Source organism: Pseudomonas sp. IT-P253 (assembly GCF_949768125.1).
Taxonomy (GTDB): domain Bacteria; phylum Pseudomonadota; class Gammaproteobacteria; order Pseudomonadales; family Pseudomonadaceae; genus Aquipseudomonas.
Genome location: NZ_CATKPT010000083.1, coordinates 1 through 111,947 on the forward strand (window position 1 = coordinate 1; position 111,947 = coordinate 111,947).

General features: G+C 59.8%; 106 protein-coding genes and 1 pseudogene (1 of these 107 running past the window's edge). 44 read left to right on the plus strand and 63 right to left on the minus strand.

What is annotated here, in order from left to right:
• Positions 1 to 93: 93 nt before the first annotated feature.
• Positions 94 to 1,863: an FAD-dependent oxidoreductase gene (locus ACM6IR_RS26180; protein ID WP_414910374.1), complete on the minus strand. Its 1,770-nt coding sequence runs from the start codon at positions 1,861 to 1,863 to the stop codon at positions 94 to 96.
• A gap of 222 nt (positions 1,864 to 2,085) precedes the next feature.
• On the opposite strand from ACM6IR_RS26180, the gene ACM6IR_RS26185 reads away from it, so the two are divergent.
• Together ACM6IR_RS26185 and ACM6IR_RS26190 are read left to right on the plus strand one after the other, a co-directional pair.
• Positions 2,086 to 3,492 (plus strand): adenosylmethionine--8-amino-7-oxononanoate transaminase, encoded by a 1,407-nt coding sequence (locus ACM6IR_RS26185; protein WP_414910375.1) that lies wholly within the window; start codon positions 2,086 to 2,088, stop codon positions 3,490 to 3,492.
• A 142-nt stretch (positions 3,493 to 3,634) separates the two neighbouring features.
• Entirely contained in the window at positions 3,635 to 4,354 is a 720-nt protein-coding gene (locus ACM6IR_RS26190; protein WP_414910376.1) for a 16S rRNA (uracil(1498)-N(3))-methyltransferase, read from the plus strand.
• A 145-nt stretch (positions 4,355 to 4,499) separates the two neighbouring features.
• On the opposite strand, the gene ACM6IR_RS26195 is transcribed toward ACM6IR_RS26190, so the two are convergent.
• Genes ACM6IR_RS26195 through ACM6IR_RS26205 form a run of 3 tightly spaced genes read right to left on the minus strand, consistent with a single transcriptional unit; the run spans position 4,500 to position 7,040 of the window.
• On the minus strand, positions 4,500 to 5,402 hold the full coding sequence (locus ACM6IR_RS26195; protein WP_414910377.1) for a transporter substrate-binding domain-containing protein: 903 nt from the start codon (positions 5,400 to 5,402) through the stop codon (positions 4,500 to 4,502).
• A 27-nt stretch (positions 5,403 to 5,429) separates the two neighbouring features.
• Complete coding sequence (locus tag ACM6IR_RS26200; protein WP_414910378.1) at positions 5,430 to 5,780, minus strand: RidA family protein; 351 nt, start codon at positions 5,778 to 5,780, stop codon at positions 5,430 to 5,432.
• Between the two features lie 18 nt (positions 5,781 to 5,798).
• Positions 5,799 to 7,040, minus strand: coding sequence for a D-amino acid dehydrogenase (locus ACM6IR_RS26205; protein ID WP_414910379.1), 1,242 nt, complete (start codon positions 7,038 to 7,040; stop codon positions 5,799 to 5,801).
• 107 nt (positions 7,041 to 7,147) lie between these two features.
• Here ACM6IR_RS26205 and ACM6IR_RS26210 point away from each other — a divergent pair, with 107 nt between their 5' ends.
• A complete protein-coding gene (locus ACM6IR_RS26210) occupies positions 7,148 to 8,074 on the plus strand; it encodes a LysR family transcriptional regulator (protein ID WP_414910380.1) in 927 nt (308 codons plus the stop codon).
• Here the strand turns inward: ACM6IR_RS26210 and trhA are convergent.
• The 3 genes from trhA to ACM6IR_RS26225 all read right to left on the minus strand — a co-directional run bounded on the left by trhA (position 8,062) and on the right by ACM6IR_RS26225 (position 11,974).
• Entirely contained in the window at positions 8,062 to 8,679 is a 618-nt protein-coding gene (gene trhA / locus ACM6IR_RS26215; RefSeq protein ID WP_414910381.1) for a PAQR family membrane homeostasis protein TrhA, read from the minus strand. The two genes, ACM6IR_RS26210 and trhA, sit on opposite strands and share 13 nt — an antisense overlap.
• A gap of 114 nt (positions 8,680 to 8,793) precedes the next feature.
• Positions 8,794 to 9,810 carry an NAD(P)/FAD-dependent oxidoreductase gene (locus ACM6IR_RS26220; RefSeq protein WP_414910527.1) on the minus strand — a complete coding sequence of 339 codons (1,017 nt, stop codon included), beginning with the start codon at positions 9,808 to 9,810 and terminating at the stop codon, positions 8,794 to 8,796.
• Between the two features lie 7 nt (positions 9,811 to 9,817).
• Positions 9,818 to 11,974: a hypothetical protein gene (locus tag ACM6IR_RS26225; RefSeq protein WP_414910382.1), complete on the minus strand. Its 2,157-nt coding sequence runs from the start codon at positions 11,972 to 11,974 to the stop codon at positions 9,818 to 9,820.
• A 163-nt stretch (positions 11,975 to 12,137) separates the two neighbouring features.
• On the opposite strand from ACM6IR_RS26225, the gene ACM6IR_RS26230 reads away from it, so the two are divergent.
• On the plus strand, positions 12,138 to 13,052 hold the full coding sequence (locus ACM6IR_RS26230; RefSeq protein WP_414910383.1) for a LysR substrate-binding domain-containing protein: 915 nt from the start codon (positions 12,138 to 12,140) through the stop codon (positions 13,050 to 13,052).
• A 111-nt stretch (positions 13,053 to 13,163) separates the two neighbouring features.
• On the opposite strand, the gene madM is transcribed toward ACM6IR_RS26230, so the two are convergent.
• The 10 genes from madM to ACM6IR_RS26280 all read right to left on the minus strand — a co-directional run bounded on the left by madM (position 13,164) and on the right by ACM6IR_RS26280 (position 21,343).
• Positions 13,164 to 13,928, minus strand: coding sequence for a malonate transporter subunit MadM (gene madM / locus ACM6IR_RS26235; RefSeq protein WP_201115878.1), 765 nt, complete (start codon positions 13,926 to 13,928; stop codon positions 13,164 to 13,166).
• Position 13,929: 1 nt separating this feature from the next.
• A complete protein-coding gene (madL, locus tag ACM6IR_RS26240) occupies positions 13,930 to 14,346 on the minus strand; it encodes a malonate transporter subunit MadL (RefSeq protein WP_414910384.1) in 417 nt (138 codons plus the stop codon).
• Positions 14,347 to 14,411: 65 nt separating this feature from the next.
• Entirely contained in the window at positions 14,412 to 15,323 is a 912-nt protein-coding gene (mdcH, locus tag ACM6IR_RS26245) for a malonate decarboxylase subunit epsilon (RefSeq protein ID WP_414910385.1), read from the minus strand.
• Positions 15,320 to 15,940, minus strand: a complete 621-nt coding sequence (locus ACM6IR_RS26250) for a malonate decarboxylase holo-ACP synthase (protein ID WP_414910386.1) — start codon at positions 15,938 to 15,940, stop codon at positions 15,320 to 15,322. Before ACM6IR_RS26250 ends, mdcH begins: the two co-directional genes overlap by 4 nt.
• Positions 15,934 to 16,737, minus strand: coding sequence for a biotin-independent malonate decarboxylase subunit gamma (mdcE, locus tag ACM6IR_RS26255; protein WP_414910387.1), 804 nt, complete (start codon positions 16,735 to 16,737; stop codon positions 15,934 to 15,936). Before mdcE ends, ACM6IR_RS26250 begins: the two co-directional genes overlap by 7 nt.
• Positions 16,734 to 17,585: a biotin-independent malonate decarboxylase subunit beta gene (locus ACM6IR_RS26260; RefSeq protein ID WP_414910388.1), complete on the minus strand. Its 852-nt coding sequence runs from the start codon at positions 17,583 to 17,585 to the stop codon at positions 16,734 to 16,736. Before ACM6IR_RS26260 ends, mdcE begins: the two co-directional genes overlap by 4 nt.
• Positions 17,578 to 17,877 (minus strand): malonate decarboxylase subunit delta, encoded by a 300-nt coding sequence (locus tag ACM6IR_RS26265; RefSeq protein WP_414910389.1) that lies wholly within the window; start codon positions 17,875 to 17,877, stop codon positions 17,578 to 17,580. Before ACM6IR_RS26265 ends, ACM6IR_RS26260 begins: the two co-directional genes overlap by 8 nt.
• Positions 17,877 to 18,752 (minus strand): triphosphoribosyl-dephospho-CoA synthase, encoded by an 876-nt coding sequence (locus ACM6IR_RS26270; protein WP_414910390.1) that lies wholly within the window; start codon positions 18,750 to 18,752, stop codon positions 17,877 to 17,879. Before ACM6IR_RS26270 ends, ACM6IR_RS26265 begins: the two co-directional genes overlap by 1 nt.
• On the minus strand, positions 18,752 to 20,422 hold the full coding sequence (gene mdcA, locus ACM6IR_RS26275) for a malonate decarboxylase subunit alpha (protein WP_414910391.1): 1,671 nt from the start codon (positions 20,420 to 20,422) through the stop codon (positions 18,752 to 18,754). The genes ACM6IR_RS26270 and mdcA overlap by 1 nt, the downstream gene beginning before the upstream one ends.
• A 291-nt stretch (positions 20,423 to 20,713) precedes the next feature.
• Positions 20,714 to 21,343: a transcriptional regulator gene (locus tag ACM6IR_RS26280; RefSeq protein WP_414910392.1), complete on the minus strand. Its 630-nt coding sequence runs from the start codon at positions 21,341 to 21,343 to the stop codon at positions 20,714 to 20,716.
• A 455-nt stretch (positions 21,344 to 21,798) separates the two neighbouring features.
• Between ACM6IR_RS26280 and ACM6IR_RS26285 the strand changes: the two genes are divergently transcribed.
• Complete coding sequence (locus tag ACM6IR_RS26285) at positions 21,799 to 22,167, plus strand: DUF6124 family protein (protein WP_414910393.1); 369 nt, start codon at positions 21,799 to 21,801, stop codon at positions 22,165 to 22,167.
• Positions 22,168 to 22,280: 113 nt separating this feature from the next.
• Here the strand turns inward: ACM6IR_RS26285 and ACM6IR_RS26290 are convergent, their stop codons facing one another.
• The 6 genes from ACM6IR_RS26290 to pilG all read right to left on the minus strand — a co-directional run bounded on the left by ACM6IR_RS26290 (position 22,281) and on the right by pilG (position 32,430).
• Positions 22,281 to 22,736, minus strand: coding sequence for a chemotaxis protein CheW (locus ACM6IR_RS26290; RefSeq protein WP_414910394.1), 456 nt, complete (start codon positions 22,734 to 22,736; stop codon positions 22,281 to 22,283).
• On the minus strand, positions 22,729 to 28,734 hold the full coding sequence (locus tag ACM6IR_RS26295) for an Hpt domain-containing protein (protein ID WP_414910395.1): 6,006 nt from the start codon (positions 28,732 to 28,734) through the stop codon (positions 22,729 to 22,731). Before ACM6IR_RS26295 ends, ACM6IR_RS26290 begins: the two co-directional genes overlap by 8 nt.
• 51 nt (positions 28,735 to 28,785) lie before the next feature.
• Positions 28,786 to 30,843, minus strand: a complete 2,058-nt coding sequence (locus tag ACM6IR_RS26300; RefSeq protein WP_414910396.1) for a methyl-accepting chemotaxis protein — start codon at positions 30,841 to 30,843, stop codon at positions 28,786 to 28,788.
• A gap of 215 nt (positions 30,844 to 31,058) precedes the next feature.
• Positions 31,059 to 31,592, minus strand: a complete 534-nt coding sequence (locus tag ACM6IR_RS26305) for a chemotaxis protein CheW (RefSeq protein WP_414910397.1) — start codon at positions 31,590 to 31,592, stop codon at positions 31,059 to 31,061.
• Between the two features lie 10 nt (positions 31,593 to 31,602).
• Positions 31,603 to 31,968 carry a twitching motility response regulator PilH gene (gene pilH, locus ACM6IR_RS26310; protein WP_414910398.1) on the minus strand — a complete coding sequence of 122 codons (366 nt, stop codon included), beginning with the start codon at positions 31,966 to 31,968 and terminating at the stop codon, positions 31,603 to 31,605.
• A 57-nt stretch (positions 31,969 to 32,025) separates the two neighbouring features.
• Complete coding sequence (pilG, locus tag ACM6IR_RS26315) at positions 32,026 to 32,430, minus strand: twitching motility response regulator PilG (RefSeq protein WP_008152601.1); 405 nt, start codon at positions 32,428 to 32,430, stop codon at positions 32,026 to 32,028.
• Positions 32,431 to 32,787: 357 nt separating this feature from the next.
• On the opposite strand from pilG, the gene gshB reads away from it, so the two are divergent.
• The 7 genes from gshB (at position 32,788) to ACM6IR_RS26350 (ending at position 38,879) form a co-directional block, all read left to right on the plus strand.
• Positions 32,788 to 33,759, plus strand: coding sequence for a glutathione synthase (gene gshB, locus ACM6IR_RS26320; protein WP_414910399.1), 972 nt, complete (start codon positions 32,788 to 32,790; stop codon positions 33,757 to 33,759).
• A gap of 105 nt (positions 33,760 to 33,864) precedes the next feature.
• Complete coding sequence (locus tag ACM6IR_RS26325; protein ID WP_414910400.1) at positions 33,865 to 34,764, plus strand: energy transducer TonB; 900 nt, start codon at positions 33,865 to 33,867, stop codon at positions 34,762 to 34,764.
• A gap of 221 nt (positions 34,765 to 34,985) precedes the next feature.
• Entirely contained in the window at positions 34,986 to 35,558 is a 573-nt protein-coding gene (locus ACM6IR_RS26330) for a YqgE/AlgH family protein (RefSeq protein ID WP_414910401.1), read from the plus strand.
• Positions 35,558 to 35,995 carry a Holliday junction resolvase RuvX gene (ruvX, locus tag ACM6IR_RS26335; protein ID WP_414910402.1) on the plus strand — a complete coding sequence of 146 codons (438 nt, stop codon included), beginning with the start codon at positions 35,558 to 35,560 and terminating at the stop codon, positions 35,993 to 35,995. Before ACM6IR_RS26330 ends, ruvX begins: the two co-directional genes overlap by 1 nt.
• Positions 35,996 to 36,075: 80 nt before the next feature.
• The gene (gene pyrR / locus ACM6IR_RS26340) at positions 36,076 to 36,579 is read left to right on the plus strand and encodes a bifunctional pyr operon transcriptional regulator/uracil phosphoribosyltransferase PyrR (protein WP_414910403.1); all 504 of its coding nucleotides are present in this window, start codon (positions 36,076 to 36,078) and stop codon (positions 36,577 to 36,579) included.
• A gap of 27 nt (positions 36,580 to 36,606) precedes the next feature.
• A complete protein-coding gene (locus tag ACM6IR_RS26345; RefSeq protein WP_007897943.1) occupies positions 36,607 to 37,611 on the plus strand; it encodes an aspartate carbamoyltransferase catalytic subunit in 1,005 nt (334 codons plus the stop codon).
• Positions 37,608 to 38,879, plus strand: coding sequence for a dihydroorotase (locus ACM6IR_RS26350; protein ID WP_414910404.1), 1,272 nt, complete (start codon positions 37,608 to 37,610; stop codon positions 38,877 to 38,879). Before ACM6IR_RS26345 ends, ACM6IR_RS26350 begins: the two co-directional genes overlap by 4 nt.
• A 100-nt stretch (positions 38,880 to 38,979) precedes the next feature.
• On the opposite strand, the gene ACM6IR_RS26355 is transcribed toward ACM6IR_RS26350, so the two are convergent.
• Positions 38,980 to 39,411, minus strand: coding sequence for an NINE protein (locus ACM6IR_RS26355; protein WP_414910405.1), 432 nt, complete (start codon positions 39,409 to 39,411; stop codon positions 38,980 to 38,982).
• A 250-nt stretch (positions 39,412 to 39,661) separates the two neighbouring features.
• On the opposite strand from ACM6IR_RS26355, the gene ACM6IR_RS26360 reads away from it, so the two are divergent.
• Positions 39,662 to 40,282: a C40 family peptidase gene (locus ACM6IR_RS26360; protein ID WP_414910406.1), complete on the plus strand. Its 621-nt coding sequence runs from the start codon at positions 39,662 to 39,664 to the stop codon at positions 40,280 to 40,282.
• 126 nt (positions 40,283 to 40,408) lie between these two features.
• Here the strand turns inward: ACM6IR_RS26360 and ACM6IR_RS26365 are convergent, their stop codons facing one another.
• A complete protein-coding gene (locus tag ACM6IR_RS26365; RefSeq protein WP_414910407.1) occupies positions 40,409 to 41,443 on the minus strand; it encodes a type IV pilus twitching motility protein PilT in 1,035 nt (344 codons plus the stop codon).
• A gap of 57 nt (positions 41,444 to 41,500) precedes the next feature.
• Here ACM6IR_RS26365 and ACM6IR_RS26370 point away from each other — a divergent pair, with 57 nt between their 5' ends.
• The 9 genes from ACM6IR_RS26370 (at position 41,501) to ACM6IR_RS26410 (ending at position 48,231) form a co-directional block, all read left to right on the plus strand.
• The gene (locus ACM6IR_RS26370; protein WP_414910408.1) at positions 41,501 to 42,187 is read left to right on the plus strand and encodes a YggS family pyridoxal phosphate-dependent enzyme; all 687 of its coding nucleotides are present in this window, start codon (positions 41,501 to 41,503) and stop codon (positions 42,185 to 42,187) included.
• Positions 42,188 to 42,222: 35 nt separating this feature from the next.
• Positions 42,223 to 43,041, plus strand: a complete 819-nt coding sequence (gene proC / locus ACM6IR_RS26375; RefSeq protein WP_414910409.1) for a pyrroline-5-carboxylate reductase — start codon at positions 42,223 to 42,225, stop codon at positions 43,039 to 43,041.
• A 24-nt stretch (positions 43,042 to 43,065) separates the two neighbouring features.
• Positions 43,066 to 43,653 carry a YggT family protein gene (locus ACM6IR_RS26380; RefSeq protein WP_414910410.1) on the plus strand — a complete coding sequence of 196 codons (588 nt, stop codon included), beginning with the start codon at positions 43,066 to 43,068 and terminating at the stop codon, positions 43,651 to 43,653.
• A 208-nt stretch (positions 43,654 to 43,861) separates the two neighbouring features.
• Complete coding sequence (gene metX / locus ACM6IR_RS26385; RefSeq protein WP_414910411.1) at positions 43,862 to 45,001, plus strand: homoserine O-succinyltransferase MetX; 1,140 nt, start codon at positions 43,862 to 43,864, stop codon at positions 44,999 to 45,001.
• Positions 45,002 to 45,008: 7 nt separating this feature from the next.
• Positions 45,009 to 45,629, plus strand: coding sequence for a methionine biosynthesis protein MetW (gene metW, locus ACM6IR_RS26390; RefSeq protein WP_414910412.1), 621 nt, complete (start codon positions 45,009 to 45,011; stop codon positions 45,627 to 45,629).
• Between the two features lie 26 nt (positions 45,630 to 45,655).
• A complete protein-coding gene (locus ACM6IR_RS26395) occupies positions 45,656 to 46,090 on the plus strand; it encodes a DUF4426 domain-containing protein (RefSeq protein WP_414910413.1) in 435 nt (144 codons plus the stop codon).
• Positions 46,087 to 46,683 (plus strand): RdgB/HAM1 family non-canonical purine NTP pyrophosphatase, encoded by a 597-nt coding sequence (gene rdgB, locus ACM6IR_RS26400; protein WP_414910414.1) that lies wholly within the window; start codon positions 46,087 to 46,089, stop codon positions 46,681 to 46,683. Before ACM6IR_RS26395 ends, rdgB begins: the two co-directional genes overlap by 4 nt.
• A 68-nt stretch (positions 46,684 to 46,751) precedes the next feature.
• Positions 46,752 to 47,885 carry a radical SAM family heme chaperone HemW gene (hemW, locus tag ACM6IR_RS26405; protein ID WP_414910528.1) on the plus strand — a complete coding sequence of 378 codons (1,134 nt, stop codon included), beginning with the start codon at positions 46,752 to 46,754 and terminating at the stop codon, positions 47,883 to 47,885.
• 22 nt (positions 47,886 to 47,907) lie between these two features.
• On the plus strand, positions 47,908 to 48,231 hold the full coding sequence (locus ACM6IR_RS26410; RefSeq protein WP_010466821.1) for a DUF3392 domain-containing protein: 324 nt from the start codon (positions 47,908 to 47,910) through the stop codon (positions 48,229 to 48,231).
• A 139-nt stretch (positions 48,232 to 48,370) separates the two neighbouring features.
• On the opposite strand, the gene trmB is transcribed toward ACM6IR_RS26410, so the two are convergent.
• The 4 genes from trmB to ACM6IR_RS26430 form a co-directional block, all read right to left on the minus strand.
• Positions 48,371 to 49,096: a tRNA (guanosine(46)-N7)-methyltransferase TrmB gene (gene trmB / locus ACM6IR_RS26415; RefSeq protein WP_414910415.1), complete on the minus strand. Its 726-nt coding sequence runs from the start codon at positions 49,094 to 49,096 to the stop codon at positions 48,371 to 48,373.
• Between the two features lie 9 nt (positions 49,097 to 49,105).
• Positions 49,106 to 49,900 carry a thiazole synthase gene (locus ACM6IR_RS26420; RefSeq protein ID WP_414910416.1) on the minus strand — a complete coding sequence of 265 codons (795 nt, stop codon included), beginning with the start codon at positions 49,898 to 49,900 and terminating at the stop codon, positions 49,106 to 49,108.
• 63 nt (positions 49,901 to 49,963) lie between these two features.
• Positions 49,964 to 50,164, minus strand: a complete 201-nt coding sequence (gene thiS, locus ACM6IR_RS26425; protein ID WP_368555866.1) for a sulfur carrier protein ThiS — start codon at positions 50,162 to 50,164, stop codon at positions 49,964 to 49,966.
• A gap of 190 nt (positions 50,165 to 50,354) precedes the next feature.
• On the minus strand, positions 50,355 to 50,726 hold the full coding sequence (locus ACM6IR_RS26430; protein ID WP_414910417.1) for a DUF423 domain-containing protein: 372 nt from the start codon (positions 50,724 to 50,726) through the stop codon (positions 50,355 to 50,357).
• A 74-nt stretch (positions 50,727 to 50,800) separates the two neighbouring features.
• Here ACM6IR_RS26430 and mtgA point away from each other — a divergent pair, with 74 nt between their 5' ends.
• Positions 50,801 to 51,523 (plus strand): monofunctional biosynthetic peptidoglycan transglycosylase, encoded by a 723-nt coding sequence (mtgA, locus tag ACM6IR_RS26435; RefSeq protein WP_414910418.1) that lies wholly within the window; start codon positions 50,801 to 50,803, stop codon positions 51,521 to 51,523.
• Positions 51,524 to 51,724: 201 nt separating this feature from the next.
• On the opposite strand, the gene rpoH is transcribed toward mtgA, so the two are convergent.
• The 4 genes from rpoH to ftsY all read right to left on the minus strand — a co-directional run bounded on the left by rpoH (position 51,725) and on the right by ftsY (position 55,888).
• On the minus strand, positions 51,725 to 52,579 hold the full coding sequence (gene rpoH / locus ACM6IR_RS26440) for an RNA polymerase sigma factor RpoH (RefSeq protein ID WP_007897890.1): 855 nt from the start codon (positions 52,577 to 52,579) through the stop codon (positions 51,725 to 51,727).
• Positions 52,580 to 52,692: 113 nt separating this feature from the next.
• Complete coding sequence (gene ftsX / locus ACM6IR_RS26445) at positions 52,693 to 53,715, minus strand: permease-like cell division protein FtsX (protein WP_414910419.1); 1,023 nt, start codon at positions 53,713 to 53,715, stop codon at positions 52,693 to 52,695.
• Positions 53,712 to 54,383 (minus strand): cell division ATP-binding protein FtsE, encoded by a 672-nt coding sequence (gene ftsE, locus ACM6IR_RS26450; protein WP_414910420.1) that lies wholly within the window; start codon positions 54,381 to 54,383, stop codon positions 53,712 to 53,714. The genes ftsX and ftsE overlap by 4 nt, the downstream gene beginning before the upstream one ends.
• Positions 54,380 to 55,888: a signal recognition particle-docking protein FtsY gene (gene ftsY, locus ACM6IR_RS26455; RefSeq protein ID WP_414910421.1), complete on the minus strand. Its 1,509-nt coding sequence runs from the start codon at positions 55,886 to 55,888 to the stop codon at positions 54,380 to 54,382. Before ftsY ends, ftsE begins: the two co-directional genes overlap by 4 nt.
• A gap of 344 nt (positions 55,889 to 56,232) precedes the next feature.
• Here ftsY and ACM6IR_RS26460 point away from each other — a divergent pair, with 344 nt between their 5' ends.
• Genes ACM6IR_RS26460 through ACM6IR_RS26480 form a run of 5 tightly spaced genes read left to right on the plus strand, consistent with a single transcriptional unit; the run spans position 56,233 to position 61,579 of the window.
• Positions 56,233 to 57,588 (plus strand): M16 family metallopeptidase, encoded by a 1,356-nt coding sequence (locus ACM6IR_RS26460; RefSeq protein WP_414910422.1) that lies wholly within the window; start codon positions 56,233 to 56,235, stop codon positions 57,586 to 57,588.
• Positions 57,581 to 59,071, plus strand: a complete 1,491-nt coding sequence (locus ACM6IR_RS26465; RefSeq protein WP_414910423.1) for a M16 family metallopeptidase — start codon at positions 57,581 to 57,583, stop codon at positions 59,069 to 59,071. Before ACM6IR_RS26460 ends, ACM6IR_RS26465 begins: the two co-directional genes overlap by 8 nt.
• A complete protein-coding gene (gene rsmD, locus ACM6IR_RS26470; protein WP_414910424.1) occupies positions 59,071 to 59,682 on the plus strand; it encodes a 16S rRNA (guanine(966)-N(2))-methyltransferase RsmD in 612 nt (203 codons plus the stop codon). The genes ACM6IR_RS26465 and rsmD overlap by 1 nt, the downstream gene beginning before the upstream one ends.
• Before the next feature lie 55 nt (positions 59,683 to 59,737).
• Positions 59,738 to 60,736, plus strand: a complete 999-nt coding sequence (locus tag ACM6IR_RS26475) for a hydrolase (RefSeq protein ID WP_414910425.1) — start codon at positions 59,738 to 59,740, stop codon at positions 60,734 to 60,736.
• A 3-nt stretch (positions 60,737 to 60,739) separates the two neighbouring features.
• Positions 60,740 to 61,579: an AraC family ligand binding domain-containing protein gene (locus tag ACM6IR_RS26480; RefSeq protein ID WP_414910426.1), complete on the plus strand. Its 840-nt coding sequence runs from the start codon at positions 60,740 to 60,742 to the stop codon at positions 61,577 to 61,579.
• A gap of 120 nt (positions 61,580 to 61,699) precedes the next feature.
• Here the strand turns inward: ACM6IR_RS26480 and ACM6IR_RS26485 are convergent, their stop codons facing one another.
• A complete protein-coding gene (locus ACM6IR_RS26485) occupies positions 61,700 to 62,554 on the minus strand; it encodes a sulfurtransferase (RefSeq protein ID WP_414910427.1) in 855 nt (284 codons plus the stop codon).
• A 15-nt stretch (positions 62,555 to 62,569) separates the two neighbouring features.
• Positions 62,570 to 63,259: a TetR/AcrR family transcriptional regulator gene (locus tag ACM6IR_RS26490; protein ID WP_414910428.1), complete on the minus strand. Its 690-nt coding sequence runs from the start codon at positions 63,257 to 63,259 to the stop codon at positions 62,570 to 62,572.
• A gap of 146 nt (positions 63,260 to 63,405) precedes the next feature.
• On the opposite strand from ACM6IR_RS26490, the gene ACM6IR_RS26495 reads away from it, so the two are divergent.
• The 5 genes from ACM6IR_RS26495 (at position 63,406) to ACM6IR_RS26515 (ending at position 68,085) form a co-directional block, all read left to right on the plus strand.
• Entirely contained in the window at positions 63,406 to 64,836 is a 1,431-nt protein-coding gene (locus tag ACM6IR_RS26495; RefSeq protein WP_414910429.1) for a coniferyl aldehyde dehydrogenase, read from the plus strand.
• A gap of 28 nt (positions 64,837 to 64,864) precedes the next feature.
• Complete coding sequence (locus ACM6IR_RS26500; RefSeq protein ID WP_414910430.1) at positions 64,865 to 65,410, plus strand: twin-arginine translocation pathway signal protein; 546 nt, start codon at positions 64,865 to 64,867, stop codon at positions 65,408 to 65,410.
• A 130-nt stretch (positions 65,411 to 65,540) separates the two neighbouring features.
• Positions 65,541 to 67,136 (plus strand): GMC family oxidoreductase N-terminal domain-containing protein, encoded by a 1,596-nt coding sequence (locus tag ACM6IR_RS26505; protein ID WP_414910431.1) that lies wholly within the window; start codon positions 65,541 to 65,543, stop codon positions 67,134 to 67,136.
• 115 nt (positions 67,137 to 67,251) lie between these two features.
• On the plus strand, positions 67,252 to 67,731 hold the full coding sequence (gene coaD, locus ACM6IR_RS26510) for a pantetheine-phosphate adenylyltransferase (RefSeq protein ID WP_414910432.1): 480 nt from the start codon (positions 67,252 to 67,254) through the stop codon (positions 67,729 to 67,731).
• Between the two features lie 102 nt (positions 67,732 to 67,833).
• Positions 67,834 to 68,085 carry a YfhL family 4Fe-4S dicluster ferredoxin gene (locus tag ACM6IR_RS26515; protein ID WP_414910433.1) on the plus strand — a complete coding sequence of 84 codons (252 nt, stop codon included), beginning with the start codon at positions 67,834 to 67,836 and terminating at the stop codon, positions 68,083 to 68,085.
• Positions 68,086 to 68,302: 217 nt separating this feature from the next.
• On the opposite strand, the gene mutM is transcribed toward ACM6IR_RS26515, so the two are convergent.
• Positions 68,303 to 69,115, minus strand: a complete 813-nt coding sequence (gene mutM, locus ACM6IR_RS26520; protein WP_414910434.1) for a bifunctional DNA-formamidopyrimidine glycosylase/DNA-(apurinic or apyrimidinic site) lyase — start codon at positions 69,113 to 69,115, stop codon at positions 68,303 to 68,305.
• 28 nt (positions 69,116 to 69,143) lie between these two features.
• Positions 69,144 to 69,959, minus strand: coding sequence for an HDOD domain-containing protein (locus ACM6IR_RS26525; protein WP_414910529.1), 816 nt, complete (start codon positions 69,957 to 69,959; stop codon positions 69,144 to 69,146).
• Positions 69,960 to 70,226: 267 nt separating this feature from the next.
• Here ACM6IR_RS26525 and ACM6IR_RS26530 point away from each other — a divergent pair, with 267 nt between their 5' ends.
• Together ACM6IR_RS26530 and ilvD are read left to right on the plus strand one after the other, a co-directional pair.
• A complete protein-coding gene (locus ACM6IR_RS26530) occupies positions 70,227 to 71,423 on the plus strand; it encodes a class I SAM-dependent rRNA methyltransferase (RefSeq protein ID WP_201115827.1) in 1,197 nt (398 codons plus the stop codon).
• Between the two features lie 298 nt (positions 71,424 to 71,721).
• Positions 71,722 to 73,563, plus strand: coding sequence for a dihydroxy-acid dehydratase (gene ilvD, locus ACM6IR_RS26535; RefSeq protein WP_201115825.1), 1,842 nt, complete (start codon positions 71,722 to 71,724; stop codon positions 73,561 to 73,563).
• Positions 73,564 to 73,653: 90 nt separating this feature from the next.
• Here the strand turns inward: ilvD and ACM6IR_RS26540 are convergent, their stop codons facing one another.
• The 6 genes from ACM6IR_RS26540 to ACM6IR_RS26565 all read right to left on the minus strand — a co-directional run bounded on the left by ACM6IR_RS26540 (position 73,654) and on the right by ACM6IR_RS26565 (position 80,773).
• On the minus strand, positions 73,654 to 74,670 hold the full coding sequence (locus tag ACM6IR_RS26540; RefSeq protein WP_414910435.1) for an AbrB family transcriptional regulator: 1,017 nt from the start codon (positions 74,668 to 74,670) through the stop codon (positions 73,654 to 73,656).
• A gap of 6 nt (positions 74,671 to 74,676) precedes the next feature.
• Positions 74,677 to 76,110 (minus strand): FAD/NAD(P)-binding protein, encoded by a 1,434-nt coding sequence (locus ACM6IR_RS26545; protein WP_414910436.1) that lies wholly within the window; start codon positions 76,108 to 76,110, stop codon positions 74,677 to 74,679.
• A gap of 116 nt (positions 76,111 to 76,226) precedes the next feature.
• Positions 76,227 to 77,453 carry an ATP-grasp domain-containing protein gene (locus ACM6IR_RS26550; RefSeq protein ID WP_414910437.1) on the minus strand — a complete coding sequence of 409 codons (1,227 nt, stop codon included), beginning with the start codon at positions 77,451 to 77,453 and terminating at the stop codon, positions 76,227 to 76,229.
• 699 nt (positions 77,454 to 78,152) lie between these two features.
• On the minus strand, positions 78,153 to 78,440 hold the full coding sequence (locus ACM6IR_RS26555) for a DUF6124 family protein (protein WP_414910438.1): 288 nt from the start codon (positions 78,438 to 78,440) through the stop codon (positions 78,153 to 78,155).
• Between the two features lie 458 nt (positions 78,441 to 78,898).
• Positions 78,899 to 79,954, minus strand: coding sequence for a haloacid dehalogenase-like hydrolase (locus tag ACM6IR_RS26560; RefSeq protein WP_414910439.1), 1,056 nt, complete (start codon positions 79,952 to 79,954; stop codon positions 78,899 to 78,901).
• A gap of 306 nt (positions 79,955 to 80,260) precedes the next feature.
• The gene (locus ACM6IR_RS26565; protein WP_414910440.1) at positions 80,261 to 80,773 is read right to left on the minus strand and encodes a dihydrofolate reductase; all 513 of its coding nucleotides are present in this window, start codon (positions 80,771 to 80,773) and stop codon (positions 80,261 to 80,263) included.
• 85 nt (positions 80,774 to 80,858) lie between these two features.
• On the opposite strand from ACM6IR_RS26565, the gene ACM6IR_RS26570 reads away from it, so the two are divergent.
• Both ACM6IR_RS26570 and ACM6IR_RS26575 read left to right on the plus strand, forming a co-directional pair.
• Complete coding sequence (locus ACM6IR_RS26570) at positions 80,859 to 82,229, plus strand: DUF2868 domain-containing protein (RefSeq protein ID WP_414910441.1); 1,371 nt, start codon at positions 80,859 to 80,861, stop codon at positions 82,227 to 82,229.
• Positions 82,222 to 83,598, plus strand: coding sequence for a GTPase/DUF3482 domain-containing protein (locus tag ACM6IR_RS26575; protein ID WP_414910442.1), 1,377 nt, complete (start codon positions 82,222 to 82,224; stop codon positions 83,596 to 83,598). Before ACM6IR_RS26570 ends, ACM6IR_RS26575 begins: the two co-directional genes overlap by 8 nt.
• Before the next feature lie 103 nt (positions 83,599 to 83,701).
• On the opposite strand, the gene ACM6IR_RS26580 is transcribed toward ACM6IR_RS26575, so the two are convergent.
• The 6 genes from ACM6IR_RS26580 to ACM6IR_RS26605 form a co-directional block, all read right to left on the minus strand.
• Positions 83,702 to 84,259 (minus strand): phosphonate degradation HD-domain oxygenase, encoded by a 558-nt coding sequence (locus tag ACM6IR_RS26580; protein WP_414910443.1) that lies wholly within the window; start codon positions 84,257 to 84,259, stop codon positions 83,702 to 83,704.
• Positions 84,259 to 85,392, minus strand: a complete 1,134-nt coding sequence (locus tag ACM6IR_RS26585) for a TIGR03364 family FAD-dependent oxidoreductase (protein WP_414910444.1) — start codon at positions 85,390 to 85,392, stop codon at positions 84,259 to 84,261. Before ACM6IR_RS26585 ends, ACM6IR_RS26580 begins: the two co-directional genes overlap by 1 nt.
• Positions 85,393 to 85,536: 144 nt before the next feature.
• Positions 85,537 to 86,562 carry a putative 2-aminoethylphosphonate ABC transporter substrate-binding protein gene (locus ACM6IR_RS26590; RefSeq protein ID WP_414910445.1) on the minus strand — a complete coding sequence of 342 codons (1,026 nt, stop codon included), beginning with the start codon at positions 86,560 to 86,562 and terminating at the stop codon, positions 85,537 to 85,539.
• A gap of 44 nt (positions 86,563 to 86,606) precedes the next feature.
• On the minus strand, positions 86,607 to 88,331 hold the full coding sequence (locus tag ACM6IR_RS26595; RefSeq protein ID WP_414910446.1) for a putative 2-aminoethylphosphonate ABC transporter permease subunit: 1,725 nt from the start codon (positions 88,329 to 88,331) through the stop codon (positions 86,607 to 86,609).
• A complete protein-coding gene (locus tag ACM6IR_RS26600) occupies positions 88,331 to 89,407 on the minus strand; it encodes a putative 2-aminoethylphosphonate ABC transporter ATP-binding protein (RefSeq protein ID WP_414910447.1) in 1,077 nt (358 codons plus the stop codon). Before ACM6IR_RS26600 ends, ACM6IR_RS26595 begins: the two co-directional genes overlap by 1 nt.
• A gap of 204 nt (positions 89,408 to 89,611) precedes the next feature.
• Entirely contained in the window at positions 89,612 to 90,760 is a 1,149-nt protein-coding gene (locus ACM6IR_RS26605; protein WP_414910448.1) for a hypothetical protein, read from the minus strand.
• A gap of 457 nt (positions 90,761 to 91,217) precedes the next feature.
• Between ACM6IR_RS26605 and ACM6IR_RS26610 the strand changes: the two genes are divergently transcribed.
• Positions 91,218 to 92,141, plus strand: a complete 924-nt coding sequence (locus ACM6IR_RS26610; protein WP_414910449.1) for a hypothetical protein — start codon at positions 91,218 to 91,220, stop codon at positions 92,139 to 92,141.
• A gap of 189 nt (positions 92,142 to 92,330) precedes the next feature.
• Here ACM6IR_RS26610 and ACM6IR_RS26615 read toward each other — a convergent pair whose 3' ends face one another.
• A complete protein-coding gene (locus ACM6IR_RS26615; protein ID WP_414910450.1) occupies positions 92,331 to 93,194 on the minus strand; it encodes a LysR family transcriptional regulator in 864 nt (287 codons plus the stop codon).
• 16 nt (positions 93,195 to 93,210) lie between these two features.
• Positions 93,211 to 95,472, minus strand: coding sequence for a heavy metal translocating P-type ATPase (locus ACM6IR_RS26620; RefSeq protein ID WP_414910451.1), 2,262 nt, complete (start codon positions 95,470 to 95,472; stop codon positions 93,211 to 93,213).
• Positions 95,473 to 95,557: 85 nt separating this feature from the next.
• On the opposite strand from ACM6IR_RS26620, the gene cadR reads away from it, so the two are divergent.
• Entirely contained in the window at positions 95,558 to 96,007 is a 450-nt protein-coding gene (gene cadR / locus ACM6IR_RS26625; RefSeq protein ID WP_414910452.1) for a Cd(II)/Pb(II)-responsive transcriptional regulator, read from the plus strand.
• A 123-nt stretch (positions 96,008 to 96,130) separates the two neighbouring features.
• Here the strand turns inward: cadR and ACM6IR_RS26630 are convergent, their stop codons facing one another.
• From ACM6IR_RS26630 to ACM6IR_RS26640, 3 genes are all read right to left on the minus strand, one after another.
• Positions 96,131 to 97,102, minus strand: coding sequence for a thymidylate synthase (locus ACM6IR_RS26630; protein ID WP_414910453.1), 972 nt, complete (start codon positions 97,100 to 97,102; stop codon positions 96,131 to 96,133).
• Positions 97,103 to 97,149: 47 nt separating this feature from the next.
• Positions 97,150 to 97,962 carry a prolipoprotein diacylglyceryl transferase gene (gene lgt / locus ACM6IR_RS26635; RefSeq protein WP_414910454.1) on the minus strand — a complete coding sequence of 271 codons (813 nt, stop codon included), beginning with the start codon at positions 97,960 to 97,962 and terminating at the stop codon, positions 97,150 to 97,152.
• Positions 97,963 to 98,041: 79 nt separating this feature from the next.
• On the minus strand, positions 98,042 to 98,824 hold the full coding sequence (locus ACM6IR_RS26640) for a sulfite exporter TauE/SafE family protein (RefSeq protein ID WP_414910455.1): 783 nt from the start codon (positions 98,822 to 98,824) through the stop codon (positions 98,042 to 98,044).
• Positions 98,825 to 98,957: 133 nt separating this feature from the next.
• Here ACM6IR_RS26640 and ACM6IR_RS26645 point away from each other — a divergent pair, with 133 nt between their 5' ends.
• Positions 98,958 to 99,704, plus strand: coding sequence for an NRDE family protein (locus ACM6IR_RS26645; protein ID WP_414910456.1), 747 nt, complete (start codon positions 98,958 to 98,960; stop codon positions 99,702 to 99,704).
• A 113-nt stretch (positions 99,705 to 99,817) separates the two neighbouring features.
• Here the strand turns inward: ACM6IR_RS26645 and ptsP are convergent, their stop codons facing one another.
• Entirely contained in the window at positions 99,818 to 102,097 is a 2,280-nt protein-coding gene (ptsP, locus tag ACM6IR_RS26650; protein WP_414910457.1) for a phosphoenolpyruvate--protein phosphotransferase, read from the minus strand.
• A gap of 22 nt (positions 102,098 to 102,119) precedes the next feature.
• Positions 102,120 to 102,599: an RNA pyrophosphohydrolase gene (locus ACM6IR_RS26655; protein ID WP_007945562.1), complete on the minus strand. Its 480-nt coding sequence runs from the start codon at positions 102,597 to 102,599 to the stop codon at positions 102,120 to 102,122.
• A gap of 143 nt (positions 102,600 to 102,742) precedes the next feature.
• On the opposite strand from ACM6IR_RS26655, the gene ACM6IR_RS26660 reads away from it, so the two are divergent.
• A complete protein-coding gene (locus ACM6IR_RS26660; RefSeq protein WP_414910458.1) occupies positions 102,743 to 103,399 on the plus strand; it encodes an HAD family hydrolase in 657 nt (218 codons plus the stop codon).
• Between the two features lie 120 nt (positions 103,400 to 103,519).
• Here ACM6IR_RS26660 and ACM6IR_RS26665 read toward each other — a convergent pair whose 3' ends face one another.
• Together ACM6IR_RS26665 and ilvA are read right to left on the minus strand one after the other, a co-directional pair.
• Positions 103,520 to 103,945: a DUF2269 domain-containing protein gene (locus ACM6IR_RS26665; protein WP_414910459.1), complete on the minus strand. Its 426-nt coding sequence runs from the start codon at positions 103,943 to 103,945 to the stop codon at positions 103,520 to 103,522.
• A gap of 39 nt (positions 103,946 to 103,984) precedes the next feature.
• Positions 103,985 to 105,499, minus strand: coding sequence for a threonine ammonia-lyase, biosynthetic (ilvA, locus tag ACM6IR_RS26670; protein ID WP_414910460.1), 1,515 nt, complete (start codon positions 105,497 to 105,499; stop codon positions 103,985 to 103,987).
• Positions 105,500 to 105,792: 293 nt separating this feature from the next.
• Here ilvA and rpiA point away from each other — a divergent pair, with 293 nt between their 5' ends.
• Entirely contained in the window at positions 105,793 to 106,467 is a 675-nt protein-coding gene (gene rpiA / locus ACM6IR_RS26675; protein ID WP_223488219.1) for a ribose-5-phosphate isomerase RpiA, read from the plus strand.
• Positions 106,468 to 106,595: 128 nt separating this feature from the next.
• Here rpiA and ACM6IR_RS26680 read toward each other — a convergent pair whose 3' ends face one another.
• The 4 genes and pseudogenes from ACM6IR_RS26680 to ACM6IR_RS26695 all read right to left on the minus strand — a co-directional run.
• On the minus strand, positions 106,596 to 107,531 hold the full coding sequence (locus ACM6IR_RS26680) for an SdiA-regulated domain-containing protein (RefSeq protein WP_414910461.1): 936 nt from the start codon (positions 107,529 to 107,531) through the stop codon (positions 106,596 to 106,598).
• Between the two features lie 147 nt (positions 107,532 to 107,678).
• Entirely contained in the window at positions 107,679 to 108,344 is a 666-nt protein-coding gene (locus ACM6IR_RS26685) for a fumarylacetoacetate hydrolase family protein (RefSeq protein WP_414910462.1), read from the minus strand.
• Between the two features lie 22 nt (positions 108,345 to 108,366).
• Entirely contained in the window at positions 108,367 to 109,287 is a 921-nt protein-coding gene (locus ACM6IR_RS26690) for an FAD-binding oxidoreductase (protein WP_414910530.1), read from the minus strand.
• A pseudogene (locus tag ACM6IR_RS26695) lies at positions 109,285 to 109,790 on the minus strand (FAD-binding oxidoreductase); the annotation flags it as partial. The gene ACM6IR_RS26690 and the pseudogene ACM6IR_RS26695, both read right to left, overlap by 3 nt.
• Before the next feature lie 174 nt (positions 109,791 to 109,964).
• On the opposite strand from ACM6IR_RS26695, the gene serA reads away from it, so the two are divergent.
• Positions 109,965 to 111,194 carry a phosphoglycerate dehydrogenase gene (serA, locus tag ACM6IR_RS26700; RefSeq protein ID WP_414910463.1) on the plus strand — a complete coding sequence of 410 codons (1,230 nt, stop codon included), beginning with the start codon at positions 109,965 to 109,967 and terminating at the stop codon, positions 111,192 to 111,194.
• Between the two features lie 63 nt (positions 111,195 to 111,257).
• Here the strand turns inward: serA and ACM6IR_RS26705 are convergent, their stop codons facing one another.
• A complete protein-coding gene (locus tag ACM6IR_RS26705) occupies positions 111,258 to 111,683 on the minus strand; it encodes a DUF4399 domain-containing protein (protein ID WP_414910464.1) in 426 nt (141 codons plus the stop codon).
• A gap of 134 nt (positions 111,684 to 111,817) precedes the next feature.
• Between ACM6IR_RS26705 and ACM6IR_RS26710 the strand changes: the two genes are divergently transcribed.
• Positions 111,818 to 111,947, plus strand: the start of a protein-coding gene (locus tag ACM6IR_RS26710) for a transporter substrate-binding domain-containing protein (RefSeq protein WP_414910465.1). 455 nt of this gene lie beyond the right edge of the window; the window shows 130 of its 585 coding nt (coding positions 1-130); it begins with the start codon at positions 111,818 to 111,820; its stop codon lies beyond the right edge, outside the window.

A 111,947-nucleotide genomic window follows, 5' to 3' on the forward strand; every position in this document is an offset into this window, starting at 1 on the left:
CCGGACGCAGGCTTCGCCAGCTGCTACGGATCGCGTTATGGCTTAACTGATCGGCATTAGGCCCTTGAGCCGCGCTTTTTTTACGCCTGAACGTTACTGAGCAGTGGTCTCAGTAGTCGCCGCCGGTTTGGCTGCTGGTTTCTTCGCCGGCTCGGCTTTTTTCACCGGAGCCTTGGCCGGGGCTTTTTTCGCCTCGGTCTTGGCCGCCGGTTTCTTCGCCGGAGTTTTTGCGTGGGTCTTTTTGGCAGACTCGGCTTTCACCGGTTCCGCAGGCTTCGGTGCTTCGACCGGCGCGGGTGCAGGGGTCGGAGCCGGTGCTGGCGCAGGGGGCGGAGCTACTGGCTCAGGCGCCTTGACCGGTTCCGGTTTCTTGTCGTCATCCGAGCTGCCGAACAGGTTGCTGAAGAAGTTGCCTTTCTTGGCTGCCACCGCGCCAGCACCTGCCGCCGCCGCAACGGTCGCTGCCGGAACGACCTTCGCCGGTTCAAACGATTTGCCCGCCGCCAGGTCTTCAACCTGACTGGCCGCACGTTGACCGGTGCGCAGTGCGCCTTCCAGGGTGCCGGGGTACAAGGTGTCGGTGTGTTCGCCAGCAAAAGCTACACGTTGCAGTGGGCGTTCCCACAAGCGCCAGTATTTGCTGATCTGCCCCGGACCAAAGGCCAGGTAAGCGCCGCCCGTCGAAGGGTCGGTGCTGTAGCGGCGGATTTCATAACCAGTGAACGAACCGCGAGCCTGTGGATAAAACGCGTGCAGGCGGATCAACACCTGATCGACCATCTGCTTGTCGCCGAAGACCTGCATCACCCGGGCATTGTCGCCGGACAGGTTGATTACCACGTTGGCGCCGCCTTTCAAGGCCGGCTCAACCCACAGCATGCCCAGACCGGCGTTGCTGTAGATCTCACCGGTCATCCGCGCCTTGCTTTCCCACACGGGCGTTTTGAACTTCAGCATGATCTGGTCGCGCCAACCGTAGTTGGTGCCTTTGATGGCGCCCATGTGCTGGGCATCCAGCGCCGGGGTCATCTGGATCATGTTCAGTGCGCGCAAGGGCACGGCCACGACGACATAGTCAGCCTGATAGCCAACGCTGCCGACTTTGACGGTCACGCCGTCCTTGTCCTGAGTAATGGACGAAACCGGGGAGCTGGTCTTGATGGTTTTCAGCTGTTTAACGAAGGCTTGGGCCAACACCGGGCTGCCGCCTACCAGACGCGAAGCGCGCAGGTCACGGTCAGAGACGCCACGATAAACACGGCTTTGCTGTGCGAAGTACAGCAGCGACAGGCGCGAAGGTTCGTCATAACGGGTACGAATTTCCTGATTCACCAACTGACGGGCCGTCGCTGGCAGGTTCAGACGATCAAGCCAGCTGGCCACGGTGACCTGGTCCAGGGCGAACAGCGTGCTGTTGGCGGCCGGGTTCTGTGGATCGTCGATCGAGCGTGCCAGATCATCCAGGGTCTTTTCGTAGCGCTTGAGTGCGTCGGCCGTGGTCGGTTGCTTGGTCGCCAGATCGGCGGCGGTGAAGTACTCGCCATCGATCAGGTAGCCCGGGGTCCGTACGAATTCAGGGGCCGGCGTAGTGCTCAGCTTGAACGTCGAGACGTACTTGTTCAGCACCGGTTGGGTCTTGTCGTTGCCGATCCATTCACTGGTGGCCATGCCGGAGCGACCGCCCAGGCTCGGTTTGGCTTCCAGCAGGGTGACTTGCCAGCCTTTGTTCTGCAGCTCGTAAGCGGCAGTCAGGCCAGACAGGCCGCCGCCGATCACAATCGCGGTTTTATCCTTGGCCAGCGCAGACACGCTGAACAGCCCCAACATCACCAGCGCACAGGCGCGCAGCCAACCAGCAGACATTCAGCGAACTCCGGAAATACATGAGGAAATAGCAGTTTTACGAGTCAGACGACTCAAAGAACCGCGAAGGATACGTCAGGCTTCAGGCACCCGCCAGCAACCTCTATCGACCTATACAAAGTAGCTCAATTGACGCAATGGGTTGTCCCAACGCGATGCATTGCATAGGCTTGCGCGATTGTTTGCCCGCCTGCATCGCGGGTAGCCTCGAGGAGACAGAAAATGGGCCTGAATAAACAGTGGATGGAACGCGATCTCGCGGTGTTGTGGCATCCCTGCACCCAGATGAAAGACCACGAACAGCTGCCGTTGATCCCGATCAAGCGCGGTGAAGGCGTGTGGCTGGAAGACTTCGAAGGTAAACGCTACCTCGATGCCGTCAGCTCCTGGTGGGTCAATGTGTTCGGCCATGCCAACCCGCGAATTAACCAGCGCATCAAGGATCAGGTCGATCAGTTGGAGCACGTGATCCTGGCCGGCTTCAGCCATCAGCCGGTGATCGAACTGTCCGAACGCCTGATAAAAATGACGCCGGAAGGCCTGACTCGATGCTTTTACGCCGATAACGGCTCTTCCTGCATCGAAGTCGCGCTGAAAATGAGCTTCCACTACTGGCTCAATCGCGGCCAGCCGAACAAGAAGCGCTTTGTCACCCTGACCAACAGTTACCACGGCGAAACCATGGCGGCGATGTCGGTGGGCGACGTGCCGCTGTTCACCGAAACCTACAAGGCGCTGCTACTGGACACCATCAAGGTGCCCAGTCCCGATTGCTACCTGCGCCCCGAAGGCATGAGCTGGGAAGACCATTCGCGCCATATGTTCGCCGCCATGGAACAGACCCTGGCCGAGCACCACGACACCGTCGCGGCCGTGATCGTCGAGCCGTTGATCCAGGGCGCTGGCGGCATGCGCATGTATCATCCGGTGTATCTGAAACTGCTGCGTGAAGCCTGCGACCGCTATGGCGTGCACCTGATCCATGACGAGATAGCTGTCGGCTTCGGCCGCACCGGCACGATGTTCGCCTGCGAACAGGCCGGCATCCGCCCGGACTTCCTCTGCCTGTCCAAGGCCCTGACTGGCGGTTACTTGCCGCTGGCGGCGTGCGTGACGACCGACGATGTCTACAGCGCGTTCTACGACGACTACCCGACCCTGCGCGCCTTCCTGCACTCGCACAGCTACACCGGCAACCCGCTGGCCTGCGCAGCGGCACTGGCGACGCTGGATATTTTCGAAGAAGACAACGTCATCGAGAACAACAAGGCCCTGGCTCAGCGCATGGCCAGCGCCACCGCGCATCTGGTGGATCATCCGAACGTGTCGGAAGTCCGTCAGACCGGCATGGTGCTGGCCATCGAAATGGTCAAGGACAAGGCCACCAAGCAAGCGTATCCGTGGCAGGAACGTCGCGGCTTGAAGGTGTTCCAGCATGCGTTGGAGCGAGGTGCTTTACTTCGTCCGCTGGGCAGCGTCGTGTATTTCCTGCCGCCGTACGTGATCACCCCGGAGCAGATCGACTTTCTGGCCGAAGTGGCCAGCGAAGGCATCGACATCGCGACCCGTGACAGCGTCAGTGTGTCGGTACCGAAGGACTTCCATCCGGGCTTCCGCGATCCGGGCTGATTGATTTCACTTAAGCTTCAGCGGTGACCGGACTACCGTCATCGCGGGCAAGCCCGCTCCCACAGGGTTATGCGGTCAACTGTGGGAGCGGGCTTGCCCGCGATGGGGCCGCCAGATTTCCACACCTTTACAGAGACCCCCGATGAGACTGTCCCGCTTCTTTATAGACGCCCCCTTGAGCATCGGCGAACACGAGTTGCCCGAGGCCCAGGCCCATTACATCAGCCGCGTGCTGCGCATGGCCGAGGGCGATGCGTTGCAGCTGTTCGACGGCTCGGGGCATGAGTTCCGCGCCACGCTGGTGGAAGTCGGCAAGAAGCGCGTCGTGGTGCAGATTGATGAAAGCTTCGTCGGCCAGGTCGAGTCGCTGCTTTCGATCCATCTGGGCCAAGGCCTGTCGCGCGGCGAGCGGATGGACTGGGCGATTCAAAAAGCCACTGAACTGGGCGTCACTGAAATCACCCCGATCTTCAGCGATCGCTGCGAAGTCCGGTTGAAGGACGAGCGGGCCGACAAACGCCTGATGCACTGGCGTCAGGTGGCGATCAGCGCGTGCGAGCAATGCGGGCGTTCACGGGTGCCGGTGATTCATCCGCCGCTGCTGTTGGCGGACTGGTTGAAGCAGACTCAAGCAGAATTGAAGTTGGTGTTGCATCCAATGGCGGAGCCGTTGGTGAGTCATGCAAAACCGGCGACGCTGGCGTTTCTGATCGGGCCTGAGGGTGGGTTGTCGGATGCTGAGGTTGATCAGGCCAGGGGCGCGGGTTTCCATGCCGCCCGGCTTGGACCTCGCGTGTTGCGCACCGAAACCGCGCCGGTGGTGGCATTGGCGGTGGCCCAACAGTTATGGGGTGACTTCTAGTACCTTTCGCGAGCAGGCTCGCCCCCACAAGGACGCCGCTGTACCTGTGGGAGCGGGCTTGCTCGCGAATGGCCGCGACGCGGTCTACAGGATATAAAGCAGAGTCCGATTCTTCCCCCTCTACGCGGGGACGATCCTTCAGGAACTACTGCACCGGATCACTCACCGGTTTAGCAATGATCGCCTTGAGTTCGCTGGTCATCGGGAACTCAAGATTCAGACCTTTTGGCGGGATCGGTTGTTCGAACCAACGCTGGTAGATGCTGTTGATTTCCCCTGAGCGATACAGGTCGCCCAACGCGCCGTTGACCAGCGCCAGGAATTGCGGATCATCCTTGCGCACCATGCAGCTGTATATTTCCCTCGATTGCTCCTCGCCAACCACCACCCAGTTATGCGGATCGCGAGCCTTGGCGCGTTCACCGTAGAGCAGCGCGTCGTCCATATAGAACGCCACCGCCCGGCCCGATTGCAACATCTGGAAGGCTTCACCGTGGTCCTTGGCACTGATCACGAACATATCGACTTTGTGATCGACGTTGTAGCTCTTGAGAAACCGCTCGTTGGTGGTGCCAGCTGTGGTCACAACGTTCTTGCCGCGCAGGTCGGCGAAACTCTTAATTCCGCTGTCCTTCGCCGTGAGCAATTGCCCCTTCACATAAATAAACCCGTAGGAAAACGCCACTTGCTGCATGCGCTCGGCAGTCACGCCCGTTGAGCCGCATTCAAGGTCGACAGTGCCGTTCTGCACCAGCGGAATACGCGTTTGCGAGGTCACCAGGTTGTACTTCACCTTCAGATCCGGCAGCTCAAGTTTTTGCTTGATACGCTCGACAATCTTGCCCGCCAGATCCACCGAATATCCCATCGGTTGCCCCGTTTGATCACCCACATAGGAGAACGGTACCGACGCGTCGCGATAACCCAGCGTGATGCTCTTGGTAGTGGCGACCTTGTTCAGCGTACCGGTCAGCGGCGCTTCGTCGGCCTGGACGTGGCTGGCGAGCAGGAGACCGAGGGTACAGCCGATCAACGTGATTTTTTGCATTGTTATTCTCCGTTGTGGATAGAGCGATTAGCGGCGGGTGGCGATTACGGCGATTTCCACCAGAACTTCCGGTCGGGCCAGTTGTGCCTGCAAAGTGGTGCGGGTCGGTGCCTGGCCCGGCGACAGCCACTGTGACCAGACCTCGTTCATGGCTGCGAAATCGCGGCCAATGTCTTTCAGGTAAATGGTCGCGTTGAGCAAATGATTCTTGTCGCTGTCAGCTTTGGCTAACAACACATCGATTTTCGCCAGCACCTCGACTGTTTGGCCGGTGACATCAGGGCAGTCACCCGGCACCTGTCCCGATAGAAACACCAGATCGCCAAAAGTCACCGCGCCAGAGAGTCGATTGTTGCTGTTGATTCGGTTGATGTTCATTTGTTTATCCTTTTCAAGTCAGGTGATGCGAGGTGCAAGGCCGTGCATTTCGATTGACGGTGTGCGTTGGGTGATCAACTCGCTGAGCAATCGAGCGCTGCCACATGCCAAGGTAAAACCGAGTGCGCCATGGCCGAGGTTGAGCCAGAGGTTGCGGTACACCGTGGCCCCAATCAACGGCACGCCGCTGGGGGTGGCCGGCCGCATGCCGGCCCATTCGATGGCGACGTCGTAATCGCCGGCATTCGGCAAGGTTTCCCGGGCCTGACGTTTAAGCAGCGCCAGGCGTTTGGGATCGAGCGCCGGGTCGAAACCGACAATATCGACCATCGCCGCCACGCGCAGTTGTTCGCCGATGCGGGCGTAAACGATCTTGCGGTTGTAATCGGTGATGCTCAGGTCCGGTGCGCGATGTTCGGCGCTGATGGGCAGGGTCAGGCTGTAGCCCTTGAGTGGATACAGCGGCAGGTTCATGCCCGGCAATGCCAGTGCCGGACTGCGATGACCGGCAGCAATCACCAGTTGCTCGACCGGCAACACCTGCGAACCCATTTCGACGGCCTGCACCGCGCCGTCCGCGTGGCGAATACCGGTGACCTTGCAGCCGAGTAAAAACTCGCAACGCCCCGATGCCTGGAGCCGAGCCAGCAGTTGCTGGCAGAAGCCATGGCAATCGGCGACTTCATCGTCGGGGGTATAAATCGCGCCCACAAACGGCGTCTCGGCGAGTGCAGGCTCCAACTGTACGCATTCGGCCCACGACAGCACGTGTTGCTGTCGCGGATCGGCCAGGCCCTGGCGTGCATGCTCGAAACTCGCAGCTTCACGAAACGTCACCAGTTTGCCGTTGCGACGCCAGTCGAAACCGTTAAGACGATCTTCGTCGCGCCAGCCTTGCAGCGTGGACTGACTCAGCATTGCCAGACGCAGTAAATGTGCGCCGTTGCGCTGGTTTACCGAACGACGGCAGGCCGCCAGGAAAGACGCCATCCATCGCCATTGCGCCAAGTCCAGACGCGGACGCAGCTTCAGTGGCGAGTCTCCGTGCAACATCCAGCCAATCGCCTGCAGCGGAATGCCGGCATCGGCCAGCGGCGCGACGTAACGGTAGGACAACTGGCCGCCGTTGGCGAAACTGGTCTCGCGGCCCAGGGAATCCCGAGCCTCGATCAGCGTCACGTCGATGCCTTCGCGTACCAACGCGTAGGCTGTCGTCAACCCGATGACGCCCCCACCGATGATGCAAACCCGCTGAGCCATGTCTTTCCTTAACCGTTATTGAAACAGGCCTCAGGTTAGGACCAGGTGACAGGCGTTGAACAATGCATAAAGATGGCTGACCCATAAACAAAGGTTATGGACTTGCCATGCGACTGCGACACATTGAGATTTTCCAGGCTATTCGCCAGACCGGCTCGGTCAGTGGCGCCGCGCAGTTGCTACACGTGTCGCAGCCGGCGGTGAGCAAAGTGCTGCAGCACGCCGAACAGCAACTGGGCTTTGCGTTATTCCTGCGGGTGCGCGGTAAATTGCAGGCTACGCCTGAAGCGCTGGAGCTTGAGCGCGAGGTCGACAAGGTCACCGAAAGCCTGCAAGGCGTGCGACGTCTGGCCCAGAGCCTGCGCCGCACGCCGGGCCACAGTGTACGGATCGGCGCCATCCCGGCGCTGGCCTTGTCGTTACTGCCGCCAACAATCAACGAATGGACGAAGCGCTACCCGGAAATTGCCTGCGAACTGTCCAGCGCCCACAGCCGTGAGCTGATGCAGAATTTGTTGATGCGCGAAGTCGATATCGCGCTGACGTTGCAACCACCTGATCATCCGGGCCTGAAGGCACAAGTGCTGGCCCGCGGGATGTTGGTGGCGCTGGCGCCGACCGGCTATTGGGCCGACGACAGCCTGGGCCAACCGCTACCGTTGAGCGAACTGGCCGGTGCGCCGCTGATCGGCCTTTCCAGCGCCGACCCGCTGGCGGCCAGACTCGACAGCTACCTTGAGGCGGTCGATCCGCCACCTCGGGTAAGGATTGCCGTACAGACCTATTCGCTCGCGCGGGCGATGGTTGAGTCCGGTGCCGGGCTGGCAGTGATCGACCCGTTTACCGCGCTCGGCGCATCCCCGGCCACCACGGCGATTCGGCCTCTGGCGCCAGCGTTACCGATCACTTTGTATGCGGTAATCCGCGCCGACGAACCGCCGCCCCATACCTTGAGCGACTTGTTGCAGGTGTTCAGCCGACGGGCGCAGGCGCAACTGGATCGCTTGATCCCGCAGAAGCCTCAAAGGACATAAAACATAATCGCCACAAAGTGCAGCAAACTCCCGGCAATAACGAACAAATGCCAGATCCCGTGCGCGTGCCGCAGGCGATGATCGAGGGCAAAAAAGATGATCCCCACGGTGTACAACACCCCGCCCGACGCCAGCCACGCAAACCCGGCGCCGCCCAGCGCCGCGAGCAAGGGCTTGACCGCCACTAACACAATCCAGCCCATCACCGCGTAAATCACGATCGACAGAATCCGTGCTTCCGAACGCGGTTTGATCTCTTGCAGGATACCGATCAGCGCCAGCCCCCAGACAATCCCGAACAACGTCCAGCCCCAAGGCCCGCGCAACGTCACCAGACAGAACGGCGTGTAGCTGCCGGCAATCAACAAGTAAATCGAAAAGTGATCGACCTTCTGCATGATCGCTTTTTTGCGCCCGCGCACGCTGTGGTAAACGGTCGACGCGCTGTACAGCACCAGCAAGGTAAAACCGTAAATCGCCACGCTGACGATTTTCCACGGACTGCCGTCGATACTGGCGATCACCAGCATCCAGACCACCCCCACACACGCCGCCACCGCCCCAACCAAATGCGTCCAGGCGTTTAGTTTTTCTCCGTGATACATGCGTTGCTCACCTCAAGATCCAGGACAACATTGCACAAGGCTCAGGCCTGAAGGTTAAAAGCGCAATGTTTCCAAACGCACTCTGCGCGCAAAAAGGTTCTGGTTAAACCTACTCTAGCGCTCAAACACCCACGTCGCAGGGAACGGGTGAGCCCGGTACAACTCGCTTATCCTCCGTCGGTCGCGGTGAAACCATTCATTTACCCAATGCTGATATTGGTGCTGGATGCTCAGTTCATGCCAAGGCGAACTGCGCGCTTGAATCACCGCATGCGCGGCCATCATTCCTGACATCAGTGCCTTCAACACGCCCTGTGACGCCGCCGGATCCAGCACAAATGCCGCATCTCCGACGATAAAAAATCCGCTTCCTGCCACCTGCTGGCATACACGCCAGGTCACATCGGCCCCGCGGACCGGACCGGATTTCGTCAGGTGCTTGAACGTGGCCGGTGGAATGACCTGCTCCTTGTTTTCAGGGAGAAAACACAGGCGGGTCCAGTGGTAAGTGTATTCATCTATTTTCGCCGTCCAGTACCAGCCAAACGGGTCAGCATCAATCCCGCAAAAAATTTTGTCGTCAGGGCACACACCAACGGCATATCCATAGCGAGCGATCAGATGCGGCGAAAATTTTCGCCATCGAAGTTTCAACTGACGTGATAACCAGCTGCTGGTGCCACTGGCGTCGATCAAATGGGGAGCAATGAAATCACCTTGTCGGGTTTGCACCCCACATACCCGCTGCGAGTCCCTGATTACCTTGAGCACACGGCAAGGCTGCACCACCCGTACACCTGACTCGACGGCCCGACACAGCAGCAGACTATCCAGTGCATCGCGAGGAATTTGAAAGCCCAGGTTCGGGCCCGTCGCGCCTTGACCAAAGGCACTGAACTGGCGCGCGCCCCCCCATTGCACCCAATGGCCTGCATGACGTAAAAAACCGGCCGCCTGCACCGCGGCGGCCACACCCAGCTGCTGCAGCAAAGGCTCAACACCCGGTTGCAGCGTCTCTCCAGGACGCTCGCGAGGGAAAACTGCCTGCTCCAACAGCGCCACTCGCAATCCCCGTTGCGCGCACAATATGGCCGCCGCCGTACCCGCGGGCCCAGCGCCAATGATGATCACGTCATGGTCAGTCAAAAGAAATGCTCAGCCAACCCTTGTTGTCTGTATTAATCAAAAGGCTTTCAGCCCCGATAAACAGCTCGACCATTTCCAGTACTTCAACGTGGCGCAGCCTGAAATCAGAGGGCGTCGAAACGGCGCCGTGTCGATAGATAATGAAAAAGTCCACCTCGCCATCCAGCTGCGTCCCTGCTTCAGACTCTGCCAGAGTCAGGGCCGAATCAGGTTGCACCACACGAATAAAGGACAGCACCGCCCACCGCCCCTGTAGCTCGCGAGTGATTGCACCTATGGCGATGTAAGCCAAATGCATGGCCAGAATCCGTTGCTGATACTCCTCTCGCGAAATATGCCCGGTAACGGACAGCGACAAGCGCCCGGCCAGCGCATTACGCGTGTAATCGCTGTATTCATAGGCGGTGTATTCAACCGCCTGACACCCGTTTACCGTCACCAGACGCGGCCCGATTTGGCCATCCCACGACGTCTCGCCGGTCTGGCCATTTTCAGAGTCCCGCAAGGGTATGACTGTCGGTGTTGAAAGCCCGGGCTCAAAGGTACGAGCACTGTCGGGTGTTACCGCGGGCCAATAGGCGCCCGCAGCCGAACAGATCCTCACGTCTTCTGCAAACGGGCTGCCAAGGTTGAAAGAGCAGATAAACGTTGGCCGAAATCCCCCGTTGCTGGCAATTTCCCAACCTGGACTGAAGGTGCCCGCAGCCCTGTCGGGCAACCAGGATGGACGTTCTGCACGTGCAGAAGTCCCCATTGCTGTGGCGCCCACAGCCGGCAATAGCTGAGAGACCAGCGCGGTAATGCCTTTATCTTCCTCGACAAAGTGCCCCTCTGGCAGCAGCGGATTTCCTGCCAGCCTCCGCTCAGACAAAGCCTGCAACGTGACGTACCAGATTGGCTCGGGAAACTCCTGCTGTTGTGCCCATTCAATCAGCGCTGCTTGCCCACAGTCCGGGTAAAAATCCGGTGCGGCTAAAATTGAGCAGGCGGCTACGGTGATCGGGAGGTGGGCAGTCAGTGCCGGGCAAACGGGCTTGATCCAGCCGTCGGCGGTGAAGTCTATGAAGTGCAGTGCCCGGTAGTTGCCGGCCCTGATAATTGCGTCTACATCCGGCTCATTGTTCAGGTCACGGATCGAGCCATCGTCCTTTAACTGATGACGTTTATTGATGATGTAACCATCAAAGTTCGCGTTGGGCGGGACGCGAAAAGAAACGGATTGACCCTGAAACAGGGCAGGCTCAACCAGCCTGGCCTTCGGTACCGGCACATTCAAGCCGGTGCCATACACTGCGCTGTCAGCCCAATCGGCGAGGTCTTCAGTCAGCACAAAGGGGGCTTGCGAAATGTCGGGTTCAAACCAGTCCGCTTCATTCCCTCTCCTGATGTGGAACTGTCGCAACTTGTCATTGACGTGCAATGCCTCGAGTTCCAAGTCCAGGTCGAGCCCGGCGATGCACTCACAGCCATTGAAAAGCTTGTGCAGCGGAAACCAGAAATCCCGATTTTCATCACCCTCGACCCATCCGTGACCTACACCGCCCTTTTGCTGCACGGCTACATAGGCGCTGAAGCGAGCAGGCATGACTCGCATGGCATGCAGGTCATTCTGCACAAAGGGGCTGAAACCACGCAGTCGAGCGTCGTACAGCACAGGCGCGGTGCCGACACGTGCAATGCCGGTACGGGAAAAACACAGGTCAGCGTGCTTGCGATGCGTCGTGTCTGGCTGAGGTCTGTACTCAAGTGCAAACACCGCCAGTCCCAAGCTCGCGCCCGCGCCAGCCAGCGCCTGAAGTTGCGCCAGGGTCGGTGGGCAGACACCGTACACATAGTTGAGCACTGCCTCCAATTCTGCCCCGGTCGCGAAATCAAGGAGCGGGGTTGCCCCTGCGCCTTCAATCACAGTGGGCGACGCCAACGCGTGATACAGCAGACTGCGCGAAGGATGACCGGACTCAATCCCACGGCTGCCTTGCAACGAAAAGTCTTCAAAGCCCTTGATTGAGCGGTCAATCGACAGGGCTTTATTCAATTCATCGGCCAACGGCCTTGCTTCGATATCAAGACCATGGAGTATCAGCAGATCACGCCAGCCGGCGGGCGCCAAACGCTCGCAGACTCGTTGAACCTCATCGATAAGGGGCATACACACTCCTGGAGCCGGATCCATGCGTGACCCAGAATGCATCTTTTATGGGGCACGCACACCTGTTAGAAATGCCAGTTCTGTGGTCTCGATACCCACTTCTTATCAGGCGTGATCGTTGAGAGTTGGGCACAATCAAGCTATTCCAAAAAGAGTTCGGCCCATGTTGATCGACGAAGAGTTGACCCTGAAAAAGCTCGAGGTGTTCCTGGCCTTCATGCGTACCGGCAATCTGGCCCGGGCCGCCGCCGAGTTGCAGACCAGCAACGTCAGCGTGCACCGCGCCATCCACTCTCTGGAGAGCGCCCTGCGTTGCCCGCTGTTCAAACACGAAGGCCGCAACCTGACGCCACTGGAGAGCGCTTATGTGCTGGAAGAGCGGGCGCAGAAGCTGATTCAGGACGTGGTCGAAACCGTGCGCCTGACGCGCGAAGCGGCCGGATTCTCGGCTGAGCGCTTCAAGCTGGGTTCGCTGTATTCACTGACGGTGAAGACCGTGCCGCAGCTGATCATGGGCCTGAAAATCCGCCGCAGCGAACTCAATATCGACCTGATCCTGGGGTCGAATTTCGACCTGCTGTACAAGCTCAAAAACATGGAAGTCGACGCGATCCTGGTGTCGCTGGACGACAGCGTAAACGACCCGGACTGCGAACAGATTCCGTTGTTTACCGATGACATCTTTCTGGCAACCCCGGCGGATTCGAGCTTTGCCCAACGTACTGAAGTTGATCTGGCCGAAGTGCGCGACGAAACGTTCATTACCCTGACTCAAGGCTTCGCCACGCACCAGGATAGCAATCGGGTGTTCAAGCAGGCAGGGTTCGAGCCAAAGGTGGCCATGCAGGTCAACGACATCTTCACCTTGCTGAGCATGGTCAGCTCGGGGGTGGGTTATGCGTTGCTGCCCGGCAGAATTGCGGCGGTGTATGAGAACCGGGTGAAGTTGATTCCGTTGCAGGAAAAGTATCGGTTGCAGCAGCACATCGGGGTGGTGTTCTTGAAGGCCAAGGAGCGGGACCCGAACTTGCTGGCGTTGCTGGCGGAGTGTCGGATGTATGCCCATCGGCAAGCCTGAGACCGTGGCGCCCCTTTCGCGAGCAGGCTCGCTCCCACAAAGACGCCGCGGTACCTGTGGGAGCGAGCCTGCTCGCGAAGACGTCAGTTCACTCAGCAAAAATCCAACGGATTAACCAACAATCCCGCGAACAATGAAGTACAACAACGAAGGCCCAAGCAAGCACCCAAGCCCGGTGTGGAACGTCGCCGTCAACGCGCCATAAGGCACCAACCGCCGATCCGTCGCTGCCAACCCGGCCGTCACACCACTCACCGTTCCGGCCAGTCCGCCAAACACCATCGCCGAACGTGGGTTATCCAGCCCCATCCAGCGCGCCGCCATCGGTGTGCCCACCATCACAAAAATCGCCTTGATCAACCCGGTGGCAATCGACAGCGCCACCACATCGGAACTGGCACCAATCGCCGCGCCGGTCACCGGCCCGACGATGTAAGTCACCGCGCCCGCGCCGATGGTGGTCATGCTCACTGCATCCCGATAACCAAACGCCCACGCAATACTCGCCCCGACAATGAACGGCAGAATCGTTCCCAGCAGCAGCGCGATCGCGCCGATCAACCCGGCCTTTTTCGCTTCGGTGGCCTGCACTTCGAACGCTGTGGCGACGATGGCGAAGTCCCGCAACATGGCGCCGCCCATTAGACCAATGCCGGAAAACAGCGACAGATCCGCCAGGCCTTTTTGCCCGCCGGTCATGGTCCCGCCGACCCAGGCCAAAACCAACCCGATGACGATGGCAATCGCCGACCCATGAATCCGTCCGAACGTCAGGCGTTTGGACAGCACCACCGACACCCACATGATCACGCCGACGAAGGCGAACGCGGTGACCAGGCTGTTATTGACCAGACCTTTCTCGATGAGATCCCACATATCAGCGGCCCCCTACTGGCGTGCCGACCGGCGTGACTTCCGTCGGTTCATCGGGCAACGGTTCGCCTTTGTGGGTCCGGCTGATCAAGGCAATGGTGCAGCCGCAAATCACCACCGAACCCATCGCCGCCAGCACCGCCACCGGCCCGCCGTGCAGTGCCGTCACGACGTTCTGTTGCGCGGCCATCGCGACCACGACCGGAATGTACATGGCGCCCCAGAAGCCGACGCCCATCTCGCAGTCCTTGGTCATGCCGCCACGCTTTTGCATCCACAACCGCGCGCAGATCAACAGGATCATCGCGATCCCGACGCCGCCAACGTTTGATTTCACACCCAGCAATACGCCAAGAGCGTCACCCATGATCACCCCTGCCAGCGTACAAATCGCCAACAGCGCCACACCGTAAATAATCATTGTCGTAGTCCTCAAAGTGCATCGTCGAATATTGTTTTTGTTGTTCGAAGGCCTGAGTCGCGGGTCTAGGGTTGGCGGCTTCCCTCCTCACGCAACAGCGCCTGCAAGGTATCGATTCGCGCACCGTCAAAGGCAATCACAGTGCCCTGCTCGAACACCCGGCGCGCCAGCCCGGTCAGCACCGCACCAGGCGGCAGTTCGATTTGTAGACGTACGCCGCGCTCGTAAGCGCTTTGCACGGTGCCACGCCAATCGACGATGCGGCACATGTTGAAGGCCAGGTCGTCACGCAAGGCTTCAGTGCTGGTAATGGGCCGGGCACGACTGCCGCTCAGGTAACCCAGTGTCGGCGTGTTCAACGGCACGGTGTTGAAGGCTTCAGCCAGGGATTTGGCAGGTGCATCCAACAAAGGGCAATGCGACGGCACACTGACAGCCAGGCGCTTTGCCAGACCGGCGCCACGACTTTTCGCCAACTCGGCAACCGCTTTCATCGCACCGTCGCTTCCGGCGATCACCACCTGGTTATCGGCATTGATGTTGGCCAGGTAAACCGGTGTGTCGATGCTGTGAACCTGCGCCAACAATCCCTCTACCACCGCCAGCTCCAGGCCGATGATCGCGGTCATGCCGTAGCCCTGTGGATAAGCCTGCTGCATCAACTCACCGCGCAGGCTGACCAGATGCAGCGCATCGCGAAAGTTCAAGGCGCCCGCAACCACTGCCGCCGAATAGGCACCGATGGACAATCCCGCGACGTAATCCGGCGCCATGGATAACTGGCGTGAAGCCGCCACACCGGCAATCAACAAACAGAGCTGAACCGCCCGTGTCGACTTCAACGCCTCGGCAGAATCCAGCCGTAAAGCGTCTTCCCCGAGGACATCACTCGCCTCGATCAGCGTCTCGCGAGGCAAACGATGGAGCATGCCCGGCTGCTGCGCGCCTTGGCCGGGGAACACCAGCAAACTGCTCACGCTGCGTGCTCCTGTGGGTTCCACGGATCAATGACCAGGCCGGCTTGAGTGGCATTTTTCAGTAAAACCCGACGTGCAGGGCTGGCCCATTCGCGCAGCGCCACGGCGCCAAACGGCGTCTGTAACTGCATGTCCACCTGGCACCCCGCCGTATCGAGCACCTTCACCAATCCCTGCGCCCGAGACCGCTCCAGCGGTTGCGGCGTACGTAAAATCAGATCGAGATCGCTGCCCTCGTGCAAGGCCTGAACACCGCTGGCCAATTCAAACCCGGCGCTGCCGCTGACACCCCACGCCCAACCGCAGACATCGAGCATCGGCCGCAGTTGATGGAGGGCATGCACGGCCGGCAAGTCCCGATCGATCGAGACCTGACACAGTGCTTCCGGTGTGACGCAACGGGAAATCGAAGCGAACGACATCAGCGCGGCATAACGCTGCTCACGCAGCCGCCCACGCACCCCGACCGCGACGTGGTCCGGCGCACTCAACGCACGCCGAACCACCACCGGCTGACCCGCGCTGATCGACTCGATTACCCACGAAGGCGCATCCGCCGGCAACTGCTCCAGCGTCATCCCCCAGAGCAGGTCGTGGGCCAGGAACGTATTCACCACTGCGCTCTCAATAGCTGACGAACCTTGCTGGACGCCGCACGATTGGTAGCGCCCAGTCGGCTGCTCAAATCACGACCGCTTGCGGCGACCTCATTAATCGCCTGATTCAGGCATTCAGTCACCCGCTCCACATCACCCGCCGTCGGTTGCTCAATCTGTTCCACCGACAGGGTTTCCCAGAGCAAACCGAGGCTCGCGTAGCTTTCGATGTCATACGCCATCGGCGGCACATTGGCAGCCAACGCTTCAAGCTCTTCGATACTGCGCAAGGTCACCCGCGCCGCTGAAGCCTTGCCCATCGCATGCACCATCACGCCCGGATCACGCAGGGCAATCAAGCGGTTGGCCTGATAACCATGCGCCAGAAATGCCCCGGACATCGCCTTGCCTACCAGCAAACCAATCACCGCGTGGCCGGCCAGGCGGGCGCGGGCATAACTGTCCGCCGCACCGGCCAGTGCCTGATGAATGCCGAGGGCTTCTTCGCGTCGACCATAAGCCTGGCTGGGTACGTCGACGATAGCGATCAAGGCACGTTTGTGCGGCTTGTCGTTATCCGCAGCGATGACTTCATCCACAGCCTTGGCCAGCCCCCAACCTTCCAACAAACCGACCTCGCCATTGCGAGCGCGGACGAAACGGTTGTCGGGGTCGGCCACCACCGCGATGAACCGAGCAGACTGGTCACCCAACATGCCATCGGCCACCTTCAACGAAGCCGGCAAGCCACCCACTGGTTTCGCCGCCGTACTCAAGGCGTTGAACCAGTTCAAACCTCTCAGGGAATACGAACTCATGAGTGCTCTCCTTGATACAGATCGCGAACCGTCGCCGGGTCGATTTGCGGCTCGGCATCCAGACGGGCCAGCCGTTGCAGAAACAGGTCGGCCTGACGGCTGCGTTGTTGCGCCGGTAAACCCTGATGGAGCAATTCGCCGACCTGCTGCTGAATCTGCGCCACATCGTCAGCGACGTATCGGTCCGCCAAACCAGTGGCGAAACGTTGCTCGCCACCGGTCAGGCTCCAGATGAAAGGCCGGTCGCGGGAGTCGTATTCCTCAAGCCCGGCTTCCTGTTCAATCACTTGCGGGCCGTTCAGGCCAAGTCGTGCTTCCTGGGTCACCAGCAAATAACTGCACAACCCAGCGGCAATCGACATCCCGCCAAAGCACCCCACGCTGCCGGCCACCACACCCACGACGGGCTGGTATTGGCGCAGATCGACAATCGCCGCATGAATATCGGCAATCGCTGCCAGCCCCAGGTTGGCTTCCTGCAAACGCACGCCGCCGGTTTCCAGCAACAACACGGCGCGGGTTGGAACGCCGTTACGGTTGTCTTCAGCGGCCAGCTCGAGTGCGCCGGCAATCTTCGCTCCGCCGACTTCACCGAGGCTGCCGCCCTGGAACGCGCCTTCGATGGCGGCGATCACCACGGGTAAACCCTTGATGCTGCCTTTGGCGATGACCACACCGTCATCGGCTTGCGGCACCACGCCTTGGCGTGAGAGCCATGGCGACATGATGCGTTGAAACGGGTCGAGCAATTCGCGGAAAGTACCGGCGTCGAGCAGGGCTCTTGCTCGTTGCCGGGCGCCGAGTTCGACGAAACTGTGCTTGTGCAACAACGCTGCGCTATCAGTCATGGCCGATCTCCTCAAAGCCCTGTTCCAGACGCAAACGCACCACACCCGGCGTCGCGCCGAAGTCATGAATATCGATGACCATCGCAGGCGGCGTCTGGCCGTCGAACATCCGCGCAAACAGATGCTGCCAGCGTTGTTCGCTGCCATTGACCGAGGTCTGCACGTTGATGGTCAGCTTGCCGGCCTGACCCGGTTCGATCATCACTTCCAGGTCGCCCGAGCCGACACAACCCACCAGCGTGCGACCGCGTGGCGGCTGCCCGGCGGGGAATTCAAAGGATAAAGTTTCCATCAAAACGCTCCCTGGAGGATGCCGTCAGCCGACTCGACACGGTCGATGAACAGGCAGGCGGCGAGCAAATCCGCAGCACCGCCGGGCGAGGCATTCAACGCAATTAATTGTTGGTCCAGCTCATGCAAACGACGGCGACCGGCGAGGCTGGCGCTGCCGCCCGCATCGAGCACCGCCCGGGCGCCAAGTTGCATTGTTTGCAGGCCATGTTCACCTGCGCGGTAGAGCACGCAGGTGTCGGCCAGTTCGGTCATCACCGCCAGCAAGGCATCGAGCCGGGCGTTCTGTTCGCCATGACCGGCTGCGCGGCTGCGTTTGAGTTGTGGCAGCGCACGTTGAATCACCGCCGGGAAACCGAGCTGCGCTTCTTCACGGGCACCGCGTGCGCCGTAACGTTGCGCGACCAGGGCGCCATGGCTGAGTGGACGCGGCGCGTAGCGATCATCGAGTAACGCCAGGCGTGCGGCGCGCAGCGTGATCGAACTTGCGCCAGCGGATTCAGGCTCCAGCGCGACAGCGGCCACCAGCAGACCCAAGGCCCAGATTGCGCCACGGTGGGTGTTCACTCCATCGGTGGTGGCGAGCATGTCTTGCTCCCCTTCCCGGCCAATCCGCCCAACGGCTTCTCGCAGCGGCACACCGACTTCGCCGAACTCAATGGCCGCTTCCGCCATGCCCTTGAACGCCGACCACAACGACAGCGCCGAAGCGTGCATCAGCCCCAGGTGCAAATCGGTGTGCGCGCCATTGCCACGACGGTCGACCAATGCCGGTTTCGGCGACAGGTCCGCTTCGTCGATCAGCGCGTCCACCGCCAGGTCCGCCAGCCGTTCGGCCAGCGTTAAGGTTTTCGGTTGCAGGTTAAAGGCGTGCATTACCAGCTCCTGAACTTGGCGGGCGGGTTGTAGAGGCCACCGGACCACTCGACCAGGTCGGCCACGCTTTTGGCGGCAAGCAATTCGCGGGTGGCGTCGGTGCGGCGGATGCCGAGGTCTTCGGGCAAGGCGATCAAGCCTTCACGGCGCATGCGCGCGGTGTCTTTCGGGTTATGCCGCAGGCCGATGACGGTCACCCCGGCGACAGCGGCGATCATGGCTTGGCGTTCTTCCAGCGAACGTGCCTTGTACAAATAGGCGATGCCTTCTTCGGTCAGCAGGTGGGTGACGTCGTCGCCGTAAATCATGATCGGCGCCAGCGGCATGCCGCTTTTCTTCGCCACGTCGATCGCGTCGAGGGTTTCGACGAAGGTCGGTTTACCGCCCTCCTGAAAGGTCTCGACCATTTGCACCACCAGTTTTTTGCCGCGCTCGAGCATCGGTTCAGCTGCATCGTCGTGACGCATGTCGAGCCAGGCCGGCGTGCTGTGGCGGCGACCGCGCGGGTCGTGGCCCATGTTCGGCGCACCACCGAAACCGGCCAGGCGGCCGCGGGTCACGGTGGAGGAATGGCCGTCGCCGTCGACTTGCAGGGTGGCGCCGATAAACAGGTCCACCGCGTATTGCCCGGCCAGTTGGCTGAACATCCGGTTGGACCGCAGCGAGCCGTCGCGGCCGGTGAAGAACACATCGGGCCGAGCGGCGATGTAGTTTTCCATCCCCAGTTCGGTGCCGAAACAGTGCACGCTCTCGACCCAACCGCTTTCAATGGCCGGGATCAGGGTTGGATGAGGATTGAGCGTCCAGTTGCGGCAGATCTTGCCTTTGAGCCCGAGGGATTCGCCGTAGGTCGGCAGGATCAGCTCGATGGCAGCGGTGTTGAAACCGATGCCGTGATTCAGCGACTGAACGTTGTGTTTTTCATAGATCCCGCGAATCGCCATCATCGCCATCAGCACGTGCACAGGTTTGATGTGCCGTGGGTCGCGGGTAAACAGCGGTTCGATGTAGAACGGCTTGTCCGCCACCACCACAAAATCGACCCAGGATGCGGGAATGTCGACGCGGGGCAGTTCGCTGACGTCGTCCACCAGTTGATTGACCTGAACGATGACAATGCCGTCGCTGAACGCGGCCGGTTCAATCAACGCCGGGGTGTCTTCAGTGCTCGCGCCGGTGTAGATGTTGCCGGCCCGGTCGGCCATGAAACCGGCCGAGAGCACGACGTTGGGAATCAAATCGACCACCAGTCGCGCATAGAGCTCGATGTAGGTGTGGATCGCACCGATCTCCAGCACCCCATCTTCCAGCAATTGGCTGATGCGCAGACTCTGGGCACCGGCGAAAGAGAAGTCGAGCTTGCGGGCGATGCCGCGCTCGAACAGGTCCAGGTGCTCGGCGCGGCCGACGCTGGGCATGATCATGTGCAGGTCATGCAGCTTCGCGGGGTCAGCCTTGACCAGCGAACGAGAGAGGAAATCCGCCTGCTTCTGGTTATTGCCCTCCAGCACCACACGGTCGCCGGGCAGGATCAACGCCTCCAGCGCCGCCACAATCTTGTCGGTGGGCAGCACCACACCGTCGGCCAGGCCCTTGACCAACGCCAGACGCCGCTGCTTTTCGCTGCGCCGCCGCGTCCATCGCGAGTCGGGGGATATTGTTGTTGTCATGACCACTCCACGGGTTCGCTGTCGTGGGGGTCACCTTAGGAGTGTTGGGTGGGGGGTATCAATCAAGCAGAGAGACGGATCGTTACGGTTAGGGTAATGGTTGCCAGTACCGACGTCTTCGCGAGCAGGCTCGCTCCCACAGGGTACGCATTCCACTGTGGGAGCGAGCCTGCTCGCGAAGGGGCCGGAACAATCCCCGCAGTTTTCAATGGCGGAGCACTACAGCCCGCTCATCCGCTGCTGCACGCGAATCAGAAGCTGCGCAGTGCTTTCCACCAACTCAGTCCACCGCTACGTAACAGGTTGTCCAGATTCTCGTTGCTGCCCATCCTTGGACTCCAAAGGGTTTTCTCCCATCAGATTGATCTTGTCCTGCTGCGCTACCCGCACGACAAAGCTGTTTTCAGCCGCCAGTTTTGCGGCCCAGTCGTCGGGGGTGTAGAACGTCGGGTTGAGGACGCGGCCTAATTGCTCCTCCAGAGGTATAAGCTGCTCCATCACTTCACTGTAGTGCAGGCCTTTGCCGATCAGCATGAGATCAATGTCACTGGATGCGTTTGCCTGATCCTTGGCGATAGAGCCGTACACAAATGCCCAGGTGATCTGTTCGGCAAAGGGTTGGAGCGCCTGGCACAGGGGCTCGGCAATACCAAAGGTTTTACGGGCGATGCCCAACAGTTCGGCATAGATCGGGCAGTCGGGATTGACTTGATAGTGGGTCTGGTTGCCCTGACGGGTCAGGATCAGCACGCCGGCCTGCTGCAACCGATCCAGCTCACGCATGAGGCTGCCTTTACCCACTTGAGCCCAGCGGGCGATCTCGTTGGCGTAAAAACTTTGGTCGGGTTTGCCAAACAACAATCCCAGCACTCTTTGCTGAGTGGTCGTGAACAAGGCTTGGCTGAGGGAAAGGTTTTTCACAGTGACGACCAATGAGTCCCAAAAAGGGAACGATAGGTCCCTTTTTGGGAATCTTCAACCTTTGGACACCTTCGCCAGCCGATCGGGTTTTGTGTTTAAACATTTGTCCGCAGAAACGGTGAGAGGCTACAAAGCTTGGTGTCGCGGCCTACAACAATGCCGGAACCCGCCGACTGGTGCGGTTTTGCATTGATCTTTATCGTTTGTGTGTCGCTGCCAATTCAGCGACCGGGCCTGGAAACCCGAGGTGTAAACAACGCAAAAGCGCCTTTCATAACGTATGCTTGCGCACCTTGAATGTGTGCATTCCGTTATGGCGGCTGTGCGCGGGAGACCTTCGGGTCTGCCGGGTTGTTTTCTCCGTTTACCCCCGGATTTCCAGCCTGCGTACAGCTGCCACCCCTTCGCCTGGAAATCGAATGGAGCAGCTGAAACTCATTAAGCGGAGATTCAGTATGTTCAAAGCTACCCCCAACCCCCCGGAATCCGGCACCGACTCCGAAGCATCCCTCGAAGCCGAACAATTCAAGGACGCCGCTGACCGCGCCTTCGCCCACTACTTCCCCCCGGCTGACGACAAACCAGCCAAACCCCGCAAATTCCAGCTCTTCACCGTCGCCCCCGATATCGGTACCGAAGCCCTTCTGGCCAATGCGTCTGAAGACCTGCTGTCCATCAGCGCCATTGCGGCCGATCTGGCGGACGATGTGGAAGGCTCACGCCGTTCGGTAGCCTTGGCGCTCAGCCGAATGGCGGATGGTGTGCAGTTGTTGGTGGAGCGGGCGCTGGATCATCATGAGGCGTTGGCTCAGGCCAAGGTTTAGCAGTCAGGTTTGTGGTGAATTGAAGGTCGCCTTCGCGAGCAGGCTCGCTCCCACAGGGGTTTTGTGTGCGCCTCGATCCATTGTGGGAGCGAGCCTGCTCGCGAAGGGGCCCGTCAGACGAGCCCGGCACTCACTAACAACTCCTCCAGCGCCAACAAATCCGGCACCTTCGCCACTTGCTCGCCCACCTGCACCGCCGCCTGTTCCAGCGCACACAGCGGCACATCGACATAACTCAACTGGCTGTCGAGTTTGCAAGACCGTGGAATCCCCTGCACCAGCAGCGCAATGAATTTCAGCTCCGGCCGCCCACCCAGTGCATTGAGAATGACAATTCGCGCCCGTTCACCCATGACGACTTTATTGCCACACGCCGACTCAAAACTGACTAGCGGAATCTGCCGGTTACGCCACGCCACCAACCCCAGATACCACGGTGGCGTATCGAGATCGAACGCTCCCGGCTGATAGTCGATCAGCTCCGCGACCGCGACGTTGGGCAAAATCAGGTTGCGGTCAGCCAAGGGCAGCAGCAGCCCGGTGAGGTTGCTGGTGCGATGTTCAAGCATGGGTTTTGCTCCACAGGGCGATGCTTTCGAGCAGCACCGATTCCTGGTACGGCTTGCCGAGGTAGTCGTTGACGCCGATGGCCATGGCGCGATCACGGTGTTTCTGCCCGGTGCGGGAAGTGATCATGATGATTGGCAGGTGCTGCAATCGTTCATCGTTGCGCACCTGGGTGGCCACTTCGAAGCCGTCCATGCGCGGCATTTCGATGTCCAGCAGCATGACGTCCGGCATGTGCTCTTCAAGCAGCAGCATGGCGTCGACCCCGTCCTTGGCGGTCAGCACGTTCATGCCGTGGCGTTCGAGCAAACGGCTGGTGACCTTGCGCACTGTCACCGAGTCGTCGACCACCAGCACCAGCAACGGCTTGTGCGGCTCGACTTCCGTGTCCTGGCCCGACGTCCGCTGCGGCACTTGCGCCTGCATGGCGCGGATCGGCGCAAGCAAATCGAGAATCAACACCACCCGGCCGTCACCCAGGATTGTTGCGCCGGACAAGCCCTGCACCGCCGCAAATTGCGGCCCGAGGCTTTTGACTACGATCTCGCGCGTGCCGGCCATGGCATCGACCTGCACAGCGATTCGCCGCTCATTGCACTGGACCAGCAACACCGGCAACGGCAGGCTCTGGCCCAACAGTTTTGGACGGGCGCTGGTTTTCAGCAATTCGCCGAGGTAGCACAGCTCGTAGCGTTGCCCGGCGTATTTGTAGGTCGGCGGATCGAGCCGGTAATGCCCTTCGAGTTCGTTGGGCAACACACGAACAATGCCGTCAATGGTGTTCAGCGGGATCGCGTACTGATCCTCCCCGCACAGCACCATCAGCGCCCGATTGACGGACACGGTGAACGGCAGCCGAATCCGGAAGTGCACGCCCTGCCCCGGTGTCGAGTCGATGCTCATGGTGCCGCCCAGCTGCCGGACTTCTTCGTGAACCACGTCCATGCCCACGCCACGGCCTGAGATCTGGGTAATTTTCTCGGCGGTTGAGAACCCCGGTTGCAGGATGAATTGCAGCACCTCGTGGTCGCGGATGTCGCTGTTCGCGCCGAGCAAGCCACGCTTGATCGCCTTGCGCCGCACGGCCTCCAGCGGCACCCCGGCGCCATCATCGCGAATGTCGAAAATGATGTCACCGCCCTCGCGGGACAAGTCGAGCGTGATCCGGCCTTGAGCCGGTTTGCCGGCCGCGATACGCACCTCGGCGGACTCCAGACCATGGTCGACGGCATTACGCAGCATGTGTTCCAACGGCGCCGCCATGCGTTCGAGGACGTTGCGGTCCATCTCGCCTTCGGCGTTGCCGACGATGAATTCAACGTCCTTGCCCAGTTCGCTGGCCACCTGACGGACGATACGTTTCAAGCGCGGCAGCATCCGTTCGAAGGGCACCATGCGCGTGCGCATCAGGCCTTCCTGCAATTCAGTGTTGATGCGGCCTTGTTGTTGCAGCAGGTTTTCCGCGTCCTGATTGCGTCGATCGAGGGTTTCCTTGAGGTCGAGCAAGTCGGAGGCCGACTCGAACAGTGCCCGCGACAGTTGCTGCAATTGCGAGTGACGGTCCATTTCCAGAGGATCGAATTCTTCGTAGCCCAGGCGTTCGGCGTCGACTTGCTGCCGGCTGAGAATCCGCCCCTGGGTTTCGGTGTCGAGACGGCGCAACTGGTCGCGAATGCGCTCGATGGTGGTTTCCATCTCGCTCAGGGCCACGCGAGCATCGTTGACCTGTTGCTCGATGCGTCCCCGAAAAATCGAGGTTTCGCCGGCCAGGTTGACCAGATCATCGAGCAATTCTGCCGATACTTTGACCATGTCGGCGCCCGCTTCGGCTTGCAGGGCGGGCACCTCGGGTTTAGGAACGGCAGGCGCCACCAGCGGTGTTTCCAGCACGGCCGGATGCCTGAAATTCTTGATCGCATCGATCAGCCGATCGGCCGGCGGCAATGGCTGTCCGGCACGCGCGGCATCGAGCATCTGCGCCAATCGGTCGTGGCTGCGTTGCAGCAACGCGAAGAGCGCGGCCGTCGGTTGCAGCACGCCAGCGGACAGGCCGTCGTAAAGAAATTCCAGTTCATGGGCGAGGTCGCCAATCGGGACTATTTCAACCATCCGCGCGCCACCCTTGAGGGTGTGCAGGTCGCGCAGCAGGGTTTCCATTTCCTGACGATTCGAAGGCTCGGCCTGCCAGCGCAGCAGCGCCGCACCGGAGTTTTCGATGATGTCGAAACCTTCTTCGAGGAAGATTTCCAGCAACTCTGGATCGTGGCCCGGCGAGTCGTTGCTGGCCGTCGGTTCGATCACATCGGCACTGCCGACGTTACCCTGACGAAACGCACGAATGGCCTCGATCAAATCGTCCGGACGGCCCAAAGGCTGGTCGTGCTGTAACCGCTCAAGGAACATCGCCAGTCGCTCATGGCTCTGTTGCAGCAGCTGCGTCAGCGCTTCACTGTGGCTGTAACGGCGATCCAGCAGCCCCTCATAGAGGTTTTCCAGCTCTTGGGCCAGATTGGCAACCGGCTCAACCGCCGCCATCCGCGCGCCGCCTTTGAGGGTGTGTAAATCTCGCTGCAAGGACGACAGCGGGGCGGCGTTATCAGGCTCGCTCAGCCAGCGCCGCAACGCCTGGCCAGCGCCTTCGAGGATATCCACCGCTTCTTCGAGGAAAATCGAAACGATCTCATCATGCTGCTCGACGATGCGGTCCCCTGTAGGAGCGAGCTCGCTCGCGAAAGGCTCACCGGCACCGCGTTTTTCCAATGACAATGCGTCATCGTTTACGTCCATCGCGAGCGAGCTCGCTCCTACAGAGGATCGTTCCAGCTCCGCGGTGACGTCGCCCAGCTCACGAATGCTCAAGGTGCGGCTGCCATCGCTGCGAATCAGCCCCATGGCGGAAGGATCGAGGCTGGCATCGAGCAAGCCGCGCAACGCCCGGACCCGTTCCGGTTGCGGGGTGACTTCCTGGCCGGCGGCCAGTTCGTCGAGCATGTTGATCAGCGCTTCGTGGGCGCTTTTCGCCTCATGGAAAAACGCCTCGCTGACCGCCAGGCTGCTTTCTTCCACCGCGCCATACAGGTCGAGCAAGGCTTCGCAGAGCGCATCCATGGGATGTAGATCAGCCAGGTGCGCGCCTTCGCCCAGGGTGGTCAATTCGTCCAGCAGCGCGCTGAGCTCCTGGCGCTCGCCAGGATGTTGCTGCCAACGCTGCAACAGATTTTCCGCGTCCAGCAGGATGTCCATGCCTTGGGCGAGGAAGTTATTGATCAGCTGCGGATCGCGCTTGATCCGCAACCCGGTGTTCGGCGCGTTCAAGAGGGTTTCCAGACGCTCGGCGAGCAACGTCCGGGTGCGCTCGATCAACGAACCGGCGCCCGGAATCTGCGCCAGCGGGTCAGTCTTGAGTTGTCGCAGTCCACGGCGGAACAAGCCTTCGGCTTCGAGCAGCAGTTCAACTTCGTCCAGGTCCAGCGCCATCAGGTGCGCCTTGTACTCGCGGGCGAGTTGATCCAGCGGTGTTGCCAGCTCGGCGATCGGCAATACGCCGGCCATGGATGCGCTGCCCTTGAGTGTATGCAACGCCCGTTGCAGCTCATCGCTGGCCTGCAGCGGAACATGCTCGGCGGCCTGGTCGAGGAAGCGGTTCAGGCTGGCGAGATGGGTTTCGGCTTCTTTGCGAAAGATCTCCAGCAACAGCGGATCAAGGGCAGCAACGTCCTGCGTATCTTCATCGAAGACAGGTGTATCCCCCTTGGCCAAGGCATGCGCGCGGGCCGCCAATTGGTCGACCTCGTTGCGCTGACGCTGGGCATTGGCGGCGAATTCAGCCACCAGTTCCGGTAGCAGGTTCAGCGCATCGGCCACCAGTTGTTGCACCAATGGCCCCGGTTGAACGCAGTGTTCCAGTACCCGGTTAAGCAGGTTTTCTACGGCCCACGCCAACTCGGCCAGCACCAGTGCACGCACCATCCGGCCACTGCCTTTAAGCGTGTGGAAGGCCCGGCGCAATTCACTCAAGGCTGACGTGTTGTCGGGGTTGGCCGACCAGCGCGGCAGGTATTCGCGGAGGACATCCAGGACTTCGTCGGTTTCTTCAAGGAAGACTTCGCGCAGTTCATCGTCCACCGGTGCCTCGCCCGACGGGGGCGGCAACAGGCTGCCCGGCGTGTCCAGTGCTGGCGGGTTAAGCGCAGACACGGGGCTGGCCAGCACATCGGCCAGGGTCTGGACGATCTCCGGGTCGTGCAATTCCTGAAGGTCCTGCATCGCCTGCGCTTCACTCAGGCTTAGCACATCCTCAAGGACCGGCACCTGCAGCTCGCTGGGGAAAAACCCGAGTGCGGCCAGGCTTTTTTCCGCAACGTCGAGCAGCTGTTCGCCCGGGGCTTGCGGGTCGTCGCTGAGGCGCTCCAGGTAATATTCGATGCTGGTGATGACGTCGGCCAGACTGTCCAGCTCCTGCCAACCGGGCTGGTCCGGCTCCAGCAGCAGATGCTCGCGGATGAAGTGGTTGCACGTCTCGATCAGGCTCGCCGCCCGGTTCAACGGAATCATTGCCAGCGCACCGCGCACTTGGGTCAGCAACGCAGGCAACGGCTGCAAATGCTGACGATCCCAATCGGCGTCGATGTAGTCGACGATCATGTCCTTGGCCTGTTGCAGGCAGATCCGCACCTCGCGAATCACGATCTGATGAATCTGCGTCAGGTCGGTCGTCGGCAGACGACTGTCCTCCTGGCTTTCCGGCTCCACGGTGCCGACCATACCGGCCAGCGTCGCTTCGACGTAGAGCAAGGCTCCGGCGACGTCCATCAAGATCGCGTCATTGGGTTCGCGCTGCCCCTGGGCGAGGCTCAGGACCACCGCCATCTGATCGATGATGACCTTGCGCGGCTGGCCGAACCCCAGCACCGCCAGGGTGTCGGCGATTTGGCGCAAGGGGGCCAGCAGGTTGTCGAGGTCGGAGGTGTGTTGACGGTCGCTGCGCACAAACAGGTCCAGGCGCTCCTTGACCCGCACCAGTTCTTCACACAGCGCGGCCAGCACCGAGCGCATGGCGTCGCGATCGGGGCCGGCGAGCCGTGCCCGTTCTTCATCGACCATCGCACCGTCAGGCAATGCGTCATCCAGTCCGTAGCGATCTTTCATGGTCAGTATCTGCCCGGTAGGGTGTTCGGCCTTGGCAATGTAAAACAGCAAACTTTTCAGCAATTCGGGTGGCGCCGGCCGGTTGATGCCGGCCATGCCCTGTTCGAGCAGGCGCTTGAGTTCTTTATCGGCGTCCTTGAACAAGCTGCGCAACGCCGGGCTGTTGGCGATCGAGCCGCCGCGCATGCCTTCGACCAGCGCCGAGGCGACTTGCCACAACGGACTCAACGGTGCGCTGCCGCACAGCCCTTCAAGGCGCGCGAAGACCTTGGCCAGGTAATCAAGCGTGGTGTCGTTATCGTGCTCACGCAGAAAACCGACCAGCGCCATTTGCAACATCTGCCGCAACTTGCGCAGCACACCGGGCAAGTCCGCCGGTTCCAGTAGCGCCAGCGCCTCATCATCCAGCGGTGGAAGGTCCGGCAGTAGCGGGCTGAACAGGCTGGTTTCCGATAACAGGCTTTCACCACGGGCGCTGCGCAAATCGTTGATCAGCGGCAGCACCACCAACGGCAAATCACGGCGGGCGCCCTGCACCCGGTCGAGGTAGGTCGGTAACTGTCCGAGGGCTTGCAGCAACAAATGAATCGCTTCATCGCGATGGCTCACGCGGTTCAGCTGCAAGGCCGTCGTCAACTGTTCTATCTCTTCGGCGAGCAAGGCCGCGCCGTAGAATTCGACCATCTGCAAACTGCCGTGAACCTGATGGACGCACGCCAGGCAATCGTTCAGGGCGTGCGTTGCCTGAGGGTCATCAAGCAACGTTTCAATCGCCTGGTGAGCAACTTTCAGCGTTTCGGCAATCTCGCCTTTGACCCACTCGAGGGCCACATAGTCGTGCCGATCACCCATAACCACTCCAGTCACTGCTCTAGTCAAAACACGCAAGCGCCCCCAGGCGCTTCACACTTTATCCACAGTCTGCGCCTTGGCGGCCGGCAAGGTGAAACCGGACACCGAACGCCGCAGCTGGCTGGCCATTTTCGCCAGGTTACCGATGCTCTCGGCGGTGGCGGTGGAACCGGACGAGGTCTGCGAGGTGATCTGCTGGATCACGTTCATCGTCAGGGAAATCTGCCCGGCCGAAGAGGTCTGTTGCTGGGCCGCGTTGGAGATGCTCTGGATCAGCGCTGCCAGTGTCTTCGATACGCCTTCGATTTCTTCCAGGGCCACACCGGCATCCTGCGCCAGTCGCGCACCGCGCACCACTTCGGTGGTGGTCTGCTCCATGGAAATGACCGCTTCATTGGTGTCGGTCTGAATCGCCCGCACCAGGGTTTCGATCTGCCGGGTGGCGGCGGACGAGCGCTCGGCCAGGCGCTGGACTTCATCGGCCACCACCGCAAAACCACGCCCGGCGTCACCGGCCATCGAGGCCTGGATCGCCGCGTTGAGCGCGAGGATGTTGGTTTGATCGGCAATGTCATCGATCAGGCTGACTATGTCGCCGATTTCCTGAGAGGACTCGCCCAGACGCTTGATGCGCTTGGCAGTGTCCTGAATCTGCTCGCGGATGTTATCCATGCCGTGGATGGTGTTGTGCACCACCTCATTGCCTTTGTTGGCGATTTCCACCGAGCGTTCGGCCACCGCTGAGGATTCAGCGGCGTTGGCCGAGACCTGGTCAATGGACTGGGCCATTTCGTTGATCGCGGTGGAGGCTTCGCTGATCTGTTGGGCCTGATGTTCCGAGGCCTGCGCCAGGTGCATGGCGGTGGCCTGGGTTTCCTGCACGGCAGCGGCGACCTGGCCGGCGGTGAGGTTGATGGTTGCCACCAGATCGCGCAATTGGTCCACGGAATAGTTGATTGAGTCGGCGATGGTCCCGGTGAAGTCTTCGGTCACCGAGGCGGTCACGGTCAGGTCGCCATCCGCCAAATCTTCGATTTCGTCGAGCAGGCGCATGATTGCGTTCTGGTTGCGCTCGTTTTTCTCGGCGGTTTCGCGCAGCTGTCGGTTGGTTTCCCGAACCATCACCAGACCGATGAGGATGATCGACATCAGCGCCAGCAAGCCCAGCACATAGCCGCCAATGGTGTCGGTCTTGCGCCCGCCGACGAGGTTTTCGAAGCCGGTGGCCAGGTGCGATGCTTCGTCGAGCAGGGTTTGCGACAAGGTGAAAATGTTGCTGGCCGATTCACGGACCTTGAACAGCTCGGGCGAGGTTTCGAGGATTTCATCCACCGAGCCGGAAACGAATTGGAACATCTCGGCAATATCAGTCAAACGGGCGCGAGCATCGCGGTCTTCGACCTGGCTGATTTTCAGTGTCGGATTGCCCTGGAGCATGCCATTGAGCACCAGGCCGAAACGCGCGGCATCTCGACCAAACGCATCGGCGGCCTGTTGCGAGTTTTCGTCGCCGGACAACACGGTGTTCACCGCCCCCAGGATGCGCTCGGCCAACAGCGACTGGCGCTGGGCCATCGCGACCTGGGCGGCCGGTGCGCCGCGTTGCAGGAGGATCTCGACAACCTTTTCGTACTCGACCTGCAACTGCGGCACGGTTTCGGCCAAGGTTGCGGCGACTTGATGCAGTGACAAAACAGTCTGTTCGCTGGAGAGGATGGCGTCGGTGTTTTTCAGCAGGCGTTCCCAGTCCAGCTGAACGGCGCGCATTTCCGGGCGCACGGTGGATGGCGCGGGGGGCAGGCCGGTGGTGGGGTCGCCCTTTTTCAGGTAACCCCAGCGCTGGGCGAAGTCATTTCGCGCCTCGCCCAGCAACTTGAACGCCGCTGCCTTGCCGGCGGCGGCTTCGGTGGCGTTTTTGGCGATGCGTTGGGACAGCACGCGCAACTCGCCCGCGTGACCGATGTACTGTTTGTCGTACGTGGCCTGGGTGTTGAGGTAAGCGAAGTTGGCAAACAGCAGCATGATGAAAACGATCAGCGCGATGAACAGCACGATGATCTGCGACCGGCTGCGCGACCCTTCTGGCTTGCCTGTTTTTGCTTTTATCATCGGTCCTCGCCTGAACTGCTGAATTCTCTATCGCCGCCAATCTACGGGCGCTGCGCGATCCCCTTGTAGCAGCTGGCGAAGCCTGCGTCCGGCTGCGAAGCAGCCGTAAACCCTGACGTCGCGTTGCATCTGAAGCACCGCGCTACTCTAATTGCGAGGGCTTCGCCCTCGAACGCAGCCTCCGGCAGCTGCTACATAAGCCAATGCGTCCGCGTTTACAGCGCTACGCTCATAAAGCTCTGCGATTGCGCCAACGCAAACGGGCTGAACACCTGCCAGGTCTGCTCGCACTGAAACCGGCCTTTGATGAACGGTGCAATCGGGTCGCTCAAGGTCTCTGTCGGTAAAAGACTGTCCTGCGCAAAGTGCTGGAGGCCGAAGACTTCATCGACCATCAACCCCGCAAACACGTCTTGATGCTCCACCACCAACACCCGACGCTGCTTGCGCAGTGTCGAGAGCTCATGCCCGAAGAATGCGCATAAATCCATGATCGGCAGCAACCGTCCGCGCAAATTGGCCACACCCTTGACCCAGGGTTTTACCCCCGGCAACTGCGTGCACCGCGGCTCGTGCAACACTTCGCTGACTTCGCCCATCGGCGCGACGTACCAGTGCTCGCCCAAACGGAAGCCGATGCCGCTCCAGCTGTCCTGCCGGGTCGGCTGGGACGGCAAATCCGCCGCCAGCAGACGGCAGCGCCGGTCGATCTGCAGCAGCAGTTCGAAAGCAGTCAGCGACTCGGTCATGGCCGGATGATCAACCGGCCAGCACGTTGTTCAGGATTTTGATCAGGGTTTCTTCATCGACCGGCTTGGTCAGGTAATCCTTGGCGCCCTGGCGCGTGCCCCAGACCTTATCGGTTTCCTGATCCTTGGTGGTGATGATGATCACCGGGATGTGCCCGGTGTCCGGGTCTTTGGTCAGCTGACGGGTCGCCTGAAAACCATTGAGGCCGGGCATGACGATGTCCATCAGCACCGCATCGGGTTTTTCCTGGCGCGCCAGTGCCACGCCGTCGGCGCCATTTTCAGCTTTCAACACTTCATGGCCGTGCTTTTCGAGCATGCCGGTCAGTTTGTACATTTCAGTCGGCGAATCATCGACGATCAGAATACGTGCCATGGTCTTCCCCATTCTTGTCGACGCCGGGCCCGCTGGCCGAGCGTCACTGTGCGTGTCCTACTGCGGCAAAACGGCGGCGAAGCCCGGTACATGGGCCTGGATCGCGTTCAGCAGCTCTTCCTTGCTGAAAGGCTTGGTCAAAAACTGGTCGGAGCCGACGATGCGCCCCTTGGCCTTGTCGAACAGCCCGTCCTTGGACGACAGCATAATCACTGGCGTGGACTTGAACGCACTGTTGTTCTTGATTAAAGCGCAGGTCTGATAGCCATCCAGACGCGGCATCATGATGTCGACAAAGATGATGCCCGGGTGATTGTCTGCAATCTTGGCCAAGGCATCGAAACCGTCGATGGCCGTGATGACCTCACACCCCACATTCTTCAACAGCGTTTCGGCGGTGCGGCGAATCGTCTTCGAATCGTCGATCACCATGACCTTCAAGGCGCTGGAATGCTGTTCCATAGTGGCTCTACCGTCGCCTTTGCGAATCAATTTGTCCGTTTTCCGGTTACCGGGGGCTCGAAACCCTTGATGCTCAAGGGCCAGCACGGCATGGCAGCCTTTTTAGCACAGTCTCCAAATCCAATCTATCGGCCGACCTTTGCGTGGGTTTTTCCTTGACCGGGAACACACTCAGCGCCACTCTGACGCCACTTTTATACGGTCCTTTTGGACTGATCCTTTGTGGGAGCGAGCTTGCTCGCGATGATCGTTAACGATGACGCGTGCTGGCTGGATGGGCGCGGTGTTCTCAGCTCCATCGCGAGCAGGCTCGCTCCCACAGGTCGACATTACCACCCAAATTTCGAGGAAAAACCCATGAGCGTTCGCGTCGGGATTGTCATGGATCCTATTGCCGGCATTTCCTATAAAAAGGATAGCTCGCTGGCCATGTTGCTGGCCGCACAGAAGCGCGGTTGGGAACTGTTCTATATGGAACAGAGCGATTTGTACCAGGCTGAAGGTGAGGCGCGGGCGCGGATGCGACCGTTGAAAGTCTTTGCCGACCCGCATAAATGGTTCGAACTCGAAGCCGAGACTGACGCGCTGTTGAGCGATCTGGACGTGATCCTGATGCGCAAGGATCCACCGTTCGACATGGAGTTCGTCTACTCCACTTACCTGTTGGAGCAGGCCGAGCGCGCTGGCGTACTGGTGGTGAACAAGCCGCAGAGCCTGCGTGACTGCAACGAGAAGCTGTTCGCCACGCTGTTCCCGCAGTGCACGCCGCCGACCATCGTCAGCCGCCGTCCGGACGTCCTGCGTGAATTCGCCGATCACCACGGCGACGTGATCCTCAAGCCGCTTGACGGCATGGGCGGCTCATCGATCTTCCGCCATACCGCCGGCCACCCTAACCTGTCGGTGATCCTCGAAACCCTGACCCTGCATGGCAAGCAGCAGATCATGATCCAGGGCTATCTGCCCGCTATCGTCGATGGCGACAAACGCATCCTGATGATCGACGGCGAGCCGGTGGATTACTGCCTGGCGCGGATTCCCGCCGCTGGCGAAACCCGTGGCAACCTCGCGGCCGGTGGTCGTGGCGAAGCCCGTCCGCTGACCGACAAGGATCGCTGGATCGCCGCGCAAGTAGGTCCGACCCTGCGCGAGAAGGGCCTGCTGTTCGTTGGCCTCGATGTGATCGGCGAGCATCTGACAGAAATCAACGTCACCAGCCCGACGTGCATTCGCGAGATTGATAACGCGTTTGGCACCGACATCGGCGGGATGCTGATGGATGCCATCGAGAAGAAGCTGCAAGCTGCAAGCTCCAAGCCGCAGGTTTGAAGCGCGTGCATACAGCTTGTCGCTTGAAGCTTGTAGCTTGAAGCTAAAAACCAACATTGCGTTATCATGCCGGGCTCGTAAAAACGCGATGTTGGTTTTTCTGTCATGACACTTCCGTCCGATCTGCCCGTTGAACTCGCCCATCGTGGCGTGCGCCCGGCCGATCGCCTCGGTTTTACCCTGTTTCTCGCAGCGTTGATTCACCTGGCCTTGCTGTTGGGCGTCGGCTTTACGATGGTTGAACCCAAGCAAATCAGCAAAACCCTGGAAATCACCCTCGCCACCTTCAAAAGCGAAAAAAAGCCTGCGAAAGCTGACTTCCTGGCACAGGAAAATCAGGAAGGCAGTGGCACCCTGGATAAAAAGGCGCTCCCCAAGACGACCGAAGTCGCGCCCTTCCAGGACAATAAGGTGCAGAAAGTCACGCCACCGCCGGCCGCCAAACCTGAAGTGCAGGTCGCACCGCCCAAGGCCGCGGTGACCACCGTGGCGCCGAAGCCGAAAAAAGCCCCCGCCAAAAACCAGGAACTCAAGACTGAAACCAAACCTGCAGTGGCGGCGCCGACGTTCGACAGCTCGCAGCTGTCCAGCGACATCGCCAGCCTGGAAGCGGAACTGGCCAACGAACAACAGCTGTACGCCAAGCGCCCGCGCATCCATCGCCTGAGCGCGGCCTCGACCATGCGCGACAAGGGCGCCTGGTACAAAGATGATTGGCGCAAGAAGGTTGAGCGGATCGGTAATCTCAATTATCCCGACGAAGCACGGCGCCAGCAGATCTACGGCAATTTGCGCCTGATGGTCTCGATCAACAGCGACGGTTCACTCTACGAAGTGCTGGTACTGGAGTCTTCCGGCCAGCCGTTGCTTGACCAGGCCGCCCAGCGCATCGTGCGCCTGGCCGCGCCGTTTGCACCGTTTACCGGCGACCTGTCAGACGTCGACCGACTGGAAATCATCCGGACCTGGAAATTTGCGCGCGGGGATAAACTCTTCAGCAATTAAGGGCCTACACGCTCCCTGTAGCAACTGGCGAAGCCTGCGTTCGAGGACGCAGTCCTCGCAAACCCACCAACCACGGTCATCCTATAAGAATGATGTATGGCGATTTACATCTGCTTCGCAGCCGAACGCAGGCTTCGCCAGCGGCTACAGAAGGTCGCGACAGCACTTTCCTGCACATCCCCAGCTTGTCAGTTCGCCCCTCCAACGCCACACTAGCGCTCATGAAGAACGTCAGCCCCAGCTACCTCAAGCATCACTTCCTGATCGCCATGCCTCACATGGTCGACCCGAACTTTGCGCACACCTTGACCTACATCGTCGAGCACACGGCCAATGGTGCCATGGGGCTGGTGGTCAACCGTGTGCAGGACCTCAATCTGGCCGACATCCTCGAGCAATTACGTCCCGACGTCGAAACACCCGTGCTCTGCCAGCATGTGCCGATCTTCATCGGCGGCCCGGTGCAGACTGATCGCGGTTTTGTCCTGCACCCTTCGGGGCAGAGCTATCAGGCAACCGTTGATCTGGAAGGCGAACTGTCGCTATCGACCTCCCAGGATGTGCTGTTCGCCATCGCCGACGGCGTGGGTCCGGCAAAAAGCCTGATTGTCCTTGGCTACGCCGGCTGGGAAGCCGGGCAGCTCGAGGCCGAACTGGCCGACAACGCCTGGCTGACCTGCCCTTACGACGCCGACATCCTGTTCAACACCAGCAGCGAACTGCGCCTGGAAGCGGCGGCCAAACACCTGGGCATCAATCTAAGCCTGCTCACCAGCCAGGCGGGGCACTCCTGATGGCCCTGCAGCTGATTCTGGGATTCGATTACGGCACCAAACAGATTGGCGTCGCAGTCGGCCAGGTGATTACCGGCCAGGCCCGTGAGTTGTGCACGCTGAAGGCACAAAACGGTATTCCGGACTGGAACCAGGTCGAAGCCCTCATTAAAGAGTGGAAACCCGATGCCGTGGTCGTCGGCCTGCCATTGAACATGGACGGCACGCCCAGCGACATGTGCCTGCGGGCCGAAAAGTTCGCCCGCCGCCTCAACGGCCGCTACAACTTGCCCTTCTATACCCACGATGAACGCCTGACGACTTTCGAGGCCAAGGGCGAACGCCGCGATCGTGGCGGGCAAAAGGGCAGTTACCGCGACAACCCGGTCGACGCCATCGCCGCCGCCCTGCTGCTGCAAGGCTGGCTCGACGAAAACACCGCACTGTTCGTATCCTGAAGAGCCGTCATCACGTCTCTCTTAGCTACAACCCGAGCCAAACGCAGTGAGACCCGGCTCGGGCCCAAGAAGGAGCAACCATGAGCCTGCCCAATCCCGTTGAACTGATCGGCCAAATGGCGATCCGCCTTGACGCCTACCTGGCCAAACGAGGCATCAGCGAACCGCGCTACATCGGTATCCGTACCGGCGGCGTCTGGGTCGCCCAGGCGTTGCTCAAGGAACTGGGCAGCGACTCGCCACTGGGGACACTGGACGTTTCCTTCTACCGCGACGATTTCAGCCAGAACGGCCTGCACCCGCAAGTCCGCCCGTCGGCCTTGCCGTTCGAGATCGAAGGCCAGCACCTGGTGCTGATCGACGACGTGCTGATGAGCGGCCGAACCATCCGCGCGGCCCTGAACGAACTCTTCGACTATGGTCGCCCGGCCAGCGTGACGCTGGTCTGCCTGCTGGACCTGGACGCCGGTGAACTGCCGATCCGCCCAGACGTGGTCGGTGCAACCTTGTCCCTCTCCGCCCACGAGCGCGTGAAGTTGTCCGGCCCGGAACTTGCGCTCGAACTGCAAGACCTCGCCCTTTAATTCGCCCTATTGAGAGTCCCCCTCGCGATGACGCCTCTAGAAACCAAGCGCCCGCTGCAGCTCAATGATCAGGGCCAGCTGCGCCACTTCCTCTCGCTCGACGGCTTGCGCCGCGAGTTGCTGACGGAAATCCTCGATACCGCCGACTCGTTCCTCGAAGTCGGCGCCCGGGCGGTGAAGAAAGTCCCGTTGCTGCGCGGCAAGACCGTGTGCAACGTGTTCTTCGAGAACTCCACCCGCACCCGCACCACCTTCGAACTGGCCGCTCAGCGGCTGTCGGCCGACGTGATCACCCTGAACGTGTCCACGTCGTCGGCGAGCAAGGGCGAAACCCTGCTCGATACCCTGCGCAACCTCGAAGCGATGGCCGCCGACATGTTCGTCGTGCGCCACGGTGATTCTGGCGCCGCGCACTTCATCGCCGAACATGTGTGCCCGCAAGTGGCGATCATCAACGGCGGCGACGGCCGTCACGCCCACCCGACTCAAGGCATGCTCGACATGCTCACCATCCGTCGGCACAAGGGCGGCTTCGAAAACCTCTCGGTTGCCATCGTCGGTGACATCCTGCACTCGCGGGTCGCACGCTCGAACATGCTGGCGCTGAAAACCCTCGGCTGCCCGGACATCCGCGTGATCGCGCCGAAAACCCTGTTGCCGATCGGTATCGAGCAATACGGCGTGAAGGTCTACACCGACATGACCGAAGGCCTGAAAGACGTCGACGTGGTGATCATGCTGCGCCTGCAACGCGAGCGCATGACCGGCGGCCTGCTGCCGAGCGAGGGCGAGTTCTACCGCCTGTTCGGCCTGACCACCGCGCGTCTGGCCGGGGCCAAACCGGATTGCATCGTCATGCACCCGGGGCCGATCAACCGAGGGGTGGAAATTGAGTCGGCGGTGGCCGACGGTCCGCACTCGGTGATTCTCAACCAGGTAACCTACGGCATCGCGATTCGTATGGCCGTGCTGTCCATGGCCATGAGCGGGCAGACTGCCCAGCGCCAATTCGAGCAGGAGAACGCCCAGTGAAGCTCAGCATCCTCGGCGCCCGCGTCATCGATCCAGCCACTGGCCTGGATAAAGTTACCGACATTCATATTGAAGCCTGCAAGATCGTCGCCCTGGGTACCGCGCCGGCCGGTTTTGTGTCCGTCGACACCCTCGACGCCCAAGGCCTCGTCGCCGCCCCTGGCCTGGTTGACCTGAACGTCGCCCTGCGCGAGCCGGGTTACAGCCGCAAAGGCTCCATCGTCAGCGAAACCCGTGCCGCTGCGGCCGGCGGTGTCACCAGCCTGTGCTGCCCGCCGAAAACCAAACCGGTGCTGGACACCTCGGCCGTGGCCGAACTGATCCTCGACCGCGCCCGCGAGGCCGGCAACACTAAAGTTTTCCCGATTGGTGCCCTGAGCAAAGGCCTGGACGGCGAACAGCTGGCGGAGCTGGTCGCGTTGCGCGATGCCGGTTGCGTGGCCTTCGGCAACGGTCTGGAAAGCTTCCGCAACACCCGCACGCTGTGCCGTGCGCTGGAGTACGCGGCGACCTTCGACCTGACGGTGATTTTCAACTCGCAGGACCATGATCTGGCCGAAGGTGGTTTGGCGCATGAAGGCCCGACTGCCAGTTTCCTCGGTTTGCCGGGGATTCCGGAAACCGCTGAAACCGTAGCCCTGGCCCGGGATCTGTTGCTGGTCGAGCAAAGTGGCGTGCGCGCGCATTTCAGTCAGCTCACCAGCGCTCGCGGCGTGGCCCTGATCGCTCAGGCTCAAGCGCGTGGGCTGCCGGTGACCGCCGATGTGGCGCTGTATCAACTGATCCTGACCGACGAAGCCCTGATCAACTTCAGCAGCCTGTATCACGTCCAGCCACCGCTGCGCACCCGCGCCGACCGCGACGGCCTGCGTGAGGCGGTGAAGTCGGGTGTGGTTTCAGCGATTTCCAGCCACCATCAACCGCACGAGCGCGATGCCAAACTGGCGCCGTTCGGGGCGACCGAGCCGGGGATCAGCAGTGTCGAACTGTTGCTGCCGCTGGCGATGACGCTGGTGGAAGATGGGCTGCTGGATCTGCCGACGTTGCTGGCGCGACTGAGCTCCGGACCTGCAGAAGCGTTGCGCCTGCCGGCCGGCAAGCTGGCCGTCGGTGGACCGGCGGACATCGTGCTGTTTGACCCGGCGGCGTCGACCGTGGCCGGTGAAACCTGGCTGTCCAAGGGCGAGAACTGCCCGTTCATTGGGCATAGCCTGCCGGGACTGGTGCGTTACACCCTGGTGGATGGGCGGATTAGCCACCAGGCGTAAAACCGCGCTGCCTGCATTCGCGAGCAGGCTCGCTCCCACATTTTACCGAGTTACTTGGTAGAACCCGATCAAATGTGGGAGCGAGCTTGCTCGCGAAGATTTACTGGAAGGCGCCTCTGTTCTGCGCATTGCGAATCGACACCTGGTCATTCAGCGTCCAGAAGTCATACAGCACGCCCACAAAGAACAACCCGCCCGTCAGCAGGTACAGCAACCCGCTGATCCATTTCCCCTGATACATCCGGTGTACGCCGAACACCCCAAGAAACGTCAGTAGAATCCACGCCACGTTGTACTCGATGGGCCCGGCGGTAAAACGCAGGTCCGCTTCACGGTCCATGGCTGGAATCAGAAACACGTCGATCAGCCAGCCAATGCCCAGCAAACCGAAGGTGAAAAACCAGATCGTCCCGGTCACCGGCTTGCCGTAATAAAAGCGGTGAGCCCCGGTGAAACCGAAAATCCATAGCAGGTAACCAATCACTTTGCTGTGCGTATCTTGATGCGGGCCGGCCTGTTGATAGGTGTTCATGAAGGACCTCGTTTCACGCGATAGATAAATATTCTTGAATTCTTTGTGACTTTTTTACAGGTTGCCGACGTGTGGCACATGTTACGTTGTCGTCCGTCAAAGCCTTATAGCACCTGACTTCTGTCCGACAATTGCGTCCATTTACTGCTTGTTTGGTTCCGTTGACCTCCAGGTTGAATCGACCAACGGCCTCGGAAGGGACAAAAAAGCTGTTATAAAGTTGCGCGCTAACCCATACGAGCCCTGCCTAATGCGTCCATTTTTCAAGACATGGCTAACCATTTGCCTTTTGATGCCACTGGCCGCCCACGCCACCAATCGTGAGCAACGTCTTCCTAACGTTAATGGTTACACCCCAAAATCCCATGTTTCTGCTCCTTCAAGCAAAAACAAACATACTGCAAAACTTTCGACTCACCTGAGCAAAGCCAACAGCAAACTTGTACCGCCGATGGCGGCCAAGGAAAGCAGCAACGTGTTGAGCCGCGCAGTCAACGTCCTCGGTACTCCATACCGTTGGGGCGGCAGCAGCCCAAGTAAAGGGTTCGATTGCAGTGGTCTGGTGAAATACGCGTTTAACGACGCTACATTTGACCTGCCGCGCACGTCGAACGCGATGGCCAGCGGTCATGGCCAGAAAGTCGATCGCAACGATCTGAAACCAGGCGATCTGATTTTCTTCAACATCAAGAGCCGCCGGGTCAATCACGTTGCCATCTACCTGGGCAACGACCGATTCATCCATGCACCGCGTCGTGGCAAGTCGGTAAGCATCGACACCCTGAAGAAGCCGTACTGGGAAGACCACTACGTGGTTGCCAAGCGGGTTCTGCCAAAAGAACCGGGCCAGATGCGCGTCGTTCAGCGCTGATTTGAAGCTGTGTCGGTCATGAGGCCCCCTTCGCGGGCAAGTCGGATCGCCGCACCGCTCGCTCCTACAGGATTTATGTGATCCCTGTAGGAGCGAGGCTTGCCCGCGAAGGCGTTTCTGGACCGATCAAAAGTTATCCGGTGACCGCGCCTTCTCCCGCGCATGATCGCGACTGACCAATCCCTTGGCCACCAATTCCTTCAAGCACATATCCAGCGTCTGCATCCCCAGGTTCCCACCGGTCTGAATCGCTGAGTACATCTGCGCCACCTTGTCCTCACGGATCAGATTACGGATCGCCGACGTGCCGAGCATGATTTCGTGGGCCGCGATCCGCCCACCGCCAATTTTCTTGACCAGTGTCTGCGACACCACCGCCAGCAACGACTCCGACAGCATTGAACGCACCATCGACTTTTCGTCCCCCGGGAACACATCCACCACCCGGTCGATGGTTTTCGCCGCTGACGTGGTGTGCAGCGTGCCAAACACCAGGTGGCCAGTCTCAGCGGCGGTCAGCGCCAGGCGAATGGTCTCCAGATCGCGCATTTCCCCCACCAGGATCACATCCGGATCTTCGCGCAAGGCCGAGCGTAGCGCCGTAGCGAAACTGCGGGTATCACGATGGACTTCACGCTGGTTGATCAGGCATTTGCGCGATTCATGGACGAATTCTATCGGGTCTTCGATGGTGAGAATGTGGTGGTGGCGGTGGTTGTTCAGGTAATCGATCATCGCCGCCAGGGTGGTGGACTTGCCGGAACCGGTTGGCCCCGTGACCAGCACCAGACCACGGGGGGCATCGGTAATTTTGCGAAACACTTCCCCCATGCCCAGGTCATCCATGCTCAGGACCTTGGGCGCAATGGTCCGGAACACCGCGCCGGCACCGCGATTCTGGTTGAAGGCGTTAACCCGAAAGCGCGCTACGCCGGGCACATCAAAGGAAAAGTCGGTTTCCAGGTGTTTCTCAAAGTCCACACGCTGGGTGTCGTTCATGATGTCGTAGATGAGTGCTTGAACCTGTTTGTGGTCCAGGGCCGGCAGGTTGATGCGCCGCACATCACCATCGACACGAATCATCGGTGGCATGCCGGCAGACAGGTGCAAGTCGGACGCCCCCTGTTTAGCGCTGAAGGCCAGCAGCTCAGTGATATCCATAGCACTCCTCAATTCCAGTAGAATGCCGCGAACCTCAGACCCGCTGGCACCCCTTGAATGTCCACGATAGCAGACAACATCGCTCAGGTTAGATCACGCATCCACGCCGCCGCCCTCGCCGCCCACCGCGATGAACACAGCGTTCAGCTGCTGGCCGTGAGCAAGACCAAGCCCGCCGAGGCCCTGCGTGAAGCCCACGCCGCGGGGTTGCGCGATTTTGGCGAGAACTACCTGCAGGAAGCCCTGAGCAAACAGCTTGAATTGGCCGACCTGCCCTTGATCTGGCACTTCATCGGCCCCATTCAGTCGAACAAGACTCGCGCTATCGCCGAGCACTTCGACTGGGTGCATTCCGTGGATCGTTTGAAAATCGCACAACGGTTGTCCGAACAACGCCCTGCCGATAGGCCGCCATTGAACATCTGCATCCAGGTCAACGTCAGCGGCGAAGCCAGTAAATCCGGCTGTACCCCGGCCGACCTGCCGGCCCTGGCCAACGCCATCAGCGAATTGCCGCGCATCAAATTGCGCGGGCTGATGGCAATCCCCGAGCCGACCGAAGATCGCGCCGCCCAGGACGCCGCTTTTGCGGCCGTGCAGACACTGCAAGCCAGCCTCAATCTACCGCTCGACACGCTTTCCATGGGCATGAGCCACGACCTTGAGTCGGCCATCGCCATGGGCGCCACCTGGGTCCGTATCGGTACGGCCCTGTTTGGTGCCCGCGACTACGGTCAGCCTTGATCCATGACCGACTCTTCTATTTATAAGGACCTGACATGAGCAAGACTCGTATTGCCTTTATCGGTGCCGGCAACATGGCCGCCAGCCTCATCGGCGGTTTGCGCGCCAAAGGTCTGGACGCCGCGCAGATCCGTGCCAGCGATCCGGGTGCTGAAACCCGCACCAAAGTGAAGGCTGAACACGGTATCGACGTATTCGCCGACAACGCCGAAGCCATCCAGGACGCTGACGTCGTCGTGCTTGCCGTCAAACCCCAAGCGATGAAAGCCGTCTGCGAAGCGATTCGCCCGAGCTTGAAACCGAATCAACTGGTGGTTTCCATCGCGGCAGGCATCACCTGCGCCAGCATGAACAACTGGCTCGGCGCCCAGCCGATCGTGCGTTGCATGCCCAACACCCCGGCACTGTTGCGTCAGGGCGTAAGCGGTTTGTTCGCCACCGCCGAAGTGAACGCTGATCAACGCCAGCAAGCGCAAGAGCTGCTGTCGGCCGTCGGCACCGCGTTGTGGCTGACCGAAGAGCAACAACTGGACGCGGTGACGGCCGTCTCCGGCTCGGGCCCGGCGTATTTCTTCCTGCTGATCGAAGCCATGACCGCTGCAGGCGTGAAGCTCGGCCTGCCCGCAGACATCGCCGCACAACTGACCCTTCAAACCGCTTTGGGCGCCGCACACATGGCGGTGGCCAGTGATGTCGATGCGGCCGAACTGCGCCGCCGCGTAACGTCACCGGCGGGCACCACGGAAGCGGCGATCAAGTCGTTCCAGGCCGGCGGCTTTGAAGCCCTGGTAGAAAAAGCACTCGGCGCCGCTGCGCATCGTTCGGCCGAGATGGCTGAGCAACTCGGTCGCTAACCCGCTCTCTCAAAGGAATCAATGATGCTCGGACTCAATGACGCTGCCATTTTCGTGATTCAAACCCTGGGCAGCCTGTACCTGCTGATCGTGCTGCTGCGCTTCATCCTGCAACTGGTTCGGGCAAACTTCTACAACCCGCTCTGCCAGTTCGCCGTAAAGGCCACTCAACCTCTGCTCAAGCCACTGCGCCGGGTCATCCCGAGCATGTTCGGGCTGGACATGTCATCGCTGGTACTGGCGCTGGTCGTGCAGATGGCGCTGTACGCGGTCATCCTGCTGCTCAGCGGCTACAAGGTCGACGTATTGTTCCTGGCGCCGTGGGCGCTGATCGGCATCTTCTCGCTGTTTTTGAAGGTGTTGTTCTACGCGATGATCATCAGTGTGATTCTGTCCTGGGTTGCCCCAGGCAGCCGCAGCCCGGCCGCAGAGCTGGTCACACAGATCACTGAACCGGTACTCGCACCATTCCGCCGAATCATTCCGAACCTGGGCGGCCTCGATATTTCGCCGATCTTCGCGTTTATTGCACTGCAGTTGCTGCAAAGCTGGCTGATTCCGCGCGTTGCGTACTACGCCCTGATGCCGAGGGAGCTGTTCGGGCTGATCTGATTCTGGCAGACCGAGGTGCGTCATTCGCGGGCAAGTCGAATCGTCGCACCGCTCGCTCCTACATTGGAATACGTATCCCTGTAGGCGCGAGGCTTGCCCGCGAAGAACGATAACGCGGTCCCACTGAATGAAATCAGGCCCGGCCTTTGCTTGCTGCTAAAGGCACTGGTCTTTAGACTTACGCCTCATTTCAACGAGAGCAGGGTCGATGCCAACTGCCTTTCCCGCCGATTCTGTTGGTCTGGTGACGCCGCAAATGGCGCACTTCAGCGAGCCCCTGGCCCTGGCCTGTGGCCGTTCGCTTCCAGCCTATGACTTGATTTACGAGACCTACGGCACGCTGAACGCCACGGCGAGCAACGCCGTGCTGATCTGCCACGCCTTGTCCGGTCACCATCACGCTGCCGGCTTCCATAGCCCCGACGAGCGCAAACCCGGTTGGTGGGACAGCTGCATCGGCCCCGGCAAACCGATCGACACCCGCAAGTTCTTCGTGGTCAGCCTGAACAACCTCGGTGGATGTAACGGCTCTACCGGCCCAAGCAGCACCAATCCGGAAACCGGCAAGCCGTTTGGTGCCGATTTCCCGGTGCTGACCGTGGAAGACTGGGTCCACAGCCAGGCGCGTCTGGCGGATCGACTCGGCATCAGCCAATGGGCCGCTGTGATTGGTGGCAGTCTGGGCGGCATGCAGGCGATGCAGTGGAGCATCACCTACCCGGATCGCATACGCCACTGCCTGGCTATCGCTTCGGCACCCAAGCTGTCGGCGCAGAACATTGCCTTTAACGAAGTGGCACGCCAGGCGATCCTCACCGACCCCGAATTCCACGGCGGTTCGTTCCAGGAAGCCGGCGTGATCCCCAAGCGCGGCTTGATGCTCGCGCGGATGGTCGGGCACATCACCTACCTGTCCGATGACTCGATGGGCGAAAAATTCGGCCGCGGACTCAAAAGCGAAAAGCTCAACTACGACTTCCACAGCGTCGAGTTCCAGGTCGAAAGCTACCTGCGTTATCAGGGCGAAGAGTTCTCCGGACGTTTTGATGCCAACACGTACCTGCTGATGACCAAGGCGCTGGACTACTTCGACCCGGCGGCGAACTTCGACGATGACCTGGCAAAAACCTTCGCCAATGCCCAGGCCAAGTTCTGCGTGATGTCTTTCACCACCGACTGGCGCTTCTCCCCTGCCCGCTCGCGGGAGCTGGTGGACGCGCTGATGGCGGCCAAGAAAGACGTTTGCTACCTCGAGATCGATGCTCCGCAAGGCCACGACGCCTTCCTGATTCCGATCCCGCGCTACTTGCAGGCGTTCAGTCACTACATGAACCGTATTACGTTGTGAGAAAGCCATGAGAGCTGATCTGGAAATCATCCAGGAATGGATCCCCGCCGGCAGCCGCGTGCTCGACCTCGGTTGCGGTGATGGCGAGTTACTGGCCTGGCTGCGCGACAACAAGCAAGTCACGGGCTATGGCCTGGAAAACGACCCGGACAACATTGCCGAGTGCATGGCCAAGGGTGTCAACGTCATTGAGCAGGACCTGGACAAGGGCCTGGGCAACTTTGCCAGCAACAGCTTCGACATCGTGGTCATGACCCAGGCGCTGCAAGCGGTGCACTACCCGGACAAGATCCTCGACGAAATGCTGCGCGTCGGTCGCCAGTGCATCATCACCTTCCCCAACTTCGGTCACTGGCGCTGCCGCTGGTACCTGGCGAGCAAGGGCCGGATGCCGGTGTCCGATTTTCTGCCGTACACCTGGTACAACACGCCGAACATCCACTTCTGCACCTTCGGCGACTTTGAAGAACTGTGTCGCGAACGTGAAGCCAAGGTCATTGATCGGCTTGCGGTGGATCAACAGCACCGCCACGGGTGGGCCAGTAAGCTATGGCCTAATCTATTAGGTGAAATCGGCATTTACCGCGTCAGCAGCCCGGGGCTGCAAGACCACAAGGTCGCGGTCTGAACCACGACACTTCGAGGAGAACGATCATGGGTCGTCTAGCGCTGTTTTTACTTACTGCCTGCCTGAGCGTCACCGCCATGGCCGCCGACGTCATCAAGGGCGAGCGCCAGGAGACCTTTGGCGACGTGACGGTGCACTACAACACCTTCAACTCCACCTACCTGACACCGGACATCGCCAAAGCGGCGGAGCTGATCCGCAGCAAGAACCAGGGCGTGATCAATATTTCGGTGATCAAGGACGGCAAGCCGCAGATGGCGCAAGTGAGCGGCTCGGTCAAAGACCTGACCAGCCAGAGCGTACCGCTGAAATTCAAACAGATCACCGAACAAGGCGCGATCTACTACATCGCGCAATACCCGGTGGATCAGCAAGAAGTCCGCACCTTTGAGATCAATGTGCAGAACGGCGACAAAACCAACACCATCAATTTCAACCAAGAGCTTTTCCCCGGCGAATGATCAACTTCACGCAACTCGTACTGGCCAGCCACAACGCCGGCAAACTCAAGGAACTCCAGGCCATGCTCGGCGAATCGGTGCATCTGCGCTCGATCGGCGAGTTCAGCAGCGTCGAGCCTGAAGAAACCGGCCTGTCATTCGTCGAGAACGCCATCCTCAAGGCTCGAAATGCCGCGCGCATTTCCGGCCTGCCGGCATTGGCCGACGATTCCGGGCTGGCCGTGGACTTCCTCGGCGGTGCGCCAGGGATCTACTCGGCTCGTTACGCGGACGGCAAAGGCGATGCGGCCAACAACGCCAAACTGCTCGATGCCTTGAAGGATGTACCGCAAGCCGAGCGCGGCGCGCAGTTCGTCTGTGTGCTGGCGCTGGTGCGACATGCCGACGATCCGCTGCCGATCATTTGTGAAGGTTTGTGGCACGGGCGTATCTTGCCAGCGGCCAGCGGTGAGCATGGTTTCGGCTACGATCCGCTGTTCTGGGTGCCGGAGCGCGATTGCTCCAGCGCCGAGCTGAGCCCGAGCGACAAGAACCTCATCAGCCACCGCGCCCGTGCAATGGATCTGCTGCGCCAGCGTCTGGGCTTGAAATGACCCGTGAATCGTCCGCGTCACCGCTGATCTTCGGCGGTGCCGCACAATCGCCTCGGGCCGTGCTCCCTATGCTGCCGCCCCTGGCGCTGTACATCCACATCCCGTGGTGTGTGCGCAAATGCCCTTATTGCGACTTCAACTCCCATACCGCCAGCCCCGTGCTGCCGGAGCAGGAATACGTCGACGCGTTACTGGCCGACCTCGATCAGGACCTGCACGCGGTTTATGGCCGCGAGCTGAGCTCGATCTTCTTTGGCGGTGGAACGCCGAGCCTATTCAGCGCCGAAGCTTTGGGGCGCTTGCTCAAAGGCGTCGAGCAACGCATCCCGTTTGCCAGTGACATTGAGATCACGCTGGAAGCCAATCCGGGAACCTTCGAGCAGGAGAAATTCCTCGCCTACCGCGCGCTGGGCATCAATCGCCTGTCGATCGGCATCCAGAGTTTTCAGGAAGAGAAACTCAAGGCGCTGGGGCGAATTCACAACGGTGACGAAGCGGTGCGTGCCGCCGGCATGGCGCGTCAGGCCGGGTTTGATAACTTCAACCTGGACTTGATGCACGGTTTGCCCGATCAGTCGCTCGACGACGCGCTGAGCGATCTGCGTCAGGCCATCGCCCTGAAACCGACGCACCTGTCTTGGTACCAACTGACACTTGAACCCAATACGGTGTTCTGGAACCAGCCGCCAACGCTGCCGGAAGACGACACGCTGTGGGACATTCAGGAAGCCGGTCAGGCGTTGCTCGCCGAGTATGGTTACGCACAATATGAAGTCTCGGCCTATGCCCAGCCCGGTCGTCCGGCGCGGCATAACCTCAATTACTGGAGCTTCGGCGACTTCATCGGCATCGGCGCCGGCGCCCACGGCAAGCTCAGTCATCCGGACGGGCGAATTGTGCGCACCTGGAAGACCCGCTTGCCGAAGGACTATCTGAACCCGGCCAAAAGCTTCAAGGCTGGCGAGAAAGCGCTGACCAATGAAGAGCTGCCGTTCGAGTTCCTGATGAATGCGTTACGCCTGACCGAAGGCGTCGAATCGCGACTGTATCCGGAGCGCACCGGGCTGCCCCTGGAAAGCCTCGCCGAAGGCCGCCTCGACGCCGAACAAAGTGGCTTGTTGCAGGTCGAACCGTCACGTCTGGCGGCCACCGAGCACGGACAACTGTTTCTCAATGATTTGCTGCAAAAATTTCTGAGCTGATTTCAGCCTTAAGGGAAAACGAATGGATTTGATACTTGACCTGCTCGCCACTGTGTCCCGCTGGAGCCGCAGCAACCTGTCGGAAATCTCTCTGGCGCTGGTAGGCTGCCTACTGGTGCTGTTCGGCGCGGACATCAAAGGCTGGGTCGACCAACGCCTGGGCAGCATCGCCGGCGCCTTGCGCGTCCCGCTGATGGCCCTGGTGTGCATGGTCGGCAGCGGCGTGGCGCTGATCTACGCCACACCGTGGATCATCAAAGGCCTGAGCCAGTTCAACAACTACAGCCTGGCGCCGGTGTTGTTGGTGGTGCTGGTGCTGATCGGCGTAGTAGCCGACCGCCGCTGACCCTGGGCACAACACATATCCCGTAGGAGCGAGCGGTGCGGCGATCCGACTTGCCCGCGAAGGGAACGCTGCGGTGTAACTGGTACACCGCGTCATCGTTCTTCGCGGGCAAGCCTCGCTCCTACAGGGTCCAGCTAGGTCAGGACTGTTTTTCGAACTTCAAGTCCCACACGCCATGCCCAAGGCGTTCGCCGCGGCGTTCGAACTTGGTGATCGGGCGCTCGGTCGGGCGCGGGACGCATTTGCCGTCTTCGGCCAGGTTGCGATAACCCGGGGCGACGTTCATCACTTCCAGCATGTACTCGGCATACGGTTCCCAGTCGGTGGCCATGTGCAACACACCGCCGACTTTCAACTTGCTGCGCACCAGCTCAGCGAACGACGCCTGAACGATACGGCGCTTGTGGTGACGGCTCTTGTGCCATGGGTCCGGGAAAAACAGCATCAGACGATCGAGACTGTTATCGGCCACGCAACGGTTAAGCACTTCGATAGCGTCGCAATCGTAGACCCGCAGGTTGGTCAGGCCCTGAGTCAGCACGCCATTGAGCAACGCGCCGACACCCGGACGGTGAACCTCAACGCCAATGAAATCCTGTTCCGGCGAAGCCGCGGCCATTTCCAGCAGCGAATGGCCCATGCCGAAGCCGATCTCCAGCGAACGCGGCGCAGAGCGACCGAATACCTGGTCGAAGTCCACCGGCGCATCGGCCAATGGCAGCACGAACAGCGGCGTGCCCTGCTCCAGACCTTTTTGCTGGCCTTCGGTCATGCGGCCTGCGCGCATCACGAAACTCTTGATGCGGCGGTGTTGGCGCTCGTCGCCTTCTGCAGGCGTCATTGGCGTGTCGTTTGATTCAGTCATCAATGGCTCTTACTTGATCAGACCATCCAGCGGCGAAGAGGCGCTGGCATAGAGTTTTTTCGGCATGCGGCCGGCGAGGTAGGCCAGACGGCCTGCAACGATGGCGTGTTTCATGGCTTCAGCCATCAAGATCGGCTGCTGGGCATGGGCGATGGCCGAGTTCATCAGCACCGCTTCGCAACCCAGTTCCATGGCGATGGTGGCGTCGGAAGCGGTACCGACACCGGCGTCCACCAGCACAGGGATTTTCGCTTCTTCGAGGATGATCTGCAGGTTGTACGGGTTGCAGATCCCCAGGCCCGTGCCGATCAGGCCGGCCAGCGGCATGACCGCGATGCAGCCGATTTCCGCCAGTTGACGGGCAATGATCGGGTCATCGCTGGTGTAGACCATCACGTCGAAGCCTTCCTTGACCAGCACTTCGGCGGCCTTGAGGGTTTCGATCACGTTGGGGAACAGGGTTTTCTGGTCCGCCAGCACTTCCAGCTTTACCAGGTTGTGGCCGCCGAGCAGCTCACGGGCCAGGCGGCAGGTGCGCACAGCCTCGGTAGCGTCGAAGCAACCGGCGGTGTTAGGCAGGAAAGTGTAGCGATCCGGCGACAGGACTTCGAGCAGGTTCGGTTCGCCGGGGTTCTGGCCGAGGTTGGTGCGGCGCACGGCGAATGTGACGATCTCGGCACCCGAGGCTTCGATAGCCAGGCGGGTTTCTTCCATGTCGCGGTACTTGCCAGTACCTACCAGCAAACGCGACTGGTAAGTACGACCGGCCAGGACGAAGGGCTTGTCGCTACGAACGATGCTCATGGGAAATCCTCTGTAGGGGTGAGGTTCTTGCAGAATAATTCTGTGCCCTTACGGGCCGGACGACTAGCCGCCGCCGATGGCGTGGACCACTTCGACACTGTCGCCGTCGTTCAGCGTGGTGTCAGCGTGCTGGCTGCGCGGGACGATATCCAGATTGAGTTCGACCGCCACACGGCGTCCGGTCAATTCCAGACGGGCCAGCAGGGCCGCAACGGTTTCACCGTCGGGCAGCTCAAGGGATTCGCCGTTCAACTGAATGCGCATGTCGAATGCCGCCATCATTTTTAGGGGCTGGCATTCTAGCCCGATCAGTCTTGGCGACCCAAGCCATTCGTCATGTAGGAGCGAGCTTGCTCGCGATGGACGTCAACGATAACGCGTCTTTATTGATTAAACGCGTTGCCCTCACGCTCTTCGTCGGAACGCCGCCCGGAGCAAGCTCGCTCCTACAGGGTCACGTCATGCGCCAGGCGGCAAGGCCCAGGCAGAGCCAGCCGATCAAGAATGCCAGGCCGCCGAAGGGCGTGATGATCCCGAGCTTGCTGATGCCGGTCATGGTCAACACATACAGGCTGCCGGAAAACAGCAGAATGCCAATGGCAAAGGAGGCGCCGGCCCAGGTAATCAAGCGGCCGGGAATCTGCGTGGCCAGCAGCGCTACGCCAAACAATGCCAGGGCGTGTACCAGTTGATAGGTAACGCCGGTGTGGAAAATCGCCAGGTACTCAGGCGTCAGACGGGCTTTCAAGCCGTGAGCGGCGAACGCGCCAAGGGCAACGCCGGTGAAGCCGAAGAAAGCGGCCAGCATCAGAAAGCCACGCAGCATGAAGAACTCCAGTCAGACTCGATCAACAGGGTCTGTATAATGGCCCGCTCAACGTGTTCGGCCAAGCCATCTCTATGCTGCGTTTAATTTTCCGTCGTTTCACAAAGGCCCTGCTCTGGTTCGCGGTCGGCAGCATATTGCTGGTTCTGATTTTCCGTGTGGTTCCACCACCGGGGACGGCGCTGATGGTCGAGCGCAAGGTCGAATCCTGGTTCGACGGCGAGCCGATTGACCTGCAACGTACCTGGAAGCCCTGGGATGAAATCTCCGACGATTTGAAAGTCGCGGTGATTGCAGGTGAGGATCAGAAATTCCCGGAGCATTGGGGTTTTGACTTCGGCGCGATTCAGGCTGCATTGGCTCACAACGAGCTGGGCGGCTCGATTCGCGGCGCCAGCACGTTGAGCCAGCAAGTCTCGAAAAACCTCTTTCTGTGGTCTGGCCGCAGTTGGCTGCGCAAAGGACTGGAAGCCTGGTTTACCGGACTGATCGAAGTGCTCTGGCCCAAGCAGCGGATTCTTGAAGTGTATTTGAACAGCGTCGAGTGGGATGACGGGGTGTTTGGCGCGGAAGCGGCGGCTCGGCATCACTTTGGTGTCGGTGCCAAATCGCTGTCCCGACAGCAGGCCAGTTATCTGGCGGCCGTATTGCCTAACCCACGAGTGTGGAGTGCGGGCCATCCGACGTCTTATGTTTCGCGACGTGCCGGCTGGATTCGGCAGCAGATGAGTCAGTTGGGGGGTGACAGTTATCTGGTCGACCTCAACGATTCACGCCGGGCGCCTTGGGCTCAATAGCCGCGCGCCTTCACACTGAAAATCCCCTGTGGGAGCGAGCCTGCTCGCGAAAGCGGTTTGACAGCCAACGAAGATGTTGAATGTTATGACGCTTTCGCGAGCAGGCTCGCTCCCACAGAGGCCGGCGCCAGGCGAAAAATGGGCACAAACAAAAACGCCCCGATCAATGATCGGGGCGTTTTTTTATTGCTTGTGCGCCGGTTAAGCGGCGATCGACAACTTGAGCTTGTTCATCGCGCTCTTCTCGAGCTGACGAATACGCTCGGCCGACACGTTGTACTTTTGCGCCAGGTCGTGCAGCGTGGCTTTCTCTTCCGCCAACCAGCGCTGGTAGAGGATGTCACGGCTGCGATCGTCCAGCACTTCCAGCGCTTCGTGCAGGTTGTGGTTGGAGTTGTCGCTCCAGTCGGCATCTTCCAGTTGACGGGCCGGGTCATACCGGTGGTCCTCCAGATAGTTGGCCGGCGACTGGAAAGCACTGTCGTCGTCCGCTTCTGCGGCCGGGTCGAAGGCCATGTCATGGCCGGTCAGGCGACTTTCCATCTCGCGCACTTCCCGCGGTTCTACGCCGAGGCTTTCCGCCACACGGTGGACTTCCTCGTTGTTCAGCCACGCCAGACGCTTCTTCTGGCTGCGCAGATTGAAGAACAGCTTGCGCTGGGCCTTGGTGGTCGCGACTTTCACAATGCGCCAGTTGCGCAGGATGAACTCGTGAATTTCCGCCTTGATCCAGTGCACGGCGAACGAAACCAGACGCACACCCATTTCCGGGTTGAAGCGCTTCACGGCTTTCATCAGGCCGACGTTACCTTCCTGGATCAGGTCAGCCTGGGCCAGACCGTAGCCGGAATAGCTACGGGCGATATGTACGACAAAACGCAGGTGGGCGAGCACCATCTGCCGAGCCGCCCCCAAATCCTGCTCATAATAGAGACTCTCGGCCAGTTCACGCTCCTGCTCCGGCGTCAGCAATGGAATGCTGTTCACGGTGTGCACATAGGCCTCCAGGTTCGCACCCGGGACCAGAGCATATGCAGGTTGCAAAGAATTGGTCATACGAAAAAACCTCCGACTTACCTAACTCGTGCAGTTCAGCACTGCGAGAATTGACCGGAAACCAAAAAACAAGTTCCCATAAACGCTGAAAGGTCAATACGAGCAAAATGATACTACTTAGGCGCAAGCTCCCTCAGGTGGCGTGCGACTGCAATCCATGCACCGATATACCCTAACAGCACCGCGCCAAGCAAGAGAGACAGACCGTCGGCAACTGGCACGCCGGCCAGCGCAAAATTACTGCCGTACAAACCGGCCAGTCCCACCACCGCCTCGTTCAGCCAATTCAGGCCAAACGCCAATACACCCCAGGAAAAAATCCCCGCACCAAAGCCATAAAGCGCGCCCATATACAGAAAAGGCCTACGCACATAGCTGTCAGTGCCGCCGACGAGTTTAATCACTTCTATCTCTGTGCGGCGGTTTTCAATATGAAGACGAATGGTATTGCCTATCACCAAAAGTAATGCAGAAACCAAAAGCACGGTCAGACCGAAGACAAAACGGTCGCCCAGCTTGAGGATGGCTGCCAGACGCTCGACCCAGACTAGATCAAGTTGCGCCTGCTGTACCTTCGGCAACTCGGAAAGTTTTTGTCGTAATGCTTCAAGCGTGGGTTTGTCGACTTCTTTCGGGGTCACCAGAACCACGCCCGGCAGCGGGTTTTCCGGCAATTCTTTCAGCGCTTCGCCCAGGCCGGACTGCTGCTGAAACTCTTCCAGCGCCTGATCGCGACCGACGTATTCCGCCTCCGCGACACCGGGCATGCCTTTGATCTGCTCACGTAACGACTCGCCTTCAGCAGGGCTGGCCTCGATTTGCAGGTACAGCGAAATCTGCGCCGCGCGCTGCCAGGAACCGCCAAGACGCTCGACGTTATTTAGCAAAAGTGACAGGCCCATGGGCAAACTCAGGGCAACGGCCATCACCATGCAGGTGAAAAAGCTCCCGATGGGCTGCTTGCCCAAGCGGCGCAAGCTGTCCACCAGGCTGGCGCGATGGCTTTCGACCCAGGCACGAAACAGCGTGGCGAAGTCCGGACCGTCGTCATCGTCGCGTTTTTTCTTCTGCTGTTGTGGATCGGCAGCCTTTGGGGCCACGCGCTCGGAAACCTTGGGACTACGTGTCGCACTCATTCGCCAGCCTCCCCGTCACCGATCAATCGTCCGCGTTGCAGGGTCAGCATGCGATGACGCATGCGGGCGATCAGCGCCAGGTCGTGACTGGCGATCAGCACGCTGGTGCCCAGACGGTTGATGTCTTCGAACACCCCCATGATCTCGGCGGCCAGGCGCGGGTCGAGGTTACCGGTCGGTTCGTCCGCCAGCAGCAAGGCCGGACGGTGAACGATGGCACGGGCAATGCCGACGCGCTGTTGCTGGCCGGTGGACAGGTCGCCCGGGTACAGATCGGTCTTGTCCGAGAGCGCCACGCGCTCCAGGGCCGAATCCACACGCTTGGCGATTTCGGCTTTGGACAGGCCCAGGATCTGCAAAGGCAACGCGACGTTGTTGAACACCGTGCGATCGAACAGCAGCTGGTGATTCTGGAACACCACGCCGATCTGCCGGCGCAGGTAAGGAATCTGTGCGCTGCTGATAGTGCCGAGGTCCTGACCGGCCAGCAGCAATTTGCCGGTGGTCGGGCGCTCCATCGCCAGCAGCAGGCGCAACAAGGTGCTTTTACCGGCACCGGAATGGCCGGTGACAAACAAGAATTCGCCCCGACGGACTCGAAAGCTCAGCTCATGCAAGCCGACGTGACCGTTCGGATAGCGTTTACCGACCTGTTCGAAACGAATCATGAACGCTCCCGCTCGGCAAACAGTGCCTGGACAAAGGGTTCTGCTTCAAAAGTACGCAAATCGTCGATGCCTTCGCCGACGCCGATGTAGCGAATCGGCAGGCCAAACTGCTTGGCCAGGGCGAAAATCACCCCGCCTTTGGCGGTGCCGTCGAGCTTGGTCAGCGCCAGGCCGGTCAGTTCGACGGTCTGGTTGAATTGTTTGGCCTGATTGATGGCGTTCTGGCCCGTGCCGGCATCGAGCACCAGCAACACTTCGTGCGGCGCGTCGGCGTCGAGTTTGCCGATGACCCGGCGAACCTTCTTCAACTCTTCCATCAAATTGTCTTTGGTGTGCAGACGGCCGGCAGTGTCCGCAATCAGGACGTCAATGCCCCGAGCCTTGGCGGCCTGCACGGCATCGAAGATAACCGAAGCCGAGTCGGCGCCGGTGTGTTGAGCGATCACCGGGATCTTGTTGCGCTCACCCCAAACCTGCAATTGCTCGACAGCTGCGGCACGGAAGGTATCACCGGCGGCGAGCATGACTTTCTTGCCTTCAAGTTGCAGCTTCTTCGCCAGTTTGCCGATGGTCGTGGTCTTGCCGGCACCATTGACGCCGACGACCAGAATCACAAACGGCTTGTTCTGCGAGGTAATTTTCAGCGGCTGCTCGACCGGCTTGAGCATCGCCGCCAGCTCGGCCTGAAGGGATTTGTACAACGCATTGGCATCGGCCAGCTCTTTTCGGGCGACTTTCTGGGTCAGGCGCTGAATGATCACGGAAGTCGCTTCAACGCCAACGTCGGCGGTCAGCAGCCGGGTTTCGATGTCTTCAAGCAGCTCGTCATCGATGATCTTCTTGCCCAGGAACAGGCTGGCCATGCCTTCGCCGATGCTGGCGCTGGTCTTGGACAGGCCTTGCTTGAGGCGGGCGAAGAAACCGGCTTTGGTTTCTTCGGTGCGCACAGGCTCGGCAGGGGGTTCGACGGGAGCAATAACCGGTGCAGGCACTGGTGCAGGTGCAGGCGCTTGAGTCACCGGAGCCGCCGGGGCAACGAATGCAGGAGCGACAGGCTCTGGAGCGACCGGCGCAGGCTCAGCCACTACGACGGGCGCTACAACCGATTCAACCACCGGAACCTGAACGGGCTCAGGCACAAACGCAGTTTGCGCAGGTATCGCAGGCGTAATGTGCGGCGCCAGCTCATCGTCGACCAATGCCACCGCCTCTTCCGCCACTGGCAATGTCAACCACGGCGCAGCAATGGGGGTCAGCGGCGCCTGGGCCACGACTTCGGCGACACGATCAGGCGCTGCCTCGGCTATCGGCTGAAACACCGGCTCGGCGATCGGCAAGACACTCGGCGCAGGCTCTGCTTCTATAACCGGCGCAGGTACTGGCTCAGGCAGTGGTTGTGGCTGTTCGACGACGGGTTCCTGCGGCTTTTTGCGCAGCCATCCGAACAGGCTTTTCTTCTCGCCAGCCGCAGCTGGGGTCTTTTTGTCGTCGTTGGAACCAAACATGGAGGACGGCTATCTCACGGTAGCGACGCGCCAAAGGGCGCCCCGGCAAATAAATATTCGATGCAGAACAGACTGCGATTGACGCCGCTTGTTCATGCGCAACATTTTGTCGAGGTGAAATCAGCACCTCAAAGGTCGACTAACACGAAGGACTGGAACGGCATCGTCGGCGAAAACGCAGAGTATAGCGGACAAACTCAAAGCTTCTGCCGGTAACCCATACAACCTTCCGGCCGATCAAAGGCCTGATAGGCGTGGCCGCCAGTAAAACGGATCAGTATCCTAGCACCCTCTCGCCCGCTGACGCTAAGAACAAGCGGGCAACCCAACAGGTTTAAAAACGAATGAATGCTCTAGCCCGCCGCGCTGCAGGCCTGCTGCTCAGCACAGTTTGTCTGCCACTTTCAGCCTTCGCTGCCGACCCGCAACCTACCCACGAATTCACGCTCGACAACGGCCTGAAGGTCGTCGTACGCGAAGATCATCGTGCGCCGGTGGTGGTTTCCCAGATCTGGTACAAGGTCGGCTCCAGCTACGAGACCCCGGGTCAGACCGGTTTGTCCCACGCACTGGAACACATGATGTTCAAAGGCAGCGAAAAAGTCGGCCCCGGTGAAGCTTCGCTGATCCTGCGCGACCTCGGCGCCGAAGAGAACGCATTCACCAGCGACGACTTCACCGCGTATTACCAGGTGCTGGCCCGTGACCGTCTGGGCGTGGCCTTCGAGCTGGAAGCTGACCGCATGGCCAACCTGCGCCTGCCGGCCGACGAGTTCACCCGCGAGATCGAAGTCATCAAAGAAGAACGTCGCCTGCGCACTGATGACAAGCCGATGTCCAAGGCTTACGAGCGGTTCAAGGCGATGGCTTACCCGGCCAGCGGCTATCACACGCCAACCATCGGCTGGATGGCTGACCTGGATCGCATGAAAGTCGAAGAGCTGCGTCACTGGTATCAATCCTGGTACGTGCCGAACAACGCCACCCTGGTGGTGGTCGGCGACGTGACGCCGGACGAGGTCAAAACCCTGGCCCAGCGTTATTTTGGCCCGATCGCCAGGCGCGACGTGCCACCGGCGAAAATCCCCCTGGAACTGGCCGAGCCCGGCGAACGGCAGATCACTCTGCATGTTAAGACTCAATTGCCGAGCCTGATGCTGGCCTTCAACGTGCCGAGCGTCGCCACCGCCAAAGACAAGCAGTCGGTGAATGCCTTGCGCTTGATTTCGGCCCTGCTCGACGGCGGCTACAGCGCACGCATCCCGACACAACTGGAGCGCGGTGAAGAACTGGTCTCCGGCGGTTCGTCGAGCTACGACGCCTACACCCGCGGCGACAGCCTGTTCTCGCTGTCGGCAACGCCCAACTCGCAGAAAAACATAACCATCGACCAGGCGGAAGCCGGCTTGTGGCAGCTGCTCGAACAGTTGAAAACCACCGCGCCGTCCCCCGAGGAACTGGAACGTGTTCGCGCGCAGGTCATTGCCGGCCTGGTCTACGAACGGGACTCGATCACCAGCCAGGCCACCGCCATCGGCCAACTGGAAACCGTCGGCCTCTCCTGGAAGCTGATGGACACCGAACTCGCTGACCTCGAAAGCGTGACCCCGCAAGACATCCAGAACACCGCCAAGCTGTATTTCACCCGCGAACGTCTCAGTGTCGCCCATGTACTGCCAGAGGAGACGACTCATGAGTGAGCGTAATAAACCGCGCCTGGTCCTGATTGGCCTGGTCGCTGCCGCCCTGATCGGGGCCGCTGGCTTTTATCTGGTGCGATCCAATGACTCGACGGCCAGCGAGGTCTTCGACAAAGCCAAGTCCAGCCAGAAGCTGCAATCGCTGACAGAACTCGACGGAAAAGCGCCGAGCCATCGCACCCTCAACGTCCAGACCTGGAACACCGCTGAAGGCGCCAAGGTGCTGTTCGTCGAAGCCCGGGAATTGCCGATGTTCGACATGCGCCTGATCTTCGCTGCTGGCAGCAGCCAGGACGGCGATGTGCCCGGCCTGGCGTTGCTGACCAACGCCATGCTCAACGAAGGCGTCGCCGGTAAAGACGTCGGCGCTATCGCCCAGGGCTTCGAAGGCCTGGGCGCGGACTTTGGCAATGGTGCGTTTAAAGACATGGCCCTGGCGTCCTTGCGTAGCCTCAGTGCCGCCGACAAGCGCGAACCCGCGTTAAAGCTGTTTTCTGAGGTCATCGGCAAACCGACCTTCCCGGACGATTCCATTGCCCGCATCAAGAACCAGATGCTGGCCGGCTTCGAGTACCAGAAGCAAAACCCCGGCAAACTGGCGAGTCTGGAGCTGATGGACCGTTTGTACGGTGATCACCCCTACGCACATTCCAGCGACGGCACGGCGAAGTCCGTTCCAGCCATCACACTGGCTCAACTGAAGGCGTTTCATCAGAAAGCCTACGCCGCCGGCAACGTGGTGATTGCACTGGTGGGCGATCTGTCCCGCACCGAGGCTCAAGCCATTGCCGCTCAAGTCTCCAGCGCACTGCCAAAAGGCCCGGCGCTGGCGAAAATCCCGCAGCCGGAAGAACCCAAGCCCAGCATCGGCCACATCGAGTTCCCGTCCAAGCAGACCAACCTGATGCTCGCGCAGCTGGGCATCGACCGCGACGATCCGGACTACGCGGCCTTGTCCATGGGTAACCAGATCCTCGGTGGCGGTGGTTTCGGCACCCGGCTGATGAGCGAAGTGCGCGAGAAGCGCGGCCTGGCGTACGGCGTGTATTCGGGTTTCACCCCGATGCAGGCGCGCGGCCCGTTCATGATCAACTTGCAAACCCGCGCCGAAATGAGCGAAGGCACCTTGAAGCTGGTGCAAGATGTGCTCGCCGACTACCTTAAAACCGGCCCGACCGAAAAAGAACTCGACGACGCCAAGCGTGAACTGGCCGGCAGCTTCCCGCTGTCCACCGCCAGCAACGCCGATATCGTCGGCCAGCTCGGCGCGATGGGCTTCTATAACCTGCCGCTGACCTATCTGGATGACTTTATGCGTGAGTCCCAGAGCCTGACCGTCGAGCAGGTCAAAACCGCACTGAACAAACACTTGAGCACGGACAAAATGGTCGTCGTCAGCGCTGGCCCGACCGTGCCGCAAAAGCCGTTACCGGCCCCATCTGATAAACCTGCCGAGCAGCCGCTCGGGGTTCCGGAGCATTAATGGCCACTCGTCCTAAAAAACCCGTACACAACGTCCATAACGGCGTAAACCAGCTGCGCATCATTGGCGGCGAATGGGGCAGCCGAAAGCTGAGCTTCCCTGATGCGCCGGGCCTGCGTCCGACGCCGGACCGGGTGCGTGAAACCTTGTTCAACTGGCTCGCGCCTTACGTCGCCGGCGCCAAGGTATTCGATCCATTCGCCGGCAGCGGCGCCTTGTTTCTCGAGGCGTTGTCCCGTGGCGCGGCGATGGGCCAGGCGCTGGACGCCAGCAACATCGCAGTGGCAAGCATCAAGGAGCATTTGGGCACCCTGCGCTGCACAACCGGCCAGATCCAGACAGCCGATGCCCTGCGCTATCTGGAAACCCAGACTGCCACCGAATACGACCTGGTGTTCCTCGACCCGCCGTTCAATCAGAACCTGTTGCCCACCGTTTGCACGCTGCTTGAAGAGCGTCAGTGGCTGGCCAGCGAGGCCTGGATCTACACTGAAAGCGAAAACGCACCGTCGAGCCTTGGATTGCCAGGCAACTGGCGCCTGCACCGGGAGCAGAAATCCGGGCGGGTGTATTACGCGTTGTGGCAACGTATGGCAGAGATCGCCGGTTAATCGACCGGCCTGAAAAGGTGCGCACAGGTTGCGCACCGCTGCATCGAGAGCAATCGTGCCCTTTCAGTCAGAACGTTTCACCCCGGCCTTCGGCCTAGGCAACCCGCACCTGCAGACCTTGTGGGGACCGCTGTGGCGCAAAACCACGCACATCGAGCGTGAGCGTGAACGCTTGTGGCTCGAAGATGGCGACTTTCTCGATCTGGACTGGCACGGCCCGCACAGCGCCGATGCGCCGTTGGTGCTGGTGTTGCACGGCCTGACCGGCTCGTCGAATTCGCCTTATGTCGCCGGGGTGCAAAAAGCGCTCGGCGCCCAAGGCTGGGCCAGTGTCGCGCTGAACTGGCGCGGCTGTTCGGGTGAACCCAATCTGCTGCCGCGCAGCTACCACTCCGGCGCCAGCGAAGACCTGGCCGAAGCCATCAAACACCTGCGGGCCAAACGCCCTCTGGCGCCGTTGTACGCAGTCGGCTATTCCCTGGGTGGCAATGTCTTGCTCAAACACCTGGGCGAGACTGGCAGTGAGAGCGGCGTGCTCGGCGCCGTGGCGGTGTCGGTGCCGTTTCGTCTGGATCAGTGTGCCGACCGTATTGGCCAAGGGTTCTCGAAGGTCTATCAGGCGCACTTCATGCGCGAGATGGTCACCTACATCAAGAACAAGCAGCGGCAGTTTCAGCATGACGGGCACGAGGAGGGTCTGGCCGCCCTGGCTGCACTCGGCTCGTTGGAGAACATGCGTACTTTTTGGGATTTCGACGGCCGGGTCACGGCGCCGCTGAATGGGTTTGTCGATGCAGAGGATTACTATCGCCGCGCATCGAGTCGTTATTTCCTGGGCGAAATTCGCACACCGACCCTGATCATTCACGCGGCCGACGATCCCTTTGTGTTTCCTCATAGCCTGCCACTGCCGGAAGAATTGTCGTCTTGCACTCAGTTCGAACTGCAAGCGAAGGGCGGGCATGTCGGCTTTGTCGATGGCTCGATCCGGCAGCCGGGTTACTACCTCGAACGGCGGATCCCGCAATGGCTGGCCGCCACAGGGCGTAAGTAACACATGGAAAACGCTCAGGGCGAGTCGATCCGATTCTGGCAAACCGCGCCGTTGACCGGGGTCGAATTGTTGTCCGCACGCTACATCGAACACCGCTTCGCACCCCATGTGCACGACGGCTATGTGATCGGCATGATCATGGCCGGCGCCCAGCGTTATCGGTATCGCGGTGCCGAACACCTGGCGGGCAGCGGCACACTGGTGTTGATCAACCCGGACGAACTGCACACCGGGCATAAAGGCACGGAAGATGGCTGGCTGTACCGGGCGTTTTATCCCGACAGCGGGCAGATTCTGTCGTTGCTGGACGAGTTGGAACTGCCAACCCACCACTTGCCGGCGTTTGGCGCGACGCTGTATCGCGACCCTGACCTGGTGGCGGGTTTCTGCCAATTGCATCGATTGCTGGAAAGCCCGTCTACGGCCCTACAACAGCAGACGGCCTGGCGGGAATTGATGCTGTCGTTGTTGCAGCGTCACGCGGCGGTTCCGGACGCTGGCAAACCCGGCAAGGAGCACCGCGCGGTGACCCTGGCCAAGGAATTGCTGCAAACGCAACTGGCTTCGCCACCCTCTCTGGAAGAGCTGGCGGCGGCGGTGAACCTGTCGCCCTTCCACTTCGCCCGGGTGTTCCGTCGCGCCACCGGCATGCCACCCCATACCTGGCTGATGCAGCAGCGCATCGCTCGGGCACGGGCTTTATTACAAGGTGGTTGCCTGCCTTTGGACGTGGCCACGCAATTGGGATTTTCCGACCAGAGTCATCTGAATCGGCAATTCAAACAGGTTTACGGGGTGGGGCCGGGGGCGTATCGCAGCGCCCGGCAACTACCCAGTTTTTGAAAACAACAAAGATCAACGTGTGGGAGCGAGCCTGCTCGCGAAAGCGGAGTATCAGTCGACATTGATGTCTGCTGACCCACAGCCTTCGCGAGCAGGCTCGCTCCCACATTGGATTGAGGTTCACTCGCCAGTGGCGACGCCACGCGCGGGATCGTTGATCCACTCGCTCCAGGAACCGGCATACAACGAACCCAACGGATAACCGGCCAGGCACAACGCGAACAAGTTGTGGCAAGCCGTTACGCCCGAGCCGCAGTACGCCACCAGATCATCGGGAGAACGATTACCCAGCTTCGCGGCAAATCGCTGCTTGAGCTGATCGGCCGGCAGGAAACGCCCATCGCCGCCCAGGTTCTCGTTGAACGCCGCACATTGTGCGCCGGGGATGTGCCCGGCAATCGGGTCGATCGGTTCTACTTCGCCCTTGAAGCGCGGCAAGGCACGGGCATCGAGCAAGGTCAGCGCAGGCTCGCCGAGGCGTTGCTGAAGTTGCTCAGTGCTCAAGACCAGCGCGTGGTCCGGCGTCCCGGTGAACGTGCCGCGCTCGATGTGCGGCGCATCAAGACTCAACGGCAAACCGGCTGCGTGCCAGGCCTTGAGCCCACCATCGAGGATGAACACACCCTCGCGCTTGCCCAGCCAGGCCAGCAGCCACCAGGCCCGCGCCGCGTACGCACCAGGACCGTCGTCGTACAAAACGACTTCGCTATCGGCGTTGATGCCCCAGGCTTGCAGGCGCTCGATCAAATCTTGCGCTTTGGGTAACGGATGACGTCCGGTCACACCCTTGACCACTGCCCCGCTTAAATCACGTTCAAGATCGGCAAAGCTCGAGCCTTCGATATGCCCCTCGGCATAGCTGCGCTGACCGTAATCCGGGTCTTCAAGGGCAAACCGACAATCCAGAATCACCAGCCCCGGCTGCTCCTTTTTCAGGTCCAACGCTGACGGGCTGATCAATTGCGCAATGGGCATAACGGGCTCCTGTGATTAAGGCAGTTTTGAGTCGTGATGGACGTCTTCCAGCGTCTGGGCCAGCGGCACGTAAAACTCCTCGTACAGCGCATTCACCGCATCGCGGGCTTGATCGGTGACGAACCCGGCCTCAAGCACCAACACTTGATACACCCCACGTTTAATCGCCTGCTCGCTCAGGTGATTGGAATTTTCCCGTGTGGTGCACAGAAAACGCACCCAGGACGTGAGGATGATCCAGGCGTTGAGCGTCAGGGATTCGATTTGCACCTTGTCCATGCACAGGATGCCAGCTTCAACGAAGCCCGCGTAGATATGCGTGCCATGGATCAGGCAACGCTGGGAAAAGCGCCGATAACGAGCCGCCAGCTCCGGATCACTGTCGAGCAAGTGCTCAAGATCGCGATGCAAAAACCGGTAGCGCCACATCGCCGCCAACAATTCCTGAAGGTAGAAGCGCTTGTCTTCCACCGTGGCTGCCCGGCCCTGCGGTGGACGCAAAAAGCTGTCCACCAGACTTTCGTACTCACTGAACAGCACGGCGATAATCGCCTGCTTGTTGGGGAAGTGGTAGTACAAATTGCCCGGCGAAATGTCCATATGGGCAGCAATGTGGTTGGTGCTGATGCTGCGTTCACCCTGCTGATTGAACAGCTCCAGGCTGTTCTGCACGATGCGCTCGCTGGTTTTGATCCGAGGGGCCATGGCTTGGGCTTTAATTCAGAGTGCGTTGACGGGCATCTTACGACCTATCCGCGAGTGGATAAAACAAAGCGATGCCAAGATGGTATTTGACTTTCTAGAGCATAGACTCTAAAAAGTTCCACAGCACAATAAATCCGGAGCTGACCATGACCGCTGAAATTGCCTACCTGCAGACTCTCCAGCAGCCATTGGAAGAGCTCCAAAAACTGTTCGATGCCCAGCGCGCAGCGTATGCCGCCAACCCGATGCCGCCAGCGGCTCAGCGCCAGCAATGGCTCAAGGCCTTGCGGGCTCTGCTGAGCAACGAACGCCAGGCCCTGATCGACGCGATCAGCCAGGACTTCAGCCACCGCAGCGCCGATGAAACCTTGCTCGCCGAACTCATGCCGAGCCTGCACGGCATTCATTACGCCAGCCAGCACCTCAAAAGCTGGATGAAAGCTTCGCGGCGCAAGGTGGGCGTCGCCTTCCAGCCGGCTTCGGCCAAAGTGGTTTACCAACCGCTGGGTGTGGTCGGCGTCATCGTGCCGTGGAATTACCCGCTGTACCTGGCCATCGGGCCGTTGGCGGGCGCCTTGTCGGCGGGCAATCGGGTGATGCTGAAACTCAGCGAATCGACGCCCGCCACCGGTTTGCTGCTCAAGGAACTGCTGGCCCGGATCTTTCCCGAAGACCTTGTCTGTGTGGTGTTGGGCGAAGCCGATATCGGCGTCGCGTTCTCCAGGCTGCGTTTTGATCACCTGTTGTTCACCGGCGCCACCAGCATCGGTAAACATGTGATGCGCGCGGCGGCCGAGAACCTGACGCCGGTGACCCTCGAATTGGGCGGCAAGTCTCCGGCCATTGTCTCTCGCGATGTGCCACTCAAGGACGCCGCCGAACGCATCGCCTTCGGCAAGACGCTCAATGCCGGGCAAACCTGCGTCGCCCCGGACTACGTGCTGGTGCCGGAGGACCGCGTCGGTGCTTTCGTCGAGGCCTATCGTCAGGCGGTTCGCGGGTTTTATCCGACGCTGGCTGATAACCCGGACTACACCGCGATCATCAACGACCGACAACTGGCTCGGTTAAATGGCTACATCAGCGACGCCACCAGCAAGGGCGCGCTGCTGATCCCGCTGTTCGAGCAAGGCCAGGGCCGACGCATGGGCCACAGCGTGCTGCTCAACGTCAGCGACGACATGACGGTGATGCAGGACGAAATCTTCGGGCCGCTACTACCGATTGTTCCGTACACGGGTCTCGATGAAGCGTTTGCCTACATCAACCAACGACCTCGTCCGCTAGCGCTGTACTACTTTGGCTACGACAAGCGCGAACAAAACCGTGTACTCCACGAAACCCATTCCGGTGGTGTGTGCCTGAACGACACCTTGCTGCACGTCGCCCAGGACGACATGCCGTTCGGCGGCATCGGGGCCTCGGGCATGGGCCATTACCACGGCCACGAAGGCTTCCTGACCTTCAGCAAGGCCAAGGGTGTGCTGATCAAACAGCGCTTCAACGCGGCAAAACTGATCTACCCGCCGTACGGCAAATCCATTCAGAAACTGATCAAGAAGCTGTTTATCCGCTAACGATCATCCCCATCGGGTAATAACAATAATGAGCCCAAGCCTGTCCGATACACCCGCGCTGTCACGGCGCGGCCTGCTTAAATTCAGCCTCGGCGCGAGTGCTTTTCTGGCCACGGCCGGATTGGGTGCGAGCCTCAGCGGTTGCTCCTCGAGCACTCCGACCAACGGTTTTGCGATTCTGCGCAGCGGCGATCTGCTGTTTTTGCGGGCGCTGATCCCGGTGATGCTCGACGGCGCCGTGGCGGTGGAAAAAATGCTGGCATCGGTCGACCAGACCTTGAACTGCCTGGATAACGGCCTGAATCACCTGTCGCCGGAAATGCTCAAGCTGACCCAGCAATTGTTCGACGTGCTGGGAATGGCGGTGACCCGCGGCCCCCTGACGGGGATCTGGGGCAGCTGGGAAAACGCCAGCGGTGATGAGATCCGGCACTTTCTGGATCGGTGGGAAAACAGTTCGTTGAGCCTGCTGCGCATGGGGCATAGCTCGTTGCAGCAACTGGTGATGATGGCGTGGTACAGCCGCTCCGAATCGTGGGCACATTGCGGGTATCCCGGACCGCCTACGGTTTGAAACCGTGGTGACCCATTCGCGGGCAAGCCTCGCTCCTACAGAAAGGGTCCCTGTAGGAGCGAGGCTTGCCCGCGAAGGCGTCAGCCGCCTCACCACAGCATCCAAAACATAAAAACAAGAGAACCTGAAAATGCCCGTACCCGATCCGTTTCGCGAAGGCATGGCCCGCGGCTGGAAAACCTACAACGGGTCGCACTTGACCCAGGACCTGACCCTCGAAGCGGACGTGGCAATCATCGGCAGCGGTGCCGGCGGCGGGACTACCGCCGAAATCCTCAGCACCGCCGGCTACAAGGTGTTGCTGATCGAAGAAGGCCCGCTCAAGACCAGCAGCGACTTCAAGATGCTCGAAGACCAGGCCTACACCAGCCTCTATCAGGAAGGCATCGGCCGCATGAGCAAGGACGGCGCGATTACCATTCTTCAGGGCCGGGCAGTGGGCGGCACCACGCTGATCAACTGGACGTCGAGCTTTCGCACCCCGCAACCGACCCTGGAACACTGGGCCAAGGAGCACAACGTTAAAGGGCACAGCCCGGCCGAGATGGCGCCGTGGTTCGAGAAAATGGAACAACGCCTTGGGGTCGCGCCGTGGAGAGTGCCGCCCAATGCCAACAACGATGTGATCCGCAAAGGTTGCGAGCGGCTCGGCTACGCCTGGCATGTGATCCCGCGTAACGTGCGCGGCTGCTGGAACCTGGGCTATTGCGGCATGGGCTGTCCGACCAACGCCAAGCAATCGATGATGGTCACGACGATTCCGGCGACGCTGGAAAAAGGTGGCGAGCTGCTTTACCTGGCCCGCGCCGAAAAACTCTCGATCAAGGACGGCAAGGTCACCGGCCTGCACTGTGTCGCGATGGACGATCGCTGTGTCGCGCCCACGGGCAAGACCATCACGGTCAAGGCGCGGCATTACGTGCTGGCCGGCGGCGGGATCAACAGCCCGGCGCTGCTGTTGCGTTCCGAGGCGCCGGATCCGCACAAACGGCTGGGCAAACGCACCTTCCTGCATCTGGTCAACATGTCCGCCGGGCTGTTCGACGAGGTGATCAACCCGTTCTATGGGGCGCCGCAGTCGATCTATTCCGACCATTTCCAATGGCAGGACGGCACCACCGGCAAGATGTCCTACAAACTGGAAGTGCCGCCACTGCACCCGGCGCTGGCCACCACCCTGCTCGGCGGTTTCGGCCAGGAAAACGCCCGGCATATGGAAAACCTGCCGCACACCCATGCCATGCTCGCGTTGCTACGCGACGGTTTTCACCCGGACAGCCCCGGCGGCAGCGTCGAGTTGCGCGGTGACGGCACGCCGGTGCTCGACTACCAGGTTTCACCCTATGCCTGGGACGGTTTACGCCGGGCGTTTCACAGCATGGCCGAGATCCAGTTCGCAGGCGGTGCCCATTCGGTGATGCCGATGCACGCCGACGCTCGCTATGTGAAGACCCTCGCCGAAGCGCGCACGCTGATCGACGGTTTGAGCCTTGAGCTCTATCGCACACGCCTGGGCAGTGCCCATGTGATGGGCGGTTGTGCAATGGGCGAAGACCCGAAAAACGCCGTGACCGATAGCCTTGGCCGCCATCACCAACTCAGCAATCTGTCGATCCACGATGGCTCGCTGTTCCCCACCAGCATTGGCGCAAACCCTCAATTGTCGGTCTACGGGCTGACCGCGCAACTGGCATCCGCCCTGGCTGAACGTTTGAAAAACTCATGAAAAGAGAGAATATTCGTATCGTCTATAGTGCTTTCTTACCCAACAGGCGACTTGGCCGACCGGGAAGGCTGCGATACCATCCGACTCCCCAACGGACTCCCGCCAGGACGACGCGATGAACCGAGTGTTGTACCCAGGTACCTTCGACCCTATTACCAAGGGCCATGGCGATCTGGTCGAACGCGCCTCGCGCCTGTTCGATCATGTGATTATCGCTGTCGCTGCCAGCCCGAAGAAAAACCCGTTGTTTCCCCTGGAACAGCGTGTGGAGCTGGCCCGCGAGGTCACTAAACATCTGCCGAACGTTGAAGTCGTCGGCTTCTCGACGCTGTTGGCGCACTTCGCCAAAGAGAAGAACGCCAACGTGTTCTTGCGTGGATTGCGTGCGGTGTCGGACTTCGAATACGAATTCCAGCTCGCCAACATGAACCGCCAGCTGGCACCGGATGTAGAAAGTCTGTTTCTGACACCCTCCGAGCGTTATTCGTACATCTCCTCGACGCTGGTCCGTGAAATCGCAGCTTTGGGCGGCGATATCACCAAATTCGTCCACCCAGTGGTGGCGGACGCCCTCACCGAACGCTTCAAGAAGTAACGACCGCTCAAGCGGCGCCCGCGTGCACTGCGGGCGCCAATGCGGCACAATTACCCGCATTGGTTTATTGCGCCCGGGCCCGCGGCCCTGGCTGGAGTTAGCATGTCCCTGATCATCACCGACGATTGCATCAATTGCGACGTCTGCGAACCCGAATGCCCGAACGCCGCCATTTCCCAAGGCGAAGAGATCTACGTGATCGACCCGAACCTGTGCACACAGTGCGTCGGCCACTACGACGAACCTCAGTGCCAGCAGGTGTGCCCGGTGGATTGCATCCCACTGGATGAAGCGCATCCGGAGACGAAAGAAGAGTTGATGGCGAAGTATCTGGTTATTACCGGTAAGGCTTGAGCCATTCGGCGCCTGTGAGGGCGCCTTCGCGGGCAAGCCTCGCTCCTACAGGGGTTTTGTGACCGACGCAGATCTAATGTGGGAGCGAGCCTGCTCGCGAAAGGGCCATCAGCCACACCAAAGATGTAACTGAATTCACTCCCGCAGCTCAACCCCCTCCCCAATACACCCCAGACACCTCACGAACACCACTTTCGCCGGGTCGACCGCCGGTGTTTCAGCTCTGACAGCGTGGGCAAAAGACGCTGGCGCGCTGCCCGAGTTTCACTTCTCGCAACTCGGTGCCGCAGACCTTGCAGGGGTTACCGCCACGGCCGTACACGAACAGTTCCTGCTGGAAGTACCCCGGCTGACCGTCGCCACCGATAAAGTCCCGCAATGTGGTGCCGCCTCGTTCAATAGCGGCAGCCAGGATTCGCTTGATCTCGATCGCCAGCTTCAAATAACGCGCCCGGGAAATGCTCTTGGCTTCACGGCGCGGGTCGATTCCGGCGGCGAACAGGGCTTCAGTCGCGTAGATATTGCCGACGCCCACCACGACTGCGTTGTCCATGATGAACGGCTTGACCGCCATGGAGCGTGCGCGGGACTGTTGGAACAGACGCTCGCCGTCGAACAGATCGGTCAACGGCTCTGGTCCCAGCCGAATCAGCAATTCATGATTGAGCGGATCGAGGCTCCAGAGCATCGCGCCAAACCGTCGCGGGTCGGTGTAGCGCAGGGCCAGGCCGGATTCCAGCTCGATGTCCACGTGCTCATGCTTGGCTACCGGCGTGCCGACTTCCACCAGACGCAAATTCCCCGACATACCCAAATGGCTGATCAACGTGCCGACTTCGGCATTGATCAACAGGTACTTCGCACGCCGTTCCACCAGCACGATGCGCTGGCCGGACAGCCGCACATCCAGGTCTTCAGGAATCGGCCAACGCAAACGGCGCTCACGCACAATCACCCGGCTGACGCGCTGGCCTTCCAGGTGCGGCGCAATTCCACGGCGGGTGGTTTCGACTTCTGGCAGTTCAGGCATGGAGATCTCGAATCAGGCTGTTCGACGCTTAGCGGTGAGTGCCGAGGTCGCGAATCGTTTGTTTGAGGGTTTCGAAGTCGTAGTCCGAGAGACCGACGTAATCAAGCACCAAATGCCCGATGCTATTCCACTCATGGTCTTCGTTCTGGTTGCCCAGCACCCGGTAAGACGCACAAATGTGCTCGGCCATTTTCAGGATCGCCAGCAGGTTTTTCAGCTGGCTGTTGCGCGACGACTCATCACTGAAGATTGCCAGCGCATTGTGGTGATTGGCGATCGCGTTGCTCACGTGCTCAGGCAGGCGCCAGGATTTGGCCGTGTAATAACCGACCACGGCATGGTTGGTATTGAACACCCGATTCTCGGTATCGACCACCCGGCATTCGGTACTGGCGTTGGCGTAAGCCTCTTCCAGAGCGGTCATGTAGTTGGGGAAACGCTGGAGCATCAGCGGCACGCCGCAGTCATGGAACAGGCCCAGCGCGTAGGCTTCGTCGCCAGCCTGGGAGCCGATGCGCTTGGCCAGGGTCAGGCACGTCATCGCTACGTCTTGAGCGGTGTCCCAGAAACGGTTCAAGGTGACGATGGTGTCGTCATTCATCTCGCCCTTGATCGACTGCGCGTTGATCAGGTTGATGATCGAACGGCTGCCCAGCAGATTCACCGCGCGCTGGATCGAGGCGATCTTGTTGCTCAAGCCGTAATACGGCGAGTTGACGATTTTCAACAACGAGCCAGAGAGCCCCGGGTCCTGGGCGATCAGCTTGGCGATCACTTCCAGATCCGGGTCCGGCATGTACTGCTCCATCTGCAAATCCACCATGATCTGCGGCTGGGCCGGCACGCTGATGCCTTGCAGGGACTGTTGGATTTGTTCGGGCGTCAGCTCTTGGGACATAAGTACGCACTCTGGGTCAGGCGGCGATTCTAACCTTTATAAAGTTGGATCCGACATATCGCAGGAACTTTCATTGTCGGCGTCACATTCGGAATCGCTTTCGCGGGCAAGCCTCGCTCCTACAGCGAAAGCGTCATCAGCGTTTCATCGCCCATCAAACCCGCCGCCTCCCTCAACACGCTATACTCCCGCTCTTTTTTCCGGAGCGACGTCATGTCCCTGCCTAGCCTGCGCCTTAAAGCCAACGCCGACCGTCGCCTGCGAAACGGTCACTTGTGGGTCTATAGCAACGAAATCGATGTAGCGGCGACCCCTTTGCACGGTTTCAAGGCCGGCGATCAGGCGATCCTCGAAGCTGCCGGCGGCAAGCCGCTGGGCATCGTTGCCATGAGCCCGAACAACCTGATCTGCGCCCGCCTGCTGTCGCGCGACATCAAGTTGCCGCTGGACAAGTCGTTGCTGGTGCATCGCCTGAACGTCGCCCTGTCCTTGCGTGACCGCCTGTTCGACAAGCCGTTTTATCGCCTGGTTTACGGCGACTCCGACCTGTTGCCAGGCCTGGTGGTCGACCGTTTCGGCGACATTCTGGTGGTACAGATCGCATCGGCGACCATGGAAGCGCATAAAGAAGACGTGATCGCCGCGCTGACCCAAGTGCTCAAGCCAAGCGGCATTCTGTTCAAGAACGACTCCGCCGCCCGTGACGCCGAAGGCCTCAACCGCTACGTCGAAACCGTGTTCGGCCTGGTGCCGGAGTGGGTGGCACTGGAAGAGAACGGCGTGAAATTCGAAGCTCCGGTCATCCAGGGTCAGAAAACCGGCTGGTTCTACGACCACCGCATGAACCGCGCACGCCTGGCCCCTTATGCCAAAGGCAAACGCGTACTGGACCTGTACAGCTACATCGGCGGCTGGGGCGTGCAAGCGGCCGCGTTTGGCGCCAGTGAAGTGTTCTGCGTCGACGCATCGGCCTTCGCCCTCGACGGCGTCGAGCGCAACGCCGCGCTGAACGGTTTCGCCGACAAGATGACCTGCATTGAAGGCGATGTGTTCGAAGCCCTGAAAGAACTGAAAGCCAGCGAAGAACGCTTCGACGTGATCGTGGCCGACCCGCCGGCGTTCATTAAACGCAAGAAAGACATGAAAAACGGTGAAGGCGCTTACCGTCGCCTGAACGAGCAAGCCATGCGCCTGCTCAGCAAGGACGGCATCCTGGTCAGCGCCTCGTGCTCGATGCACCTGCCGGAAGACGACCTGCAGAACATCCTGCTGACCAGCGCCCGTCACCTGGACCGCAACATCCAGATGCTCGAACGCGGCGGCCAGGGCCCGGATCACCCGGTACACCCGGCAATTGCCGAGACTCGCTACATCAAGAGCATTACGTGCCGGTTGCTGCCTAACAGTTAATGGCTCCCTGCTTGTAGGAGCGAGCTTGCTCGCGCCTACACGTTTCCAGTTCATGCATCCGTATGTCACGTAAGCATTAGCCCCTCGTTCGTGGGCATTCCCTCCTGCCGCCAGCCGTGTAGAATCGCGACATTCATCGCCAGTCATCCCCCGGCGGGTTTATGAGCTCAAGCTGAAGCGCGCGGCGATCCCGCAAAGTTATCGGCAACTTCCGGACACACGGCCATTTCTGAGTGTTCCAGACGTCAATAGAAGCTCACTTCCCTTTTGATACCTGATTAGCCGCCCGGAGTGCTTCATGCCTGATTACCGCTCGAAAACATCCACCCATGGCCGCAACATGGCCGGCGCCCGCGCACTGTGGCGCGCAACGGGGATGAAAGATGACGACTTCAAAAAGCCGATCATCGCCATTGCCAACTCCTTCACCCAGTTCGTACCGGGCCACGTGCACCTGAAAGATCTGGGGCAACTGGTCGCCCGCGAAATCGAACGTGCTGGCGGCGTAGCCAAAGAATTCAACACCATCGCCGTGGATGACGGCATCGCCATGGGCCACGACGGCATGCTCTATTCGCTGCCGAGCCGCGAGATCATTGCCGACTCCGTCGAGTACATGGTCAACGCCCACTGCGCCGACGCCATCGTCTGCATTTCCAACTGCGACAAGATCACCCCTGGCATGTTGATGGCGTCTCTGCGCCTGAACATCCCGGTGATCTTCGTGTCCGGCGGCCCGATGGAAGCCGGCAAGACCAAACTGGCCAGCCACGGTCTCGACCTCGTCGACGCCATGGTCATCGCCGCCGACTCCAGCGCTTCTGACGAGAAAGTCGCTGAGTACGAGCGTAGCGCTTGTCCGACGTGCGGTTCATGTTCCGGCATGTTCACCGCCAACTCGATGAACTGCCTGGTTGAAGCCCTGGGCCTGGCATTGCCGGGCAACGGTTCGACCCTGGCCACGCACAGCGACCGCGAACAGCTGTTCCTGCAAGCCGGCCGCACCATCGTCGAGCTCTGCAAGCGTTACTACGGCGAGAACGATGAGTCGGTGTTGCCGCGCAACATCGCCAACTTCAAGGCCTTCGAAAACGCCATGACGCTGGACATCGCCATGGGCGGTTCCACCAACACCATCCTGCACTTGCTGGCCGCGGCCCAGGAAGCCGAGATCGATTTCGACCTGCGCGACATCGACCGTCTCTCCCGTCACGTGCCGCAACTGTGCAAAGTCGCGCCGAACATCCAGAAGTACCACATGGAAGACGTGCACCGTGCCGGCGGGATCTTCAGCATCCTCGGCTCGCTGGCCCGTGGTGGCCTGCTGCACACCGACCTGCCGACCGTGCACAGCAAGACCCTGGCTGAAGGCATTGCCAAGTGGGACATCACCCAGACCACCGACGAAGCTGTGCATCACTTCTTCAAGGCCGGTCCTGCGGGCATCCCGACGCAAACCGCGTTCAGCCAGTCGACCCGCTGGGAAACCCTGGACGACGACCGTGAAAACGGCTGCATCCGCAGTGTCGAACACGCTTACTCGAAAGAAGGCGGCCTGGCCGTTCTCTACGGCAACATCGCGCTGGACGGCTGCGTGGTGAAAACCGCTGGCGTCGACGAATCGATCCACGTGTTCGAAGGCAACGCGAAAATCTTCGAAAGCCAGGACAGCGCCGTACGCGGCATCCTCGCGGACGAAGTGAAGGCCGGCGACATCGTGATCATTCGTTACGAAGGCCCGAAAGGCGGCCCGGGCATGCAGGAAATGCTGTACCCGACGTCGTACCTGAAATCCAAAGGCCTGGGCAAGGCTTGCGCCCTGCTCACCGACGGTCGTTTCTCCGGCGGCACTTCGGGCCTGTCCATCGGCCACGCTTCGCCGGAAGCGGCCGCAGGCGGCGCGATTGGTCTGGTGCAGGACGGCGACAAAGTGCTGATCGACATTCCGAACCGCTCGATCAACCTGTTGATCAGCGACGAGGAAATGGCTGGCCGCCGTGCCGAGCAGGATCAGAAAGGCTGGAAGCCGGTGGAAAAACGCCCACGCAAAGTGACCACCGCGCTGAAGGCTTACGCCCTGCTGGCGACCAGTGCCGACAAGGGTGCTGTGCGTAACAAGGCGATGCTCGACGGGCTGTAAGGCTTAACCGTCGAACAAAAAAATGCCCCGCCAAGTGCGGGGCATTTTTTTGTAGAAGTGATGCACATTTCTCCCCAATCTTTTACCTGATCAGACATTTTTCCGCTGTCGCGCCTGAACAATCAAGGCCGGAGCAAAGTGCAACACGACCATCCGTACCAAGTGGTGGGATAGGATGAACACCACATTCAGCCCGCCACCAAAGGCGACGATAGCGATGGTTTCGATGGCCCCTGGCATATACGCCAACCATAATGCCAAGGGTTCGCTTCCCAACAACCGGCCCGCTACTCCGGCAAACGCCGCAGCAACCAACAACATCAGCGCGACAGACATAAACCCGGCGCGGCCGTGGCGCATGAGCTCCGCCGGGGTAATGTCCTTGAATTTCGAGCCAATCAGCACACCAAGGATAACGGCGGCGGCATCGACGCTCCATGCCGGCATGTGGAAGCCTTGCAGATAGCCCAGTTTGACGTAGACGCCGGTGGCGACAATCGCGGTGAGCATGAACGGTGCCGGGACGCCGATGCGTAACAGCAAGCGCCCAAGCACAAGACACAGGGCGATCAGCGACAACAACGTCAGCACGGTGTTGATGCCCAGCGGGCTGCTATCGGCAAGCATTGCGTCGGCTGGACCGGGGATGCAAAGACTGACTAGCAATGTGATAGACAGCAGCCGGACCAAGTGCACGACGATCACCTTGCTCGACGCCCGCTCGGACTGCAGCAAATCAAACACCGCCGCGAGTGCGCCGGGGTAAACAGCCAGCAAAGAGTCCTTGAGATTCCATCCCGACACTTTGCGCAGCCACAAACCCGCCGCGACAATTTGCGCTGTCAGGCACAACAGCATCAAGCCCAGGCTGGGCAACAGTGCGGCGACTGTCTGGCTGTCCCAGGCCTCGAACATCAGGCCGGTGGCGATCCCCAATACGATTTGCACGTAGCCAAGACCGAGCGGCATCCTCGGCGAAAATTGCCGTTTGCTGACGATCAATGCGGTCGCGAGTATCGAGCCCAGCAACAGGCCATGCGGCACGCCGCCATACTGCAAACCAGCGCCCACCGCAGTGGCAATCAGCAAACACAGTAAGGTTTTCATAGGTCCTCAAGCACCCAATGCACGAAGGTTTTTGTAGATGATTTCCGCCTGCATCTGCAGGACATCTATATTGCTGACCGCGTAGAACACCCCAGCGGTAGGGGCGCCGATTGCGAAAATATTTGTCGGCCCCATTTCGTTTATCACCCGGCAGTCGTCAAAGCGCACATCGATTCCCCCGTACTGATGCTGAACGCAAATCCCGGAGGCTGTCAGTTTTTTGTACAACGCGCCCTCCATCACATCACCGGCCCCAGTCGCGTTAACCAAATCGGAAAACGCGCACTGAAAATCCCGCCCGCGTGCCACGAATTGATCCCCGCTGAAGCTGACATCCGCCAAACCGGTTTTGCAGGCCAACCGCCCGGAATGGATATATTGATGAATCTTGCTCCAGTTTTCCTTGGGAATCGGCACCCGCAGTTGGCGCCAGGCGCTTCGGTATCGCCCGACGAAGACTTTTCGGTCGCGCTCGGATAAAAGGTTCCAGATCATCGGCACGATCAGGTTGGTCGAAGAGAACACCGAGTAGATCGCCTCTCGGGCAACCGAGGCCTGAGTGTGATCGTGCATCAAGGCCTCGATGTTGACTTGGATGCCGTGTGCGCCTAGCTCCTCGTCGAACATTGCCTGTACGGTTTTCAGTACCGAGCCGGTGCCTCGCAGTCGTTGCTTGAGGTTGCTCTCGTTCAGCACCTTGAGCGGGCGCGGATAGTAGTGCTCGCAGTAGTTGGGAATCTTGCTACTTCGGGTGAGCATCGTGACGTGATTGTCAGGGTGGGCGTCGAGCAAGGTTAGCGCCACATCGATGGCCGATAACTGATTGCCGAGCACACCAATACTCCCCGAGCGGATGTCGGCAAGCTTGGTCGTCGGATAGGGATTGTTGATGTAGCGCTCAATGCCTTTTAGCCGATAGATATCGGTCGGCTCGGAGTTACCGGTCGCTAGAACCACAGCGCTGTAGCCCACACATTCGCCGCTGGCGGTTTCCAGGGAGTAGCAGCCCTGCTCAGTGGTTATCCCGATCACCCGCTCCCGGTGATACTGGATGGCGCTATGGGCGCGCAGAGACGACTTGAGTGTCTCTTCGATGAACCTGCCGAACACCGGCCTCGGTTGATAAGATTTGGCATGCGTCACGGGACTTTCGCGCAACCAATGTTTGAAGTCGCCGTGCTCGCGCAGGTACATGAGGCTGGCCGGGCGATTGACCAGATTATTTAGATTGTCCCGTTGATAGGCTCGGCCAGATCCGGTGCTACCAGTGGGATCGTAGACATCCACTTTCAATGCGGGCGTCAGGTGTTTTAATCGTTCCACAAGAATGGCACCGCTATAGCCCATTCCGACCACTGCTACCTTGTGCATATCTATCCTTAGATCGATTTTCAGCAGGCGCGATAACACCTGTTGGTGTACGTCGTCATACCAGATCATGGCATGCAACATTACGCCGGCTGACGAGGGTAACCGTCAGTCGGGGTTTTGCGAAAAGCAGCCGTGAATAACGAGGCCTTTCGTCTTCCGTTAAAGCATCAGGTGAGAAGTTTCCGTTATTCCCAGATAAACGTGTCTCTGACCCAACTATCAAGTTGCGTGAGGTGATCGCTGACGGCTTCTTCACTATTGCCCTCGACAATCGCCGAGACAATTTCGCCATTGGTTAATTTCATCCCTGCGTAGTCCGTGCCCTTTTTTGCGGTGACAGAGCAATAACGAATGAAAGGCAAATCGATGTGTGCCGGGTACTCGATCAACTTGCCGGTACGCGGCGGAATATTCAATTGTCCTAGTAAGCGGCGCGGCTTGATCAATTCTTTGAGCGATGCCGATTTTCCGCCCCGCTCCGCGTCAATCAGGGTCAAACGTGGGTTCACACCGTAAGCGTCGGTCAACTCCTGGTTTACGCTGCAACCGCCAAGGCGGCAGGCGATTTCGCAGACGACCAGATCCTGACCGTCGATAAAAATCTCGAGATGAAACAGCATTGTGCCAAGTCGCGGCAGTGCCTGCTCCACGATCCGTCGGGTGAGTTTCACGCATTGTTGGTGAAGCGGATTGTGCTCGGCCAGCATCTGGAAACCGAGACTTTTACCGTCAAGGAAATCCAGGCAGGTCACCGTTGAGCGCACCGGCGAGATGATCACCGGCCGGCCGCCAATGTAGAGTCCATTGACGTTCAACAACGATGCATTAATGTACTTTTCGACCATCAGGTTGTGTAGCGTTGTACTGTCCTGCTCGTGCAGGTAGCCACGAACTTCAGCGTCATCGTGCAACACACGGACCCCACCGGAGCCGCGGCCATCGCGGGGCTTCACTACTAGGGGAAAACCATATTGCTCAGCGAAGTCATTGATCTCGCATGCAGAGCGGACGACCGCCATGGGGTTGATGCGGATACCATGCTCCGCCAGTTTTTGTTTCATCAGGAATTTGTCGCGATACAGTAAAGTCATCTCTTCGTAGTGCGTTGTCGAACCACTGAGCCGGTCTTTGATCCGCGCCACGCGCAACAGATCGACTTCAGCCAGTGCCACCAGAGTGTTAGTTCCTAGCTCTTTTGCGGCGGTCAGCGCATCCAGTTCAACCACGCCCGAGTCATTGAAGTTTGCATAGAGCCGCAAAGCTGAGGTCAGCGTCGGAAACTGTTGTGTCAGCAACTCCTTCGCTGACAAGTCGCTATAAATCAGGCTGTTGTTGCCCAATACACTTAGCCAATCTGCTTCGGAATGTTGAAGTAGAATTTTTGCAGGCGCAAACAAAATTACAGGATTCAAGAGTTTTCTCCGCTATCAAAAAGAGTCCATTCAAAATGCCAAACGTGCAACCGGGCGATAAATTTATGCAATAACCTGCATGCAATTCCTTGGCACACGGAATACCCCGTTTTCTTACAGTTTTATCAGCCAAGAGAAATATTAATAGTTTCATAGTTCACAAAAGCCATGAGGGTTTTCCCCGCCCTCCTTAGCCATGCATGAGCCCAAAGAATTTAGGAGAAGATATTTTTTAGCATTTTATTTAAAGGTTTATTCATTCGGATATTATCCATGTAAGCAACATCTATTGAGCGACGCCAGGGGTTAACTGATGATATGAGCACCCCGAAAAATCAGTGGCACGCGATTGATATTTGGAAACTGGTAGACCAGTCCAGTCATCCGGAGCCCCTGAAAGCGCCTTACGCATGGCCGCCATAAAACCAGAGACGGAAACCCTGCAAAAGGTAGAACCATGCGCCTGTAAAATCCGCGCTACCAAAACCCGATCACTGATGTGCAGCGATACGAAGAAGATAGAACCTGCCCCCCGGGTGCACAAGTCAGTGGTTTCTGAGGTAGTCGTAGTCTATTACGCAAGGTTGTGTCGGCCGCGAGAGTGTTTAGCGATGCGCTTTAAACAACTCATGTTCATTGCGTCTGCGGGCCTCTTCGCGAGCTCGCTCCTACAGAGTGAGAGTCGTGTCGATTTTTCTTTTAATCCTGCGGGTCGAGGTTATCCAGCGCCTGGTTCACCGCCAGTTCACCCAACATGATGACCTGCGCAATCCCCAGCATCGTGCTGCGCTGCGTGCCTTCCAGCAGTCCAGCGAAATCGCTGGCCATGACATTTGCCGAAGCGAGTGATTCACAGGCGTGGGCCAACAGGCTTTCCGTGTCGAGGCCGGGCGCGATCATGAATGTTCTACTGGGTTTGCGAGAGGTGGCATTGATGCGGGCGGCCAGATCGTCGGGCTCTGGGGGATCGGGGGTGATTTTTAACATTGATGAATCTCCTTACACCATAAGACAAGGAGCCATCACCCTCGCTACCAAACGAATGGGTGGCGGCCATGCGCAGGTTGGTAGACCGGGGTGTAAGGAAACCGGCGCGCCCGAAGACGCCCTGTGCATGACCACCATAAAAAGCAGAGACGAAAAAACACTGCAAATGATGATGCATTGCACCTACACACCCGGGCTACCAAACCCGATCACTGATATTCAGCGACGAGGGAACGATAGAACCCCGGCGCCCAGGCGCACAAGTCGGCGGATTCTGACGTACGCGTAGTCCGCTACGCAAGAATGTGTAGCCTGCGAGAGTGTCTGGAGATGTTTATTAAACAGAGGCTTTCATTGCGCCCACTGGCCTCATCGCGAGCAAGCTCGCTCCCACAGGGGATTTGCGCTGATCACAGATCCAACTGTGGGAGCCTGCTCGCGAAGGCAGCGCCTGGGTCTTACTGAATCTCTTCCGGCTTCACGATCACCCAGTTCTTGTCCGCCGTCACCGCCAACCCTTCCTTGGCCTGGGCCGCGGCGTGCCTGGCCATCATGCCGTTAAGCTGAGTCATGTATTTGTCTTTGCGATTGACCCACAAATGGATGCCGCCCTTGGCCACGTCGACGCTGTGGAACAGCATGTAACCGTCGCTGCTCGGAGTATCGCCACCGACCAGGACCGGTTTTTTCCACTCATCGATGTAGGTCAGGATCGCCGCTTGCTTACCGGCCATCCAGGTCGCCGGCGTCCACAGGTAAGGGGTCAGTTCGAGGCCGAGGTTGGCCTTCTCGTCATACTTGCCGGCCGTGATCTGCTTACGCGCCGTGGTCAGCTCGCCGGTCTGGCGGTCCTTGAGCATTGTGGTCACGCCGATCACGTTTTGCGGTTTGACGTTGTAGCCGTATTTCGGATCGGCAGCGACCATACGCACCAGCTCTTCCGAGGCGGCGGTCATCACGTAGACCTCGATGCCGTTCTCCATCAGTTTGTTGTACAGCTCGGCCTGGCCGGTGAAGACTTTCGGTGGGTTGACGTCGAGGGTCTTGACCACGTCGCCGTCATAATACGTGGTGGGCACCGGTTTGCCGGACGCCATCAACTCGTCGACATAGCCCTTGAGCTCGGTGAGCGTGAAGCCGGAGAACACCTGGGCGACCCATGGATAGCAGACCATGTCGTCGACTTCGCAGAGGCGATAGTAGTAACTGAACAGGCTTTCCTTGTGGTCGGCGGTGTCTTTGAACGGGATCAGCTTCAGGGAGGGGTCGAGTTTCTCGCGGGTGATCAGGCCCTTGTTTTCCATGAACGGCAGCAACGACTCTTCGAGGTCGTAGCGGTAACTGGTGTTGTCCATGTCGAACACCGCGAAGTTACCTTTGTTGGCGTTGGCCGCAATCATTGCGTCCAGCGCCTTGGCCTGATCGGCTGGCCAGTGCTTCAAATCCGTTGCGAGCACCTGGCCGGCGAGGCCCAGGCAAAGTGCTGCAGCCAAAAATTTCGGTGCAAACTTCATCGTCAAATCTCCCTGATTTAAAAGAGATCGACGCTAACAAATAAGTGTGACAGTCCTCGCCTATCAGCGACCGCTAACGTGTCCATTGCGCCAGATGCATTCCCGAGCACGACACGCGCTTATTCCAAAAACGACAGTTATCAGACTTTTTTGACATTAATTCATTAAATATCAAGCTGTTAGGCTTGCCGACTCACGCTTGAGACCTTCAGCGACTGGGCCGACCTCATCGCGAGCAAGCTCGCTCCCACATTGAATTTGTGACCGACACAAATCCCTGTGGGAGCGAGCTTGCTCGCGATGCCCTTAAGCTTTTTCCCAGACTTCGAAGTTGTAGGCCGGTTTGTCATCCACAGCCGGATTTTCGATGTTCGATACCAACTTCCACTGGCTCACATCAAACGCCGGAAACCACGCATCCCCTTCCGGGCTCAATGCCACGCGCGTCAGGTACAGCCGATCCGCCTGTGCCATTCCCTGCGCATACAACTGCGCGCCACCAATCAGCATCACCTCATCGACGCCCTGCGCCAGCGCCCATTCCTGTGCCCGAATCACCGCGGCTTCCAGCGACGGATAAACCTCCGCGCCTTCCAACACCAGGTCCGCCTGACGGCTGACCACGATGTTCAATCGGCCCGGCAGCGGACGTCCGAGGGAATCCCAGGTCTTGCGCCCCATGATGATGGGCTTGCCGAGGGTGGTGGCCTTGAAGTATTTGAAATCCCCCGGCAAGTGCCAGGGCATGCTGTTGTCGACGCCGATCACGCGGTTTTCACCGAGGGCTGCGATCAGGCTGAGGGGGAGTGATTTAGTCATGCCGGCGAGGATACCAGAGCCATCCGTACCCCGATAAGCGCCACAGCGGTTATGCTCACCGTTCATTTAAGCGACGGGATGCCGCGTGACTGAACTGAATAACCTCTGGCTGACGGAAACCATTCGCCTGCGCGAAGAACACGCCGGCCCGCTGGATGATCTTGAAGCCAACCGACTGGCCCGCAGCGCGGGCGGCGACTTGCCGACAAGGATTCAACGCCGCGCCCTGTGGCTGGCCGAACGCGATGGGCTGACCACCGCCCTCACCCATTGGTTGCAAGGTGCGCGACTGGCGCTGCTGGTGTTGGCAGTGCTGGCCGTGGTCAGCGGCGCCGGGTTGGGGTTCGCCGCGTTGAACGACGGACAAATGCCGGTCAATGTGTTCTGGGCCTTGGGCAGTCTGCTGGGGTTGAACCTGATGCTGTTGCTCAGCTGGGCGCTGGGCCTGGTACTGGCCAGCGACCATGGTGCAACACTGGGTCGCCTGTGGCTGTGGCTTAGCGAAAAACTCGCCCGCGATGCCAAAGCGGTGCAACTGGCGCCGGCCCTGGTGTTGTTACTGCAACGACAGAAACTCAATCGCTGGGCGATTGGCGTGCTGGTCAACAGCCTGTGGCTGCTGGCGATGCTCAGCGCCCTGGTGATTCTGCTGATGTTGATGGCGACCCGGCGTTACGGCTTCGTCTGGGAAACCACCCTCCTCAGCGCCGACACCTTTGTGACCATGACCCAAGCCCTCGGCGCCCTGCCCGCCTTGCTGGGCTTCAACGTTCCGACGGTCGAGATGATCCGCGCCAGCGGCGACACCGCGCTGAACATCGAAAGCGCCCGCCAGGCCTGGGCCACCTGGCTGGTCGGTGTGTTGGTGGTTTACGGCGTTTTGCCGCGCCTGCTGCTGGCCCTGTTCTGCCGCTGGCGCTGGACCTGCGGCCAAGCGTCGTTGCGCCTGGACCTGAACCTGCCCGGTTACGCGCAACTGCGCGAACGGTTAATGCCCAGCAGCGAACGCCTGGGCATCAGCGATGCCGCGCCAGAGCAACTTCATACCGTCGAAAGCGGCGTCAGCGAGCTACAGAGCGATGGCGCGCTGTTGGTCGCCATCGAGCTCGACGAGCAACGTCCGTGGCCGCCCGCCCTGCCGAAAAACGTGAACAATGCCGGCATCCTCGACAGTCGCGAATCCCGGCACAAGCTCCTTGAACAACTCAGTCGTTTCCCTCCGGCCCGGTTAGCCATCGCGTGCGATCCACGTCGCTCGCCGGATCGCGGCAGCCTGGCGCTGATTGCCGAGCTGGCGCGCAACGCCAGCGCCACCCGCATCTGGTTGCTGCAAGCACCGCTGGGTGAAGCGCTGGACGCGGAGCGTTTGGGCGATTGGCACGTCGCGTTGCAACAGCTTGAACTGCCCTTTGCCGATTGCGCGCCGATGAACTGGCTGGAGACCGGGCATGACTAACCCCCGCAAGCCGCCGTTGAAGCTTGCCGTGGTCGGCCACACCAACGTCGGTAAAACGTCGTTGCTGCGTACCCTGACCCGTGACGTCGGCTTCGGTGAAGTTTCCCATCGGCCGAGCACGACCCGCCACGTCGAAGGCGCGCGGTTGTCGGTGGACGGTGAACCGTTGCTCGACCTGTTCGATACGCCGGGCCTGGAAGACGCCATCGCCCTGCTCGACTATCTCGAACGGCTGGAGCGCCCAGGCGAACGGCTCGACGGCCCTGCGCGGCTGGCGCGCTTCCTTGAGGGCAGCGAAGCGCGACAACGTTTCGAACAGGAAGCCAAGGTGCTGCGCCAACTGTTGAGTTCGGACGCCGGCCTCTACGTGATCGACGCGCGCGAGCCGGTGCTGGCCAAGTACCGTGACGAACTGGAAGTGCTGGCCAGCTGCGGCAAACCGCTGTTGCCGGTACTGAATTTTGTCAGCAGCGCGAACCATCGTGAACCGCAGTGGCGTGAAGCGCTGGCGCGCCTTGGCTTGCATGCCTTGGTCCGTTTCGACAGCGTCGCGCCGCCGGAGGATGGCGAACGTCGACTCTACGAGAGCCTCGCGCTGTTGCTGGAAAACGCCCGTGAACAGCTTGAGCGTTTGATCGCCGATCAGCAGGCTCAACGCCTCGCTCGTCAGCAAAGTGCGGCCCGGCTGATTGCCGAGTTATTGATCGATTGCGCAGCGTGTCGTCGCAGCGTGGCCAGCAATGCCGAGCAGGAACAGCAAGCCATCAGCGAACTGCGCACAGCGGTTCGACAACGAGAACAACGTTGCGTCGAAGCGTTACTCAAGCTCTACGCCTTCCGCCCGCAGGATGCGGCGGCCAGCGATCTGCCGTTGCTCGATGGTCGCTGGGGCGATGACCTGTTCAACCCGCAAACCCTCAAGCAACTCGGCGTGCGGGTCGGCGGCGGCATTGCGGCCGGCGCGGCAGCCGGAGCCGGGGTGGATTTACTGGTGGGCGGCCTGACCCTCGGCGCCGCCGCACTGGCCGGCGCCATTGCCGGCGGTGCCCTGCAAACCGTGCGCAGTTATGGCAGCCGATTGATGGGCAAGATCAAAGGGCAGCGGGAGTTGACTGTTGATGACAGCGTGTTGAGGTTGTTGGCGTTGCGTCAGCGGCAGCTGGTGCAGGCGCTGAATGCTCGCGGGCATGCGGCATTGGAAAGCGTTCAAGTGGCCACGCCTCAGGACAAGAGCTGGCGCGAAGGCAAACTTCCCGAGGCCCTGAACAAGGCTCGGGCTTATCCGCAGTGGTCGTCACTGAATCCGCGATCGAAGTTGAGTCAGGCGGACCGGCAGGAGCAGGTTGAGGTGTTGGCGCAGCAGTTGTAGGCATTGGCGGGCCTCTTCGCGAGCAGGCTCGCTCCCACATTTGGAATGCATTCACCTGTGGGAGCGAGCCTGCTCGCGAAGGCAGCGACTCGGTTTCGAGGCATTACTCGCCCAGCAGATGCAACGCCTTTTCCTTCAACACCGCCAGATCAATCACCGGCACGCCCATCTCCTTGGCCAACTCATCCCACTGCCGCATGCGCAAGCTGATCGCACACAACGGGTCTTGCTCAAACGCTTTTGCCTCTTCAGCGGTCATCACGCCACCTTGATATTCCAACGTGCGACGGCTGGCTTCGCTGAGGCGCTCGTAGTACCCAGGCTCTTTTAAGGTCAGATAACGCTTGGCCTGGACGTGGTATTCCACCAACCGCGCCATGCGCTCGCTGAAACCTGCACGGCGCAAGTAGTCCGCCCCCAGTCGTTCATGGCTGACCACGCCGAAGCCACCCATGTTCTCGGCAGTCTCGGCGCAGATGTGCCCGATGTCGTGGAAGAACGCGGCCAGTATCACTTCGTCATCGAAGCCTTCGGCCATGGCCCGTTCGGCGGCCTGGGACATGTGCTCGATCTGCGACACTGGTTCACCGATGTAATCGCTGCTGCCAAAGCGTTCGTACAACCCAAACACCTCGGCGATCACTTGCGCATTGCGGTCCATCAATGCGCTCCCAATACAGTCGCTACGTTACGCTCGGCCATCGCCGGCCCGACGCTCATGCCGACACCCGTGTGCATCAACGCTACGCTCACGCCCGGCATTGGACGCAGGAACGAGAACGGGCCCGGACCTCGTGAACCGTAGACGCCCTGCCAGCGTTCCACCACTTGCACCTGGCAACCCAAGGTCTGTTCGGCCAACTCAAGCATCCAGTCGTCTACCTGCTCGGCATTGAATGGCGACGGATCACTGCCGTAATGGTGGGAGTCGCCGATGATCAATTCGCCGTAAGGCGTCGGGCTGATCAGCAGGTGAATACCGTTTTCATGCAGGTGCGGTTGTTCTCTCAGGATCTGCGCCTGCACCGCCGCCGCTTCCGGCAGATCGGCAAACGCGCCGTAGTGCACGCAACTCAAACCGGTGAGCAACGCGTGTTGCAGGTTGAGGTTGACCTGCGGTCGGGCGCGGAGCATTTGCAGGCGGCAGATGTGCGGCTTGAGCTCGGCGATCGACTCGGCCAGCAAGGTCTGATAGTCGTGACCGGAGCAGACGATAATCTGCTCGGCGCTGAAGGTGCCGGCCGTGCTGTGCAAGCGGCCCGGTTCGATGTCCCGCACCAGGGTGGAGAAGTGAAACGTCACGTTCAGTTCGCGGCGCAGGTAATCGATCAATGCCGGAATCGCTTCGCGCGAATACAGTTGTTGATCGTCCATGCCGTGCAACACGGCGCGGTGATGGCTGAACTGGCCGCCATAAAGATCGCGCAGGGCAGCACCGCGCAGCAGGTCGACGCGATAATCGTGCTCCAAGGCGCGGCCGGCGCAGAATGCTTCCAGCAGGTGTTCTTCGGCTTCGGTGCGGGCGAACAGGTACGAGCCGTTGCGCTTGAGTTTCAAACCGGCCAGTTGTGCCCATTGCCCCCAGATGTCGCGGGAGGCCTTGGCCAGTTCGAGCATCGGCCCCGGTGGCTGACCGGTGACGAGGGCCTGGCCGAAGTTGCGCACCGAAGCGCCCAGAGGGGTTTCGCTGCGTTCAAAAACGGTGACTTTGAGGCCGCGTCTGGCGGCGGCGTAGGCGTGGGACAGGCCGAGGATTCCGGCGCCTACGATCAGCATGTCGTTGGGGTGTGTCATTAAGTGATGTCCTGAATTCGAGACCGCCTTCGCGGGCAAGCCTCGCTCCTACAGGTGTTGTGGAGGGCGCGATATCCGCGAACAACACAAAAACTGTAGGAGCGAGGCTTGCCCGCGAAGAGGCCCTGTCAGCCAATAAAAATCTTACTTGGCAACCACTTTCTCGGACTTGCCGTCATAGCGCTTGCGCCATTCAGTCAGGATTTCATCGCGATTCTTCGACGCCCAGGCAAAGTCGTTCTTGATCAAACGCTGCTCATAATCGGCTGGCAGTTCAGTCTGTGGCTTGGCGATGCCTGGCTGCGCGAGGACGGCGAAGTTCTCTTTGTACAACTCCATCGCCGCCGGGCTGGCCGAGAAATCTGCCAGTTTCTTCGCCGCGTCTTCATGCGGTGTGCCCTTGATCACAGCCGTCGCTTCGATTTCCCAACCCAGGCCTTCTTTCGGCAGGATGATGTCCAGCGGCGCGCCCTGACGCTTCAGCTGAACAGCCGGGTACTCAAAGGAAATACCGATCGGGAATTCGCCCGCCGCAGCCAATTTGCACGGCTTGGAACCGGAGTGAACGTATTGGCCGATGTTCTGGTGCAGCTCGTCCATGTACTGCCAGCCTTGCTTCTCGCCGAAGGTTTGCAGCCAGGCGCTGACGTCGAGGAAACCGGTGCCGGACGAGGCAGGGTTGGGCATGACGATCTTGCCTTTGTACTCAGGCTTGGTCAGGTCTTGCCAGCTCACGGGTTTGGTCAAACCTTGCTTCGCGGCTTCGACGGTGTTGAAGCAAATGGTCGCGGCCCAGACGTCCATGCCGACCCAGGCAGGCGGGTTGGCGGCGTCACGGTAGTTGCTGCCGATCTTGCCCAGGTCTTGTGGCGCGTAGCTTTGCAGCATGCCTTGCTGGTCGAGGATCGCCAGGCTCGAAGCGGCCAGGCCCCAGACGGCGTCAGCCTGCGGACGGGCTTTTTCGGCCAGCAGTTTGGCGGTGATGATGCCGGTGGAATCGCGCACCCACTTGATCTCGACGTCCGGGTTGGCCTTTTCGAAGGCGGCCTTATAGGCCGTCAGTTGTTCGGCTTCGAGGGCGGTGTACACCGTCAACTCGGTTTTCGCCGCGAAGGCGTTCAGGCTGAAAGCGGTGAGGACAGCAGCGGCTAAAGCCAGGGGCTTGAACATGTCGTTTTACCTTTTGTTTACCGGCAGTTGAGTTGAGGGTTGAATCAGTGACCGGGCGCGGTCTGCCGCCAGGCCTGAGAGCGGCGCAGCAAGCCGCGCGAAGCCCAGGCCAGCAGCAGGGACACGCCCGCCGAGGTGAACAGAATCAGGGTCGACATCGCCGCCGCGCCGCCGACGTTGCCGGCGTCGTCCATGTTCAGCACCGCCACGGCCGCGAGGATGGTGTCGGGGCTGTAGAGGAAGATGGCGGCCGAGACCGTGGTCATGGCCGAGACGAACAGGTAGCGCACGATGTCCAGCAGCGCTGGCAGGCAAATCGGCACGGTGACGCGCAAGTAGTGCCGATACAACGGCGCCTTGAGCGACAGCGCGGCGGCTTCGAATTCGGCGTCGAGCTGGCGCAACGCGGTGGTGGCGGTCATTTGTGCGGTGGTCAAATAGTGCGCAATGGTGCAGACCACCAGCAGGGTCATGGTCCCGTAGAGTACGTGCAACGGGTTGCCGTTGAGGTTGAAGAAGAAGACATAACCCAACCCCAGCACCAGACCCGGCACCGCCATCGGTACGAAACTGAGCATGCGCAACGTCAGGTTCAGTCCGCGCTGGCCCTTGGTTTTTTCCATCAGGTAGGCGCCAGTGAAGATCAGCACGCTGCCGATCAGCGCCGTGCACACCGCCATCTTCACGCTGTTGCCATAAGCCAGCCAGCCGCCACCCGCCGTGTCGTTGAACTGGTAATGGTTGAGCGACAGCGACAGGTTGTACGGCCAGAATTTCACCAGCGACGAGAACACCGCCATGCCGAAGACCAACAGCAGCGCGGCGCAGATCAGCAGCACAATCGCCAGGTAGCAACGGTCCCGCCGTTTTGACGGTGCTGGCTTGAAGACTTGCGCCCGACCGCTCATGGAGTCGCCGTGACGCCGACGCAACCACGCATCGACACCGAAGCTGAACAGCGCCGGCAACAGCAGGACCATGCCGATCAAGGCACCGCGACCGAATTGTTGCTGGCCGACCACGGCCTTGTAGGCTTCCAGCGCCAGCACTTGATAGTCGCCACCGACCACCACGGGCACGCCGAAATCGGTGATGGTCAGGGTGAAGACCAGGCAGAACGCTGCGAACACTGCCTGACGCGTCGCCGGCCAGGTGATGCTGCAGAAGGCTTTGGCCGGGCTGGCGCCCATGCTCGAGGCGGCATCGAACAGTCGCGCATCGGCCAGGGACAGCGCCGACAGCAAAATCATCAAGGCGTGTGGGAAGGTGTAGATGACCTCACCCAGCACAATGCCCCAGAAGCCGTAGATATTGTCCGAAAGCAAACCACGCAACAGGCCCTGATTGCCGAACAGGTAAACCAGTGCAATCCCCGGCAGCATCGACGGCGCCATCAGCGGCAACAGCGACAGCCCACGCCAGATGCCTTTGCCCGGTATCAACGTGCGTTGCAGCGCGTAGGCAAACAGGTAGGCCAGCGGTACGACAATCGCCGCCACGCTGAGGGACACTTTCAGACTATTGCCCAGCAGCCAGTGGAAGTTCGCACTGTTCACCAGTTCGCGGGCGGCGACCAGACCACCGCCCTGCCCGGCTTCCGAGCTGAAGCCACGCCAGAAGATCGCCAGCAACGGCATCAACACGGCGACGCCGAGCAACACCAGCAACAGGACTTTGCCGCCAACGACGAACACCCGATCGCCGATCTCGGCACGGGAGGTCTGCGGAACCTGCTTGTGCGGTATCGGCAGCGCGATGTTCGCGCTCATCAGGCAAACACCTGCAGGCTGCGCGGAGGCAAGGCGACCATGATCTGCTGTGCGCCGAGACGCGGCATGGCTTCCGGCGCGAGTTCGGCCAGCAACGCATGACCTGGCAGTTGATCGAGTTCGAAGCTCATGCGGCATCGGTTGCCGAGGAAGGTGATTTCGCGAACCCTGGCCGGGAACAGGTTTTCTTCGTGTACCAGCGGGTTGACGTTGATCGCCTCGGGGCGGCAGAACAACCGGCCCGAGGCGGTTTTCGCACTGCCGTCGGCCAGGCGCATGTTCAGGCCACCAACCTGGGCGTGGCTGTCACTGCTGCGGCGGAATGGCAGCCAGTTGCCCTGACCGACGAACTCCGCCACAAACGGTGTCGCCGGGCGGTCGTAGATTTCCTGCGGCGTGGCGTACTGCTCGACCTTACCGTTGTTCATCACGGCAATGCGGTCGGCCATCAGCATGGCTTCGTCCTGGTTGTGCGTGACCATCAGCGTGGTGATGCCGAGGTTGCGCTGCAACTGACGCAGTTCGGTGCACAGATGCTCGCGAACCCTGGCGTCGAGGGCGGACATCGGTTCGTCCAGCAACAACAGCGAAGGTGCAGGCGCCAAGGCGCGAGCCAGCGCAACGCGTTGTTGCTGGCCACCAGACAATTGGCCGGGGTACTTTTTTTCGCTGCCGATCAGGCCAACCAGCTCCAGCATCTGACCGACACGCTTGCGCACTTCATCGCGACCGCTACCGGCAAGGCCGTAGGCAATGTTCGCTTCGACGGTGAGATTGGGGAACAGCGCGTAGGACTGGAACAGGATGCCGTAGTCACGGGCCTGGGGCGCCAGATGGGAAACGTCGCGATCACCGAGGTACAACTCGCCGCTGTCTTGCTGCTCCAGACCGGCGATGCAGCGCAGCAAGGTGGTTTTGCCACAGCCCGACGGGCCCAACAGACACACCAGCTCACCGGCCGCCACATCGAGGGAAACGTTGTCCAGCGCGGTGAAGGCGCCAAAGCGTTTCTGCACGCCGCGCACTTTCATCGGGGCGCCGGGGTTGGTCAGGGCAGTTGCGGTCGAGTGGTTCATGGACAGGCCTCATCAAGCAGATGAAGGCCATCCTAGGGAGGTAATGCGTCCGTCATGTGGCAGTGAGGCAAAAACGGCTGATAGTGGTATTCAAGGATTTGGGTTGGGGTTATGTGTTGCTTGGTCTGACGTCTTCGCGGGCAAGCCTCGCTCCTACAGTTGATCGCATTCCCCCTGAGGGAACGAACTTGCTGGCGCGCGGATTCAAGGTTTAGGAAGGTCCATTCTGTAACCCGCCCCTGGCACACCTTCATGCATCGCCGCCTGAATGTCCGCATACAAAGCGTTCGCCTCAGCGGTAGTGATTGATCGTGAGCAATCACGCAGTACCACGCGCAGCAGCACATTTTCCTGGCCTGGCAGCAGCCCGAGACGCTCAATTGCCTGCACGGGTAAATCCGAGAACCCCCAACGTCCCTTGACCTGCATCTCCTCAATCCAGTCAGAACAGTCGCCGGCAGCCTGCAACATCTTTTCGGTCAATACTTCCTCACTCAACCCCGGCGTTACCGCCAACGAAATGTCACGAGCAATCGAAGGCAAACGAGATACCGCAGTCCATGGATTCAAATCATGCATCTGTGCCTGTACTCGCACGTTCTGATCACGCAGCAAGCGAATATCAGGGATGCCTTTGCGCAGCATGGTCAAGCGATCCAACCCCATCCCGAGCGCCAGCCCTCCATGTTGCAGCGGATCTATCTTCAAGCGCTGTAACAACGACCTCGCAATGCGACCGCACTCCAGCACTTCGACCAGGACGTCATCATTCAACACATTCACCTCGATTCCGTCCTCCGTGTAGTGATGCGGACTGTCGCTGTAGACCCAGGGTTTTTCGGGAACGGCAGACTTAAGGATGTCGCTGACCAGACGCAACAGATGCTCATGTGTAGACAGTTCGGGGTCACCCAGCACCCAGATATCCATTTGATGCGGTTCCGCGCAATGCCATCGATCCCGACTATCGCGACGAAAAGTGATACCTGGCGCTGCTAGCAATATCGTCTCTCCCGGTTGCCGCAGTTGAGCTGCACGCTGAAGCGCCGCCGGAATCTGACTGGTGGTTTGTGTTCGTAACAGGGAACACTCATCGACCCATCGGGTGTGTTCACTCCCGAGCGTGACTTCTGCCGGGTCATAACCCAGCAAACCGTAATTTTCTTCAGCGGACACAATCCGCGGCCCCGTTTGTAGTTGCGCATGGGGCCAACCTTTTTCAGCGAGTCCTTGAAGGATTTCATTTAGCATCAATCGGACGGCGTGATCGGGAGCGCTTGTTTCGGTTAGATCAACCAGTAAAAGGGCCTGATGGACAGATGTATCTGCCAAATATTTCTTTGATGCATTCACTATATAACCCTCGATCTACAGTTGGACATTGAGCCAAAAAACCAAGCCCATAAATAAACCTAACGACACAAGATCATCGACCGCAATAAAAAAAATGAAAAAATCAAAATTTCGGAACAGGACTACAGCTGCAACCTACACAAATAACCGACTGAACATTCCGAGAGTCGCAAAAACAGAATTTATTCTAAAAAACGCCTAACAAACCATTTAACACATTAGAAAATTCTGTATTAATAAATCCACTCCCAAGCACTTTCGGGAGCAAAAAAACCATAAAATGAAAAAGGAAGATCAAATGAAAACTCAAAAAGTCGTCAAAGAGAAGCTTAACCGGATTACTTCTGGGCCGGATAATTTTGGATGGGCACCGCTGGCTTGGGCTCATACTGAAGATTAAATAATACCAATGCGCGGCAAGCATTCTTGCCGCGCATTGGAAAACCAGGAGGGTTTTATGTCACCACCAAATATGATATCGACGCTCTTCGGCCATGAGGAGCTATCAATTATTGCAGACTCAGAAGACTTCCTCAAAAAATGCGCGCACTTAGGATTCAATACAACCAATATTTATGAGTTAGAAAAACTGCCAAAAAACAGTATTGTTTTCTCTTTTAGCAATGACGCTGCAAAAATGACATTTGAACTAGCAAAAAACACAGAAAGCAAGAAAAGCGTTTTCTGCGCGACTCAAGTGTTCGAACCCACTGTAGCTAGTGCGCTTTATAGCTTGAAGCTTTTGCTGAGCAGCAATTTTGAACATGCCTTATGCACACAGCGGTCCGTGTTAAACATGCTGAATTCAAATGAATCATTTATTCTGTCTGGTAATGACGCCGATGCGCAAGTCACAATTTTCCCGCACGCCCAGCCTTACGCAATACTTGCAGAAGACGTGTCACACGATTTTGTTCAGTCTGTAGCAGAGTTTTTTGAAGTTCATTACGCACACATGAACCCACAAGAACCTTGCCCATTTTGTTTTAGCGGCACGCTAAAAATCGCAGGAATACTGACTGTACTGAGAAAGCCTAATCCGATACTGCCTGAGGGCCTGAAAGACTCACTTAAATGGCTGAGTGATCGCATATCGGAAGAAGGGGCCCTTTTATCAGTTGAAGACAACACCATCACTTCACTAAAAATAAAAAACGAGGAGCACATAAAGCTTCTGGATCTTGCGGCTGGCTCTCGTGGGCTTAAGCTGACGGAGTTCGCCATCGGGGTAAACGAGGCTATCGCGCCAGATATTGATTACAAAATCAACTCACAAATGAATGAGGGTATCCGCGGGGTACATATAGCTATTGGTGATGGGTCTTCCGGTTATCACATAGACTTCCTTAGCCCAGCTGTGAGCGTAAGCCCAACACGCTGAAAACATTATTAGTAACCGCCAAAAGTTAACACCCCTATTCTATAGTTCCTGTCGCAACAACGCCTGCGCCTGCGGCCCCTACAACGTGTCGCCTGATACACCACTATCGCGAGGAGCTTCCACAGGGGCATGCATTCTACTGTGGGAGCGAGCCTGCTCGCGAAGGGGCCAACCCCATCACCACAACGCTCAGGCCGGAGCCATTTCCTGCGCCAACCCCAGAAACGCCGCCGGCAGCCGTGCGCCTTTTCGTTCCTTGAGGCAGTACAAGTACTCAGGGATTTGCGGTGCATTCTCGATGGTCAGCACCCGCAATTGCGGATCGTGCGGCACTTCCTGCCGGGCAATGATGCTGATGCCGATGTTGCGCAGCACCGCCTCGCGAATCGACTCGCGGCTGCCAATCTCCAGTAACGGCCCGAAACTCACCCTTGCGCTGGCCAGCAATTCTTCGGTCAATCGCCGGGTGGTCGAGCCCGACTCCCGCATCAACAAGGTATGTCCGGCCAATGCACTGAGCGGCACATGGTCATGCACCGCCAGCGGATGATTGCGATGCACCGCCAGCACCAGCGGATCGCTGCCGAGCACCCGGCGAATCAGCCGCGCATCGTCGAGCAACTGCGAGGAAGCAGCGACATCGACCCGGTAATCCTCCAGCGCTTCAAGCACCTGCTGGGAGTTGCCGATCTCCACCGACACTTCCACCTGCGGCAAGCGCTCGCGAAAGGCTTTTACCAGGTCGAGAATGTAATACGGCGCGGTTGCGGCAATGCGCAAGGTGCCCTGGACCTGGCCGCTGTTGCGCAGGAAAAACTCGATGTCGGCTTCCTGCTGCAACAGCGTCTTGACCATCGGCAACAGCCGGGCGCCTTCATCGCTGACGCTGAGACGGCGGCCGCCCCGGTAGAACAGTTCAACCGAGTACTGACTTTCCAGGTGCTTGATCTGGGTGGTCACCGTGGGCTGGCTCAAGCCGAGCTTTTTCGCCGCCAGGGTGATGCTGCCCAGGCGGGCAACCATATAAAACGCCTTCAGCTCGGCACTCAGCACACCCGTCCCTCATCACTTATTTGCGCAACAGGCGCAAACCGTTGAACACCACCAACAGGCTCACGCCCATGTCGGCAAACACCGCCATCCACATGGTGGCGAGCCCGGCGAAGGTTACCCCAAGAAAGATCGCTTTGATGACCAATGCCAGCGCGATGTTCTGTTTGAGGATGCTCGATGTCTGTCGTGACAACCGGATAAACGCGGGAATCTTGCGCAGATCGTCGTCCATCAAGGCGACATCGGCGGTCTCGATGGCGGTATCGGTGCCGGCGGCGGCCATGGCGAAACCTATCTCAGCGCGTGCCAGCGCCGGGGCGTCGTTGATGCCGTCACCGACCATGCCGACGTTATGGCCCTGTGCATACAGGGCTTCGATGGCTTGCAGCTTGTCGGTCGGCAGCAAGTCGCCCTTCGCTACGTCGATGCCGACTTGCGCCGCAATGGCCTGCGCGGTGTGGACGTTGTCGCCGGTCAGCATCAGGGTTTTGATCCCCAGATCGTGCAGTTGCTGGATCGCCTCGCGGCTGGAGTTCTTCACGGTGTCGGCCACGGCGAACAGCGCCAGTGGGCCGGATTGATCGAGCAGCAACACCACTGATTTGCCCTGCTTTTCCAGCGCGAACAGTTTTTCTTCCAGCGCAGGCGAGCACAGGCCCAACTCTTCCACCAAGCGATGGTTGCCCAAGTGATAGAGCTGACCACCGATTTCACCGCGCACACCGCGACCGCTCAAAGCTTCGAAGTTATCTACAGCATGCAGCGTCAGCTGCTTATCCGCAGCCGCGTTGGCGATAGCCAGCGACACCGGATGATCGGAGCGCCCGGCCAGGCTGGCGGCAATGCCCGGCGCGATTTGGTCGGCGATTAGATCAAGCGACAGGTAGTCGGTCTGCACCGGTTTGCCGTGTGTGATTGTGCCGGTCTTATCCAGCGCCAGGTAATCGAGCTTGTAACCGCCCTCCAGATAGACGCCGCCCTTGACCAGAATCCCTTTGCGCGCCGCCGCCGCGAGGCCACTGACAATGGTCACGGGCGTCGAAATCACCAACGCACACGGGCAAGCGACCACCAGTAACACCAGCGCCCGGTAGATCCAGTCAAACCAGAGCGCGCCCATGAACAGCGGCGCAATCACCGCAACGGCGAGGGCCAGGAGGAACACCACTGGCGTGTAGATTTTCGAGAAGCTGTCGACGAAACGCTGGGTCGGCGCCCGCGCACCCTGAGCCTGCTCGACGGCATGGATGATCCGCGCCAACGTCGAATGGTTGGCCGCAGCGGTGACGGAATACTCCAGGGAGCCCGCCTGATTGATGGTGCCGGCGAAGACCTTGTCGCCGAGGGTCTTCTCCACCGGCAGGCTTTCGCCGGTGATCGGCGCCTGATCGATGGTCGAACTGCCCGACACCACTTCACCGTCCAGACCAATGCGCTCACCGGGCCGCACTCGCACTCGGGCGCCCAGCTCAATGGTTTTCACGTCCTGCTCGACCCAACTGCCATCCGCCTGCCGCACCGTGGCCTGTTCCGGTGCCATCTGCATCAAGCCGCCAATCGCGTTGCGCGCACGGTCCAGGGATTTGGCTTCGATCAATTCGGCCACGGTGAACAGGAACATCACCATCGCCGCTTCTGGCCACTGACCGATCAGGATCGCACCGGTCACCGCGATGCTCATCAGCGCATTGATGTTCAGATTGAGATTCTTAAGCGCGATCCAGCCCTTCTTATAAGTGCCAAGACCACCCCCAAGAATCGAGACCAGTGCAATGACCGCCACCACCGCATTGGGCGCAGCGTTGGTGAAGTGGATAACTTCAGCAGCCAGCGCACCCACACCAGACAGTGCCAACGGCCACCAGGGCTTTTTCACTGGCGCCGGGATTGGCGCTTCGACGCCCCGCTCCAGCGGCTCGGCCTGCATGCCGAGGGATTTGATCGCGTCGATGATGGGTGCTGTGTTCGGCAGGTCGTGGGTGACGCCCAACACGCGGTTGATCAGGTTGAATTCCAGCTGCTGCACACCCGCGAGCTTGCCGAGTTTGTTCTCGATCAGTGTTTGCTCGGTGGGGCAGTCCATCGCATCGATGCGGAAACTGCTTAGCCGCGCGCCGGCGGTGGGCGTTGCGCTCAACTTGATCAGCGTCGGGGCCGCCACCTTGGCGGAACAGCAGGAATCCCCGTGGGCGCCATGGTCATGCTTTTGCACGGGTTGCAGCTTGTGGCTGTGCGGGTGCTCAGCCTCAGGTGGATGGGTGTGTTGGGAATCGCTCATTGGGTCGCGTCCATAAAGGTGCCTGTTGCCAAGTAAAGACCCTGTAGCCACTATAGGGTCAAGCACCCATTTGGAGATTGCCGTCATGAAGATCGGAGAACTGGCCAAACTCACCGACTGCGCCGTGGAAACCATCCGCTATTACGAGCGCGAAAACCTGCTGCCGGAACCGGCCCGCAGCGACGGTAACTACCGCGTCTACACCCAGGCCCACGCCGAACGCCTGACCTTCATCCGCAACTGCCGCACCCTCGACATGACCCTCGAAGAAATCCGCAGCCTGCTGGCCCTGCGCGACAGTCCACAGGATCAGTGCCAAAACGTAAATGCGCTGATCGATGAGCACATCCATCACGTCAAGGCACGGATCGATGGATTGCTGGCGTTACAGACGCAACTGCTCGACCTGCGCCAACGCTGTAGCGAAGGGCCGGACATTGATCAGTGCGGGATTTTGCAGCGCCTGGAAGTGAGCGGCGGAGTGGTGGCGACGGAAGCTGAGCCTTCTCACGTTGGCCGTAGCCACGGCCACTAAGCACACCACAAAACTAAATGTGGGAGCGAGCCTGCTCGCGAATGCGGTGTGTCAGACAACATTGATGTCGACTGATCCACCGCATTCGCGAGCAGGCTCGCTCCCACAGGAATTGCGTCAGGCTTAAACCGCCATTGGCGCGGTCATTGGCGCGTGGTGCTGATAGCCCTCAAGCGAGAAATCACTCGGCTCGATCAACTCCAGCCATTCGGGCTGATAGACACCGGTCTTGGAGAACTCCGGTACACGGTCACTGATCACCAGTTTCGGCATCGGGAACGGCTCGCGCGTGAGCTGTTCGTTGAGCATGTCCAGGTGGTTTTCGTAGACGTGGGCGTCACCGATGAAATAGGTGAACCAGCGTGGCGTGTAACCGGTCAGGCGACCGATCAGGCTCAGCAGCGCGGCGCCTTCGGTGAGGTTGAACGGCGTGCCCAGGCCCAGGTCGTTGGAGCGGATGTAGAGGGTCAGAGAAATCTCTTTGGTCTCGACATTCGGGTGGAACTGGTACAGCAGGTGGCACGGCGGCAGGGCCATTTCATCGAGCTGAGCGACGTTCCAGCCGTGGAACAGGATGCGGCGGCTGCCCGGGTCCTTGATGATGGTGTCGACGCACTGACGGATCTGGTCGATCGCCTTGTACAGCACCACGTAAGCCTGACCGTCTTCTTCGCCTTCAGCGATCTGACGATAACCCTGGCTCAGGGTCTGCTCGATGGCGGCCTGGTTGCTGACCGGAATCTGCTTGTATGCCGGCCATTTGCGCCATTGCACGCCGTAGATCTCGCCGAGGTCGTCTTCACCCTGACGGAACGGGTTGGCCAGCCACTGGGCGTTTTCGTTGGCGTTCTGGTCCCAGACCTTGCAGCCCAGCGCGCGGAATTCGGCGGCGTTGTTCACCCCGCGCAGAAAACCACACATCTCGCCGATGGCCGATTTGAAGGCCATCTTGCGGGTGGTAATCGCCGGAAAACCTTCCTTGAGGTCATAACGCAGCATCGCGCCCGGAAAGCTGATGGTGTTCACGCCGGTGCGGTTGGCCTGCCGGGTGCCGTTCTTGATGACGTGGGCGACCAGTTCGAGGTATTGCTTCATGAGTTACCTGTGTCCTTGAACCCGGGACCAGAGCCCCGGGTTCGAATTTATACTGCCGCCGCTGGAGACGCCGGTGCGCGGTGATACGCCAGCCAGATCAGGAACAGCCCGGCGATGATCATCGGTACGCACAGTAGCTGGCCCATGGTCAGCCAATTCCAGGCCAGATAGCCCAGCTGAGCGTCCGGTACGCGGACGAATTCGACGATGAAACGGAAAATGCCATAGAACAGCGCGAACATTCCCGACACGGCCATGGTCGGCCGCGGCTTGCGCGAAAACAGCCAGAGAATCGCAAACAGCGCCACGCCTTCCAGCGCGAACTGGTACAGCTGCGACGGGTGACGCGGCAACTGCGATGGATCGCTGAAGGGCGGGAAGATCATCGCCCACGGCACGTCGGTCGGTTTGCCCCACAACTCAGCGTTGATGAAGTTGCCGATACGCCCGGCACCGAGGCCGATCGGCACCATGGGTGCGACGAAATCCATCAGCTGGAAAAACGACTTGTTGTTCTTTTTACCGAACCACAACGCCGCCAGCATCACGCCGATGAACCCGCCGTGGAACGACATGCCGCCCTTCCACACCTCGAAGATCAGCGTCGGGTTGGCCAGATAAGCATTCAGATCGTAAAACAGCACATAGCCGAGGCGGCCACCGACGATCACGCCCATCGACATCCAGAAAACCATGTCGGAGAGCTTCTCTTTGGTCCAGGTCGGGTCGAAACGGTTCAACCGACGGGACGCCAGCAGCCAGGCGCCGCCAATGCCGATCAGGTACATCAAACCGTACCAGTGGATTTTCAGCGGACCGATGGCCAGGGCCACCGGATCGATCTGCGGGTAAGGCAGCATTGCGACTCCTCGTTAGAGTTGAAACCTTTAAAAATTCCCGGGCGACGCTGCCACCTCAGGATTAAGCCAACATTGCGGGCTAGAGCAGAAAGCTCAGGCCTACGCAGAACAGCAAAGCGGCGAATAGCTTTTTCAGCAACTTCGGTGATAGCTGGTGGGCCAGTCGCGCACCGAGGCGGGCGAACACCATGCTGGTCAGGGCAATGCCAAGCAACGCCGGCAAGTAAATAAAACCGAGACTATGGGCCGGCAGCAATGGATCGTGCCAGCCCAGAATCATGAAACTTAATGCACTTGCCAGTGCGATCGGCAGCCCGCAGGCGGACGAAGTGGCCACCGCTTGTTGCATCGGCACGCTGCGCCAGGTCAGGAACGGCACGGTCAGCGAGCCGCCGCCAATCCCGAAAATCGCCGAGGCCCAGCCAATCACACTGCCGGCCAAGGTCAGACCGAGTTTACCGGGCACCGTTCGGCTGGCCTTGGGTTTGACCTCCAGCGCCAGTTGGGCGGCGATGACCAACGCAAACACGCCGATGATTTTCTGCAGGTTCGGCCCGGATATCGCTTCAGCCGTCAGCGCGCCGAAACCGGCACCGATCAGAATGCCGACGGTCATCCAGACGAAAATCGGCCAACGCACGGCGCGGCGACGGTGATGCTCACGTACCGCATTGACCGAGGTAAAGATGATCGTCGCCAGGGAAGTACCCACCGCCAGATGCGTCAGGATCGAGGCGTCGAAGCCCTGCAAGGTGAAACTGAACACCAGCACCGGAACGATGATGATCCCGCCTCCAACCCCGAACAGCCCGGCCAGTACGCCTGCGCAAGCACCCAGCGCCAGGTAAAGCAGAAATTCCATGGTGTTCCTTAGCCGCTTCTCAAAAAAAGCACCGGCATGGTAACGGATGCGTGGCCTCAAGCTCTACTGGATGGCGATGGATAGAAGCGTGATGTCTGCGTAAAGTGGACAAAAAACACACAAGGACCACCTTATGTGCCTGATTGTTTTCGCCTGGCGACCGGGCCAAGCCCAGCCACTGATCGTCGCGGCCAACCGCGATGAGTTCTACGCCCGGCCCAGCCTGCCCCTGGCGCAATGGCCCGAAGCGCCGCACGTCTATGCCGGCCGAGACCTGGAGGCCGGTGGCACCTGGCTGGGTATCGGCGCCAACGGACGCTTCGCCGCACTGACCAATATTCGAGACCCGCATCAACCACCCGCCCGCACGTCGCGAGGTGAGCTGGTGGCGCGATTTCTCAGCGGCAACAAGCCGATTGATGACTATTTAAGCGACGTTGTCAGCCGGTCAGTGGAATATGCCGGCTTTAACCTGTTGGTCGGCAATGCCCATGAGCTGTGGCATTTCAATGCTCGGGAGTCTGGGGCTGTGATGTTGCCACCGGGGGTTTATGGGTTGTCGAACGCCGGTCTGGATACGCCTTGGCCGAAGTTGCTCAAGGCACGGGCGGCACTGAAGGAAGTGCTGGAAGATCCGCAGCCGCAAGCGTTATTGGCGTTGCTGGGCGATTCTCAGACCGCACCGTTTACCGAGCTGCCGGACACCGGCGTAGGGTTGGCCACCGAGACGCTGCTGTCGAGTGTGTTCATCGCCAGTCAGAGTTATGGAACGCGGGCGAGTACAGCGTTGATTGTGCAGGCGGATGGGACGCGGGTGATGGTCGAACGGAGTTTCGGGCCGTATGGCGGGCATCTTGGGGAAGTGGAAATCAGGGTTTAGTCGTTGTTGATTGGATGGACGCCTTCGCGAGCGGGCTCGCTCCCACATTGGATTTACGATCGACACATATCCAATGTGGGAGCGAGCCCGCTCGCGAAGAGGCCACTGAAGGTTTAAAGGGTTTTGACCGAAGCCGGATTGATCATCCGCGCCAACCCAAGGTTCTTCAGCGCCAGTTGCAGCGAGCTGTGGATCACTTGCGGGTTGTCGATGGTCATCAACTCGGCGAGCAGCTCCCTGGCCTTGCTCAGGTTGATCTGACGCAGCATCCACTTCACTTTCGGCAAGTTGGTGGCGTTCATCGACAAGCTGTCGAAACCCATCGCCATCAACAGCACCGCTGCCGCCGGATCACCGGCCATTTCGCCGCAGATACTCACGGGCTTGCCTTCGGCATGGGCGTCACGCACCACGTTCTGCAAGGCTTGCAGCACCGCCGGGTGCAGGTAGTCGTAAAGGTCGGCCACCCGCGGGTTGTTACGGTCCACGGCCAGCAGGTACTGGGTCAGGTCGTTGGAGCCGACCGACAGGAAGTCCACTTGCCGCGCCAGTTCCCTGGTTTGATAAACCGCTGCCGGAATTTCGATCATCACGCCGATCGGCGGCATAGGCACGTCGCAACCTTCGTCGCGGACTTCGCCCCAGGCCCGGTGAATCAGGTGCAGGGCCTCTTCCAGTTCGTGAATGCCGGAGATCATCGGCAGCAGAATCCGCAGGTTGTTCAAGCCTTCGCTGGCCTTGAGCATGGCGCGGGTCTGCACCAGGAAGATTTCCGGGTGGTCGAGCGTAACGCGAATACCGCGCCAGCCGAGGAACGGGTTGTCTTCCTTGATCGGGAAGTACGACAGCGACTTGTCGCCGCCGATGTCCAGGCTGCGCATGGTCACCGGTTGCGGGTGGAAGGCGGCGAGTTGCTCGCGATAGATCGCCAGCTGCTCTTTTTCACTCGGGAAGCGCTGATTGATCATGAACGGCACTTCAGTGCGGTACAGACCTACGCCCTCGGCGCCGCGCTTCTGCGCCCGCGCCACGTCAGCCAGCAGGCCGGTGTTGACCCACAGCGGCATGCGGTGACCGTCGATGGTCACGCACGGCAAGTCCCGCAGCGCATCCAGCCCGAGGGCCAGTTGTTTCTCTTCCTCGACTACTTCGGCGAACTGCTTGCGCAGCACGTCACTCGGGTTGGTGTAGACCTCGCCGTGGTAGCCGTCGACGATCATCTGGATGCCGTCGACCTTGGAATACGGCAGATCGACCAGGCCCATCACCGTCGGAATGCCCATGGCACGCGCCAGGATCGCGACGTGGGAGTTGCCGGAACCGAGCACCGAGACCAGGCCGACCAACTTGCCTTCCGGCACCTCGCCGAGCATCGCCGGGGTCAATTCTTCGCTGATCAGAATGGTGTTGTCGGGGTAGACCAGGGTCTGCTGACGCTCTTCCTGCAAGTAAGCCAGCAAGCGGCGACCGAGGTCTTTGACGTCCGAGGCGCGCTCGCGCAGGTAGGCGTCGTCCATCAATTCGAAACGGTTGACGTGTTCGGTGACCACCTGACGCAACGCGCCCTGGGCCCACTGGCCGGTCTTGATTACGGTGGTGATTTCACTGCCTAGCGAGGCATCGTCGAGCATCATCAAATAGACATCGAACAGCGCACGCTCTTCGGGACGCAGCTGAGTTGCCAGCTTGGCCGACAACGCGCGCATGTCGGCGCGCACGCCTTCGATGGCGGTCTTGAACAGACCCAGTTCGGCGTCAATGTCGGCGATGGTCTTGTCGGGCACCACGTCCAGATCGGCCGGTGGCAGCATGACCACCGCCGTACCCACCGCCGCCCCCGGGGAACCCGGAACGCCGACGAACTTGGCTTCCTGGATGCCTTTACCCTGACGGCCAAGGCCGCGGATCGAACCGGTGGCTTCGGCGTGGGCGATAACACCGGCGAGCTGCGCGCTCATGGTCACGAGGAAGGCTTCTTCACCTTCGTCGAACTGGCGGCGTTCTTTTTGCTGAATGACCAACACGCCGACAACGCGGCGGTGGTGAATGATCGGCGCCCCGAGGAATGAAGCGTAGCGTTCTTCACCTGTCTCGGCGAAGTAACGGTAGCGCGGGTGATCCGCGGCGTTTTCGAGGTTCAGGGGTTCTTCACGCGTGCCGACCAGGCCAACCAGACCTTCGTTGGGCGCCATGCTGACTTTGCCGATCGAGCGCTTGTTCAAGCCCTCGGTGGCCATCAGCACGAAGCGGTTGGTTTCAGGGTCAAGCAGGTAGACCGAGCAGACCTGGCTGCCCATGGCCTCTTTGACGCGCAACACAATAATCCCCAACGCCGTCTTGAGATCCTTGGCGGAGTTAACTTCCTGGACGATCTTGCGCAGCGTATTGAGCATGGCTCGGGGTCGAACTCCGTCGTCAGTCGCGCGTTAAAAGGCGCGGGGCAAGCTCTTTGAGAGCGCGTCGATACACCTCGCGCTTGAATGTCACCACCTGGCCCAACGGATACCAATAACTGACCCAGCGCCAGCCATCGAATTCCGGTTTACCGGTCAAATCCATCCGCACCCGCTGCTCGTTGGAGATCAGGCGCAGGAGAAACCATTTCTGCTTCTGGCCGATGCACAGCGGTTGGCTGTGCGTCCTGACCAGACGTTGCGGCAAACGATAGCGCAACCAGCCCCGGGTGCAGGCGAGAATTTCAACATCTTCGCGCTCAAGACCCACTTCTTCGTTCAACTCGCGGTACAAGGCGTCTTCCGGCGTCTCCTGGGGGTTGATTCCACCCTGTGGAAACTGCCAGGCATCTTGATTGATACGGCGAGCCCATAGCACCTGTCCGGCATCATTCGTGAGAATGATCCCGACATTGGGGCGGAAACCATCGGGGTCGATCACGGCAACAACCTCGCAAACGCATGTCGCCGCATTGTTCCACAAAGGTTGTGAAGGCAGCAACGAGCCGGCCAACCTTATGTGCACTCTTGTGAAAAGTCCGTATTCTGGACACCTTTCTACAGACTTTTCAGCGAGTAACTGCAATGCGGCTGGCTTTATTCGACTTGGACAACACTCTTCTGGGCGGCGACAGTGACCACGCCTGGGGCGATTACCTGTGCGAACGCGGCTTCCTTGATGCCGTCGCCTACAAGGCACGCAACGATGAGTTCTATCAGGATTATCTGGCCGGCAGGCTGGACAACGACGCCTACCTGAACTTCTGCCTGGAAGTCCTCGGCCGCACTGAAATGTCCACGCTGGCTCAATGGCACGGCGATTACATGCGCGATTGCATCGAACCTATCGTGCTGCCCAAGGGTATCGAGTTGCTGGCCAAACACCGCGCGGCCGGCGACAAGTTGGTGATCATCACCGCCACCAACCGTTTTGTGACTGGGCCGATTGCACAGCGATTGGGTGTTGAAACCCTGATTGCCACTGAATGCGAAATGATCGAGGGCCGTTATACCGGGCGCAGCACTGACGTTCCGTGCTTCCGGGAAGGCAAGGTGACCCGGCTGAATCGTTGGCTGGAAGAAACCGGGCATTCGCTGCAAGACAGCTATTTCTACAGCGACTCGATGAATGACCTGTCGTTGCTGGAGCAGGTGACGAATCCGGTGGCGGTTGATCCTGACCCGAATTTGCGAGCTGAGGCCGAGAAGCGTGGCTGGCCGGTGATTACTCTGCGCGACTGATATCGCCTTCGCGGGCAAGCCTCGCTCCTACAGGATTTGTGTTGCGCGCCACAAATGGGTACGACGCATAATCTGTAGGAGCGAGGCTTGCCCGCGAAGGGGTCGACTCGGTCTTAAACCTTAAACCGGCTTCGCGCCCATCAACCCGGCAATGGCGATAAAACAGACGAAGCTGAACAGTGCGAGGGCGAAGGTGAACTTGCCGCTGCCTCCCGGCGCCTTGCGCAACTTATTCAAGCGCACCAGCAACCAGAACCAGCCCAGCGCCGCCAGGGTGTAAAGCACACTGGAAGCCAGCAACCAGGTCTGCCCCAATGGCCAGCCCACCAGATGCACCATCCACCAGCCGGTAAATGGCATGCTCAGCAGCGCCAGCCCCATCAGCAGCCAGATGAACACGCGCGGCCGCTGCAAGGTGCGCGCGGGTGCTGTCGCATCGCCATTACGCCGTGTGCGCCAGACCCAGATGGCCAGTCCGAGCGCGCTGACCAACAGCACCACCGTCGCCACCATATGAGCCATTTTCAGGGCGGTTAACGTTTCCATTGTTCGATTTCCTTATGAGCTGCCCATCAGCGTAGCCCCTCAGCCAAGAAACAGCTGATAGGCCGGATTGTCGCTTTCGTCCCAGTACGGGTAGCCGATTTCCTCGAGCGCAGCGGGAACCAGATGACGTTCTTCGTGGGGCACTTGCAGGCCCGCGACCACGCGACCATCCGCTGCACCGTGGTTGCGGTAGTGAAACATCGAGATGTTCCAGCGCCCACCGAGCTTGTTGAGGAAGTTGAACAGCGCGCCTGGCCGCTCCGGGAATTCGAAGCGCAGCACCACTTCATCGACCACCTGGGCTGCGCGGCCACCGACCATGTGCCGGATGTGCAACTTGGCGAGTTCGTTATCGGTCAGGTCCAGCACCGGAAAACCCTGCTCGGTCAGACTGGCGAGCAACGCACTGCGCGGGTCATTCTCTGGATGCGTTTGCACACCAACGAAGATGTGGGCTTCGCTGCCGGTGTTGTAGCGGTAGTTGAATTCAGTAATCTGACGCTTGCCGATGGCTTCGCAGAACGCCTTGAAGCTGCCCGGCTTCTCGGGGATGGTCACGGCGATGATGGCTTCGCGGCCCTCGCCCAGCTCGGCGCGCTCGGCAACGTGGCGCAGGCGGTCGAAATTGACGTTGGCGCCGGAGTCGATCGCCACAAAAGTGTGCCCGGTGACGCCGCGCTGCTCGACGTACTTCTTGATCCCGGCCACGCCCAGGGCGCCAGCCGGTTCGGTGATCGAGCGGGTGTCGTCGTAAATATCCTTGATCGCCGCGCAGATCTCGTCGGTGCTGACGGTGATGACTTCATCGACGTAGTCTTTGCAGATGTCGAAGGTGTGCTGACCGATCTGGGCCACCGCAACGCCGTCGGCGAAGAGGCCCACCGTCGGCAGCACCACGCGCTCGCCGGCCGCCATGGCGGCTTGCAGGCAGTTGGAGTCGTCCGGTTCGACGCCGATGATTTTAATCTCCGGGCGCAGGTACTTCACGTAAGCCGCAATGCCGGCGATCAAGCCACCGCCGCCCACCGGAACAAAAATCGCGTCGAGACGCCCAGGGTGCTGGCGCAGAATTTCCATGGCCACCGTGCCCTGCCCGGCAATGGTGTGGGGATCGTCGTACGGATGGATGTAGACATAGCCCTTTTCATCGACCAGTTTCAGCGAGTAGGCCAGGGCTTCCGGGAACGTATCCCCGTGCAGCACCACTTTGCCACCACGGGAACGCACGCCTTCGACCTTGATTTCCGGGGTGGTCTTGGGCATCACGATGGTTGCTTTCACGCCCAGCACTTTCGCCGCCAGGGCCAGGCCCTGCGCGTGATTGCCCGCAGACGCAGTGACCACGCCGCGTGCGCGCTCTTCGTCACTGAGCTGAGTCAGCTTGTTGTAAGCGCCCCGAATCTTGAACGAGAACACCGGCTGCAAGTCTTCGCGCTTGAGCCAAATATTGTTGCCCAGCCGCTCGGAGAGCTGGCGAGCAGTCTGCAATGGAGTTTCTACGGCAACGTCATAAACGCGCGAGGTGAGGATCTTTTTGACGTACTGTTCGAGCATCGGAAAGCATCACTGAGCGGGTTGGGCAGGGCCAAGGAGTCTAACCTGCCTTTCGGCCGCACGACCACACTTGTAGGAGCGAGGCTTGCCCGCGAAAGCGATCTCACTGCCAATATTTGTGCTGCATGTGACGGCCTCTTCGCGGGCAAGCCTCGCTCCTACGGGTAACGGTCACGGTTAGGGTTACGGGTGCAGCTATCAGTCGTGACCCGCCAATCGGGCAATGACCTTGCCCGCCCCGAAGCCTATAATGCTGGCCTTTCGTCCCCCCTCTTCGGCACCTCGGAGCCCGCATGACCCAGGATCAACTCAAACAGGCAGTGGCTCAGGCCGCCGTCGACTTCATCCTCCCGAAACTCGACGACAAGAGCATCGTCGGGGTCGGCACCGGCTCCACCGCCAACTGCTTTATCGACGCACTGGCCAAGCACAAAGGCGCGTTCGATGGCGCAGTCGCCAGCTCTGAAGCCACCGCCGCGCGCCTCAAGGGCCACGGTATTCCGGTGTATGAGCTGAACACCGTCAGCGACCTGGAGTTCTACGTCGACGGCGCCGATGAGAGCGACGAGCACCTGCACCTGATCAAGGGCGGCGGCGCAGCCCTGACCCGCGAGAAGATCGTCGCTGCCGTGGCCAAGACCTTCATCTGCATCGCCGACGCGAGCAAACTCGTACCGGTCCTCGGCGCGTTCCCGTTGCCAGTGGAAGTGATCCCGATGGCCCGCAGCCACGTGGCCCGCGAGCTGGTGAAACTGGGCGGCGACCCGGTCTACCGTGAAGGCGTGCTGACCGACAACGGCAACATCATCCTCGACGTGTTCAACATGCAGATCACCAACCCGGTGGAGCTGGAGACGCAGATCAACGCCATCGTCGGCGTAGTGACCAACGGTTTGTTCGCGGCACGTCCAGCGGATTTGCTGTTGTTGGGCACAAGCGAAGGCGTGAAGACCCTCCGCGCCCAATAAGCCCAAGAACACTGCAAAACCTGTGGGAGCGAGCCTGCTCGCGAATGCGGTATGTCAGTCTCAGAGTTGCTGACTGATACACCGCATTCGCGAGCAGGCTCGCTCCCACATTGGTTATAGGGTGTTTGTCAGGGTTGTGCCGGTTTCTTGAAGGCGTAGAACAGGTTTGGCTCGCTGACCATGTACAACGTGCCAGCCTCGTCCAGCGCCACGCCTTCGGCGCGAGGAATGGTCTCGTTCAGGCCATTGAAGCTGCCCAGCAAAGCCATGAAACTGACCTGTTTGCCCTTCTCGTCCAACTCCAGCAGCAGGTGAGAGTCGGCAGACAACACCAGTGTGTGATGGGTGCGCGGGTCTATGGCCAGGGCTGACAGGTTGCGCATGTCCAGTGCATTACTGGCGAGTTTTTGCTTGTCGCCGGTGAGGGTCTGCCCATCGCTGCTTTTCCAGGTGAACAGTGCCGGTGGACGCTCTTCACCCAGCAGCATTTGCTGATTGCGCGAATCCCAGACAACGCCTTCGAACGCCTTGTTCTGGTTTTTTGAAGGGCCGAGGTCGTATTTCGGGAAGTTGGCGATGTTCAGCTCGCGGGTATTGGCATCGACCTTGACGATGGTGAGCAGATGCTGGCGCTCATCGACGATGGCCAGCAGGCCATTGCCCATGACCGTCACGCCTTCCGGGTTGCTCCAGCCCACCAGTGGCATCTTGCGCAGCACGTCGCCCTGCAGGTTCAGCTCGACCAGGAACGGGTTTTTGCCCATTACCGAAAACAGGGTTTTAGTTTGCGGATCGTAGGCCAGGTCCGACGCTTCGTCGCTCTCCATGCCCGGCAGCAGCTTGGCATCGATCACCGCCCGATAATCCGGTAGCCAGACGCTCGCCTGACGTTCGCTCGGGCTTACAAAACGCTCGCGCAACCAAAGCACGCCACGATTGTCCCAATGCATCGCAAACGCCAGGCCATACGCGGCAGCGGCCAATAGCAAAAGCCAGAAAGACCAACGCTTGAAGAAGCTCGAGCGACGGGCGGTTTTAAACGTGGGCATCGGTGTGGTGGCCATGACGAGTTGTGTTCCAGAAGTGCAGAGATGGGCACCTTGTAGGAGCGAGGCTTGCCCGCGAAGAACGATGACGCGGTGTCCCAGCTAGACCGCATGGCTCCCTTCGCGGGCAAGCCTCGCTCCTACAAGGGTTCAGCGATGTTTCGACTAGCGGACGCTGCTGGTGAAGCGACTGGCACCGGGCAATTCCAGCACCAGTTCATCACCGACATTCAGCGGGCCCACGCCAACCGGCGTGCCCGTGAGGATCACGTCGCCGGCTTGCAGCGAGAAACAGCCGGCCATGTACTGAATCATCGGCACGATCGGGTTGAGCATATCCTTGCTGTTGCCATCCTGACGAACGTCGCCGTTGATGGTCAGGCGGATGCCGATGTCGGTCAGGTCAGCAAAGCTGCTGCCGGACACAAACGGGGCAATCACCGCCGCGCCGTCGAAGGATTTGGCGACTTCCCATGGCAGGCCCTTGGATTTCAGCTCGGCCTGCTTCTCGCGCAAGGTCAAGTCCAGCGCCGGGGCAAAACCGGAGATGGCATCCAGCACTTCTTCACGGCTTGGTTTGGTCGACAACGGCTTGCCGATCAACACCGCGATCTCTGCCTCGTAATGCACCGAGCCACGCTCGGTGGGGATACTGAAGCCACCTTCCAGCGGTACCACGCAACTGCCTGGCTTGATGAACAGCAATGGCTCGGTAGGCACCGGGTTGTCCAGTTCCTTGGCGTGTTCGGCGTAGTTGCGGCCAATGCACACCACTTTCCCCAGCGGGAAGTGAATACGCGTACCGTCGACATACTGGTGCTGATAGCTCATTACCGACTCCTGGTTCGTTGATTCAAACAGCGAAAATCTTGCCCGGATTCATGATGCCGTTCGGGTCGAACACCGCTTTGACGGCTTTCATGTACTCGATCTCAACTGGCGAGCGGCTGTAGGTCAAGTAATCACGCTTGGTCATGCCCACGCCGTGCTCGGCGGAAATCGAACCGTTGTACTTCTCGACAGTTTCAAACACCCACTTGTTCACGGTTGCGCACTTGGCGAAGAACTCATCTTTGCTCAGGTTTTCCGGCTTGAGGATGTTCAAGTGCAGGTTGCCGTCGCCGATGTGGCCGAACCAGACAATTTCGAAATCCGGGTAGTGTTCGCCGACGATCGCATCGATTTCCTTCAGGAACGCCGGGACTTTCGACACAGTGACCGAGATGTCGTTTTTGTACGGCGTCCAGTGGGAGATGGTTTCGGAGATGTATTCGCGCAGCTTCCAGAGATTCTGCAGCTGGGTTTCGCTCTGGCTCATCACACCGTCCAGCACCCAGCCCTGTTCGACGCAATGCTCGAAAGTTTCCAGGGCGTGGTTGGCCACTTCTTCAGTGGTCGCTTCGAATTCCAGCAGCGCGTAGAACGGGCAATCGGTTTCGAACGGCGCCGGCACGTCGCCGCGCGCCATGACTTTGGCCAAGGCTTTGTCGGAGAAGAATTCGAATGCGGTCAGGTCGAGTTTGCTCTGGAACGCGTGCAATACCGGCATGATCGAGTCGAAATCGGCAGTACCGAGGACCATCGCGGTGAGGTTTTTCGGGGCACGATCCAGACGCATGGTCGCTTCAACCACAAAACCGAGGGTCCCTTCCGCGCCAATGAACAGCTGACGCAGGTCGTAGCCGGTCGCGTTCTTGATCAGGTCGCGGTTCAGTTCCAGCAGATCGCCCTTGCCGGTGACGACTTTCATACCGGCGACCCAGTTGCGGGTCATGCCGTAGCGAATCACCTTGATCCCGCCGGCATTGGTGCCGATATTGCCGCCAATCTGACTGGAGCCTGCCGAAGCGAAGTCCACCGGGTAGTACAGGCCTTTTCTTCGGCCACGTTCTGCAAATGCTCGGTGACCACGCCCGGCTGGCACACGGCTGTGCGGTCGGTCATGTTCACGTCGAGGATCTGGTTCATATAGTCGAAGGACACGACCACTTCGCCATTCGCCGCCACCGCTGCAGCGGAAAGCCCGGTACGCCCACCGGACGGCACCAGCGCAATCTTGTGCTCATTGGCCCAGCGCACGATGGCCTGGACCTGCTCGGTGGTCTTGGGGAATACGATGGCGGTCGGGGCCGGAGCGAAATGCTTGGTCCAATCCTTACCGTAAGCATTCAGGGAGTCGGCATCGGTCAGCATCTTGCCAGGCTCAACCAGGGTCTTCAGCTCTTCAATCAAGGCAGGATTGGTCATCGACAGAACTCTCGAACAATTCATGGTCATCCTGAGAACGCTTCACGTCGCAGGAATGAGTGTTTAGCGGGGTGCATATGCTAGCATACCGCCCCCGCAGCATAGTGCCGAAAGGCTATTCTGCGGCGACGGCTTTCCTGCCGTTCGGGTCAGCGTCTGTTGACCATTTCCTGCCATTTTTCTCCGGGATACAGGTTTACGCAGATGAGCAAGACTTCTCTCGATAAGAGCAAGATCAAGTTCCTTCTTCTCGAAGGCGTCCACCAATCGGCTGTCGACGTCCTCAAGTCGGCGGGCTACACCAGCATCGAGTACCTCACAGGTTCTCTGCCGGAAGCCCAGCTGAAGGAAAAGATCGCTGATGCTCACTTCATCGGCATTCGCTCCCGCACTCAATTGACCGAAGAGATCTTCGATCACGCGAAGAAACTGGTGGCTGTTGGCTGTTTCTGCATCGGCACCAATCAGGTCGACCTGAACGCGGCTCGCGAACGCGGTATCGCGGTGTTCAACGCGCCGTACTCCAACACCCGTTCCGTTGCAGAGCTGGTACTGGCCGAAGCGATCCTGTTGCTGCGCGGCATCCCTGAGAAGAACGCTTCCTGCCACCGTGGCGGCTGGATCAAGAGCGCGGCCAACTCCTTCGAGATCCGCGGCAAGAAGCTGGGCATCGTCGGTTACGGCTCGATCGGTACTCAATTGTCGGTCCTGGCTGAAGGCCTGGGCATGCAGGTGTACTTCTACGACACCGTGACCAAGCTGCCATTGGGTAACGCCACTCAGGTCGGCAACCTGCACGAACTGCTGGGCATGTCCGACATTGTCACCCTGCACGTTCCGGAAACCGCTGCGACCCAGTGGATGATCGGCGAGAAGGAAATCCGCGCCATCAAGAAGGGCGGCATCCTGATCAACGCGGCGCGTGGCACCGTGGTCGAACTGGACGCCCTGGCGGACGCGATCAAGGACAAGCACCTGATCGGCGCGGCCATCGACGTATTCCCGGTAGAGCCTCGCTCCAACGAAGAAGAGTTCGAAAGCCCGCTACGTGGCCTGGACAACGTGATCCTGACCCCGCACATCGGTGGTTCCACCGCTGAAGCACAAGCCAACATCGGCCTGGAAGTGGCCGAGAAACTGGTCAAGTACAGCGACAACGGTACCTCCGTATCGTCCGTGAACTTCCCGGAAGTGGCCCTGCCGGCTCACCCTGGCAAGCACCGTTTGCTGCACATCCACGAGAACATTCCGGGTGTGATGAGCGAGATCAACAAGGTCTTCGCCGAAAACGGTATCAACATCTCCGGTCAGTTCCTGCAGACCAACGAGAAAGTCGGCTACGTGGTCATCGACGTCGACGCCGAGTACTCGGACCTGGCGCAAGAGAAGCTGCAGCACATCAACGGCACCATTCGTTGCCGAGTGTTGTTCTGATAGCGACTTGAGTGAGCGAAAAGGGAGCTCCTCGGAGCTCCCTTTTTCATGCCTGTGGAAAAGTCATTCCACATTCACGGTGATTTTTTTCGAAACGATCGGAGGATCGAACGGCATGTGGCCGCTGTCGCCCAGCTCCAGCTGCAGGGTGTGCTTGCCCGGTGCCAGTTTGATATCGGCCTGGGTTTGCGCTTTGCCGAAGTGCATACGGTGGGCATCATTCGGAATCGGCGCGCCTTCGGCAGGAAGCTTGTCGACGTCGATCAGCAGATGGTGATGGCCAGTATTTTTCGTCGTATCGCCTGCCGGTGCGAGAGCGATATCCTTGACGCCGAATTTGACGGTGAACGTTTGCGGGACCGTAGCGCCATCTTCGGGAGATACGATGAACACTTCTGCCCCCTTGGGAGCCGGAGTCGCAGCCGTTGCCAGCATCGAAGCACCCAGTAACAGACCAGCGAATGCTGCTCGAGACATAAACGTTTTCATTCTCTTCTCCAGTTTTTTCGTAAAATCCGCGCAGTCATGACAACTTCACGGCCATTCGGTGTCGAAGCCACTCAATAACCATAGCAAAGCGAGCCTGAATCAGAGCATCGCAAAATGAATTCAAAGGAGTGACCATGCGTTTTTTGCCTGGCCTGATCTGCCTGCTACCCCTTTTGAGCCCCTTGGCTCATGCCGAACTGATTGACGACGTAAACGACCGTGGCGAATTGCGCATTGCGCTTGAGGCGAATACACCGCCCTTCA

What these genes read in the sequence shown, in the direction of transcription:
- trmB (WP_414910415.1), bottom strand. Translation starts at nt 49,096, where the DNA reads ATGACTGAATCAAACGACACGCCAATGACGCCTGCAGAAGGCGACGAG.
- ACM6IR_RS26355 (WP_414910405.1), bottom strand. Translation starts at nt 39,411, where the DNA reads ATGAACACCTATCAACAGGCCGGCCCGCATCAAGATACGCACAGCAAA.
- metW (WP_414910412.1), top strand. Translation starts at nt 45,009, where the DNA reads ATGAGAGCTGATCTGGAAATCATCCAGGAATGGATCCCCGCCGGCAGC.
- mutM (WP_414910434.1), bottom strand. Translation starts at nt 69,115, where the DNA reads ATGCCTGAACTGCCAGAAGTCGAAACCACCCGCCGTGGAATTGCGCCG.
- rpoH (WP_007897890.1), bottom strand. Translation starts at nt 52,579, where the DNA reads ATGACCAATTCTTTGCAACCTGCATATGCTCTGGTCCCGGGTGCGAAC.
- ACM6IR_RS26370 (WP_414910408.1), top strand. Translation starts at nt 41,501, where the DNA reads ATGTCCACGATAGCAGACAACATCGCTCAGGTTAGATCACGCATCCAC.
- ACM6IR_RS26560 (WP_414910439.1), bottom strand. Translation starts at nt 79,954, where the DNA reads ATGAAGTTTGCACCGAAATTTTTGGCTGCAGCACTTTGCCTGGGCCTC.
- ACM6IR_RS26585 (WP_414910444.1), bottom strand. Translation starts at nt 85,392, where the DNA reads ATGACACACCCCAACGACATGCTGATCGTAGGCGCCGGAATCCTCGGC.
- ACM6IR_RS26575 (WP_414910442.1), top strand. Translation starts at nt 82,222, where the DNA reads ATGACTAACCCCCGCAAGCCGCCGTTGAAGCTTGCCGTGGTCGGCCAC.
- ACM6IR_RS26195 (WP_414910377.1), bottom strand. Translation starts at nt 5,402, where the DNA reads ATGCAAAAAATCACGTTGATCGGCTGTACCCTCGGTCTCCTGCTCGCC.
- ACM6IR_RS26345 (WP_007897943.1), top strand. Translation starts at nt 36,607, where the DNA reads ATGACGCCTCTAGAAACCAAGCGCCCGCTGCAGCTCAATGATCAGGGC.
- ACM6IR_RS26265 (WP_414910389.1), bottom strand. Translation starts at nt 17,877, where the DNA reads ATGGAAACTTTATCCTTTGAATTCCCCGCCGGGCAGCCGCCACGCGGT.
- ACM6IR_RS26410 (WP_010466821.1), top strand. Translation starts at nt 47,908, where the DNA reads ATGGATTTGATACTTGACCTGCTCGCCACTGTGTCCCGCTGGAGCCGC.
- ACM6IR_RS26380 (WP_414910410.1), top strand. Translation starts at nt 43,066, where the DNA reads ATGCTCGGACTCAATGACGCTGCCATTTTCGTGATTCAAACCCTGGGC.
- coaD (WP_414910432.1), top strand. Translation starts at nt 67,252, where the DNA reads ATGAACCGAGTGTTGTACCCAGGTACCTTCGACCCTATTACCAAGGGC.
- ftsE (WP_414910420.1), bottom strand. Translation starts at nt 54,383, where the DNA reads ATGATTCGTTTCGAACAGGTCGGTAAACGCTATCCGAACGGTCACGTC.
- ACM6IR_RS26460 (WP_414910422.1), top strand. Translation starts at nt 56,233, where the DNA reads ATGAATGCTCTAGCCCGCCGCGCTGCAGGCCTGCTGCTCAGCACAGTT.
- ACM6IR_RS26545 (WP_414910436.1), bottom strand. Translation starts at nt 76,110, where the DNA reads ATGATCTGGTATGACGACGTACACCAACAGGTGTTATCGCGCCTGCTG.
- ftsY (WP_414910421.1), bottom strand. Translation starts at nt 55,888, where the DNA reads ATGTTTGGTTCCAACGACGACAAAAAGACCCCAGCTGCGGCTGGCGAG.
- ACM6IR_RS26395 (WP_414910413.1), top strand. Translation starts at nt 45,656, where the DNA reads ATGGGTCGTCTAGCGCTGTTTTTACTTACTGCCTGCCTGAGCGTCACC.
- ACM6IR_RS26260 (WP_414910388.1), bottom strand. Translation starts at nt 17,585, where the DNA reads ATGACTGATAGCGCAGCGTTGTTGCACAAGCACAGTTTCGTCGAACTC.
- mdcE (WP_414910387.1), bottom strand. Translation starts at nt 16,737, where the DNA reads ATGAGTTCGTATTCCCTGAGAGGTTTGAACTGGTTCAACGCCTTGAGT.
- ACM6IR_RS26305 (WP_414910397.1), bottom strand. Translation starts at nt 31,592, where the DNA reads ATGACCGAGTCGCTGACTGCTTTCGAACTGCTGCTGCAGATCGACCGG.
- ACM6IR_RS26180 (WP_414910374.1), bottom strand. Translation starts at nt 1,863, where the DNA reads ATGTCTGCTGGTTGGCTGCGCGCCTGTGCGCTGGTGATGTTGGGGCTG.
- ACM6IR_RS26230 (WP_414910383.1), top strand. Translation starts at nt 12,138, where the DNA reads ATGTTGATCGACGAAGAGTTGACCCTGAAAAAGCTCGAGGTGTTCCTG.
- ilvD (WP_201115825.1), top strand. Translation starts at nt 71,722, where the DNA reads ATGCCTGATTACCGCTCGAAAACATCCACCCATGGCCGCAACATGGCC.
- madL (WP_414910384.1), bottom strand. Translation starts at nt 14,346, where the DNA reads ATGATTATTTACGGTGTGGCGCTGTTGGCGATTTGTACGCTGGCAGGG.
- ACM6IR_RS26225 (WP_414910382.1), bottom strand. Translation starts at nt 11,974, where the DNA reads ATGCCCCTTATCGATGAGGTTCAACGAGTCTGCGAGCGTTTGGCGCCC.
- ACM6IR_RS26610 (WP_414910449.1), top strand. Translation starts at nt 91,218, where the DNA reads ATGTCACCACCAAATATGATATCGACGCTCTTCGGCCATGAGGAGCTA.
- ACM6IR_RS26360 (WP_414910406.1), top strand. Translation starts at nt 39,662, where the DNA reads ATGCGTCCATTTTTCAAGACATGGCTAACCATTTGCCTTTTGATGCCA.
- ACM6IR_RS26480 (WP_414910426.1), top strand. Translation starts at nt 60,740, where the DNA reads ATGGAAAACGCTCAGGGCGAGTCGATCCGATTCTGGCAAACCGCGCCG.
- ACM6IR_RS26325 (WP_414910400.1), top strand. Translation starts at nt 33,865, where the DNA reads ATGACACTTCCGTCCGATCTGCCCGTTGAACTCGCCCATCGTGGCGTG.
- trhA (WP_414910381.1), bottom strand. Translation starts at nt 8,679, where the DNA reads ATGTATCACGGAGAAAAACTAAACGCCTGGACGCATTTGGTTGGGGCG.
- ACM6IR_RS26595 (WP_414910446.1), bottom strand. Translation starts at nt 88,331, where the DNA reads ATGAGCGCGAACATCGCGCTGCCGATACCGCACAAGCAGGTTCCGCAG.
- ACM6IR_RS26490 (WP_414910428.1), bottom strand. Translation starts at nt 63,259, where the DNA reads ATGGCCCCTCGGATCAAAACCAGCGAGCGCATCGTGCAGAACAGCCTG.
- rdgB (WP_414910414.1), top strand. Translation starts at nt 46,087, where the DNA reads ATGATCAACTTCACGCAACTCGTACTGGCCAGCCACAACGCCGGCAAA.
- ACM6IR_RS26500 (WP_414910430.1), top strand. Translation starts at nt 64,865, where the DNA reads ATGAGCCCAAGCCTGTCCGATACACCCGCGCTGTCACGGCGCGGCCTG.
- ACM6IR_RS26290 (WP_414910394.1), bottom strand. Translation starts at nt 22,736, where the DNA reads ATGCTTGAACATCGCACCAGCAACCTCACCGGGCTGCTGCTGCCCTTG.
- ACM6IR_RS26495 (WP_414910429.1), top strand. Translation starts at nt 63,406, where the DNA reads ATGACCGCTGAAATTGCCTACCTGCAGACTCTCCAGCAGCCATTGGAA.
- serA (WP_414910463.1), top strand. Translation starts at nt 109,965, where the DNA reads ATGAGCAAGACTTCTCTCGATAAGAGCAAGATCAAGTTCCTTCTTCTC.
- gshB (WP_414910399.1), top strand. Translation starts at nt 32,788, where the DNA reads ATGAGCGTTCGCGTCGGGATTGTCATGGATCCTATTGCCGGCATTTCC.
- ACM6IR_RS26420 (WP_414910416.1), bottom strand. Translation starts at nt 49,900, where the DNA reads ATGAGCATCGTTCGTAGCGACAAGCCCTTCGTCCTGGCCGGTCGTACT.
- ACM6IR_RS26680 (WP_414910461.1), bottom strand. Translation starts at nt 107,531, where the DNA reads ATGGCCACCACACCGATGCCCACGTTTAAAACCGCCCGTCGCTCGAGC.
- ptsP (WP_414910457.1), bottom strand. Translation starts at nt 102,097, where the DNA reads ATGCTCAATACGCTGCGCAAGATCGTCCAGGAAGTTAACTCCGCCAAG.
- ACM6IR_RS26285 (WP_414910393.1), top strand. Translation starts at nt 21,799, where the DNA reads ATGTTCAAAGCTACCCCCAACCCCCCGGAATCCGGCACCGACTCCGAA.
- ACM6IR_RS26620 (WP_414910451.1), bottom strand. Translation starts at nt 95,472, where the DNA reads ATGAGCGATTCCCAACACACCCATCCACCTGAGGCTGAGCACCCGCAC.
- rpiA (WP_223488219.1), top strand. Translation starts at nt 105,793, where the DNA reads ATGACCCAGGATCAACTCAAACAGGCAGTGGCTCAGGCCGCCGTCGAC.
- ACM6IR_RS26600 (WP_414910447.1), bottom strand. Translation starts at nt 89,407, where the DNA reads ATGAACCACTCGACCGCAACTGCCCTGACCAACCCCGGCGCCCCGATG.
- ACM6IR_RS26685 (WP_414910462.1), bottom strand. Translation starts at nt 108,344, where the DNA reads ATGAGCTATCAGCACCAGTATGTCGACGGTACGCGTATTCACTTCCCG.
- ACM6IR_RS26665 (WP_414910459.1), bottom strand. Translation starts at nt 103,945, where the DNA reads ATGGAAACGTTAACCGCCCTGAAAATGGCTCATATGGTGGCGACGGTG.
- proC (WP_414910409.1), top strand. Translation starts at nt 42,223, where the DNA reads ATGAGCAAGACTCGTATTGCCTTTATCGGTGCCGGCAACATGGCCGCC.
- rsmD (WP_414910424.1), top strand. Translation starts at nt 59,071, where the DNA reads ATGGCCACTCGTCCTAAAAAACCCGTACACAACGTCCATAACGGCGTA.
- ACM6IR_RS26295 (WP_414910395.1), bottom strand. Translation starts at nt 28,734, where the DNA reads ATGGGTGATCGGCACGACTATGTGGCCCTCGAGTGGGTCAAAGGCGAG.
- mtgA (WP_414910418.1), top strand. Translation starts at nt 50,801, where the DNA reads ATGCTGCGTTTAATTTTCCGTCGTTTCACAAAGGCCCTGCTCTGGTTC.
- ACM6IR_RS26210 (WP_414910380.1), top strand. Translation starts at nt 7,148, where the DNA reads ATGCGACTGCGACACATTGAGATTTTCCAGGCTATTCGCCAGACCGGC.
- ACM6IR_RS26645 (WP_414910456.1), top strand. Translation starts at nt 98,958, where the DNA reads ATGTGCCTGATTGTTTTCGCCTGGCGACCGGGCCAAGCCCAGCCACTG.
- ACM6IR_RS26580 (WP_414910443.1), bottom strand. Translation starts at nt 84,259, where the DNA reads ATGGACCGCAATGCGCAAGTGATCGCCGAGGTGTTTGGGTTGTACGAA.
- ACM6IR_RS26200 (WP_414910378.1), bottom strand. Translation starts at nt 5,780, where the DNA reads ATGAACATCAACCGAATCAACAGCAACAATCGACTCTCTGGCGCGGTG.
- ACM6IR_RS26590 (WP_414910445.1), bottom strand. Translation starts at nt 86,562, where the DNA reads ATGTTCAAGCCCCTGGCTTTAGCCGCTGCTGTCCTCACCGCTTTCAGC.
- ACM6IR_RS26190 (WP_414910376.1), top strand. Translation starts at nt 3,635, where the DNA reads ATGAGACTGTCCCGCTTCTTTATAGACGCCCCCTTGAGCATCGGCGAA.
- ACM6IR_RS26270 (WP_414910390.1), bottom strand. Translation starts at nt 18,752, where the DNA reads ATGCACGCCTTTAACCTGCAACCGAAAACCTTAACGCTGGCCGAACGG.
- cadR (WP_414910452.1), top strand. Translation starts at nt 95,558, where the DNA reads ATGAAGATCGGAGAACTGGCCAAACTCACCGACTGCGCCGTGGAAACC.
- ACM6IR_RS26465 (WP_414910423.1), top strand. Translation starts at nt 57,581, where the DNA reads ATGAGTGAGCGTAATAAACCGCGCCTGGTCCTGATTGGCCTGGTCGCT.
- madM (WP_201115878.1), bottom strand. Translation starts at nt 13,928, where the DNA reads ATGTGGGATCTCATCGAGAAAGGTCTGGTCAATAACAGCCTGGTCACC.
- ACM6IR_RS26630 (WP_414910453.1), bottom strand. Translation starts at nt 97,102, where the DNA reads ATGAAGCAATACCTCGAACTGGTCGCCCACGTCATCAAGAACGGCACC.
- ACM6IR_RS26705 (WP_414910464.1), bottom strand. Translation starts at nt 111,683, where the DNA reads ATGAAAACGTTTATGTCTCGAGCAGCATTCGCTGGTCTGTTACTGGGT.
- ruvX (WP_414910402.1), top strand. Translation starts at nt 35,558, where the DNA reads ATGGCCCTGCAGCTGATTCTGGGATTCGATTACGGCACCAAACAGATT.
- ACM6IR_RS26505 (WP_414910431.1), top strand. Translation starts at nt 65,541, where the DNA reads ATGCCCGTACCCGATCCGTTTCGCGAAGGCATGGCCCGCGGCTGGAAA.
- metX (WP_414910411.1), top strand. Translation starts at nt 43,862, where the DNA reads ATGCCAACTGCCTTTCCCGCCGATTCTGTTGGTCTGGTGACGCCGCAA.
- hemW (WP_414910528.1), top strand. Translation starts at nt 46,752, where the DNA reads ATGCTGCCGCCCCTGGCGCTGTACATCCACATCCCGTGGTGTGTGCGC.
- ACM6IR_RS26690 (WP_414910530.1), bottom strand. Translation starts at nt 109,287, where the DNA reads ATGACCCGCAACTGGGTCGCCGGTATGAAAGTCGTCACCGGCAAGGGC.
- ACM6IR_RS26530 (WP_201115827.1), top strand. Translation starts at nt 70,227, where the DNA reads ATGTCCCTGCCTAGCCTGCGCCTTAAAGCCAACGCCGACCGTCGCCTG.
- ACM6IR_RS26330 (WP_414910401.1), top strand. Translation starts at nt 34,986, where the DNA reads ATGAAGAACGTCAGCCCCAGCTACCTCAAGCATCACTTCCTGATCGCC.
- pyrR (WP_414910403.1), top strand. Translation starts at nt 36,076, where the DNA reads ATGAGCCTGCCCAATCCCGTTGAACTGATCGGCCAAATGGCGATCCGC.
- ACM6IR_RS26300 (WP_414910396.1), bottom strand. Translation starts at nt 30,843, where the DNA reads ATGATAAAAGCAAAAACAGGCAAGCCAGAAGGGTCGCGCAGCCGGTCG.
- pilG (WP_008152601.1), bottom strand. Translation starts at nt 32,430, where the DNA reads ATGGAACAGCATTCCAGCGCCTTGAAGGTCATGGTGATCGACGATTCG.
- ilvA (WP_414910460.1), bottom strand. Translation starts at nt 105,499, where the DNA reads ATGCTCGAACAGTACGTCAAAAAGATCCTCACCTCGCGCGTTTATGAC.
- ftsX (WP_414910419.1), bottom strand. Translation starts at nt 53,715, where the DNA reads ATGAGTGCGACACGTAGTCCCAAGGTTTCCGAGCGCGTGGCCCCAAAG.
- ACM6IR_RS26640 (WP_414910455.1), bottom strand. Translation starts at nt 98,824, where the DNA reads ATGGAATTTCTGCTTTACCTGGCGCTGGGTGCTTGCGCAGGCGTACTG.
- ACM6IR_RS26660 (WP_414910458.1), top strand. Translation starts at nt 102,743, where the DNA reads ATGCGGCTGGCTTTATTCGACTTGGACAACACTCTTCTGGGCGGCGAC.
- ACM6IR_RS26365 (WP_414910407.1), bottom strand. Translation starts at nt 41,443, where the DNA reads ATGGATATCACTGAGCTGCTGGCCTTCAGCGCTAAACAGGGGGCGTCC.
- lgt (WP_414910454.1), bottom strand. Translation starts at nt 97,962, where the DNA reads ATGCTGCCTTACCCGCAGATCGATCCGGTGGCCCTGGCCATCGGTCCG.
- ACM6IR_RS26565 (WP_414910440.1), bottom strand. Translation starts at nt 80,773, where the DNA reads ATGACTAAATCACTCCCCCTCAGCCTGATCGCAGCCCTCGGTGAAAAC.
- ACM6IR_RS26555 (WP_414910438.1), bottom strand. Translation starts at nt 78,440, where the DNA reads ATGTTAAAAATCACCCCCGATCCCCCAGAGCCCGACGATCTGGCCGCC.
- thiS (WP_368555866.1), bottom strand. Translation starts at nt 50,164, where the DNA reads ATGCGCATTCAGTTGAACGGCGAATCCCTTGAGCTGCCCGACGGTGAA.
- ACM6IR_RS26205 (WP_414910379.1), bottom strand. Translation starts at nt 7,040, where the DNA reads ATGGCTCAGCGGGTTTGCATCATCGGTGGGGGCGTCATCGGGTTGACG.
- ACM6IR_RS26485 (WP_414910427.1), bottom strand. Translation starts at nt 62,554, where the DNA reads ATGCCCATTGCGCAATTGATCAGCCCGTCAGCGTTGGACCTGAAAAAG.
- ACM6IR_RS26430 (WP_414910417.1), bottom strand. Translation starts at nt 50,726, where the DNA reads ATGCTGCGTGGCTTTCTGATGCTGGCCGCTTTCTTCGGCTTCACCGGC.
- ACM6IR_RS26540 (WP_414910435.1), bottom strand. Translation starts at nt 74,670, where the DNA reads ATGAAAACCTTACTGTGTTTGCTGATTGCCACTGCGGTGGGCGCTGGT.
- mdcA (WP_414910391.1), bottom strand. Translation starts at nt 20,422, where the DNA reads ATGACAACAACAATATCCCCCGACTCGCGATGGACGCGGCGGCGCAGC.
- pilH (WP_414910398.1), bottom strand. Translation starts at nt 31,968, where the DNA reads ATGGCACGTATTCTGATCGTCGATGATTCGCCGACTGAAATGTACAAA.
- ACM6IR_RS26515 (WP_414910433.1), top strand. Translation starts at nt 67,834, where the DNA reads ATGTCCCTGATCATCACCGACGATTGCATCAATTGCGACGTCTGCGAA.
- ACM6IR_RS26185 (WP_414910375.1), top strand. Translation starts at nt 2,086, where the DNA reads ATGGGCCTGAATAAACAGTGGATGGAACGCGATCTCGCGGTGTTGTGG.